General features: G+C 58.7%; 66 protein-coding genes and 2 pseudogenes. 35 read left to right on the forward strand and 33 right to left on the reverse strand.

The genetic code is table 11. From position 1 onward, the window contains the following. Positions 1-106 precede the first annotated feature (106 nt). Entirely contained in the window at positions 107-274 is a 168-nt protein-coding gene (locus LAP85_16165; protein ID MBZ5497939.1) for a hypothetical protein, read from the reverse strand. Between the two features lie 397 nt (positions 275-671). Between LAP85_16165 and LAP85_16170 the strand changes: the two genes are divergently transcribed. The 3 genes from LAP85_16170 (at position 672) to LAP85_16180 (ending at position 5,381) form a co-directional block, all read left to right on the forward strand. Next, positions 672-1,133, forward strand: a complete 462-nt coding sequence (locus tag LAP85_16170) for a hypothetical protein (GenBank protein ID MBZ5497940.1) — start codon at positions 672-674, stop codon at positions 1,131-1,133. Positions 1,134-1,373: 240 nt separating this feature from the next. Next, positions 1,374-2,789, forward strand: coding sequence for a hypothetical protein (locus LAP85_16175; GenBank protein ID MBZ5497941.1), 1,416 nt, complete (start codon positions 1,374-1,376; stop codon positions 2,787-2,789). Between the two features lie 342 nt (positions 2,790-3,131). Continuing rightward, on the forward strand, positions 3,132-5,381 hold the full coding sequence (locus LAP85_16180; GenBank protein ID MBZ5497942.1) for a hypothetical protein: 2,250 nt from the start codon (positions 3,132-3,134) through the stop codon (positions 5,379-5,381). On the opposite strand, the gene LAP85_16185 is transcribed toward LAP85_16180, so the two are convergent. Further along, the gene (locus tag LAP85_16185; GenBank protein MBZ5497943.1) at positions 5,285-5,956 is read right to left on the reverse strand and encodes a site-specific integrase; all 672 of its coding nucleotides are present in this window, start codon (positions 5,954-5,956) and stop codon (positions 5,285-5,287) included. The two genes, LAP85_16180 and LAP85_16185, sit on opposite strands and share 97 nt — an antisense overlap. A 188-nt stretch (positions 5,957-6,144) precedes the next feature. Here LAP85_16185 and LAP85_16190 point away from each other — a divergent pair, with 188 nt between their 5' ends. Continuing rightward, a complete protein-coding gene (locus LAP85_16190; GenBank protein MBZ5497944.1) occupies positions 6,145-6,423 on the forward strand; it encodes a hypothetical protein in 279 nt (92 codons plus the stop codon). Further along, a complete protein-coding gene (locus LAP85_16195) occupies positions 6,407-6,679 on the forward strand; it encodes a ribbon-helix-helix protein, CopG family (GenBank protein ID MBZ5497945.1) in 273 nt (90 codons plus the stop codon). The genes LAP85_16190 and LAP85_16195 overlap by 17 nt, the downstream gene beginning before the upstream one ends. Before the next feature lie 692 nt (positions 6,680-7,371). Here LAP85_16195 and LAP85_16200 read toward each other — a convergent pair. The 3 genes from LAP85_16200 to LAP85_16210 form a co-directional block, all read right to left on the reverse strand. Beyond that, positions 7,372-8,580, reverse strand: coding sequence for an IS91 family transposase (locus tag LAP85_16200; GenBank protein ID MBZ5497946.1), 1,209 nt, complete (start codon positions 8,578-8,580; stop codon positions 7,372-7,374). A 28-nt stretch (positions 8,581-8,608) separates the two neighbouring features. Continuing rightward, positions 8,609-9,484 (reverse strand): site-specific integrase, encoded by an 876-nt coding sequence (locus LAP85_16205; protein ID MBZ5497947.1) that lies wholly within the window; start codon positions 9,482-9,484, stop codon positions 8,609-8,611. 211 nt (positions 9,485-9,695) lie between these two features. After that, positions 9,696-11,366 carry a hypothetical protein gene (locus LAP85_16210; GenBank protein MBZ5497948.1) on the reverse strand — a complete coding sequence of 557 codons (1,671 nt, stop codon included), beginning with the start codon at positions 11,364-11,366 and terminating at the stop codon, positions 9,696-9,698. A gap of 388 nt (positions 11,367-11,754) precedes the next feature. Here LAP85_16210 and LAP85_16215 point away from each other — a divergent pair, with 388 nt between their 5' ends. From LAP85_16215 to LAP85_16230, 4 genes and pseudogenes are all read left to right on the forward strand, one after another. Continuing rightward, entirely contained in the window at positions 11,755-12,273 is a 519-nt protein-coding gene (locus tag LAP85_16215) for a sigma-70 family RNA polymerase sigma factor (protein ID MBZ5497949.1), read from the forward strand. After that, positions 12,270-12,473 (forward strand): hypothetical protein, encoded by a 204-nt coding sequence (locus LAP85_16220; GenBank protein ID MBZ5497950.1) that lies wholly within the window; start codon positions 12,270-12,272, stop codon positions 12,471-12,473. The genes LAP85_16215 and LAP85_16220 overlap by 4 nt, the downstream gene beginning before the upstream one ends. A 12-nt stretch (positions 12,474-12,485) precedes the next feature. After that, positions 12,486-12,893, forward strand: a complete 408-nt coding sequence (locus LAP85_16225) for a hypothetical protein (GenBank protein MBZ5497951.1) — start codon at positions 12,486-12,488, stop codon at positions 12,891-12,893. A gap of 25 nt (positions 12,894-12,918) precedes the next feature. Beyond that, positions 12,919-13,578, forward strand: a pseudogene (locus LAP85_16230) (class I SAM-dependent methyltransferase). 75 nt (positions 13,579-13,653) lie between these two features. Here the strand turns inward: LAP85_16230 and LAP85_16235 are convergent. After that, positions 13,654-14,216 (reverse strand): annotated as a pseudogene (locus tag LAP85_16235) (IS110 family transposase). A gap of 372 nt (positions 14,217-14,588) precedes the next feature. On the opposite strand from LAP85_16235, the gene LAP85_16240 reads away from it, so the two are divergent. The 3 genes from LAP85_16240 (at position 14,589) to LAP85_16250 (ending at position 20,762) form a co-directional block, all read left to right on the forward strand. Continuing rightward, complete coding sequence (locus LAP85_16240; GenBank protein MBZ5497952.1) at positions 14,589-16,589, forward strand: glycoside hydrolase family 127 protein; 2,001 nt, start codon at positions 14,589-14,591, stop codon at positions 16,587-16,589. Positions 16,590-16,815: 226 nt separating this feature from the next. Next, positions 16,816-19,548 carry a hypothetical protein gene (locus LAP85_16245; protein ID MBZ5497953.1) on the forward strand — a complete coding sequence of 911 codons (2,733 nt, stop codon included), beginning with the start codon at positions 16,816-16,818 and terminating at the stop codon, positions 19,546-19,548. 215 nt (positions 19,549-19,763) lie between these two features. After that, positions 19,764-20,762, forward strand: coding sequence for an SDR family oxidoreductase (locus LAP85_16250; GenBank protein MBZ5497954.1), 999 nt, complete (start codon positions 19,764-19,766; stop codon positions 20,760-20,762). Here the strand turns inward: LAP85_16250 and LAP85_16255 are convergent. The 5 genes from LAP85_16255 to LAP85_16275 form a co-directional block, all read right to left on the reverse strand. Then, positions 20,743-21,177, reverse strand: coding sequence for a hypothetical protein (locus LAP85_16255; protein MBZ5497955.1), 435 nt, complete (start codon positions 21,175-21,177; stop codon positions 20,743-20,745). The two genes, LAP85_16250 and LAP85_16255, sit on opposite strands and share 20 nt — an antisense overlap. A 189-nt stretch (positions 21,178-21,366) precedes the next feature. Then, a complete protein-coding gene (locus tag LAP85_16260; protein ID MBZ5497956.1) occupies positions 21,367-22,251 on the reverse strand; it encodes a hypothetical protein in 885 nt (294 codons plus the stop codon). Positions 22,252-22,903: 652 nt separating this feature from the next. Then, positions 22,904-23,065 carry a hypothetical protein gene (locus LAP85_16265; GenBank protein ID MBZ5497957.1) on the reverse strand — a complete coding sequence of 54 codons (162 nt, stop codon included), beginning with the start codon at positions 23,063-23,065 and terminating at the stop codon, positions 22,904-22,906. Positions 23,066-23,392: 327 nt separating this feature from the next. Further along, positions 23,393-26,032: an ABC transporter permease gene (locus LAP85_16270; protein ID MBZ5497958.1), complete on the reverse strand. Its 2,640-nt coding sequence runs from the start codon at positions 26,030-26,032 to the stop codon at positions 23,393-23,395. Further along, a complete protein-coding gene (locus LAP85_16275; protein ID MBZ5497959.1) occupies positions 26,029-26,190 on the reverse strand; it encodes a hypothetical protein in 162 nt (53 codons plus the stop codon). Before LAP85_16275 ends, LAP85_16270 begins: the two co-directional genes overlap by 4 nt. Positions 26,191-26,369: 179 nt before the next feature. On the opposite strand from LAP85_16275, the gene LAP85_16280 reads away from it, so the two are divergent. Continuing rightward, complete coding sequence (locus LAP85_16280; GenBank protein MBZ5497960.1) at positions 26,370-29,051, forward strand: DUF4982 domain-containing protein; 2,682 nt, start codon at positions 26,370-26,372, stop codon at positions 29,049-29,051. A 421-nt stretch (positions 29,052-29,472) separates the two neighbouring features. Here the strand turns inward: LAP85_16280 and LAP85_16285 are convergent, their stop codons facing one another. The 4 genes from LAP85_16285 to LAP85_16300 all read right to left on the reverse strand — a co-directional run bounded on the left by LAP85_16285 (position 29,473) and on the right by LAP85_16300 (position 35,266). Then, positions 29,473-29,631, reverse strand: a complete 159-nt coding sequence (locus tag LAP85_16285; protein ID MBZ5497961.1) for an MFS transporter — start codon at positions 29,629-29,631, stop codon at positions 29,473-29,475. Positions 29,632-29,638: 7 nt separating this feature from the next. Next, positions 29,639-33,037, reverse strand: a complete 3,399-nt coding sequence (locus LAP85_16290; GenBank protein ID MBZ5497962.1) for a hypothetical protein — start codon at positions 33,035-33,037, stop codon at positions 29,639-29,641. A gap of 4 nt (positions 33,038-33,041) precedes the next feature. Further along, the gene (locus tag LAP85_16295) at positions 33,042-34,271 is read right to left on the reverse strand and encodes a methyltransferase (GenBank protein MBZ5497963.1); all 1,230 of its coding nucleotides are present in this window, start codon (positions 34,269-34,271) and stop codon (positions 33,042-33,044) included. Positions 34,272-34,498: 227 nt separating this feature from the next. Then, complete coding sequence (locus LAP85_16300) at positions 34,499-35,266, reverse strand: DNA alkylation repair protein (protein ID MBZ5497964.1); 768 nt, start codon at positions 35,264-35,266, stop codon at positions 34,499-34,501. Between the two features lie 384 nt (positions 35,267-35,650). On the opposite strand from LAP85_16300, the gene LAP85_16305 reads away from it, so the two are divergent. The 10 genes from LAP85_16305 to LAP85_16350 all read left to right on the forward strand — a co-directional run bounded on the left by LAP85_16305 (position 35,651) and on the right by LAP85_16350 (position 46,407). Next, positions 35,651-37,282, forward strand: coding sequence for a C69 family dipeptidase (locus LAP85_16305; GenBank protein ID MBZ5497965.1), 1,632 nt, complete (start codon positions 35,651-35,653; stop codon positions 37,280-37,282). Positions 37,283-37,352: 70 nt separating this feature from the next. Further along, positions 37,353-38,540, forward strand: a complete 1,188-nt coding sequence (gene pgsB, locus LAP85_16310; protein MBZ5497966.1) for a poly-gamma-glutamate synthase PgsB — start codon at positions 37,353-37,355, stop codon at positions 38,538-38,540. Between the two features lie 232 nt (positions 38,541-38,772). Beyond that, positions 38,773-39,213: a poly-gamma-glutamate biosynthesis protein PgsC gene (gene pgsC / locus LAP85_16315; GenBank protein ID MBZ5497967.1), complete on the forward strand. Its 441-nt coding sequence runs from the start codon at positions 38,773-38,775 to the stop codon at positions 39,211-39,213. Positions 39,214-39,258: 45 nt separating this feature from the next. Next, positions 39,259-40,311 (forward strand): poly-gamma-glutamate system protein, encoded by a 1,053-nt coding sequence (pgsW, locus tag LAP85_16320; GenBank protein MBZ5497968.1) that lies wholly within the window; start codon positions 39,259-39,261, stop codon positions 40,309-40,311. Positions 40,312-40,643: 332 nt separating this feature from the next. Next, positions 40,644-41,273, forward strand: coding sequence for a DUF6305 family protein (locus tag LAP85_16325; GenBank protein ID MBZ5497969.1), 630 nt, complete (start codon positions 40,644-40,646; stop codon positions 41,271-41,273). Positions 41,274-41,288: 15 nt separating this feature from the next. Further along, on the forward strand, positions 41,289-42,575 hold the full coding sequence (locus LAP85_16330; GenBank protein MBZ5497970.1) for a C4-dicarboxylate ABC transporter: 1,287 nt from the start codon (positions 41,289-41,291) through the stop codon (positions 42,573-42,575). A gap of 38 nt (positions 42,576-42,613) precedes the next feature. Further along, positions 42,614-42,781: a hypothetical protein gene (locus LAP85_16335; protein ID MBZ5497971.1), complete on the forward strand. Its 168-nt coding sequence runs from the start codon at positions 42,614-42,616 to the stop codon at positions 42,779-42,781. 7 nt (positions 42,782-42,788) lie between these two features. Further along, complete coding sequence (locus tag LAP85_16340; protein ID MBZ5497972.1) at positions 42,789-43,946, forward strand: succinylglutamate desuccinylase/aspartoacylase family protein; 1,158 nt, start codon at positions 42,789-42,791, stop codon at positions 43,944-43,946. Positions 43,947-44,251: 305 nt separating this feature from the next. Then, a complete protein-coding gene (locus LAP85_16345; GenBank protein ID MBZ5497973.1) occupies positions 44,252-44,818 on the forward strand; it encodes a class I SAM-dependent methyltransferase in 567 nt (188 codons plus the stop codon). 305 nt (positions 44,819-45,123) lie between these two features. After that, a complete protein-coding gene (locus LAP85_16350) occupies positions 45,124-46,407 on the forward strand; it encodes a hypothetical protein (protein ID MBZ5497974.1) in 1,284 nt (427 codons plus the stop codon). Between the two features lie 180 nt (positions 46,408-46,587). On the opposite strand, the gene LAP85_16355 is transcribed toward LAP85_16350, so the two are convergent. The 3 genes from LAP85_16355 to LAP85_16365 all read right to left on the reverse strand — a co-directional run bounded on the left by LAP85_16355 (position 46,588) and on the right by LAP85_16365 (position 51,469). Continuing rightward, a complete protein-coding gene (locus LAP85_16355; protein MBZ5497975.1) occupies positions 46,588-49,959 on the reverse strand; it encodes a carboxypeptidase regulatory-like domain-containing protein in 3,372 nt (1,123 codons plus the stop codon). Positions 49,960-50,541: 582 nt separating this feature from the next. Continuing rightward, on the reverse strand, positions 50,542-51,090 hold the full coding sequence (locus LAP85_16360; GenBank protein MBZ5497976.1) for an ABC transporter permease: 549 nt from the start codon (positions 51,088-51,090) through the stop codon (positions 50,542-50,544). Positions 51,091-51,124: 34 nt separating this feature from the next. Then, complete coding sequence (locus LAP85_16365; protein MBZ5497977.1) at positions 51,125-51,469, reverse strand: PadR family transcriptional regulator; 345 nt, start codon at positions 51,467-51,469, stop codon at positions 51,125-51,127. A gap of 301 nt (positions 51,470-51,770) precedes the next feature. Between LAP85_16365 and LAP85_16370 the strand changes: the two genes are divergently transcribed. Further along, positions 51,771-51,911: a hypothetical protein gene (locus LAP85_16370; protein MBZ5497978.1), complete on the forward strand. Its 141-nt coding sequence runs from the start codon at positions 51,771-51,773 to the stop codon at positions 51,909-51,911. A 13-nt stretch (positions 51,912-51,924) separates the two neighbouring features. Here LAP85_16370 and LAP85_16375 read toward each other — a convergent pair whose 3' ends face one another. From LAP85_16375 to LAP85_16395, 5 genes are all read right to left on the reverse strand, one after another. Beyond that, positions 51,925-53,022, reverse strand: a complete 1,098-nt coding sequence (locus tag LAP85_16375; GenBank protein MBZ5497979.1) for a response regulator — start codon at positions 53,020-53,022, stop codon at positions 51,925-51,927. A gap of 2 nt (positions 53,023-53,024) precedes the next feature. Beyond that, complete coding sequence (locus LAP85_16380; protein MBZ5497980.1) at positions 53,025-53,453, reverse strand: response regulator; 429 nt, start codon at positions 53,451-53,453, stop codon at positions 53,025-53,027. A 29-nt stretch (positions 53,454-53,482) separates the two neighbouring features. After that, positions 53,483-56,245 (reverse strand): MEDS domain-containing protein, encoded by a 2,763-nt coding sequence (locus LAP85_16385; GenBank protein MBZ5497981.1) that lies wholly within the window; start codon positions 56,243-56,245, stop codon positions 53,483-53,485. Between the two features lie 177 nt (positions 56,246-56,422). Continuing rightward, the gene (gene alr / locus LAP85_16390) at positions 56,423-57,571 is read right to left on the reverse strand and encodes an alanine racemase (protein ID MBZ5497982.1); all 1,149 of its coding nucleotides are present in this window, start codon (positions 57,569-57,571) and stop codon (positions 56,423-56,425) included. A gap of 51 nt (positions 57,572-57,622) precedes the next feature. Beyond that, positions 57,623-58,732, reverse strand: coding sequence for a glycosyltransferase (locus tag LAP85_16395; GenBank protein ID MBZ5497983.1), 1,110 nt, complete (start codon positions 58,730-58,732; stop codon positions 57,623-57,625). Between the two features lie 71 nt (positions 58,733-58,803). Here LAP85_16395 and LAP85_16400 point away from each other — a divergent pair, with 71 nt between their 5' ends. From LAP85_16400 to LAP85_16415, 4 genes are all read left to right on the forward strand, one after another. Then, positions 58,804-59,910 (forward strand): DUF2914 domain-containing protein, encoded by a 1,107-nt coding sequence (locus LAP85_16400; GenBank protein MBZ5497984.1) that lies wholly within the window; start codon positions 58,804-58,806, stop codon positions 59,908-59,910. A gap of 121 nt (positions 59,911-60,031) precedes the next feature. Then, entirely contained in the window at positions 60,032-62,578 is a 2,547-nt protein-coding gene (locus tag LAP85_16405; protein ID MBZ5497985.1) for a DUF4982 domain-containing protein, read from the forward strand. Positions 62,579-62,675: 97 nt separating this feature from the next. Beyond that, the gene (locus LAP85_16410) at positions 62,676-64,061 is read left to right on the forward strand and encodes an amino acid permease (protein ID MBZ5497986.1); all 1,386 of its coding nucleotides are present in this window, start codon (positions 62,676-62,678) and stop codon (positions 64,059-64,061) included. After that, on the forward strand, positions 64,058-65,143 hold the full coding sequence (locus tag LAP85_16415) for an aminotransferase class I/II-fold pyridoxal phosphate-dependent enzyme (protein ID MBZ5497987.1): 1,086 nt from the start codon (positions 64,058-64,060) through the stop codon (positions 65,141-65,143). The genes LAP85_16410 and LAP85_16415 overlap by 4 nt, the downstream gene beginning before the upstream one ends. A gap of 158 nt (positions 65,144-65,301) precedes the next feature. Here LAP85_16415 and LAP85_16420 read toward each other — a convergent pair whose 3' ends face one another. The 7 genes from LAP85_16420 to LAP85_16450 all read right to left on the reverse strand — a co-directional run bounded on the left by LAP85_16420 (position 65,302) and on the right by LAP85_16450 (position 75,309). Then, entirely contained in the window at positions 65,302-68,451 is a 3,150-nt protein-coding gene (locus tag LAP85_16420) for an efflux RND transporter permease subunit (GenBank protein MBZ5497988.1), read from the reverse strand. After that, on the reverse strand, positions 68,444-69,784 hold the full coding sequence (locus tag LAP85_16425; protein MBZ5497989.1) for an efflux RND transporter periplasmic adaptor subunit: 1,341 nt from the start codon (positions 69,782-69,784) through the stop codon (positions 68,444-68,446). The genes LAP85_16420 and LAP85_16425 overlap by 8 nt, the downstream gene beginning before the upstream one ends. 3 nt (positions 69,785-69,787) lie before the next feature. Beyond that, a complete protein-coding gene (locus LAP85_16430; protein ID MBZ5497990.1) occupies positions 69,788-71,119 on the reverse strand; it encodes a TolC family protein in 1,332 nt (443 codons plus the stop codon). A 144-nt stretch (positions 71,120-71,263) separates the two neighbouring features. Continuing rightward, positions 71,264-72,331: a YncE family protein gene (locus tag LAP85_16435; protein MBZ5497991.1), complete on the reverse strand. Its 1,068-nt coding sequence runs from the start codon at positions 72,329-72,331 to the stop codon at positions 71,264-71,266. A 199-nt stretch (positions 72,332-72,530) separates the two neighbouring features. Next, on the reverse strand, positions 72,531-73,928 hold the full coding sequence (locus LAP85_16440) for a heavy metal sensor histidine kinase (protein MBZ5497992.1): 1,398 nt from the start codon (positions 73,926-73,928) through the stop codon (positions 72,531-72,533). A gap of 137 nt (positions 73,929-74,065) precedes the next feature. Beyond that, positions 74,066-74,758 carry a response regulator transcription factor gene (locus LAP85_16445; GenBank protein MBZ5497993.1) on the reverse strand — a complete coding sequence of 231 codons (693 nt, stop codon included), beginning with the start codon at positions 74,756-74,758 and terminating at the stop codon, positions 74,066-74,068. Positions 74,759-74,778: 20 nt separating this feature from the next. Next, a complete protein-coding gene (locus LAP85_16450; protein MBZ5497994.1) occupies positions 74,779-75,309 on the reverse strand; it encodes a hypothetical protein in 531 nt (176 codons plus the stop codon). Between the two features lie 193 nt (positions 75,310-75,502). Between LAP85_16450 and LAP85_16455 the strand changes: the two genes are divergently transcribed. Next, positions 75,503-76,687: a glycosyltransferase family 9 protein gene (locus tag LAP85_16455; GenBank protein MBZ5497995.1), complete on the forward strand. Its 1,185-nt coding sequence runs from the start codon at positions 75,503-75,505 to the stop codon at positions 76,685-76,687. Positions 76,688-76,815: 128 nt separating this feature from the next. On the opposite strand, the gene LAP85_16460 is transcribed toward LAP85_16455, so the two are convergent. Continuing rightward, positions 76,816-79,467 carry an ABC transporter permease gene (locus LAP85_16460; protein ID MBZ5497996.1) on the reverse strand — a complete coding sequence of 884 codons (2,652 nt, stop codon included), beginning with the start codon at positions 79,465-79,467 and terminating at the stop codon, positions 76,816-76,818. Positions 79,468-79,625: 158 nt separating this feature from the next. Next, a complete protein-coding gene (locus tag LAP85_16465; GenBank protein ID MBZ5497997.1) occupies positions 79,626-79,964 on the reverse strand; it encodes a PadR family transcriptional regulator in 339 nt (112 codons plus the stop codon). Positions 79,965-80,148: 184 nt separating this feature from the next. Here LAP85_16465 and LAP85_16470 point away from each other — a divergent pair, with 184 nt between their 5' ends. Further along, a complete protein-coding gene (locus LAP85_16470; GenBank protein ID MBZ5497998.1) occupies positions 80,149-82,305 on the forward strand; it encodes a molybdopterin-dependent oxidoreductase in 2,157 nt (718 codons plus the stop codon). 62 nt (positions 82,306-82,367) lie between these two features. Beyond that, positions 82,368-82,994 carry a hypothetical protein gene (locus LAP85_16475; protein ID MBZ5497999.1) on the forward strand — a complete coding sequence of 209 codons (627 nt, stop codon included), beginning with the start codon at positions 82,368-82,370 and terminating at the stop codon, positions 82,992-82,994. 379 nt (positions 82,995-83,373) lie between these two features. Here LAP85_16475 and LAP85_16480 read toward each other — a convergent pair whose 3' ends face one another. Beyond that, positions 83,374-83,877 carry a hypothetical protein gene (locus LAP85_16480; protein MBZ5498000.1) on the reverse strand — a complete coding sequence of 168 codons (504 nt, stop codon included), beginning with the start codon at positions 83,875-83,877 and terminating at the stop codon, positions 83,374-83,376. Between the two features lie 453 nt (positions 83,878-84,330). Here LAP85_16480 and LAP85_16485 point away from each other — a divergent pair, with 453 nt between their 5' ends. From LAP85_16485 to LAP85_16500, 4 genes are read left to right on the forward strand one after another with little or no spacing between them, the layout of a single operon-like run. Beyond that, positions 84,331-84,486 (forward strand): hypothetical protein, encoded by a 156-nt coding sequence (locus LAP85_16485; protein ID MBZ5498001.1) that lies wholly within the window; start codon positions 84,331-84,333, stop codon positions 84,484-84,486. Positions 84,487-84,518: 32 nt separating this feature from the next. Next, positions 84,519-85,205, forward strand: a complete 687-nt coding sequence (locus tag LAP85_16490) for a cell wall-active antibiotics response protein (GenBank protein MBZ5498002.1) — start codon at positions 84,519-84,521, stop codon at positions 85,203-85,205. Between the two features lie 3 nt (positions 85,206-85,208). After that, positions 85,209-86,300, forward strand: coding sequence for a histidine kinase (locus LAP85_16495; protein MBZ5498003.1), 1,092 nt, complete (start codon positions 85,209-85,211; stop codon positions 86,298-86,300). Positions 86,301-86,353: 53 nt separating this feature from the next. Next, positions 86,354-87,124, forward strand: a complete 771-nt coding sequence (locus LAP85_16500) for a LytTR family DNA-binding domain-containing protein (protein ID MBZ5498004.1) — start codon at positions 86,354-86,356, stop codon at positions 87,122-87,124. Positions 87,125-87,423 lie beyond the last annotated feature (299 nt).

The following is an 87,423-nucleotide window of genomic DNA, read 5'->3' on the forward strand; positions in this document are numbered from 1 at the left end:
CTTTGATCGCTTCCACCGCTACCTTGGCCTTGAGTGTCCCATCATACCGCTTCCGCTCTCTTTTCATCGCTCGCTCCTCCGAGGCGGCAGCGATTTTACACCTTAATCACCTGTCCAGTTTTTGGGGTACACCATAAACCACGCGTTTGATGACAGCGCGCAACAGCCACTTGCGGTCCCGTGGCGTGGTGGTCGGCGCATTCCAGATCTGTGTCACATCCTGAGCCATCTGGCGCACCCGCACGCACTCGACCTCGCTCAGTTCCCGCATCAATACGAGGCCGAACTGTCCCGCGGCCGCTATGAGGCCGCGGACGCCGCCAACAGGTTAGTGGCCGCGGAACCGGTATCGGACCCAGACATGGCGTTTGCGTGGTAGCGGAGCGATCAATCTGCGCTGCCATTAGGTGCGCGTGCGCCTAAATAGCCAATGAAGGGCGACTAATCCGCCCTGCAATAAAGGATTGGTGTGCAAAAAAAGCAGATCCAAGACCCCCGTTTGGCTATAAAATGCCGCTTGGCCGGGGATTCATGCCCCGAGGTTGACATACCCGCTTTTTATCAGCTGGAGATAGGGGATCCTGAAGAGGCAGCCATGAACATTAGGCAGCCAATTCTTCTTATCCTCTTAGCGGTACTTCTGTTTTAATCCTCAACGAGGTCTGACAAACATGGCTACCTACCAAATCAATGTGCCCGTGGTAACCCAAAGTAAGACGATGTTATGCTGGCATGCATCGGCCCAAATGATATGGTTCTATTGGCAAAACCTTACGCATCGGGCAGGCCCGATGTTTACGCTCGTGAAAGAATGGAACGACAACGGCGGTGTGACAGTTAACGATTTCATAAGACTGGCAAAGGCTGTTGGCCTGAAAGCAGCGCCCCGAAAGAAGACCGCCTACAGCAGTGATGATTTGGCTCAAATGCTAAGACAGCACGGACCTATTTGGTGCGCCGGATTCTGGTATGGCCCCCCTCACATTGTGGTTCTAACGGGGGTCATGAATGATATCGTTTTCATAAATGATCCCGGCGGCGGTCTTAAGAAGACAGGCACCGTAAGCTGGTTCAACCAGAAGATGGCTCAGGTCGAGGGTGGATTAATGTACAAGGATCCACTTGCCTACTGATCAAAGAAATTGTTAGAAGACAGTTCGAATCCGGCAATACTGAAGCTGTTCCCAAATTCGGCATCCTCTTCTGCCGTTATGGGTTATAATGCCCTCCGGGACGGGATTTCAGGGGACTTTGCCCCGGAAGTTGACATAACGGCCCCTTATCGGAAGTAGGCGAAGACGCTGCGAGCGGGATCCTGACGAGCCCGGTTAACGGCGGACTGGTTATCGCACGCCCTATTTATGAATGGCCGCTTGAAGATTTTTTTGGGTGACTATCAAGATGATGGTCACGTCCAGCCCCTGCATGCGAAGCTTTTTATTTTTGAGACGCCCCGCCATTACTTCATCGCTTACGGAAGTGCAGACTTCACCTCAGCTGCTCTCATGGCAACGGCTAAATCGCGCAATGTTGAAACTCTGCTGCTTTATTCACTGGTCCCCAAGAAGTCTGTCAATCCACGTGCGCTTTGTGATCCCGACATGTCTGCTGTCCTTTTAACGAAGGAAGAAGACCTTCAGACCTCCAAAGAAGATAGAACGATCGGCTCCCCCGCTGTTGTCGATATCACGATAACGGAAGCATTTCTTGACGACCGATCCATCGCCATTAGCACGGAAACACGGGCCCCCTATGACCTGACCACAGTTAAGCTGGCATTGGAATTCCCTTCCGTACAAAATGCCGAACTGCCATTAAGAGCATGTGGTGGCCGCCTTGTTGGTGAAGTTCCGGACAAACTGCTGGCAAAGCTTAGTGATACGATGTGCGTAGTGTTTTTGCGAGACCGCGTCAAAGGACATCAAGTAAGCAATAAAATCCTGCTTATAAATTTGTTGGATATCGATACCAACAACAGCATACGTCGCGAACGGCACATTCGCGAGGCCCAGCAAAGTGCTCAGCAGTTTTTCACCGTGCTGAATGACCTTATTCGGGCTGGCGATGAGGCGGCGTTATTGGCATTCTTAAATTTCTGCGACATTCCTCTTATCAACGTTCCGAGACCACCTTTTTTGCGAGGAAGGCCAGTTTGGGAAGGCCGGGAAGGTATGCGGTCACTCGGCGTGCGAAATCTCCAAATCTGTAAAAACCTGCATGAGGCTGCCCTTAATTTTTTTGATCGGCACTTGCGAAAGCTGCAGCGCCATAGCGAAGCTCGTGCACTGGAAGGTGTCGCCAACTTTCTTCATATATTCCTGTCGATGGGCGGCCTCCTCAGAGCTCAAATTGAAAGAACTGTGGTAGCCCTCGAGGAAATGCCCGGTGTCATGACGGTTGATCAGTGGGCCGAATGCCGTACTTTTTGGGACATCTATTTTCGCCGTTTTAAAGACCTGATGACGTGTTTGTGGGATGAATATCTTGAGCCGATGAGCAGTGAATACGATGCCAAGGAAATAAAGGAAGCGTTCACTCCCGATCTAGATGCGCTGCATGAACTTATAGATGAAATGTTAAACTACCGGATGCGCATCGAAAAAGCACGCAAGGAGAAGTGTATCACGGTCGGTCACTATGGCCAGAAGGTCGAGTTACAGTACTTCCAGTGCCTGCTTGGCGAGACTTCCTGGGCGCACTTTAAGAACAATGTGGCAGACAAGATTCGACATGTCGATATTACGGTCGTAGGGCGAATGCAAAAATCAGCGGTTACCACGCAGGGATAGGATCGATGCAATTCACAGGCATCCAAAGGAGAATTCCTATGGCTGAGCAGAAGATCACGACTTTTTTAATGTTCTTCGGCAAGCGCTGGGCAAGGTGCTGAACCTGCGTCCCGAGCAGAAGATCATCCTGACGCAATCGGTCGGGTATCCCAAGAAATAGGAAAGCAGAAAGGAGACGGAAAACGGCAAAAAGTACTCCGGAATAATCCGGCTGCACGGGCTGAAAGCCCGTGCCACGTTGGAATGTGGAATCCGTCATCCTGGAGGGGAGTCACTGGTTTTTGTGGCACGGGCAGAAACCTCCTGTTTTCTATCTGCTGTATTCCAGCTTTTGGGGGTAGCATGCAAAAAAAAGGGCTGTTGTGCGTGTGGGTGTGTGCGCTGGTTCTGATGCCTCATGTCCTGTCCCAACAGAGGGGCGGGCTTCCCGCGAGCTCCAATGGGATCTATTCAGCCGCTTTTTCGCATGACGGCAACCTCGGTGCCTTTGTTCAGCCGGGCACACTGACGCTCGTTCAGATCGATCCTTGGAAGGTCCGGTGGAACTACCGTTTTCAACCCGGCAGTCTGCAGGCGCTGACCTTCTCGCCGGACGGGACGCGGATTGTCATCTGCATACAGGCATTCCGTTCCCGATCCGCCATCGGCGAACCTCTTGATCCCTATGTATCGGTTCAGGTGCTGGAAACGAGCACCGGACGGGTCATCGCACAGCACAACGGCAAAGGTGCGACCAGCACGCTCGCAATCTGTATCGATGCCGGCAACTCAGTCCTGGCGGTCGTCGCCCGATTGTCTATCGAGGTTCTGCTCTGGAACGTGTCGACCGGCAATATCACGGTGCTTTACAACCAGCCGTTCGGGTTTCGTTCGGCGGCCTTAACCCCTGCGGGGAACATCCTGGCCCTGGCCGTTACCTCGAAGCGCGGGCTCAACGAATACGAGGTAAACCTGTATGACCCGCATACCGGCAAGCTGTTGGGCAATCTGTCCCGCGGATCCTCGCAGACACAGGAACATCCGCTCGCCTTTTCATCTGACGGTGGCATGCTGGCTTTCGGCACCGAAGATTGGAACTACCAGAATCTGAAACGTGGTGAAATCAGGATGTTCGAGATGGCGACCCGCAAACTCGTCCGTACCATCCGCAGCTTGAACATTCCGATTCACTCGCTGCTGTTTCAAGATGACGGGCAGAGGATACTGGGCTTGGGATCCGATCCTTATGAACTGGATGTCCGGCCGGCGCTTATCGACAGAACATTGCGAATCTGGGACGTCCGCACCGGAAATCAGTTGAATGAATATGAACTGGAAAACCCTGCCGGCGCGATGAGAAGCATGGGAATCAGGATGATCCAGGTTCCCGGCAAGGAACTATTCTGCACAATTGGCAGCGGCGGCCTGCTTTTGTTTTATCATCCCGGAAACGCCCAGGTGGCCGCCACGATCTCGCCCGCGGAGCTCTCCGAAAACGCCGTTTCCCAGGGTCTGCCGGCTCCTGTCCCCGCCGGGCGTTCCGGACGCGTGGTTTCGGCGCATCGCATCCTGACGGTCCGACCGCAAGGGGACGGGCGATTGTTTGCCGCAAGCGATGACGGAAATTTGTATTTCTGGGACCTGACGGGGCGAATGCGCGCAAACCGGAGCGAAATTCCCGTAATATCGGAGGTCATTGCGCTATCGCCGGATGGAAAATCAATGGCGGTGGCGGGTAGTCCGGCTGGAACGGTCATAATCCGGCCCACTTCGGTAGACGCAGGCACCCGCAGCCTCGCTGCCTTTTCTGCCCCGGCCACTGCTCTCGCCTTCTCGGCCGACGGGGCGTGGTTTGCTGCCGGAGCCACCGACGGTGCCATATCGGTGTTTCGTACCGATAACTGGCAACCACTGAAAGCCCTGGCAGGACATGCGGGCGCGATCCGCGCGCTTGCTTTTTCTCCCGATTCTGCGCAATTGGCAAGCGGCGACGACGATCTCGCCGTGCGGGTGTGGAATTTGAAATCTGCCGAGGTGCTGCACGTGCTGACGGGCCACAAGAAGCGTATCACGGCCGTTGCATTCCGCGCCGACGGCACTTCCATGGCAAGCAGCTCGGCCGACTCGACCGTCATGTTGTGGGATGTGCGCGCAGGCAAAATGATACGAAAGCTCAGCGGTCATCCCGGCCCGGTTCATGATGCCTGTTTTTCACCGGATGGTTCGATGCTGGTCAGCGGCGGCGATGACGGGGTTCGATTGTGGGATCCAAATACGGGAAAACTGACGCGGATTCTGCTCGAACGCCGGTCCGGCGAATCCCCTGGCCCGCCTGTCACTAAGGGCCCCTACTTTGCCGAATCAATCACGACCCTGTCGTTTTCGCCGGACGGCAAGGTGCTCGCATGCGGCGGCGGCAACAACTCGCTCGTGGTTTGGGACACCGCCACCTGGAAGTCTCGCCCTGTCCGCGCCGGCAATGGACCTCCCCAAGCGGAAGACCTTAGTACACGAGTTCATAAACGCGCTGTGCCGAGTGTTTTTCTTGCCAGAGGTCGGGCCGGGTTTCTTCCTGGGAAGAGGTATTCGGTAGGACGAACGATCTTCCAATAAGCTCGCAGCCAAGCCAGAAGCGTAGGAGAGAGGGGAACATCCCGGTCGCTTCTCCATTTTCCTTGATTGGCGCGGATCATCATGCGTTTGGAGTCGATGTCGCCAATGCGCAATTGCAGGGCTTCTGAAGCACGAAGCCCGGTACCATAACCGAGGATCACCAACAGGCGGTGCTTGAGATTGGGAATAGCCTGGATGAATCCGCAAACTTCGTCCAGACTGAGAATGATGGGGCGCTTCCTGGGCTTCTTGGCATACGGGATCTTTTCGAAAACCCAATCGACATGCAGCGTGTTCTGGTAAAGAAAGCGGAGGGCGCAGACAGCGCCATTGAAGGTGCTCCAACCAAGTTTGTTCTCATTTCTGAGGTAGACCTGATAGGTCCGAACTTCTTCAGGACCCAGCAAAGCCGGTGACTTGCCAAAATATTTTGCGAATTTGGCGACCTGATCGATGTATGCTTTTTGCGTGGTGACAGCAAGATTGCGCACCCGCATGTCCTCGGACATACCTTGACGCAAGGGCGTAACCATAACGGCTCCTTTCTGAGTTGAATGTTGCTTAGGCACCAACATTTTCCCTCAGGAAGGAGCCTTTTGTCTTTATGGATGGGCGCTTACCTTACGTTTCCACAGAGAACCTCAAGGTCAGAGCGCTACCGCGCAGCGGTTTAGTTCAGAAAGTCTGTTTAGACCTCAAACTGCGGAAGTCGGGCTAGCCCTTGGACTTGAACGAAGTGGTATAACTGTTATATCATTCTATCGTGCGATTCAGGTTTAGCAGGGCAAAGAGCGACGCACTGAGAAGAAATCCGAAGCGCGCAATCGGTTTCGAAGAGGCGCAAGAGATCTTCACGCATCCTTATTATCAAGACCAGCGCAACGACGATCCAGAACAGTACCGCGCGATCGGATGGGCGAAGGGCCGCCTAATCTCCCTCATCTTCGAAATCCGCGAGGACGGCTTGGGGGAATATTATCACTTGATAACCCTGTGGCGGGCGACGCTGCAGGAGAGGAAGCTTTATGAAGAAAACGAGTAGGAAAAAAGCGGCGCCAGCGGAATCCATCGCCACAAAGGCGGAGAGGGGAGAGGACGTTTCGCGCTACTTCACCAATCGGGGCAAAATGATGCAACCCATTCAGCGGATCAACCTGGATGTGACGGCGGACATGTTGCAGGAATTGGATCGGGCCGCAACCGAACTGAACGTGAGCCGTCAGGCGGTGATCAAGGTCTTGATCCGCCACGCGCTGGATCAACACCACTTGGCTCAGCAGGCACGGCGAAACAAGTGACGACCCCGGGTGAGTAGGCTGTCCTTTGTCAAAATCCCGTCCGCACTGAAAGCATTGACGTTTTGGAGTCGCGATGGCAGCCTCGGCCCATATGATTGAAATGTTCTGTTGCCTGATAGCCTCTATCAGGTCCTGTCCGGCGTCATTTCGCTGAGGTCCTTGGTTTCCCGTTCGTTCGATTGGGGTCCCGGGAGACATCTCCCGGAAGAAATTTCAGGGCGACGAAGCGCCCCCGGCAATACTGAAGCTGTTCCCAAATTCGGCATCCTCTTCTGCCGTTATGGGTTATAATGCCCTCCGGGACGGGATTTCAGGGGACTTTGCCCCGGAAGTTGACATAATGCAGAGGCGTCTTTCTGAAGTCTCGCGACTCGAGAACGTCGATTCCCGAGGCAATCGTCTTCGCGAGACTTCAGAAAGACGGCGATGAACGAAGCCGCTTACCCACCTGTGTGTTTTGTTTCAATCGTACGAATAAATCCGCGGGCACATAAGTTCCGAATTAGGGGTGGAGCAAAGCTTCGGAGGGGTGAGCAGGGATCCGATTTGAATGAATCTCCCCGAAATTGCAGCGCGTGTGAGGCCGAAAGAGTGTGGAAGCAGTACGTAAGCCGTCACAATGCGCAGACTTCGAGCGATCAGGGGTGAGGCCGAAGAAGAATGAGACTGGGGGTAGTCGAGAGCGTTTACTTTCATGATGAATCGATCGTCGGCATCGGCTCGCGTAAGCTGCCGGTCGGATCGATGATCTCGATCACAACCATGCGCCCTTGGCCGCAAGCCGGACAGATCATGAACGACGCGGCCGTGAGCTCTTTGCCGGTATCCCTCAAGTTCTGAGTGGACCCTTTTTGCTCTTCTTCGGGCCGCTCGAACCCAAGCAATTTGCGACATAAGGCCAGCTTCTGGCGGCACTGGGCATTGGCGAGCCAGCCGTAGTGCCGGATGCGGACAAAGCCGCGAGGCAGGGCGTGCAGGAGAAAGCGGCGGATGAACTCCTCGGCGTCCAGGGTCATGCGTTTCTGCCGGTTTCCAGCCCGGTAATCTTTCCAGCGGAAAGTCACCTTGTCGTCCTGAAGACTGATCAGCCGGTTGTTGGAGATCGCAACGCGGTGGGTATAGCGGCCGAGGTAGTCCAGGACCTGCTCCGGGCCGCCGAACGGCGGCTTGGCGTAAACCACCCATTCGCTGCTGCGGCAGGTTTTGATCCAATGCGCAAAGGCGCCGGCATCGCTGAGTTTCTGAAGGGAACCGTCGAAGCGGAGCTTTCCCGCGGCCCGCGCTTCTTGCAGGCCATGGAGGAATACGCCTCGGAAGAGACGGCTGAGGACACGCACCGGAAGGAAGAAGTGAGCGCGGCCGCGAACCCAGCGACGGCCGTCGATGGAAAGGCCGCCGCTGGGCACGACGCAATGCAAGTGGGGATGATGCTGCAGGTTTTGCCCCCAAGTGTGCAACACCGCGAGAAAGCCAATCCGGGCGCCGAGATGTTTGGGATCTCCGGCGATGCGGCGCAAGGTTTGCGCGGCCGCGCGAAACAGGATGCTGTAAACAAGGCGCTGGTTTTGCAGCGCCAGCGAGGAGATGGCGGCGGGAACGGTGAAGACCACATGAAAATAGGGTACCGGCAGAAGCAGCGCGCGGTGTTTTTCGAGCCACCTGGCGCGGGCCAGGGACTGGCATTTGTTGCAATGGCGGTTGCCGCAGGAATTGTAATGGATCCTGCGATGCCCACAACGGTCACACTTCTCCACATGCCCGCCCAGAACCGCCGTGCGGCAGGCCTCGATGGCGCGCATGACGCGCCGCTGCATCGAGTTGATCATGCCGCGATAGGCTTCGCGGTAAGCCGGGCCATGCAGACGAAAGATATCTGCAAGCTCGAGCGCATGCCTGCCCATAGACTGCTGCCTTTGCGTCGGCGGCGCGTCAGGATTTAGGGTCGGTGAGTTTGCGGATCTCCTCTACCGTCTTGGGCAGCAAGTCCAGCGGACTGGAAGTGGAACAAATGGTTTCCCTGGAAACGTGCGTGTAGCGGGCCGTAGTGCGCAAGCTGCGATGGCCGAGCAGGATCTGGATGACGCGGATGTTGGCACCGTTTTCCAGCAGATGGGACGCAAACGCATGGCGCAAGGCGCGCACATGGGACGGCTTCGTCAGAGCGGCGGCATGGCCGGCTCGCACGCAGACCTTATGGATGGCTTCGCGCGTGATGGGGCGCGTGGGAGGACGGCCCGGGAAAAGCCACTCCTTCGGACGGGCCAGTTTCCAGTAGGCGCACAGCAGTTGCAGCAGATGGGGCGAAAGCATGACATAGCGGTCTTTCTGTCCCTTGCCGAGCCGGACGCGGATCATCATGCGGTCCGAGTCGATGTCGGTCACGCGCAAACAGGTGACTTCGCTTACGCGCAGGCCCGTGGCGTAGGCGGTCATCACAATCGCCCGGTGTTTGAGATTGGGAATGTTGTCAAAGAAGCGGCATACTTCTTCCTGACTGAGCACCACGGGCAGAGTCTGTGGCTTCTTCGGGAGAGGGATGAGCCCGAGGGTCCATTCTCTGCCGAGCGTGACGCGGTAGAGGAAGCGCAGGGCGCTGACGGCCTGATTGAGTGTGGACCAGGAAGCGCATTTTTGCTGACTGAGGTAAACTTGGTAGGTGCGGACATCTTCCGGCCCGAGCAGTTCCGGCGACTTGCCGAAAAACTGCGCGAACCTGGCGACTTGACGTACGTAGAGTCTCTGGGTATTGGCCGAACGGTTCCGCAACCTCAGGTCTTCGATCATTCGTTGACGCAGAGGTGTCATAAAAGGCTCCTTTCAAGAGAAAATCTGGTTTGGTCACCAATATTTTGCTCTTGGAGGGAGCCTTGCTAAATGGCCGATGGTGTCGCAGGCTGCAGGCAGAGCGGCAGCACAACAAGGGAAGGCTGAGCATCAAGGACAGAAAGCGAAGCATCGATCCAGGTGTCGGCGATGCCAACTGGTATTTGAGAGTACCAAAGCAGAGTGGCACCAGCTACCGCGGAGCGGTTTCGTTCATCGGCCCCTTATCGGAAGTAGGCGAAGACGCTGCGAGCGGGATCCTGACGAGCCCGTGATTGCTGGATCGGCGGCTTGTTCCGCCTATTCTTTGGATTATCCAGATGTCTCTGCGCGCTAGGTAGTCCTCGGGCAAGGGCACTCCTTCGTCGGCACACGCAATCCGGACATATCTGGCATAGAGCGTTCTTCCGCCTGCCGGAACCTTTTTCAGCAACGGCGCGATTTCCCGCTCCGGAGTCGGTAAGATATATAGAGTCATGGTACCGCTGGCCGGGTAATACGGAGTCACATCGAAAAAACGGCCCCCAAGATATTGAAAGACGATGACGCCCTCTCGGGATGCGCCCGCAAGAGGAATCTGGTCGCCTTGACAGGCGTGCAGGGTCTTTACGCTCGTGCCGGGGTAATACATCCCAACCAGTTCGCCAAGGCCGATCAGGTCGGAGGAGAGAAACTGGGAAACCGCTTCTTCAAAAGCCGGGAGAAAGAACAGCGTGACGTTCGCAGGCAAGGCGGCATGCGTTTTACGAAAATCGGAGACGAACGAGGTCAGCAGGTCGGCTTGCCGTGCAGAGTCCGATGCTACAGCGGAGCTCCGCGTCTGCACCGACAAAGAAAATGCAAGCGCGCCGAACAGTACAACGGGCACCGCTTCGGCGAATCGGATGCGGGATCGCATGCGCAAGCACAGGTTCTGCGCAAAGGCGCCGAAAGCCAGCGCCAAGCCAAAAAGTGGGATATATGGGGACCACATGGCCAGTGGCTGGCCCATCATAAAAGCCGGCAAATTCAAGCCGGCGAACCAGACGAGGCCGGCTCCCTCGATCCAGCTCCATGCGCGGCCGCGCCCCAGGATATCGAGCGCCCAGATTGCCAGCACGCAGGCTGTCAGCCCGAATGCCAGGGCGAGATTTTTGGCGGCATTGCCGATATGCAGCCCCTCCGGCAGGTTCGGATCCCGGAAGAGGTTGGTCTGGTACACCGAACGAGTGTCCTGGGCATGAATCCTCTCCGCAAACAACCGGTAGGAATTCAGGCCTGCGAACAGGATATCTATGCATGCGAAGAGAGCAATCAAGGGGAGGGATTTTTTGACTGCCTGCCGCAGCCGCTCCCAGGTAATAGCACCTCCGGCGCCTCTCAGATCAGCCAGCACGACTGCAATCCAGATGGCCAGCGGAAAAGTGGTGGCCGCTTCCGTGGTCAACAACGAGAGAATAAAAGCCAGAAGCGAACCGGCTTTCAGAACCGGCGACTTGCGAAGCCATCCTTCGACAGCCAATAAGGTCGTGCCGAGGAGCAGAAACGCGAGCAGAAAATTCGAGAAATGGTTTATGTCAGATCCAATCCCGCCGGCGGCAGAGCGGAACCCCCAGAATCCGGCCGCCACCAGCGCCGCCGTTTTACCTGGCAAAATCCGACGGCCGATAACATAAAAAGGCAGGGTGTTCGCAATCTGGAATAGAATTGGCAGCCAGCGCCAATAGTACGGATCCAATCCGAGGAGAGGCCTGAGCAGAGCCAACAGCGCAAAGCTTAAGGAGGACATTTCCGGCGAGGGAGCGAGAAAAGTCTGGAGTTTCGCCAAGAAACGGGCCAGGCGGGTCAGGTAGAAAAGGCTGTCGCAGGTGAAAATCTTGCCCAAAGCTCCCGAAAAGATCCACAGCTCTAGCGCAATCAAGATGACCAGAAACGCCAGCGTTTCGCGATTTCCAAGCGGGTCTGACTGATGATCCTGAGTTCCTTCTTCGATCCTGCCTGTTCGCGCCTCGCAGGTGCCGGGCTTTGGGTGAAATATCCTGTTGCCTACATGGGATACCCCTTTTAATACGTTAGACTTAGAGCAAAATTCAAACAGTTTTTTCAGGTCGGGCAGGATTTGATGATCACGCGTGCCCCAAAACTCCATTTTTGACGAACTGGCCGACCGACCGGTCGGCCTCCAGCCATGCAAAAGAGGCAGGATTGATCTGAGCGCGAATTATTTGAAACCTCCCGGGCGCAAACGCGGTAAGGTCTGACAGGGGATCAAAATGGAACTGTTGGAGCGGTTCGCAGCGGACGACATGGACGCGTTCGAGACGCTTTTCCGCCAGTTCCAGCGCGATGTCTACCGCTGGATTATGCGCATTGTCCGCGACCCGGCGGCTGCGGAAGACCTGACGGTGGAGACCTTCTGGCGCATCTATCGCTCGCGGGCACGGTTCGATCCCAAGCGCGAGTTCGGTGCCTGGGCCCGGCGCATCGCCAGCAATGTCGCGCTCGACCACCTGCGCAGCGCTCCCAGGGAAACCGAACTGGATGAGGGGCGCGCCGCCGATCCAGCGCCCGATCGCGCTGCGCAGCAAGGGGTGCGCGAGGCTCTCTGCCGGGCGTTCCGCCGGCTGCCGGCAAAGCTCAGGGCAGTGGCGGCGCTTGCGCTCATCGAAGAACAACCACAAGCAGTAATCGCGGAAGCGCTCGGCATTTCCGTCGCGACCGTCAAGTCGCGTGAGTTCCGCGCCGTGCGCCTGCTGCGGCACAGTCTTAGACGAATGGGAGTGGATTTATGAACCTGCCGGATGAACTGCGAAAAGCAATGCCGCCGCTCGGCGATTCGGAGCCGCGGCAAGACCTGTGGCCGTGTATGCTCCGGCGCCTCGACCAGGCGCCCCGGGGAGTGCCGTGGCTTGATTGGGTGCTCGCTTCCCTTCTGCTCGCTTCGTTTTTCGTGTTCCCACAGGCGATTCTCGGCTTCTTCTATCAGATGTGAAAGGAGGTTCCCATGAACCGGCCGTATCTGAGAGCTTACATGGCGGGAGTTTCATTCCCGACCTTCTTCCTGATGCTCGGCTTCACTGCATTCATGATCGCGCAGCGCCACTACCACATTCCGGTGATCATCGAGCGTGTCATCGTGTTCCCGCTGGCATTCATCCCGAATCTCTGGGGTTTCTGGAACATGGTTCACCTGCGAGTCACGCAGTCGCACGCGCGATGGCCGATCGGAGCGCATGGAGCCGTCGTCCCACTGGTCCTGGTGCCGCTGGCGTACGTGGTGGCGCGGGAGTCCGGCGTCGGCTATTTCACCCCTGCGGTTTTGGCCGCGAGCTGGCCTGGCTTGGTGGTGATGTACTATCTGGTCTGGAAATACATCGTGGGGTTCCTCAACGAAACCCTGGGGGTCGCGTGAAATGAGGCGACTTGAGTGGCCTGCCATGAAGAATCGGAGAAACCGCGTCTGTCCCGTCAAGCTTGCAGGTTCACTCGATAGCAAGATCAGGAGGTGGTTTCAAGATCCACAGAAGATCTTGTCTCCTTTTGTTCGAGAGGGGATGACCGTTCTAGATGTCGGATGTGGTCCGGGTTTCTTCTCCATTGAGCTGGCCAGAATGGTCGGCAGGACTGGAAGAGTATTCTCGGCTGATTTGCAGGATGGGATGTTGCAGAAACTTGGCCGCAAGGTCCGGGGAACTGAGCTGGAAGACAGGATCAATCTTGTCAGGTGCGAAGGCGACAAGATAAACGTTTCAGAAGAGATCGACTTCGGATTGGCTTTCTGGATGGTTCATGAGGTTCCGGACAAGGAGTCGTTCTTCAGGCAGCTGAAGGCCATCTCGAATGAGAACTAAAAGATTCTCCTGGTGGAACCGAAGTTGTTTCATGTATCACGCAGGGAGTTCGAAACGACGATTACACTCGCTGAGCGTGCCGGATTCGTTGCAGGCGAAGGACCGCGTTTGTGGTTTCCGGCAATACTGAAGCTGTTCCCAAATTCGGCATCCTCTTCTGCCGTTATGGGTTATAATGCCCTCCGGGACGGGATTCCAGGGGACTTTGCCCCGGAAGTTGACATAACGGCCCCTTATCGGAAGTAGGCGAAGACGCTGCGAGCGGGATCCTGACGAGCCCGTGATTGCTGGTTCGGCAGCTTATCCCGCCTATCCTTCATATTAGCAGGCACGCGCCAACTTGTGTGCCACGGCCTTACGAGCTACCACAACTTTGCTCTGCGTTGTCTTGCGTTGGTAAAACCGCCGAATGACCGGATTTTAGCGAATGGCAAAACTCGCCGCTTCCACAAAGGCCCAACGCAGATAGCGATTCCCATTCTTGCAGTTTCCGCTGCCTTTCTTTTTTCCGTTGCTCAGCCGTGCACTGTCGACACACCGGCAATAGGCCGAAAAATCCCCGACGGTCGGAAAGCGGCGCATATCGCCGGCCAGAACGCCTCACTGACGTCATCACCGTGTTTGAGCCCGCTGTACTGTTTGCTGGCCGTTGTGTTACCTGCACGCATCTGGTATCCGGCTGCCACAAGGCCATCCACCAGCCAGTGCCAATTGTAGGTCGATTCCACCACGATCCCCTTCCTCTCGGTGCGGAATGGCTCGAGCACTTTTTTGGTCGCCCTCAGATCATTGGGGAGTGATCTTTTGTAGACCCTCTCTCCGAGCTCGTTGACGATGCCAATCGTGCTTTGATCAGAGTGCAAATTGATCGCACTGCAAAAGATGGATTGGATCCTTTTCCCGGCGCTTTTCCTCCATGCTAAAATGAACCTGCCTTGAGTGGAGGATAAGGCTGCGCAGGAGTGCAATCTGAGCGTCTACTCAAGTCCCATAGCACAGGAGGGCAGTGGCCGATTCCGCTGCCCACTCTCTTTTAGCACCGTTTCTAAAACTGTGCTATGGATGCAAAGCGATCAACTCAACCAAAGATTTTTTCCTTCTCTGGTGCCGAGCACCATCGAAGATTCACTTGCTTGCTCTTAGATGATTATCAAGCTACGCAACTCCGGAATTCTCCCGCGCTGGGGCTTTGACCTGGCCTGCAATCTGTAATTCCGGAGTTGCGCAGCCTGTCCCCCGAATACAGGAGAACGAGGATGGGGAGTGAAAACAGGCTGAGCAGAAGAGAGTTCGGGGTGTTGATGGCAGCCGCGCCGTTGGCCGCCGGCGCCCAGGCAACCCTGCGCCCGTCACGAGAACTCGGCCAGCCGCTCAAGGAGGGTGCAGCGCTCGCGGCGCGCCCGTTTCCTCTGTCGCAGGTCCGTCTGCTGAGCGGAACCTGCTATACACTTCAGGATCGGAACCGCGTTTACCTGCACACGCTCGATCCCGACCGCCTGCTCCATACTTTCCGCCTGACTGCAGGGCTCCCGTCGAAAGCGCAGCAACTCGGCGGGTGGGAGCGGCCTGACATCGAGCTGCGCGGCCACTTCATGGGCCACTATCTGTCGGCCTGCGGCCTGATGTACAGCAGTACCGGTGACGAACTGTTGAAGCGCAAAGCGACTGCCATCGTCTCAGAGCTGGGAAAATGCCAGAAGGCCAACGGCAACGGCTGGCTCTCGGCTTTTCCCACCGAGTTCATGCAACGGCTGAAGGAGCGCCTGCCGGTATGGGCTCCCTGGTACACGCTGCACAAGATCATGGCCGGCATGCTGGACATGTATCATCATTGCGGCAGCGAGCAGGCGATGGAGATTGCACTGGGAATGGCCACGTGGGCAAAGAAGTGGTCCGACCCGCTCAGCGACGAGCAGATGGCAGACATCCTGCAGGTAGAGTTTGGCGGCATGAACGAGCTCCTCTACAACCTCTGCGCCGCAACCGGCGACAGAAATTACGAAGCCCTGGCGCATCGCTTTGATCACGCTCGCCTGTTTGATCCGCTGGCAGAGGGCCGCGACGAGCTGAAGGGGCTGCACGCGAACACGCAGCTGGCGAAGCTCATCGGCGCAGCCCGCCGCTACGAACTGACCGGCGAGGAACGTTATCGCCGGATCGTAGAGTTTTTCTGGCAGCAGGTAGCCCTGCACCGCTCCTACTGCACAGGCGGCACCAGCAACGGGCAGCGTTGGCGCACCGATCCTGACGTGCTGGCCACCGAACTCAGCGCCACCACCCAGGAATGCTGCTGCACGTACAACATGCTCAAGCTCACCCGCCACCTCTTTACCTGGAGTCCTGAGGCGCGTTACGCCGACTTCTATGAGCGCGCCTTCCTTAACGGCATTATGGGCACAATGAATCCTGCTGACGGCATGACCACTTTCTACATGCCGCTCGAATCCGGCTATTGGAAGCTGTTCAGCCTGCCGTTCGATTGCTTCTGGTGCTGCACGGGAACCGGGGTAGAAAGCTTCGCCAAGCTGGCTGACAGTATCTTTTTTCACAATGAGGACGGCGTCTACGTAAACCTCTTCGTTCCGGCCCGGCTGCACTGGCCCGAGAAAGGCCTGTTCCTGCGCCTGGAAACGCGCTTCCCCGATGACGACCGGATCAACTTCGAATTTCAATGCGAGAAGGCGGTGACTCTGACCCTCCGTATTCGCATTCCTTACTGGGCCACAGCGGGAACCACGGTGAGGATCAATGGTGAAGCGCAGCAGGCGGCCACAAAACCGGCGAGCTACTGTGCTATCGAGCGCACCTGGAAAGCGGGCGACCGCGTAGAAGTTGCGATGCCCATGAGTCTGCATGTCCATGCGATGCCGGACAACCCGGCCGTGCAGGCTTTCATGTATGGCCCTCTGGTTCTAGCCGGCGCCCTGGGCAACGAGGGTCTGACCTACGAAATGATGTACAGCGATCCGACCAATCCTCGGCGCGGCGAAGGCATGCGAGGCCAGCCGATCCCGGCGCCCGAACTGCTCGCGCCGTCGGCCAATCCCGCGGACTGGATCCGGCCTGTGGGCGACCCTTCGATCGAGGCGCGCGACGTCGAAGTGGTTGCCGGAAGCCCGGGCGACTGGTTGAGAGCCGTGGGCGACAGCGCGCTCGCGTTCCACATCACCAGGCAGCGGCGAGCGCTGGTGATGGTGCCGCTGAATCGCCTCTTCGGCCAGCGCTTTGCCGTATATTGGAGGGTTAAGCAGGCCTGACATTGAATTCAAGGCACGACAGCTGGATGCCCGCTGACGGGGCACACGGATCAGATCCCGCTTTCATAAAGGGGAGCGCTTCCCCCCATCTTCCGATCAGGGACAGTATAACCAGGAACCAAGTGTGCTATTCTGCGGCCGTCTACTGGAGGCGCTTTCACATTTTCCCATACCTCACGTTCGGCTTGCCGCGCGGGCCCGGACGTGGGCTATTGTGGAGGCAACCATGCCCGTCAAGACGAAACTCGCTGCGCTCCTGTCTGTGTCGGTCGCTGTATTGACGATTGCGCTGGCAGTCATGTCCGCGGCCGCACCGCCATCGGCGCTGGACGACATCCTGAACTCGCTGACGATGCGCAACATCGGTGCCTTCCGCACCGGGGCGTGGGTGACGGCCATTGCTGTGCCGGAATCGCCGGCCCATGATCATCTTTACACTATCTACGCCGCCACGCGGAGCGGCGGCCTTTGGAAGACGGCGAATGGCGGCGTCACATGGGATCCTGTTTCCGACAGCGTGGACGTCGCGGCCGTCGGCGCCGTGGCCATCGCCCCTTCGAATCCGAACATTGTGTGGATGGGAACCGGCGATCAGGCCAATGCGCGCAGTTCCTATTCGGGGAAGGGTGTGTTCAAGTCGATCGACGCGGGAAAAACGTGGCAGTTCATGGGCCTGCCGGACTCGCATCACATCGCGCGCATCGTGATCCATCCGGCCAATCCGGATATCGTTTATGTCGCGGCGATGGGCCACCTGTTTTCGAAAAACGAGGAGCGCGGCGTCTTCAAATCCGTTGACGGCGGCCAGCACTGGAAGAAGACGCTCTATGTGAACGACGGTGTCGGCGCGATCGATCTTGTGATCAACCGCAAGGCGCCGGCAACGCTGTACGCGGCCCTGTACGACAAGGACCGGAAGCCATGGCAGATCGTCGAAAGCGGGCCGGAGAGCGGCATCTATCGCAGTGACGACGCGGGCGAGAGGTGGACACGGCTCGGAGGGGGCCTCCCGACAGGCAAGCTCGGGCGGATCGGACTCGACATCTATCAGAAAAACCCGCTGATTCTCTACGCGCTGATCGAGAATCAGAATCCGGCCGCTGCCACCAGCGGTCAGGCCGGCCGCGGTGCGGCGGGCGGCGTGAGCGCGATGGCCCCGCTTGCCCCCGGCATCATCGGCAACGAGTTGTATCGCACGGACGACGGCGGCAAGACCTGGCAGAAGGCCCCGACCCCCACCGAACGCGGCGGCGTTGCCGGCGGCAAGGCGCCGTATTCATTCAACCAGATCAAGATCGACCCGAACAACGACCAGGTCGTGATCGCCAACAGCGACAGCATGTACGTTACCCGCGATGCCGGCAAGACTTGGCAGACCGGCTTGTTCCGCGGCGCCTTCGGTGATTTCCGCTGCATGTGGTGGGACGCGGACGATTCGAACCGGCTCATCCTCGGCAGCGACGGCGGCGTGCAGATCTCGTTTGACGGCGGCAGGACTTGCGATTACTTCCCCAACATGCGTGTGGGCGAAGCCTACGCGGTCGGCGTGGACATGGACGACCCCTACAACGTTTACGGAGGCCTGCAGGATCACGATTCCTGGAAGGGGCCGAGCAATGGACGCACCGGCGTCATTTCGCTCGAGGACTGGATCACAGTCGGTCCGGGAGACGGCATGTACAACGTCGTCGATCCGACCGACAGCCGCTGGGTCTACAACACGCGCGAGATGAACCAGCTGGGGCGGCTGGATCAGAAGACCGGCATCCGCACCGATATTCGTCCCACGCGCGCCGCCGGACTGCCCCGTTTGCGCTACAACTGGATCGCGCCGATCGCGCTGTCGCCCCACAATCCCCAGATCCTGTACGCCGGCGCGCAAGTGCTGTTCCGATCGCTCGACCGCGGCGATCATTGGGAAGAAATCAGCCCGGATCTGACGACCAACGACTCGGCTAAAATCGGCTTGAACGTGCCCTACTGCACGATCACGAGCATCTCTGAATCGCCTAAAACCGGGGGTGTCATCTGGGTAGGCACCGACGACGGCAAGGTGCAGTTGACGCAGAATCACGGCGGCGCATGGACGGACGTTACCCCGGCACTCGTGGCCGCGGGGGCGCCGGTGGAACGCTGGGTCAGCCGCGTGTTCGCATCGCCGTTCGATGCGGCGACGGCGTTCGTCGCGAAGAACGGCTACCGGAACGACGACTTCAAGCCTTACCTTTATCGCACGACGGACGCGGGCAAGTCGTGGTCATCGATCATTGGCAACCTTCCTGATGCACCCGTCAACGTCGTGGTCCAGGACCGCAAGAACCGCGACCTGCTGGTGGTCGGCAACGACATCGGCGTCTTTGTCTCGATCGATGCCGGGGGAAGCTGGACTCGCCTGAAGGCGAACCTGCCGACCGTGCCCGTGCACGACCTGCTCATCCATCCGCGGGAAGGCGATCTGGTGCTTGGAACCTATGGACGAGGCTTCTGGATCGGCGACATCACGCCGCTACAGGAGCTGACGCCTGAATTGCTCGCCAAAAACGTGCACCTGTTCGACGTCGAACCGCGAGCGCGCTACGGCTTCAGCGGCCAGGGCATGAACTATCACCTGTTTGGCGACAAATATATTGAGGTGCCAAACGAGAGGGAAGCGATCGTCATCAACTATTACCTCAAAGCGGCCGACTCCACGGGGGCGCGCGTGACGATTACCGATGTGACGGGCAAGCCGGTCGCTCAGCTCTCTGGATCGGGCCGCGCCGGGATCAATCGTATCGAGTGGAACATGCGGGCTACGGCCGGCGTTACTCCCCCGGCAGCGCCTGCGGGGCGGGGCGGTGGCGGCGGCCGCGGCGGACAGTTCGGCACACCGGCGCCGGTCGGAGATTATCTCGTGACCATCGAGGCGGCAGGTGAAAAACTGACCAAGGTGGCGAGAATTCGGGAACGCATCAGTTAAATCTGCCACACGTGCCGGCCAGGCGATTATTCCCGGCAGGATTCAGGAGGATTTCCGGGACAGGCGCCATAACCTCGAAATCCGGCTGGAAAGAGACCCGAAGGTGCGGCGCGTGTAAGCGATTTGCGCCATCCGTTGAATCACGGTGAATGCTTCTCAAGGCTGCCGATCACGTAGCGTGATTTCGTGTTAGGGCGCCTGTCCCGGAAATCCCCATGAGAGTACTGTTTATCGGCGGAACGGGCAACATATCGATCGCCAGTACCAGGCTGCTCGCGGAATCAGGCGCGGATCTCTGCCTCTTCAACCGCGGCCAACGCGGTTGCGTGTTCCCCGAGGGTGTGCGGCAGATCCGTGGAGACATTCGAAATCCCTCATCTGCTGAAGCTGCGCTGAAGGGTTTCGAATTTGACGTGGTCGTCGATTGGGTGGCTTACCTGCCGCAGCACATCGAAACAGATGTTGCTCTATTCAGCGGCAGGATCAGCCAATTTGTTTTCATCAGCTCGGCCTCGGCCTATCAGAAGCCTCCATCGGATTTCCGCATTACCGAATCGACCCCGCTCGGCAATCCATTCTGGCAGTACGCCAGGGATAAGATCGCCTGCGAGCAGAGGTTGCGGTGCGAGTACCTCGAGAGAGGATTCCCCGTCACGATCGTGCGTCCTTCTTACACCTACGGGCAAACCTGGATCCCGTGCGTTGTCGCCGGTCATGAATACACCCTGGTGGACCGGATGCGGAAAGGGAGGAAGGTAATTGTTCACGGAGATGGCCAGTCCCTCTGGACGATGACTCATAATACCGATTTTGCTAAAGGCTTCATCGGGATTCTTGGCAGGGCTGCCGCGATCGGTGAGAGCTTTCACATTACTTCAGATGAGGTGCTGACCTGGGATCAGATATACCAGGAGATTGGAATTGCGGCGGGAGCTAAACCTGACATTGTCCACATCCCTTCGGAATTCATTAGTGCATTTGACCCGGACAGCGGCGCCAGTCTTCTGGGAGATAAGGCATACTCGGCCATATTCGACAATTCTAAAATCAGAAAGTTCGTCCCCGGATTCACGGCGAGCGTTTCATTCGGGGAAGGTATACGGAAATCTATCGCCTGGTTTGATGCGGATCCGAGACGCAAAATCATCGAAGAGAATCGGAATCAACTGATGGACCGGATCATCACGGCGTACCTTAACGCCTGGCCCAGCTGATTCGGGTGACTTTCCGGTGACAGCCTGTCCCCCGCTTTGCGGCGTCAATCTGGGATGCGTTCAGATAAAGCTCGGCGTATCGAAGATACAGCTTCTCTTTGACAAACAGGTCGAACAGATCTGGATCGATCTGGCCATCCTCCTTCATGGATCGGAGAGTTTCCAGCGCCATTGATATCTTTCGTGCGTGCTTGTAGGGCCGATCGGCTGCCGTGAGCGCCTTAAAGGCATCGGCGAGATTGATTATCCTGCCCTGGACTGTGATCTGTTCGCGGGTCAGGCCGTGGGGATAGCCTCGGCCATCCATGCGTTCGTGGTGCGCGCCGGCATGCACGGGAAGGTTGCGCAGTTTTTCCCGGCAATACTGAAGCTGTTCCCAAATTCGGCATCCTCTTCTGCCGTTATGGGTTATAATGCCCTCCGGGACGGGATTTCAGGGGACTTTGCCCCGGAAGTCGACATAACGGCCCCTTATCGGAAGTAGGCGAAGACGCTGCGAGCGGGATCCTGACGAGCCCGTGATTGCTGGATCGGCAGCTTGTTCCGCCTATCCTTCGGATCCGGAAGCCTCGCCGCGGATGAGGCAGCTTATCCCGCCTATCTATTATTTTGAGATTTCGTTTACTCTGGCTGCGCGTATCACGAACGTTGTATATGCGTTTGAGATGTCGCTCATTTTGTTTGCCTTGACCACCAACCCTGTAAACACGAGCCTTTGTGGACTGACGGTCGACAGGTAGGACTCCAGGTCCATGATTTGACCCTCTGCCGCCGGGATGGCAGGGCTGTAAGGGCAATTCACAACGAGATAGTTTAATGCGCGGAGGCCGTTTTGGGCCGCCTCGATCTTCTCGGCTTCGGTCCGGGCGGAATCCATCGCCTGGCTTGCGATGACGGCGATGTTCGTTTGCGCAGCTTCGGCGAGATCTGCCGGGCCTCTATCGGCCGGAAAGAAGATCGAATAGCTCATGAATTGGTCCATAGCCAGCAGGAGGTTCTCCTCTCCGCCTTCTCTGTAGAAGCTGAGTCCCCTCGCCCAGTATGCGAGGGCCACGGCCTTGTCCCCGGGATAGTCGCGGATGATGTTCTGGAATGTAAGCCGAGCCTCTGTATAGCGGCCGTCTCGCAAGAAGGCCAGGCCGGTCTCGAACAACTCACGGGCTTTCGGCGCCGACTGGGCCAGAAGACGCTGCCAGGACGGAATCGCCATCGACGCGGATTTGCGTTCGTGGGCTCGTCGCGCTGCGGTCGTCCGGTATAGCGCGTCCCACGGAGGCGTTTGCAGCACACGGCTTGCGGTGTCGTTCTTGGACTGGATGGGCATCCCGGGTCGTGCCGTGGAGACCCGAGCGTGACTTGCAGCCGAATGAGGGGCTACTGTCGCGGTCCAATACGAGGAAAGCCTGGTTGCGGCGCCCGGAATGAAGGTCGCGGCGCACGCTCCCAGAAAGCCAAGCAAAAGGAGAATCAGGCAGGTACGCTTTGCCATCAGCGGCTCCCCCTCAATGCATCCTGGCTATTCTACGACAGAAACCCGTTGTGGTTGCATCGAATGGGCAGCTATTTTTCATGAATTGGCTGAAAGGTAAGTGCCTCAACGCAGAATCAGGCTTTGAGCGCCCTGCTTTTGCTCTACCGGCAAGTTCTCCCGGCAATACTGAAGCTGTTCCCAAATTCGGCCTCCTCTTCTGCCGTTATGGGTTATAATGCCCTCCGGGACGGGATTTCAGGGGACTTTGCCCCGGAAGTTGACATAACGGCCCCTCATCGGAAGTAGGCGAAGATGCTGCGAGCGGGATCCTGACGAGCCCGTGATTGCTGGATCGGCAGCTTGTTCCGCCTATCCTCTCCTGCAAAATAGCCAGCAACTCTGGGAGCGTTCGTGCGGTCAGGCCCGTTAGTTCTACAAGATGGCGCTCCGTGACAAACCGAAACGGTTCCGCATGGTTCATCGCCCGACCTCCTTCGTGGGAACAGAGCACCCATGCTACAATTGTGATTCCAGACGGCGGATCGGCCAAGTGGCAACAGCAGGGCGATTGAGACTGTCTCTGGGTTACTCCCCGCGGACGCCTGCGCGGGGGGCTTGCGCGCAACCAAATCGAGTTAGTGGATCGCAGGTCGCCGGTTAGAAGTGCCTGTCACCAGATGTGCTGTGCTTCGATGACATCCCGCAACCCGGAGAATGCTCGTTCGACTTCATTGAGGTCTTTTGCAGCTACGACCTCCTCGATGGCAGATGGCAGATCTTCGAAGCAGCCTCGGATGCCCGGGGCACACTCAGTGACGAATGAAAATGGCATGCTCGGCATGATTATGATGATCGATGTCGGGACAGGACCTGGGATTGCCGCGCACCAGCGCGGCTAGCATCGGAGACTGCAGGCAGGCTTCTGCAGAGGGGCGACGGAGATGATTCCATTGAGGGGTTTTGCCGCGAGGCATGGCAGCAACGGGGGAACATCGAGGCGGCCGCGCTAGGGCGCGGCGATTCCAGGCCGGCTTCCTCGATCTGAAGAGACTGGTTGCGATCCCGATACCGAAGGTTTTGCCTTTTTGCTTTGCGGTTTTTTCGAAGCAGATGCACCGCCAGCCATACCGGAAGGGCCACGGTGGGTGCTGAGCCCAGGTCATTCATATCGCAATGCGACGACGGGATCGATCTTTGTTGTGCGACGGGCGGGAACATAGCTTGCCATGAACGACACCGCGGCGATCAACAAGGCGACACCCGCAAATGTCGCCGGGTCTGTGGCCGTCACGCCAAACAACATGCTCGCAATCACGCGCGTCAGCCCGAAGGCGCCGGCCAAACCCAGCGCCAGCCCGACCAATGCCAGCCGGGCACCCTGCCCGACAACCATCCCTACGATTTCGCTTCGTTCCGCTCCCAGCGCCATTCGAATGCCAATTTCATGCGTGCGCTGGCTCACGGACTCGGAAATGACGCCGTACGCTCCCACTGTCGCCAGCAACAAGGATAGAATTGAAAAGGCGGCCAACAAGAACATATTGAATCGCCTCTGCGCCACCGATTGGGCAACGACGTCCGTCATTGCGGCAACGTCGGTTACAGGCACTTTCGAGTCCAACTCCCAGAGCTGGTTCTTCAACGCTGGTACAATCTTCATGGGATCCGTGGTCGTGCGAACGACGAGCTTCAAATATCCGATCGGCCACTGCGCATAAGAGAAATAGAGCTGCGGCTGGTCCCCCATATCCAATCCAAACTGCTTTGAGTTGGCCAGCACTCCCACCACTGTCCTCCAGGGGCCTGCATCTCCGGCCAACACTCCGGCCAGTTTGAGACTCCTGCCGATGGGGTCGTGCTTGCCCCAAAGCCGCTGCGCGAGCGCGTCATTGATAATCACTACCTGGGGCGCCCCCTGCCGGTCCTTTTCCGTAAATGAGCGGCCGCGCAGAAGCTGAAGCCCCATGGCACGGAAATAGTCCGGGGTGACGGCGTCCAATGGAATCATCATCGGTTGTGATTCATCGCGGTCTTTTGCCTGCAGCTGAATTGCCATTTGAACCCCAGTCGTGGGGACTGCGGTCGTCGCTCCCGCGGCTACGATTCCAGGCACGGATCGCATCCTCTGCAGGAGTTCCTGATAGAAGGCGATTTTCTGGTGGCGATCGGAATATCTGGATGCGGGCAGGCTCAGATCCATGGTCAGCACGTTATCCATGTCGAAGCCACGGTCCACTCCGAGGAGCCGCGAGAGGCTGCGCCCCATCAGTCCGGCGCCTATCAGCAGTATCACGGCGAGAGCGATTTCGACGACCACCAGGAAATTCCGAAGTCGTCGGTGGCTGGGCGCGCCCGCAACTGTTCGCACGTCCTCTTTTAGCGTTTCTACCAGCCTTAGCCGCGATGCCCGCACCGCAGGCAGCAACCCGAAAAGCAGTCCGGTAAGCAAGCTGGCAGCCAGCGTGAAGACAAGCACCGGCCGGTTCAACGCTACCGCATCGAGCCGGTTTAGCTCCGGTGGCCGAAGGCCAACCAACAGGCTCATAATCCAAACGGCGACCAGAACTCCAAGAGCGCCGCCTGCGAAGCTCAGGATGAAGCTTTCCATCAACTGTTGGCGGATGAGCCGGAGGCGGGTTGCGCCCAGAGCGGCACGGATGGCCAGATCCTTGCCACACAGGTTCGCGCGGGCGAGCTGCAGGTTGGCGACATTGGCGCACGCAATCAGCAGAACGCAGCCCACGGCCCCGAGGAGAACAAGCAGGGCTGTGCGGAGATCTTTGATATCCCTTTCCTGCAGGGGAGTGAGATCGGTGCTCCAGGCCCCGGTTTCCTTGGAAGACGCCGGTACTGTTCGCCGCCCGATGGCTTGAATCTCCGCGCGCGCCTGCTGCAGCGTTGTTCTCTCGCTCAAACGGGCGATGCAGCTGAGATTGCTCGCTCCTCTATCCCTCTTCGATCCCAGCGCCAGGGGCAGCCACACCTGAGTGCCTTTGGACGGAAAATTGAAATCCGGGGGCATCACACCCACGATCGTGTAACTCTTATCCTCGAGCGGCAGGCTCTTGCCAATGATATCCTGTTCACCTCCATATAGCTTCTGCCAGAGGCCGTGACTGACCACGGCGACTGGGGGACCTCCGGGCTGGTCCTCTTCAGAAAGGAACGTCCGGCCGAGCGCCGGCGCTACACCCAGCGTCGAAAAAATATTCCATGTGGTGGAGGCCCCTACGATCGCCTGGGATTCTTTTTCCCGGGTCAATACGAGATTCAGCCCTTGATAGGCCGCAACATCGGCCAGAGTCCGGCTCAATTCCTTCAGATCGAAATACGCTCCGGCAGATATAGGCGTACGGGACCAGCCGCGCTGTATCGAGCTCGTCGAAATATCCACCAGGCGCTCGGGCGCCGCGTAGGGCAACGGCATCAGGATATGGGCGTACACGACGCTGAAGATCGCGGAGTTGGCGCCAATGGCCAACGCGAGAGTAAGCACGGCGGCGATAGTAAAGCCCGGATTCTTGCGCAGGGTGCGGGTGCCATGTCGCAGGTCCTGCCATGATTCGTGAAGCCACCGGACCCCGCGAGTCTCCCGGCACTCTTCTTTGACCTGTTCGACCCCTCCAAACATGCGCAGCGCGGCATAGCGCGCCTGCTCGGCGTTCATTCCGCGCTCCAGGTTTGCCGCGATCTGCATCTCGAGGTGAAAATGCAGCTCGTCTCTCATCTCCCGCTCCGCTCGATTTTTACCGAACAATGCGCGCAATCGAATCCAGAATCCCTTTATCTGCATTGTCATTTCCTTCCGGAGAAAGCTTGTTGGACACGAGGCAGCTCTTTGGACATCTGCTGGATACGCTGCAAAATGCCCCAACCGTGCATCGGCCCGCTCAGGAGCGTCTTCAAAATCAGGAGGTCAAGCGTGCCTTGCAACAGGTCAACCCTGGCTTCGCTCATGCTCCCTCCTAGATATTCGACAAGTGCGCTCAGAGTAGCCTGTGACTTGTAGAATGTCAAGGGGAAATCGGGAAGGTGACAGTCCGGCCCGGCTCGTCGTACAATCCTCCCCGACATCGGCCGTGTGCGGCTCGTGGGCTGCAGCGATCTCGTTCCGGACCAAATCAAAAGGAGCGTCCATGAAGCGATCATTCGGGTTCGCAATATTCTCGAGCAGGGTCCCCTTCTGCCGTTACTTGCTGGCAGGCGTGGCACTGATCCTGTGGCAGGTATCGGTCCCCGGTGCAGTACAGACGCAATCTGCGCCCAGAGAACGGATCTCCTTCAATGCGGACTGGCGGTTCACCAAGGACGATCCGAAGGAGGCCGCCGGCAAGCTCGCCTACAGCAACATCAAAGATTGGGCTACGACTACCGGCGCGGATTTCACCAAGGATACTAATGTGGCCGGCAAAAAGCGGCCCGCCGGCAATCTCGGCGCCGACGTCGTGTACACAAAGCCGGAATTCGATGACAAGGGGTGGCGGCCTCTGAGCCTTCCGCATGATTGGGGTATCGAAGGCCCGTTCAAGCAGGAGTACTCGGGAAGTACCGGCCGGCTCCCGTGGTTTGGAGTAGGTTGGTATCGCAAGCACTTCAATGTGCCGGAGGGCGACCAGGGCCGGCAGCTTTATCTTGATGTGGATGGGGCGATGGCATACGCCAATGTTTGGCTCAATGGCCAGTACGTGGGCGGATGGCCGTACGGATATGCATCGTGGCGGGTCGATTTGTCGCCCTACGTGAAGTTCGGGGCAGAAAATGTGATTGCCATCCGCCTGGACAACCCGCCGGATTCTTCCCGTTGGTATCCGGGAGGCGGGATATTCCGCAATGTCTGGCTGATCAAAGCCTCGCCTGTGCACGTGGCCCAATGGGGCGTATACGTGACCACGCCCGATGCGGCCAAAACAGTCGCCACCGCGAACGTGCGGGTCACCGTGGACAACCGGGGCGAGTTCGGCGCGGACGTGAAGCTGCGATCGACAATCTACGCGATCACCTCTGACGGGCGCAAAGCCGACAAGCCCGAGGCAACGTCCTCGCCCGTTACCCTGCAGGTGGCCGCCGGGGCCAGTGCCACGGCATCTCTTACCTCTACGATCCCGAATCGTGTGCTGTGGACCATGCAGAAGCCCAGCCTCTATGCCGCAGTCGTAGCCGTGGAACAGGCGGGCAAGAACGTCGATACCTATGAAACCACCTTCGGAATCCGGTCCATCCAGTTTGATCCGGAAAAGGGTTTCCTGCTCAACGGTGAGAAGATCAAGTTTCAGGGTGTCTGCGATCACCACGACCTCGGGGCACTCGGCACCGTCATCAACTTTCGAGCCCTCCAGCGGCAGCTCGATCTGCTCAAGGAGATGGGAACCAACGCCATCCGCACCAGCCACAATCCGCCGGCGCCGGAGCTGCTCGATCTGTGCGATCGCATGGGATTCGTCGTGATGGACGAGGCCTTCGATACCTGGCGCCGGCCGAAGACGCGCAACGACTACAACCTGCTCTTCGACGATTGGCACGAGAAGGACATGCGCGCGCTTGTCCGGCGAGACCGCAATCACCCATCCGTTATACTCTGGAGCCTCGGCAACGAGGTCGCCGAACAGGGCATGGGTGATCCCGGCGCCGCGATCGCGGCGGAACTCGCGCGCATCGTGCACGAGGAGGATCCTACGCGGCCGACGACCTCGGCCTGCAACAGCGCCCGGCCCGGCAGTCCTTTCGCCGCGGCGATCGACGCCATCGGGATCAACTACCAGGGCTCCCGTCCTTCGCAGTCGCAGCCTTACGGGAACTACCTTCAATTCCACCAGAGCTTCCCGAACGTATTCGTGTACGGGGCCGAGACGGCATCCACCATCAGCTCGCGCGGCGATTACACGTTTCCGGTCGCCGCGTTTCCCGGTGCGATCTCCGGCGGCAGGGCGCAAGGCGCTGATGCCGCTACTCCCCCTGGACAGGATGTCACCCGCCACCAGATGAGCTCGTACGACCTCTACTATCCGAGCTGGGCCACCTCGCCGGATACTGAATTCGCCGCTCAGGATCGTTTCCCGTTCGTAGGCGGCGAGTTCGTCTGGACCGGCTGGGATTATCTGGGCGAGCCCACACCGTGGGGCGGACGCAATGATCCATCCCGCAGCTCCTATTTCGGGATCCTCGACCTGGCCGGATTCAAGAAGGACAGGTTCTACATCTATCAGGCCCGCTGGCGGCCTGACCTGCCGATGGCCCACATCCTGCCACATTGGAACTGGCCGGAGCGGGCAGGCCAGGTCACGCCCGTGCACGTATATACTTCGGGCGACGCGGCGGAGTTGTTCCTTAATGGCAAGTCCTTGGGCAAAAAGACCAAGGGCCAGTACGAATACCGCCTCCGCTGGGATGACGTGACGTATGAGCCGGGCGAGCTCAGGGCCGTGGCCTACAAAAACGGCAAGGCCTGGGCCCGTGACGTGGTGAGGACCACTGGCCCAGCGGTCAAGCTTCTGATGCAGGCGGATCGGACCGCGATCGCGGCAGACGGACAGGACCTCTCGTTCGTCACCATCTCTATTACGGACAAGGACAATCTGCTCGTGCCGCGCTCCAAGAACCGGATCCGTCTTTCCGTCGAGGGGCCGGGAGAGATCGTTGCCACGGATAACGGCGATGCGACCAGCTTTGATTCCTTCCAATCCAAGGAGCGCGACGCGTTCAACGGTCTCTGCCTTGCGATTGTGGCGTTCAAGCCGGGTCAGTCGGGAACAATCACCATAAAGACCGAATCCGAGGGCCTCAAGGCCACGACGATCACGCTCCGCAGCCGACGGAGGTAGTGAGCTACCACCCCAGAGCGGGTGGCTTCAAGAAGCCCCCCGGATGGGGGGCAGGAGAGTAGCCCCGGGTGAGCGCAGCGAACCCGGGGATGGATCCGCCATCACATAGAGCCCTGGAAGGCATGCGCGTCAAGCTAAGGGCATGAATTCCGGCAATACTGAAGCTGTACCCAAATTCGGCATCCTCTTCTGCCGTTATGGGTTATAATGCCCTCCGGGACGGGATTTCAGGGGACTTTGCCCCGGAAGTTGACAACGGCCCCTTATCGGAAGTAGGCGAAGACGCTGCGAGCGGGATCCTGACGAGCCCGTGATTGCTGGTTCGGCAGCTTGTTCCGCCTATCCTTCACAAGCGGGGCCGCGCCAAGGATTTCGTGGTTCGGGATTTCTGTCATTTGTGAGCGGTAGCGGCGCGACTGGCTCACCAGCTGGATTCGATCTCTTCGAGGGTGCGGCCTTTGGTTTCAGGGACGAAGGCCATGACAAACAGCGCGCTCACCAGGCTGAAGCCCGCGTATACCCAGAAAGCGGCAACCAGGCAGATCAGGAGTAGATAGCCGAGATTCAGCTGAGGTTTCACGAGCGAATCATCTCAGTTCTGCCCGGAGCGTCACGATTCCCCAGGAGGGAACGGTTACCGGGCCGGCTAATTTCGTGATTGGTTTTTCGCTGGTATCGCTGACCCACACATTGCGGGGCGCTGGTTCGCTCCAGGTGAGTGTGGCCTTGGCCTCACGTCCGGAGCCGCCCCAGAGCCGCACAACGATCGCCTTGCCGTCGTCGCTCGGCTTCAGCCCGGTCACAAGAACGTCGGGCGAGTCGATCTTCATTCGCGGCGCCGCAGTCGCGGGTCCGCGGGCAGCAGAAGGCAGGAGCGGCTGGCTCGCGGCGATTGCAAGGCGTGAATCCTCCACCGGGTTGTAATCGTGGTGCGGCCGCAGCAGGAATCGAAATACATGAGGCCCTTCCTGGTAAGCCCGGTAGTTCGTACCCCAGTGATTGTTCATGGCCCACGAGTAGAGCTTCTGGGTCGCCCCGACTTTTTTGCGCCACACATCCGGATTGGACTGAGAGTTGAGCAGGTTGGCCGTCAGCCCTCCGACCTGCACCAGCGGAGCATCCAGAGTCACCCAGGTTACGCCGTAACTTTCATTCGCCACATCCGCCCACCGGCCGACCGTAAACCAGTTCTTGCAGGCGCTTGGAATCTGGTCCGCGTCCGGCCTGATGACGCCGAAAGGCACCTCGAGGTGCACCTGCCCGCCGGGCACGGCAAAAGGAAAGCCGAAATTGAGGCTCTCTTTTCCCTCTTTCGAGCGGTAATCAGCAGCGGCGATCCGCTGCTTGTCGAGCGTATTGATGATCTCCACGAAGTCCTGGCCCGCAGTCAACCGCACCTCGCGCACCAGCGTGGAGCAGCCCGGAGCATCCGATTGCACCAGGAGCGATGCCACGAGCGGACCGGTTTCCCGCACCCGGATGCGCACGGACCCGTTCCGTTTCACATCGGCGGCGTTGTCCCCCACAAAATAGAGATATTCATTCAGGGTCTGGCCGTCGGCGTTGTCGGCGAGATTCGCATCGATGCTGGTCAAGCGCAGTTCGACGATGCCGCCGGTTCGATCATCGAGCCGCACCTTCAGCAGGCCGTTGTCGAGAGTTGTCCCTTGTGCGCTGACCTTTCCCTCGGCGTACGGCGCCCCGGAAGCCAAATGGTAACGCTTCGCGGCCAGCGGCGGGACGTCGCGCGCCCACATTGCCAGCTCGCCGCTGCGCAGACGCTGGGTCGGCACAGGCTTTCCCGAGTCGTCGGTTGCACGATCCCGACCTTCCGTGAGGAACTTCGGCAATACCACCAGTTCTGCGCGTGTCCAGGAGCATGTGTTGAAAATGTCGATCGCGTCTGGGACCGCCGCTCCCGAAGGCAGCGAAAGCGCGCGCGAAAGGAGATCCCGAGTCTGATTGTCCGCCGTAAAGGCATACCCCTGCTTGATCGCCCACTGTTCGCGTGTCTCGCGGCGGAACGGTTCGCTGACGCTGCACCACGCCCCCCACGTATGCTCGGAGTAAAGTAGAACCTGGCGCCATGCCTCCTCAAACGCCGCCGCGGGATAGCTGGCGGGATTGAGCAGCGCCCAGAGCGCTTCGGCCTGCGTGATCCGGTCCGAACTCGCCCGGTTCATGGCCGTCTCCTGTGCGCTCGAGGCCGCGCCGTCTTCCCAGTAAGGGGTCCAGTCTCCGGCAACGCGCGGGAGTTGCGGGCCATATTTCTTTTCAAATGCGCGGAACGCCTCACTGGTGGAGCTGATCACGAAATGCGGCCAGGCGTATTCTGCATTCCAATCCTTCACAAAGTCGCAGATGGCCGGATCAGGTTCGGCGTTGTCGCCGTGGCCGCTCCAGCGCATGTAGGCGATGTCGTAGGGATAAGCCGTTCTGTCGAGCTGGTCCTGATACATCTGCACAAAGTCCGGCGTGAGGGTAGGGATGGCATGCGACATCGCATACCCTTTGTAGGGAATCCACGCCAGCACCTGGGAACGGCCGTCGGGGCCAACCCACCAGAACGGCTTGTTTTCCCACTGGACAAGGATGTCCCCGATGCGGTCGAAATAATTGGGTGCAGTCGAGAAATAACGGATCCCCGCCTGCTCCATGGCCGGCACCAAGCCCCACGTATATCCTGGAACGTCGGAGATCATAGCGGAATCCACCAGCACACCCGCCTGTTCGGCGAGCCGCGTGCCATACCGGAACAAGCGGATCAGTTCCTCCGGCCGGCACAATCCGGTAAGTTCATTGAGGTACATCCCGTTGAGGGCAATCTGCCCCTGTTTGAGCGCTTCCATGAACTCCTTGCGTTGGGCATCGCTCAGGCGCCGCAAATAGAGGTCGGCGGCCCAGAGCACCTCAACATTCCAGACAAACCGCGCGCCCGGAGGATTCGTCGCGGTCCGGCGAGCATATGCGATTCCTTTCAGAAGATTGCTGACTTGCTTGTCTTCGATCTCGGTTTGAATTTCCGTGTAGCCGATGTCGGTGTGGGAATGCGGCAGGATATAGATTGTCGTATGGCGCACCGGTTTGAGCTCGACTTCGCGTGTCGCGAACGACTGCCCGCCGACCTCGAGGTTCAACACAAGCCTGGTATCATGCGCCACGGCCGGTATGCTGGTTCCGAGATTGTTTACACCCTCCTTGAGCGTGGCTTGCGCGAGCGCCGTCTGATTGGCGAGGATGCGTGCGGGCACTGGATCGCCGAAATGGCGCACGGTGCAGCGCAGCTCCTGCTCGAGGCGGCCGTCCCGTTGCTGGAGCGCGGAGTACGCTGTTACATCGGCGAAGATCGTGGAATCGGGGGGCGCCAGCTCGGTCCCGTCGGGCACTTCGAATCCAATCCAATCGTAGAGCATCCAGCTGCCCGAAATCGTGCTTATACGAATTTCGTTTTGGCCCGCCTTGAGCAGCGTCGCGGGAAAATCGAGGCTGAAGCGGTGAGGCGAACCGCGTTCCGGACGCCCGGAGATGGATGCATCCCCTGCGCCGGGCGGAAGCTTCTGCTGAAAGCTGCTCCCGTTGAGGCTGACCTCAACCGCAGGGGGCGAACCACGATGGGTGTCGACCAGAGCCACACGAAGACTGCAGTCGCTGCCGGCAGGCGCCGTGCGCAGTGCGAACACAATGGTAAACGCGTGCCGGCGAGCGCCGGCCCAGGAATCGTCAGGCCCGGGGTGCACATAGGGCCAATCCTGCTTCGCATCGGACCGGCCGACGATATAAAAACCGTCGTCGCGGAACTTTGCATAGCCGCCGGACGCGAGGGCGAACTCGCTGTATGTGAGGTCCTGCTTGCCGATCTCCCATAGGAGTTTCCTCGCGGACTGGCGCGGGGCGGGCTTCAGCGCAACGGCAAGAATGAGGATCAGGATCAGGGATAGTCCGGAATGGACCACCAGATTGCGGCGAATGCGAGAGTTCTCATTCACGGCTTCATGCCTCCTTGACCGTATCGAACATCGCAACGATGTTCTCGGGCGGTACATGGGCGAGGATGTTGTGTACCTGTTGGAAAACGTAACCACCGCCGGGACGCCAGATGTCCATCAAGCGGCGCACGTGGTCGCGGACTTGCGCGGGAGTTCCGCGCAAGAGGACATTCTGGGTATCGCAGCCTCCCCCCCAGAATGTAAGCCGGTTGCCGAATTCTCTTTTCAGTTCTGCCGGATCCATGCCCCGGCAGCTGATCTGGACAGGATTGATGGCGTCCAGCCCGGCTTCGATCAAACCCGGGAGCAGCTGGCGCACACCGCCGCAACAGTGCAGCTTGACCTTGATGTGCGGTGCAATTTCCTTTGCGCGCCGCCACAGGATGCACTCGCGTGGTTGAAAGAACTCCCAGTACATTTTCGGCGATATCTGCGGACCACTCTGCATGCCAAGATCGTCGCCGAAAACGATGATATCGACAGACGTGCCGACAGCGCCGAGGAAGCGCTCCAGATTTTGCAGGTGGATCTCGACCAGTCTGTCCAGAAACTCGTGCGCACGGCCGGGATTGCCGGCCAGCATCAGGAAGAAGTTGTCGTTACCATAGAAGAACTGGCCGATCTCCAGGAGATTGCCGCCGAACAGGCCGAGAATCGCGCGCTCGGTCTGCGAGCGCAGCCGTTTTGCGCCTTGGGCAAGGCGCCGGATTCCCTCCGGCCCCGCTGCAATCGGACCGGGAGGCGCAGCGATCGCGGTCCACATCGATTCATGGAACGCGTCATCGAGCCTGCTTAGATCGCCGCCTTCGGCCAGGGGATAGTGCGCCTGCTCGAAATAGAGCACGCCCTCGGGCATGCGCGCAATCGTGCGCCGGCTGCGGGATTTAATGGCCCAGCCGCCATTCTCTTTCTCCGGCTTGGCCCAGACCGGCATTTGACAAGGCGTGCCGTCGGGGAGCTCCCAGTCTGTCCACCATTCGTCCTCGAGGGCAAACGCCCGGCCCAGCTCGATGGTGTCGACCTGGAAACAGCGAAGGACGTCCTCATCGACGATCGCCAGTTGCTGAACCGGGTCGTAAACGCGGATCGGCAGTTTCGCGAGCCCCAGATATTCGCGCAGCCGCGCATACGCGATGGCGGAAATACCCGAGGACCTGTGGCCGGAAAAATCGATGGGCACACGATCCGGTTCCTGGTGTCGCAGAGCCGTCAATACACGCTCACGTGAATCCATGCGCTGCTGCCCGCGATAGAATGGACCGTCTCCAAGGAGCTGATTGCAGCCCGAGAGTACCACCGACAGGCGATCGAATGGAACCACGACAGTGGACGCGAATAAACGCCGTGAACGTGGTTATCGAACCTCGGACGATTTGTCGGGCCCGCAGCTCTGGACGGGTTGATCTCAAAGCCGGCGCCCGTGCAGCCATCCCTGTCGCATGTGTTCGAGGATGTTGGATCCTATCGCCGGCTGCCCGCTGCCGGCCTCTTCGCCGGGGAGCTTCTTCGGAAGCGCGCCTTCTGGGCTGCAGACATCTTCTCGGTGGCGTACTGGAAAATCAGCCGCGGAGCCGTGTCTTTCCACTCCGTGAGGAAAGCCTCGACCGGCGCGGGGTTGCGCTTCCATGCTTCACGCAGGAACCATCCCACGCCCTGGTGAACGACCCGCTCCTTGTCCTCCATGAGCGGCCGAACGAACTTCAGCAACGCCTCGGTTTTCGCTCCGTTCTCAAGCAACACCAGCATGGCGACCGGGACGGCCCGGCGCTTCCATTTGGTCTCGGAGTTGCGCCAGGCCGACATGTCGGCGAGATTTGCCACGCGGCTCTTCAGGCAGGGGCCGAGAAGATCGCCGCAGATCACGTCGCTGTGAGCCCAGTTGCGCACCCCACACTCGAGCCAACCGCCGATCCGCTGAAACGTCTCTGGGGTGAACTGATCCCGCATCGGCAGGACTGTTGTTATGGCGAAAGACGCTTCTTCGTATTTTCCGCTTTTAAAGAGGATGTCCCCCAGGTCGAGGAAATCCGACAATCCCAGCCGGTCACGGTACTGCTCGTAAAAGCGAAGACGGTTGGCTTCCCAGACCTCTTTGGTAATCCCGTACGGGTCGTAGCCCTCCGTGAAGAATTTGGCGTAACGCGCTGCCTGCGCGGCATTGGCGTTTGCCGCGCAGAACGCCCGGATGTCAGCGGCGGCAGTTGCCAGAATTTTGGTTTTTGGTGTCACGCGTGTCTCCTCTGTCTTGCGGTGCAGGATGATTATACTGCGAATCGTCTCAGCCGGCTCCAGTTGCGATCGATCGAGAAAGGGCTGCCGCCTTTTCTCACAGGTCGCCTGGGACCGCGGCGCTCCAGCGTGGCGAAGCCGATCCACAATCCAGAACCCGCAACCCAAAATCCAGAATCAAGAGGTTGTGCGGCGCTGCGATTTCTTCTGCACACCTTTTTCCTTGAATCCTGAACCCAATTAATCTAGCTTGCTAATCGCGAGCGGCCGAGTGGTCAGCACGCGCGCTCGATTGGCGATCGTGCATCATCAAACCTACATATCAGCATCCCTCAAGCCTGGACCGTGGATGGAACGATCCGGCATTCGAAATGGAGTTGCTCCATGAAAAGCCTGAAAGCCAAGGATTTGCGAACCCTGGCGTTTTTGACGATTATCATCGTCACTACCGGCCTGTTCTCGATAGGGTGGGCGCAGGACAGTGAAGGTCCGGATTCCTGTACCAGCATCATGGTAGGCCGTCTGGCGACTACCGACGGCTCGGTCATCACCTGCCACACCTGTGACGGGAATTACCGGAACTGGTTGAACATCGTGCCTCACCGGACGCATCCGAAGGGTGCGACCAACAAAATCTACTGGGGCACCTTGCACACTGAAACCGTCGATGACATGAGAGGCAAGCTTCTGAAAGGTGAGATCCCCGAAGTCGATGAGACCTTTGCTTTCATGAATGTCGCATATCCGTGCTTGAATGAAAAGCAGCTGGCAATCGGGGAGACAACCATCGGAGGCAGGCGGGAGCTCGAGAATGATGACGGCCTGTTCCTCATCGAGGAGTTGGAGCGTATCGCCCTCGAGAGGTGCTCGACGGCCAGAGACGCGCTCCGCCTGATCGGCGAGTTGGTGAAAAAGTACGGTTACGGCGACAGCGGCGAGTGCATTACCATCGCCGACAAAAAGGAAGTCTGGCAGCTCGAAATCATGGGCGGCGGGCCCGGCGAACCCGGTTCCGTTTGGGCGGCGGCCCGCATCCCCGATGATCACGTCGGCGTTTCCGCAAACATACCCAGGATCAGCGAGATCAACCTCAAGGATCCCGACAACTACATGGCATCCGACAACGTTTTCTCGCTGGCCGAGAAGATGGGGTGGTGGAAAAAAGATGAGCCTTTCAAGTTCTGGAAGGCTTACAGCGGCAGAAGGCCCTTCTCGGATCGCGAGTTCTACATCCTGAGTACGCTGGCGCCGTCTCTCAACCTCAAGAGGGATGCCGAGGAGCTTCCCTTCAGCGTGAAGCCGGCCAAGCAGATGTCGGTAAGAGACGTCATGAAATATTATCGGGAAACCTACGAAGGGACCGATATGGACGCGACCAGGAATCTTATGGTCCCCAGGCGCGCGGGCCGGGGCGCCGCCGCCGGAACCGACGGTTCGGAGATGGTGAAGAGCCCGGTGGCCAGCGCCTGGATGGGCGGCGACCTGATCAATCTGCTGAACACACTCAAGCCCGGCACGGTCCAGGCCCCGCGAACCATCGCCATAGCCGGATGCGCCTACTCGCAGATCATCCAGGTGCGCGGCTGGCTGCCTGATGAGATCGGTGCGATCGCGTGGTTCTCCTTCGACAATCCGGCGCAGAGCCCCAGGATCCCGATTTTCTCGGGCGTGCTGTCGCTGCCGAAGAGTTTCGAGGTCGATTCCCAGAAGAAGTATCGCGAGGATTCGGCGAGCTGGGCTTTCCGGAAAGCGAACCGGCTCGCCACCATAAAGTGGGGCACGACCCGGAGGATCATGGAAGGCGCGGTAGCCGACTTCGAAACCAGGGCATTCGATGAGCTCCCGGCAATCGAAAAGATCGCGCAGGACATGCTCAAGAGCGATCCGTCCGAACAGGGACGCAAGAAGTGCCAGGATTTCGTCACTCGTTACAGCAACGATTTCGCGCGCGCCGCGATCGACAAGTGGAACGAGCTTGCAGACACTTTCTGGGGCATGTTTGCCAGGGGCTTTTGATAATTTGGACGATTGACGATTATTCAATCGTCAATCGTCAATTGTAAATTCCTCCCTGCCGCCGGCTGCGATGCGCACTCTGCTGCCATGCCTGGTTCTTTTCTTGTGTTACCTCCTCTGGGAGCGCATCGCTCTCAGCCGCTCCCAGCGGCGCATTCCCCTGCGCATCGCCGTGACGGGAACGCGCGGAAAGTCGAGCGTGGCTCGCCTTCTGGCCTCCATCCTCAGGGAGGACGGGCGCAGTGTCGTAGCCAAGACAACCGGGTCGCAGGCCGTGATCCTGCTGCCCGACGGCGGCCAGATCGAACTGGACCGGAGCGCGACCCCATCGATTCTCGAGCAGAAGCAACTGGTTCACAAGGCTGCGCGGCTGAAGGCTGACATCCTGGTGGCCGAGGTGATGAGCATCCATCCCGAGAATCACTTCGTCGAAGCCCATAAGATCCTCAGGCCGAATCTGGTGGCAATCACCAACGTGCGCCGCGACCACACCGAGACCATGGGCGAGACGGAAGAGCAGATCGCCTCCGTTCTCAGCCTCGACATCTGCGCCCGGGCGACGGTGTTCCTGCCGGCAAGAGAGGAGTACGCATCGTTCCGCGCAGAGGCGCGGCGCTGCAACGCGATCCTGATTCCGGTTCCAATCGGTTCGTCTGCACCGCTTTTGCGGAGCGCGCCTGACTTGGGCCGGCTCCAGTTCGCGGAGAATCTCGATCTGGTTTGCGCCGTCGCCGCCCACCTTGGCGTCAAGCAGCAGGACATCATCGAAGGCATACGAAAGGCGCAGCATGACATAGGCAGACTGGGAGTATGGCTCTACCGTCCGACCGATCCCGAGCGTACCATTTATCTGGTCAACGCCTTTGCCGCCAACGATCCGGAATCAACGCTCCAGGTCCTCGACAAGGTCACGGACATGCTCCCGGCTGCGTCCGGAAACATCATCGGCATCCTCAACCTGCGTGCCGACCGGCTGCCGAGGACCCTGCAATGGATTTCCGTCCTGAAAGGCGGCGGTTCGCGCAGGTTCCTTCGGTTGTTCATGGTCGGGGAGCACTCCGGCGCAATTCGGCGGCGTTTGCCGGAAGCGCGGGTGCTGAAGGCAGGGCCTCCGGAAAAGATGATGAGAGCTGTGTGCGCGGAAGCCACTGAACCCGCGATCATTTTCGGCTTCGGCAACATGAAGGGTTCCGGCAGACTCCTCGTTGAACATTGGTCCAGCATAGGCCGGCCTTACGAATCCGGGAGCTGGAGTTAGGAAGGATATCAACGCAGAGGACGCGGAGCATGCGGAGAAAGCAACTCATCTCCTCAACCCGGATTATTCATGAATGCGCGGCCAAAATGCAGTTTTGGACGCGGAAAAACACCGACCGACGCCGACCGTTCGGTCTTGGTCGGCGTGCGCTTCTGCTTCATGAAGAATTCAGGTTAATGGTCCCTCTGCGTGCGCTGCAACGTCTGAGTTGAGATTTTTCCCGGTCAGTCACATGGAATATGAAACATCCTTTCTGGGCTTGCTGGTCACCTTGTTGTTCGTCGGAATAACGGGGATCTATCCCGGCGGGGTGATTGTGCCCAGCTATCTCGCACTTTTTGTACATTCTCCGGGACGCATCGCAGGCACGCTGATGGTGGCACTTCTGACTCTGCTCTGCTTCAAGCTCGCATCGAATTACCTGATCCTGTTCGGAACCAGGAGATTCGTCTTCATGGTACTGACCGCGGGTGCGTGGACGCTTCTGTGGTTGCGGTTTTTCCCCTCGCTCCTTCCCGGCTCCCTCGAGTTCCGGGTGATCGGCTGGGTGGTTCCGGGATTGATTGCCAACAACCTTGAGAAGCAAGGAATCTTGATAACAACAGCATCGCTGGTAACGGTCACGGTTGTGGTTTACTTCCTGGGGCAAATACTGCGCCTGCTTTGGGGGTGATGCGCACCTGAGTGCGCACCGGAACCTCCACATTCAAGAACAGGCATGATGAACCGCACAGTACGCATTGTCATAGCCGGGATTATCAGCATGGCAGCCTTCTGGATTGCGCAGATCCTGCCTTCGGGCGCCGTGCCACGCAATGCCGATGCCGTGGTCGGGGCCGGCCAGATCATGAAGCAGGCGATCCTGGCCGTCAGGGGCGTTCGCGAGCGCAAGGGTGCCGGTTTCGATCTTCACATCGATCCCAATCGAACCGGCCTGATCGGCCCGGAGTATTCGCCGCTGACAACCACGGTCGGAGAACTCGAAGCCAAGAGGACCACCACCAACCCGAACGTGGCCGGCTTTATCGTCTACCTGCTGGAACGGGCCGGCGTCAGACCCGGCGACCGCATAGCCATCGCCAGCTCCGGATCGTTCCCTGCCCTCATGGCAGCGTCGCTGGCGGCCGCGAAAGCAATGGATGTCCATCCTGTCATCATCCTTTCGCTGGGAGCCTCTTCGTATGGAGCCACCGACCCCGAATTCAATCTTCTCGACATCTACGATATCCTGCGGCGCGCAGGCATCTGCAGCGTGCCGCCGTCGGCTGCATCGCTCGGCGGGGAGAAGGACGTCGGGTCCGATCTGGACGCGGATGTCAGGGATCGATTGGTGAAACGGATCCAAGCGGCGGGAGTTCCCCTGCTCGATGAACCGGATCTTGGGAGCAGTGTATCCAGGCGCCTGCGGATCTATCAGAGCGCTGCAGGGGGGAAGATCGCAGCTTTCATCAACAGCGGCGGGGGTTACGCCAACCTTGGGACGAGCCGCCTGGCGCTGGATGTGCGGCCGGGGCTGAACACGAGCCTGTCGCTGCCGCCGGCATCGGAGCGCGGGGTGCTTTTTGAAATGTCGGCGCGCGGGGTGCCGGTGATCCACCTGCTCTTCATAAAAGGCCTGGTAGCGGAAGCCGGGCTTCCGTGGGACCCGATCCCGTTGCCGCAACCGGGCATGATCCATCCTCCCGGCTCCGGCCGTACAGGAAGCTTCTGGCTGGTCGCGGGCGCCTACTTTGCCCTCCTGCTCGTGCTGGCTTTCCATCCAAGGCCTTAGCGCGGATAGTTCAGGAATGTGCGACCAGAATGCAGTTTTGGACGCGGAAAAACGCTGACCGGCGCCGACCGTTCGCTCTGGGTCGGCGTGCAGGGGCTTTTGCCGCGCCGCAGGCGCCAGCGCATCGCGCTGGTCCTGCTTGCCCGGAACGGGCTGTCGAGCGCTCCAGAGTGTTCGTCTGGGACGAGAGATCTCGTGGAATTCGTGGAATCCGGGCAGGCTCCTGCCGCTATAAAACGCTTGATTCAGGCGTCGCAGATCATTACTGTGAAGCCATCATCCAGGTGCTATTGAGCCGGTATCAGGCATTTAGAAACGGACGGAGCATATCCATGAAAACGCATTCCAGGCTGATCGCCACAACCGTCGCTTTATCGCTGCTTCTGCTCGTTGTGTCGCTGGCACCCGGGGTCGCGCAGCAAAAGGCGGCTCCCGGCGCGGCACCCGCGCAGAAGGCGGGCCTTCCCGTGCTGCTTACTTCGTGCGGACAGAGCCCGGGGCCCACCAGATTCGACATATTTCTCAAGAAGCTGAAGATGGACTACGTGTACAAGCTGGACGCGACGGCGGCCGATCTGACCAAGGCCGGGGCCCCTTTCAAGTCTGTGATCATCGTGACGGGCGCAAGCCTGAAAGGCATGGGAGCGGCCGGAGTTTCCATCGACGATGAGATCGCCAGAATCAGGGCATTGATCGCCGCGGCCAAAAAGGCGAACATCAAAGTCATCGGTGCACATATTGAAGGCATGACGCGGCGCGCCCAGGGCGCCGCACCCGGCGACAATTCCGACGAACTCACCATCGACGCGGTCTGCCCGCAATCCTCGCTCCTCATCGTCAAAAAGGAGGGGGATGAGGACGGCCGGTTCACGACGATTTCCAAAGGCAAGAACATCCCCATGATCTCGTACGAAAAGAACATGGACCTGGAAAACGTCCTTAAAGACCTGTTTGGAAAATAGGCGACTGCGATGAACATGTTCTCCTATGCCGAGATAGTTCTCGGCGTCATGGTGGTGGTGTACGTCCTGGCACGGCTGTTTACGCCTTCGACCGAGCTGTCGATGCTCGCGGCTGCGATTGCGGGAGCGCTGGCCGGCGGTTTTGGAATTCCTACGCGGCACATCGCCGAGGGGGCCATCACCTATCTCGATATCAACCTGATCTTCATTACGGCCACGCTCTTCATGAGCATACTCAAGGAGTCCGGAGGTGTCGCCTTCGTGGTACGTGTCATTCTCCGGCGTTTTCACACCAACAGGCCGCTGTTACTCATACTCCTCTCGATCATCCTCCTCGTCCCGGGCGCATTGACGGGCGCCGGCAGTGTGACGGTCTTGATCGTCGGCGGCATGGTCGCGACGGTCTTGCACTATATGGGCGTTCCCAAGATCAGGACCTCGGCGATCATTTTCGTGATCGCGGGCTTGAGTGCGGCGGCTCCCCCCGTGAGCCTGTGGGCGATGCTTGCGGCAGCCGGCACCAATATGCCCTACGTCGGTTTCTTTTGGCCGTTGCTCATTCCTTGCGTGATATGCGCAATTTTGACTGTTTTCATCCTCGGCTGGAAGGGAACCAAAACGGACATCCTCAAGGCCCTCGAAGAGCTGCCTGAACCGCCCGAAAAGATGAATTGGCTGCGGGTGCTGCTGCCGTTCGCGATCTTCCTGGGGCTGATTTTCCTGTATCGCAGCCTGCCGTTCTCGACACCGGTTGTCGGACTCCCCATGATGTTCCTGCTTGCCGCGTCCGCATCGTATCTGCTTTCGCCGATAAGGCTGAATCTGTTCAAAATCTCGCGGCAGACCATCGAACAGCTGCTCCCCTTAATCGCAACCCTTACCTGCGCAGGTATCCTGGTGCAGATCATGACCTTGACAGGCGTGCGCGGGCTGCTGGCGGTGACGGCGGTGACGTTGCCGCTCGCGGTGGTGTTTGGCACGCTGTTCCTTGTGCTCCCGGTCTCGGAATCGGTCCTGATGTACGCGGCAGCGCCCGTTCTCGGGGTGCCGCTGGTACTGCTGTTCAACACTACCGGCTTGAATCCGATCGTAGCTCTGGCCGGAATGAGTATTATCTGGCCGCTCGGCGATGCTCTGCCGCCGACGGCAATCATCGGCCGGTTGACCGTGGAGGTCGTCGGCTACAAGGACTCGTACCCGCGGTTTCTCAGGTATTGCACGGTTCCGGCCGTGATCATCATGATCATGGGGACCCTGATGGTGGTGTACAGCAGCAAGCTGGCCTTTTTGACCGGTCTGTGACGCTCGCACCGCCTTTCTCGGATTGAGGAGACAAAGCAATGTCGGGAGTTCTGACGCATCTCATCACGATCGTTTATTACGCGCTCGTGGCTTATGTGTCCGTCGTACTTCTGTATTGTCTGGTAAAGTCGAAGAGTTGGGAAAAGGAAGTGCTCTACATCGTCGTTCTGATCCCGTTCCTGCTTCGACTTTTCATGCTGAAGTGAGAGCCTTATGAGCTACCTCCGCAAGATTGTGTTTGGCGTCATCGGACTGGTGTTTTTCATGGCATCGGGGATCGACTTTTACCGAAGCCGGCATCTGAAAGAACCGGTCGTGCTCGGCCCGGGCGTGACTAAAGTTATGGCGCTGAGCGACTATTTCGCGGGAGTGCGCGGCACCACGAACGACTGCAATGTTTACTTCCTCGAAGGCAAGGAGCCCGGGGCTACGATCATGGTCCTGGGCGGCACCCATCCGGAGGAACCGGCGGGGAGGCTGGTCGCCTGGATTCTTGCCGAGAACGCGGCAATGGAAAAAGGAAGGCTGATCGTCGTGCTCAGCGCCAATCGCAGTGCCACGACCGTCACCCGTATCAGCGGCGCCTATCCGCCCGATTTTACGATTCCGACCCCATGGGGAGGACAGAAGTTCCGGATGGGCGACCGCTGGTCGAACCCACTGGATCAATGGCCCGATCCCGAGGTCTTTATCCATTATCCGAGCCGGCAGAACCTGGCCTATATGGACATCCGCAACCTCAATCGGACCTGGCCCGGACGGCCTGACGGCACGCTCACTGAAAAAACCTGCTACGCCTTCATGGAGCTGATCCGGAACGAGAAGGTGGATGTCGTAATCGACCTCCACGAGGCGGAACTGCAGTACCCCGTCATAAGCACGATCGTGGCCCACGAAAAAGGGCTGGAGTTGGCGACCATGGCCTCCATGGTGCTCAGCGATGAAGAAGGCTTCAAGATCGGCACCGAATTTTCGCCCAAGAATCTTCACGGACTGTCTCACCGTGAGGTGGGCGATTTCTCCCAGGCGGCTTCACTGCTCGTCGAGGCCCCGGAACCCTTCCTGGATGCCACAAGGGGGAAAACGACTCGTGAACTTTTGCTGACCGGCCAGGACGAATTCATCGTCAAGGCGGGAAAGCATGGCTTGCTTTTCGAGCACATTGATGCCAAGGGTTGGCCGATCGATGTCCGCGTCGGCAGGCACACCTCAACCCTGCTCGGCGTCATGCAAAGCTGGACTGACGCCCACCCGGATCGGCCGTTGGTCTGCCTCAACCTGCCGCGTTACGCCGAGGTCATAGCCAAAGGAACCGGCTTCTACCTGCACGATCCCGCCAAGGCCGACCCCAAACGCATGGCCTTTGAGTAAGATTTAGACCACGAAACGCACGAAGTACGCGCAAGAGTTCTCGCATCACCATTCGCAAGATCCTCCGGAAAGCTCCGTTATCTCAGAACACAGTGACCTGCGGAGACCTTCACTGTGGTAAGGGTAACCCTGCAGAAGATGTCACGTCTCTGTGATGGTGAAGAACATTCTTATTGACAGGATTCTTTACCGGGTGACACCATATGTGCCCTTGGATAATATCAATATAAAAGCCGTATGAGAATTGGTGAATTTATGTGTGCCGCTTTCCGTCTTATATGTTTGGCCAGTTATAGGAGGTATCAATGGCGTATAGTGATTGGTCAAATCGAAAACCGGTTCTCAATTATATTCGTCAATCGATCGCTTCCATAAGTAAGGGGACGATTGAAATATTAGACTTGGGCATGGGAGCAGGTTGCTTTGGAAAGCTTATTAAAGAAAAAATAGATTCACATATAAAGATAACCGGAGTTGAGGTTTGGGAGCGATATCGGAACTCACGTTGGGATTTTTATAACGAGATCACCCTGAAGGATATCCGAGAGTTTATAAAAGAGGAGCAGAGAAAATTCGATATTATTCTTTTCCTGGACGTGCTCGAACATTTTGATAAGTTCCAAGGAAGAGAAATATTGGATTTTGCAATGCGTCAGGCAAAGCAGGCCATTCTTCTCTCAACCCCAATTACTAAGTATCCGCAAGGTGCTTGTGGTGGAAATCCCTTTGAAGAACACCGTAGTACATGGACTGATGATGAGTTATTCGCCGTAGGGTTTAAGGCACTCCGCTATCGATGGGTCCCGACCTTTAAACTTCGACCTTTCTTTGCCTTGTATGGGGTATATGTTTTCGAAAGAATTCCTCAATAAGGGCCGGATATCCTCCGTGACCATGTTTCCCGATTCCTTAACCTGAATTATTCATGACGCAGAACCGCACGCCCGTGAAAGGCAACGAAATTGGACGCGGATAAACGCGGGCGGGAGCTTTTGCCGCGCCGCAGGACGGCTGAAGCTCCCCCACGCCGACCAAGATCGAACGGTCTCCGCGTCGGTCAGTGTTTTTCCGCGTCCAAAAATGCATTTTGGTGGCACATTAAGGAACTCTGGGGCGCATCGTACCAGCGTCCACCACGATGAGCCCGGTCTGTTGGCGACTGCTGGGGACAATACTTTTGGGAATCGGGGAAAATGGATCCACAGCGCAGTTATACTGCCCTTCTCGGGTTGCGTTCGACGGCGCCGCCAGCCTCTATATCATCGATGGCAATCATCGCATCCGCAAGGCCACGCCCGCGGGAGTGATCAGCACCGTGGCGGGAAACGGAACCATGGGCTTCAGCGGCGACGGTGGCCCCGCGACCTCCGCACAACTGTGCCTCCCTCGCGGTGTCGCGCTGGATGCCGCCGGCAATATCTACATAGCCGACACCATAAATGATCGGATCCGCAAAGTCACGCCTGCGGGAGTAATCAGCACTGCAGCGGGTGGCGGAACAGATACGAGCGGCAGCGGCCCCGCCACCTCCGCAATGCTTAGCAGCCCTCATGCTTTGACGCTCGATGCCGCCGGCAATATCTACATAGGTGAGGTCGAAGGTGAGCGCATCCGCAAAGTCACACCTGCCGGAGTGGTCAGCACCATTGCGGGGATCTCGAGATGGGGCTTCAGCGGCGACGGCGGTCCAGCCACCTCCGCACAGTTAAACTACCCTCGGGCGGTTGCGCTGGATGCCTTCGGCAACCTCTATATCTCCGACTCACTGAATGATCGCATCCTCAGAGTTGAGGGCGTGGCCGGCGCCCGGGCTTTTGTCCCGCAGGTCGCTGTCGGGGGCGGATACACAACCGTATTCACGTTCGGCAACACTGGTTCGGCCACGGTGTCGGGCACACTCACGCTTACGGATCAGCAAGGCAATCCGCTCACGGTCAACGGCACGGTAGAAAACCCCGGCACTGCAAGCCGGCACTTGGCAGACTCCGCGTTCCCGATAGCGATACCACCGGGGGGCGTAGGATTCATAACCACAACATCGCTTGGCATCAATGATGCAGTACGCGCAGGATGGGCGCAAATCGACAGCACCGGCGGATCACTCTACAGTGTCGCCACCTTCCAGTATGCTTCCTCGGGAGCGCTGCAAAGCACGGCCGGGGTTCTCCCTTCGCAACCGGCACAATATGCCACAATACCCGTGGCTTACGACGTCAGCCAGGAACAGCGCGTCGGTTACGCAGCTTCAAACACCGGGGATACAACCATCACTATCAAGCTGGCGGCGGTAGATCAGAGCGGGAACGTAATTGACGATAGCACAACCATCACGCTCGCCCCCCGGCAGCAAATTGCGAAGTTTCTGGATCAGGATCTGACTCTATCGCAGTTCAAAGGATCGATAGTGCTGCGCGGCCAGAACGGAGGAACCTTCGCAGCAATAGCCCTTGTGCAAAATTAAAACCGGCTCACGGTAATCCCCGTGAATGCCGCCAAAGCCCCGCAAATTCAGGACTGAAAATCCTGATACAACTCCGGGACCAGGCTGCGAAAGATGACGGGTTGTGGATTGGCATGACAAAAAAGAAGGAGGATTCCCGGTGGGAGCCCTCCCTCTCTTGTCTGATCTGAAGGTTTCTTGCTAGAAAATGAACTTCAGGCTCATTTGCATGGTCCGGCTGCCGCCGCTGAACTGGCTGGCATCCAGGAACTGCAGCGATGACACGTTTGAATAAGTTGAGCTCAAGGCGTTGTCAAGTGACTGCTGGTATGTAGGCAGTCCAAGACTGTGTGAACGGTGGTTGAATGCATTGTAAAACTCGGCTCGGAACTGGAAGTACTTGCTTTCAGTCAGGTTGAAATTCTTGAACGCGGACAGGTTCCAGTTGTTGATACCGAGGGAGCGGATCGTGTTGCGGCCGACCCGGTTGGCGCTATCCGGGGTTCCCGGCATGGCCACGACGAAACGGGCGCTCGGATCTATGGCCACATATCCGACCACGAGTGTTGCGTCATCCGGTTCGGCGGTGGCGACAGACGTCCTCCCCGTGACCGGATCCCGCAGTACAAAATTCACGCCGGAGCCGGTCAGACCGGTTCCGTTCGGGTTTATGAGAGCGCGGTCGCCGGCCGTGTCGAAGTCACCATTGGCATCCTGACCGGAAAGCGCCGTTATGGGCTGGCCTGATTCGGCGATGAAGCTGCCGTTGATCTGCCATCCGTCCAAGATCTTCTTGGCGAAGGCATTGGCGGCACGCGTTTTCGGCAGCTCATAGAGCCAGGAAACAGTGAACTTGTGCGGCATATCAAGTGACGACAGCCCGCGCTCATCCTTCAGGTTATTGGAGTCCATCGGACGGCGAGGGTTGACACGGCTGGTAAAGAGTTCATTCGTGGAGTCGTCGATCGTCCGGCTCCAGGTGTAGTTCGCCAATACCATCAGTCCCTTGGCAAACCGGTGATTGAGTTCGACAGAGCCCGCATGATAGACCGAGTTCCCGATCGGTGGGAATGCGGTGACCAAGCCGCCATCGAACCCTTGGGCCGTGTAACGAAGATCCTCGGCATTATAAAAATCGTTAAGGCTCGTAGCCGTCGGCGACACCGTAACCGGGATGGCTGAATTGGAGAAGTACGTAGGCAACACCAGGTTCGGGTGTTTCTCGAAGACTGAAATGGCATTCAGCCGCACTTGGATAGGCAAGCTCATCGCGCGCGTGCCCATATAACGCGTCTCCAACACCCAGTTCGGAGCAAGCTCGCGCTGGATGCTCAGAGTCCACGTCAACGTCTTCGGCGCCACTTGATCCACAATCAGGGACTGGGTTGCGGAACGGGCGGCTGCCTGCGTCGTCGGCGGAACATTGATCTGAAGCAGCCCGCCTCCTGCCAGGAATCCCCTCCCGGTTGCGCACCACGCAGGAGGATTCGCTGATCCGCAGGTGATATTAGGATTCTGCTCGGTCTGGAGCTGAGGCGGCAGCTGCAGCAGGACCAGATTCTGGAAGTTTACATCGTAAGCCACGCCGAAGCCGCCGCGGATGGAGGACTTCCCGGATTCGCCGAACAATTTTTTCAGGAAACCGCTGCCGAAAGCCGGAGCATAGGCAAATCCGACGCGCGGACTGAGGTTGTTTTTGTCGGTCTTGGGTTTGTTGAATTCGAAAACGCCGGCCAGGGAGGCGCTGGAATTCAGAGTCTGCAGGCTGGCGTCTCTTGGATTGGTCGTGTACTCGTAGCGCACGCCCAGGTTGAGGGTGAGGTTCTTGCTTGCCCTCAGGTCATCCTGTACGAACCAGTAGAACGCCTGCTGATTGCCGGCGAAGAACCCGGAGCCCGCTCCCCGAAGAGCGCCATTCAGGCCGTTCGGCACCAGGTCGTTGATGAACCGATCCAGACTCGAGTAGTCCCACTCGCCACGCGCGCGCGGCAGGAAATCGCCGGGTGAGACCCAGTTTCGATATTCAGCCCCGGCCTTGAGTTGATGGCGACCGACCGTGTAGCTGAAGTTGTTCAAAACCTGATAGGTGTTCTGAACGCCTCCTTGAGGTGAATTCCCTTCGGGGCCGATGTTCAGGCCCAAAGCGTCGATCTCAACGTTCGGGAAGTTGGCGAACTGATCGGGAACCGTCCATTTTTTGACCGAGCGCGAGTAGGACAGGCGGAAGTCATTCACCGCACGGGACGTGATTGCCCAGATGTCGGTGAGGGCCAATTTGCGGTTGTCGCCGACATAGTTGCCCGCGAATTGTGGCATCGGCAGATCGGGATTCAGGTTCGGTGAGCGGTAGCGGTCGTATAAGAACCGCCCGCGGATCTGGTGCTTACCGTAATTGGCGTCCAGGTTGGTCTGGAAATCGTTTTGATTATAAAAATCAGGAGCAAAAAACTGAACGTTCCCGATTCCAATCGTCTGCCCGTTCACGGCGACTGTCTCCGTTTGGCTCGACGCTATCGGGAACTGCTGCAGGATGCTTTTTACCTCCGGGCTCGCCGCCAGCGAGTTTAATGTGTTCATTCCCGCCGCAGTAGGGCTCAGGACCGTCACGCCGGTGGCTGCCTGCCCGCGGGTACTGTATTCATAGGCACCGAAGAAAAAAAGCTTGTCTTTCTGGATCGGGCCGCCAAAAGTCCCGCCCAGGCGGTTGTAGTCGAAGCGCGGCTTTCCAGGAATATCTCCCGATTGAATCGCCGCCTTGGTCAGATTGTCCACCGCGTTCAAATGGCGGTTCTGTCCATAATAAAAAGCGCTGCCGTGGAACTGGTTCGTGCCTGACTTTGAGATGATGTTGAACTGCCCTGCGGTCGAGTGTCCGTATTCCGCGCTGAATTGATTGGTGATGAGATTGAACTCACCAACCGCATCCTGGATCACGGGCTGCAGCGATCCCGTGATCGAGACATCATTGTTGTCCACACCATCAATGGTGAAATTATTGTTGCGGGGGCGATTGCCGCCGATGGCTCCGCCCTCCCCGGCGACTCCTCCGGCCTGCGTCGTAGTGTTAGGCAGGGCCACCGCCAGGTTCAGCGGGCTTCCGCCCAAAACTGAATTGGGCAGATCGATTACGGCTTTCGCCTCGACGGTTGTGCCCACCTGGTAGCTCGTCGTCGATACCATCTCGGCCCCACCGATCACCTCGATGACGGTCGATACTGCGCCAACTTCTAAAGTCGCATTCGATTCGATCACTTGGTTCGCAGATACCGGGATATTTTTGCGGACAAACTTTTTGAATCCCGGATGCTCCACGGTAACCGTGTAACTACCCGCCAGAACATTGGGAAAAGAGTAAAGCCCTGCGCTGCTGCTGGCGGTTTCAAACTTCACGCCCGTAGCTTCGTTCTGCGCGACTACGGTTGCGCCCGGTATTACCCCGCCAGTCGCGTCCTTTACCACCCCCCGCAGCGTACCGCCCACGGTCTGGGCGTAAGCCGCCGCACTGATCCCGCCAACGACCAGTGCCAAAGCGAAAAGGCAAAAAAGAATTCTCAATTGGGTGCTTTGTTGCATATGCCTCCTAGTTAGCACAATACCTCTATTCACAGCTTATGGATTTTCAACGATTGAAAAGCAAAATTTGTTCCAACAAAATCGTTTGCAGGGTCTCATTTTCTGCTTCCTCTCACATAGCTTAAGTTGGCTATATTCAATGATTGTACGCACGCCACCCGAAGCTGGCAGGTCGCGGTGAACCAAAGAATTGGATGGGCTTCAGATTATTGAATTGTTATTAAAGTCATTCAATCAGATGATTGAATCAGCTTTGAGAAAGAGCGTGACTGTAGGCCATCGGCTGTGACGGCGCCATCCTTGTGATGTGGACGTCGTTGTCTGCCGCCGGCGCGCAGGCAAGCCTGTACACCCCAGGGGAGCAAGAGGCGTGATTTTAGAAAGCAAACGGATCCTATCTCTCTTTGACCGGAATCAGCAGCGGCCTCCGGTATTGTGGCGCCCAGGATGCCGCTGGCCGAAAGCATGCTCTCCGTCCCGGGGGAAATGGGGAACGGGGGAAATGGGGAACGAAGGCTTTGAAGGCCACAGCGTGCTAGTCGGGCTTGTGGAGAAAGGACTACAGTAGGTAGCAGCCGGGGATCACTCCCAGTATGCCGCGACTGTGCCGCTCTCAATCAGGTTAGCATGCCGCAGATATTCGGGAATTTCGTCCAGGACGTGGAGCAACGCGGCTGACGAGAACCCATCGCTTGACGCCCAGAAGACGATTCCGGCCCGGCAATTCGTTTTCCGCTCCGTGTTTTCCTCGCGCCAGTCATAGACAGCGGGCTGCATCATGGTCGGCACCCACAGGTCTGGCGTTACCCCGATCACAGTCCCCGCGAACTCCTTCGCGGCAATCCCGACGATGGTAAAGTGGCGATTGTTGATAATAATGTCGGAGCCCACAACATGCTGATCTGACCCAAACCTGCGTGTCCACAACCTGTAGCTGATCACCACTACCGGTCGCGATTCCGGCACGCGATCCTCTTCGGGTAGAAACATCCGCCCCTGAACAGCGCGGACGCCCAGCAGGTCGAAATAGTTTCCCGATACGATCGCCCCCTGGTAGCGGCCGGATTCTAGATCCCTGTGCTGGGACAGTTCCTCGATGATTTCCGCCTCTCGCGCCGGCTCGATTCTCAAAACCGCCAGCCTGTCCGCAATCTCCTTCTTCCAATCAGGCAGGTTCGATCCCCGTGATGCGGTTGATCGCCTCCACGAATGTCCTCCAGCCGCGCCTCTGCGCCACCAGAACCATTCGTCCCTGCGCAGTCAATCGGTAGTAGCGGCGCCGCCGCTGGCCTGCCTTTTCTACCCATCGTCCTTTGAGCCAGCCCCGCTTTTCCAACCGGTAGAGTAACGGATAAAGAGAGGCCACACGGAAACGAACGGCGCCTTCGGAACGCTGCTCGATGAGCTTACTGATCTCATAGCCGTGCCGGGGCCTGCCCTCGAGGAGCGAGAGAATCATCAGCTCCGCGCTCCCCTTTTTGAGTTCTCGGTCGAAAATTCGTGAGTCCATAGATTTCATAGCAACATATTATTCAGAAGCATATTGCAAGTCAAAAGAAATTCGACGGGAAGCGCAAACCCTGGCGCTGCCGCGTAGAAGCATCCCCTAATCTCGCCGATATGAATGTACGGGAACACGGCAGACTGGAAGCCACGTTGCGAGTCCACGCGTTTCGTCTTCGTTCCGACCTGTTCAGCCCGAACGACCCGCAGATCCGAGTCGAGTGTCTCCGCCAAACCTGGCTCAAATCCCGTCGTGGCAGTTAGATCTATGGCGGCCCCTGAGGCCGCGGGGAGGTCTGCTGCCCGCCATGACCTTCGGCCTCCAGCCGATCATCACCTGGCCCTGTGCGGCCAAGTACTGCTTCATTCCGGCCGAGGATCCCGGCGGCTGGATCCTTGCCGAAGCGCCGGCTGCCTACAAGCCAAGGCGTCCTGAACGCACCGTGTGAAGGAGTTTTCGTACTAGACTTCGGCGGTCAGCTGCGCGGCTGTATCCCATGAGGCGCGGACGACGGTTCCTTTTCCCACCACCGACTCGATCGAAAAGCACCCTCCGGAGAGCTCCGTTCGTTCCCGCATGCTGGCGAGGCCCAGCCCTCTGCGGGGCTTTCGCCAGGCAAGCACGCTGTCAAGGTCGAACCCCTGGCCATTATCGCGGATGCTCAACTCGAGGCGGTTGCCGTTCTTCTTGAGAGTCAGTGAGACCAGATCCCCCTTGCTGTGCTTGGCGGCGTTATTCGTGGCTTCCTGCAGGATCCGATAAAGGGTAATCTTCAGCGGATCCGGCACTTCTTCTTCCGCCACCTCGATCACTTTTTCAATTCGGATTCCGAGAAAGATGTTCTGGAATTCCCTGCAATAGGAGCCGATGGTGGCCAGAACCCCGAACTCGTTCATCATGGCCGGCCACAGGTCCCGGGAGATGCGTCGGATTTCGTCGATACCGTTTTGGATCATGGAGATGACGGAAGTGAGGGACTGCTGACACGGCATGGTCTTGCAGCCGGCCAACTGCAGGCTGTTCTCCACCCCGAACTTGATTGCGGTCAGGATCTGGCCGATGCCATCGTGCAGTTCCTTGGCGATAAACCTTCTTTCGTCCTCCTGAGCATTGAGAAGTTTGGAGGAGAGAGCCCTGAGCTGCTGGTGTGACTGGCGCAATTCCTCTTCTGTCCGTTTGCGTTCAATGGCATAGCGGATGGAACGGTCCAAAAGAGGCGCGTTGATCTGACTCTTGACCAGATAGTCCGCCGCTCCGCTCCTCATCGCTTCAAGATCCAGTTCATAGGCACCCTGGCCGGTCAGCAATATGATAGGGGCTTTGCAGCCTTTTTGGACCGCCTCGTGCAAAAGGTCGAGACCTGTGCGCGCGCCAAGGCAGTAGTCGAGAAGGCAGACATCGTGGGCGCCGTTGGCAAGCATCTTCAGCGCGGCATCGTAGGACTGTTCCCATGCCAGCACATATCTGGAGGGAGCAATTTCGGCAAGCAGGTTCTGCACGAGGACGTAATCATCCCGATCATCTTCGACCAGAAGCACCCTGACCTGGAGATCGTCCATATTCAGTTTCCCTTTCGACCATCCGGCAGCGCGACGATCTCAAACCAATACTTGCCGAGTGACTTGACAAGCCCGGCCAGTGCCTCGAAGGTCACCGGTTTGGTGATGAACGAGTTGGCTCCAGTGTCGTAACTGCGCAGGATATCCTCTTCCTCTTTGGAGGTGGTCAGCACCACCACCGGGATGGATCGGAGGCGCGGGTCCGATTTGATTTCCCGCAACGCCTCCCGGCCGTCTTTCCTGGGCATGTTCAAATCCAGAAGAATCAATCCCGGGCGGGGATAGCGGCCGGGATCGGCGTATTCGCCTCGTTGGTAGAGGTAGTCCATGAGGTCTTCGCCGTCATCCACAAAGTGCAGATGATTGGCCAGCCGGCTTTGCGCAAATGCATCCCGGACCAGCAGGCAGTCGTCTTGATCATCGTCCGCCATGAGGATTGTGATCGCCTTCCCATGTTTCTTCATGAAGCATTATCTCCCTTGGGTTGCCTCCTGGGCAACGTGATGATGAAAGTGGAGCCTTTGCCTGGAGCACTTCTGGCCGTGATGCTGCCTCCGTGGCGCTCGACGATCTTGCGGCAGATGGCAAGCCCCATGCCGGTCCCTTCGTACTCGCCCCGACCATGGAGCCGCTGAAACGGAACGAATATGCGGGTCAGGTATTTCTCGTCGAATCCGATGCCGTTGTCCTCCACTATGATCTGATGCCGTGAATCGACCTGGGATCGTCCCACCGGGGCGGTGCTCAGGGGACGCTCGCAGATCCGGATGCGGGGTTTTTCGTTGCCATGAAACTTCAGCGCATTGCTGATCAGGTTCTGGAAAAGCTGGCGCATCTGGTTTGGATCGGCTTCGATCGTGGGCAGGCATTCGGCTTCCACACGACCACCGTTTTGTTCAATGCTTACCTCCAGGTCGGCCAGGACCTCGTTAACCAGGATTGACAGGTCTACCGGGACGAAAGGCTCCGCGTTAGTGGTTATCCGGGAGTAGCCGAGCAGGTCCCGGATCAGGCTTCCCATCCGGTGGGCAGCCTTCTGCATTCTCTCCAGGTAATCGCGTCCCTCGTGCCCGAGTTGCGCCTCATACTTGATTTTCAGCCGTTCACCGAAGGACTGGATCTTGCGCAGGGGCTCCTGCAGGTCATGGGAGGCCACGAAGGCGAAATCCTGCAGCTCGCGGTTGCTCCACTCGAGCTTTTCCGTATAGACCTTGAGCTTCTCTTCCGCCCGCCTGAGAGCCGTGACATCGCGGGCGGCGGCGAATACTCCCTGCACCTCGCCGGACTCGTTCCGATAGAGAGTCGCGTTGTAAAGCACTTCCGTCACTTGTCCGTTCGCATGGCAAATGGCGAGCGGATAATCCCTGACATACCCGTCCTGATACACCTGTTGGTACCCGGCGCGCGCCTTTTCAGGTTCGGTGAAGTATTCCGAGAAGTCGCTTCCGATCATGTGATCACGGGCGACCCCGGTAGCCATCTCCGTCGCCCTGTTGACATCCATGATCTTCCCGTCGGCGCTGATGGTGACCAGCGGATCGAGGCTCGCTTCGATCAGGCTGCGTGCATATAGCGATGCAGCCTGCAGCGCCTTCTGGCCGGCCTTGCGCCGGGTGATGTCGTTGTTGATCTCGAGGATGGCGGAGGGCCTGCCCGCAGCATCTCGTTGCAGGGTCCATCTGCTTTCGACGCTGATGCGATGGCCGTCGCGCCTGAGGTGCTCCAGTTCGCCCTCCCAGCGCCCGGCTCGAATAATCTCGCTTTCGATTTCCGCGACCGGCTTTGGGAACCGGGTTGCGAGGAGATCGTGAGTCGCCTTGCCGAGTGCCTGTTCCCTCGACCAGCCGTAGATCTCCTCGGCACCGTGATTCCAGAAGACGACTCTGCTGTCCAGGTCGCGCACCAGGATAGCGTCGTGCGCCAGTTCGAGCAAGGCTGCTTGCTCCCGGATCTTCTCCTCCGCACGATCGATCTTTTCGATTTCCTCCCGCAATCTTGCATTGGCACTGGCGAGCTCAACTGTGCGTTCCCGGACCCTATTCTCGAGCTGTTCATGTGACTGCAGCAACTCCGTTTGGGCAGCCCTGAGGCGTTCAAATTGATTCACGCGCTCCATGGCGATGGCTACTTGATCGGCGACAGTCTTCATCAGCGCCAGTTCGTCATCCTCAAAGCGAGTGCGGGTCCGAGTGCCGAATGAGAGCGTTCCTATTACGTGTCCCCCGGAAAACAGCGGATGGCAGGCGTAGGCTTTGATGCCAAGGGAGCGCACCAGGTCGGTGCGCGGGTCCGGAGTTTCAGGGATGTTCTCGGCCACGATGCGGCAGGCGTCGCGCGCGGCGCAGCCGCACACCGCGACACCCAGGTCCAGCCACTCGATGATGCGGGCCGTCTCATCCGGAATGCCTGCCCAGGCGTTCAGATGCAGGCGTTGCTCATGCTCGTCGAAGAGATAGTTGAAGAAAGCATGACAATCCAGATAGGGCAGCATCTCTTGGCACAGTGAGTTGACGATTTGCTGGGGAACCTCAGTCATGAGCAGCCCGCTCGCGGTGTTCGACAGCAGTTCGAGGCGCTGATTGCTCTTGCGCAGCTCCTCTTCGATCCGGCGGCGCTCGGTTTCCATGCGCTTCCGTTCGGCGCTTTCGATCAGCTCCCATCGCTGGGCCCGCTTGATCAGTGCGAATCTGTGGTTGCTGATGACATCCACGACTTCGCTGGCACCGCAACGGTCCAGCGAGTATGTGCAAAGAGCGATCATCGCGTACCGCCCGATGACGCTGTCCACCGTCTCCTCGTAGTCTGTAAACTTTTTCCAGTCGTCTTTCTCGAGCCAGAAGGTATTGCCCGTCAGCCGCAGGCCCTGATAACCCCGTGCGAGCGCCGAATCGTGCCTTTTCACCCAGCCGTTGAGCACGCGCCGGGAGCTGAACCTGTTATCCTTCAGGTACCATCCGGTATGAGGAATGATCTCCATCTGCCCGCCGTCCAGATAGCGATCAAATCGTGGCACGGCCTTCTTCATAGCCCGCAGGGCCTCGTCCTCCGTGAGGGGCTCGGAGGTCACCCACATGCAGAACTCGTGATTCTCGAGACCGGCCTTGAAATACGGGATCAGGATGTCGAGGAGGTCCTTTTTGGTCTTGTAAAACTGGCAGAAGTGGGTGCCCCAGGGGACTTCGCCGATCAATTGGATCCCCGATTTTCGCAGGCGTTCATTCATAGTAGCAGACTCCACCAGGTTGGCTTCAAGAGCAGTCAAATCCACTATAACGCCTTGAAAATCTAGATCAATTAAGAAATTAGGGGCGGCCGGCAACGGCAAAACATATCATAGCACGAAGGCGCCAGGATTCCATGACGCCCAACATACCAAGGTTTCCTGGCGTCGTGGCGGTGATCAAACCACAATGCGGGGAAGCTGAGGGTTGATCCTGGAGACTACCTCGTAATTGATGCTGCCGATCTTGCCGGCGAGGGTTTCGGCAGAGACCGAATCCCCTTGCTGCCTGCCCAGAAGCACTGCCTCGTCCTCGAGCGCAGTCCCCGGGATGTTGGTGACGTCCACCATGATCATGTTCATGCATACACGGCCGCGTACCGGGGCGCGATGGCCGCGAATGAGAACATAGCCGATGCTGGAAAGCCTGCGGTCGTATCCCTCGTAGTAGCCCACGGGAAGCACCGCAATTCGGGTGTCCTGGGTTGCCAGATCAGTGCAGCCGTATCCGATGGTGGCTCCCGACGGAACCATCTTGATCTGGGCGATGCGCGTTTTCCAGGTCAGAGCCGGCTCCAGTTCGTTCAGCGCGATCCCGGCCTGCAGCGCGCTGATCTTGGTCTCCTTCGAAGGCCACAGGCCATAGAGACCGATGCCCACCCGTGCCAGGTTGAAAAGAGTATTGGGGAACAGGATTGCAGCGGCAGTGCAGGCCGTGTGCTTGACGGGAACAGAAATGCCATTGTGCGCGAGCAGGCTGCAGGCTTCGCGAAAGTTGCTCAATTGATGTTCCGCAAAACGGTGTTCCGTCACATCCTCAATGTTGGCGTAATGTGTGGAGAGGCCCTCCAGAGTGAGGTTCGGGTGTCTGTGAACAGCCTGCGCCAGTCGCAGCAGGTCCTCGCCGCACACCCCCTGTCGATTGGTCCCGGTTTCGACCTTGAGGTGCAACCGTGCCGTTCGTCTCAGCCGCTCGGTGATGACACCCAGCCGGTCAACGGTCACCCGGTTGAAGACCGTCAGACGCACATCGAGTGCTACCGCATCTTCCAGCGATGACAGAGGAACGTAGGCCAGGCAGATCATCGGCGCTTGAAGCCCGGCGCCCCTCAGGAGCGCGGCCTCATCCACTGAATTGACGGCGAGCCAATCGGCTCCGGCTTCCAGAACAGCACGCGAAGCCTCCAGCAGTCCGTGGCCGTAAGCGTTGGCTTTGACCACGGCGGCCAATTTGACCTCGCGGCCGACATGTGCCTTGAATCGCCTGACATTGTTGGTCACCGCCTCCCGGCTTACCTCAACCCAGCTCAGAAAACGATCGCAATTCATGGCGATAAATATAGAGTATGCGGCGCCACATATCCATCGGAAGAAGTCAGGCTAAGGTTGGAAGTCCTTCCTGATGCCATTGCGGCAGGCGGCTCTTCCTTCGGCGCGCGTGCGCTCCAGGATGCCGAGATTCTGCTGATTTCCCGCGCGCAAGGGGTGGTGCAGATGGTATTGGATGGCCAGATGTCTTACCCAGCGGAAGCGGGCACCGGCCAGGCGCAGTCGGTATTCAAGTTCCGTGTCTTCTCCGCCGTAGCCGACAAAGTCCTCGTTGAAACCGTTGATTTCCTCGAGCAGAGACCTCTCCAAAGAGAAATTGCAGCCCAGAAGGGTGGGTTCTTTATAGTTGATCAGACGGTGCAATGCTCGGTTTTTAAGCAGCATCCCCTCATCCCAGTGGCCGCCGCGGCCGAGCAACACATCGAAGACTCTGGCCGGGCTGAAGTGCTCGAGCCTGCCCGCAAGAATGTCCCCAGGCGTCAACCGCCGCGAGATCCCCTCACTCAGATTAACCCGCCGGCCGCAGAGCACAGTGCGCAGACCTCGGCGGCGGCAGTGGGCTTCCACGAAATGCGCATGGGGAACGCAGTCGGCATCCGCAAAAATCAAGTACTTTGCAGCAGACTCACGCACTGCTTGGTTCAGAATCCTGCTTCTGCGAAATCCTTCATCCGGCTGGGACACGTACCTGATCGTAAAGGAGGCGTTCCGGGCAAAGGCCTCGACGAGAGTTCGGACCTCCGGCCCCGAACCATCATCAGCAATGAACACCTCATAGCCGCCCGAGGATTGCCGGCAATAGCCCGTCAGCACGAGTTCCAGCGCGCGCACTGCGTTGTAGACAGGAATGATTACCGCGATTCCCGAATTCATGTCACTGCCAGTGGCGCCGGCAGGGATGGCAGCTGAAAAGGACAACGAAGCATGCTCCTCCTGCAGGAAGGTAAAATCGTCAGAAGCACGTGTGCATTGTACACGCTGCCCGGGAAGGCAAGGATCAAAAACGCAGCAGGAAAACGAGACGGCGGAGAAGCCCGGCGTGGCCTTTCGACCCGGATCGAATGGGATCACGAAATCCACGAAACCGGTTTCGTGGGCTTCCTGGTTTCTGCCGCTCGCAGCTGATTTCCCCTCACGCGCCACTGTGCTATGATCACTCACTCCGGGCCCACTCATGAGAGTCCAGGGGCTGTTCAGGCAATCATCAGACTGTTTTTCGGTGCGTTTGATCCATGGAGATCCATCCTCCATCCTCTTTGTCATCAGATGATGCCGCCATCCCGGCGGCATCCCCGGCTTCGGATTCCTCCCTGCTGCAGACGCGGAATCGACGCGGGTTTCCTGCCTGGATGCAGCGGCTCGGCCCGTTCCTGCGCAGGAATGAAATCCTTTTGTGGTGGCTTCACAGCGCCTGGGCGTTGCTGTTCGGGATCGGGGTCATGTGGCTGGGGTCCAGGAATTTTGCCTACCTCCGGCTCATCGTCTTTCACATCACTTTCATCTGGCTGACCAGCCTGTTCCTGCCGGTGCTGTTGAATCGATCGTGGCTTTCCGCCAAATGGCGGGAGCGGGTGCGACTGGCGATCAACTATTTCACGAAGAATTTCTATCAGCAGCTGCTTTTCTTCCTCCTGCCCATCTACTATGCCAGCACGACCTTTGGATCGCAGAACATGCTGTTCCTCGGGCTGTTGGCGCTTTCGGCTCTGCTCTCGACCATGGACGTCGTATACGACCGGTATCTTTCGGTTCGATGGCAACTGACGGCGCTCTTTTTCATGTTCAATCTATTCGCCTCGATCAATGTCATGCTCCCCGTCCTGTGGTCGATCAGCAATCACTGGGCTCTCTGGTTCAGCGGAGTTGTGGCGGTGGGCGGCTTTGCCAGCATGCTTCATCGATTGTCGGGGCTGCGCGGACGACCGGCCAAATTGCTACTGGGCGCAGCGGCGCTCGCGATGCTGGCGATCATCCTGGTCTTTCCACCCCTCATCCCGCCTGCCCCGCTGACCCTCGCGAACGCCCAATTCGGGAGGTCGATCCGGTCGCGCCAGATCTCCGCTCCACTTGACACAATCCCTTCCAGCCCGGGCAAGATCGTGGCGCTGACGGCAATCAAGGCTCCCATGGGGCTGGAGGAGAGAGTCCGGCACCGCTGGTATCTCGATGGGAAGGTCATTTTTGCTTCCAATTACTACCCAGTCACGGGTGGACGGAAAGAAGGCTATCGTATCTACACCCAAATCACCTGGCAGGAAGGTTTCGAGGGACGAGTCTTAATGGTGGATGTCGAAACCCAGGGAGGCCAGTTGATCGGCCGCGCCCGGCTTAGAAAATGAAACAGCCTGGAGTGCGGAATACGACACCGCCCTTTGCTGCTCAATCGAAGCGGCGCCATGCCGCCGCACTCTCAAGCGCCTTCGGCGCGCGAGGGAGTTGGCAAAAAGGAGGAGTGAGATGATGGCTCGGTCAGGACTTCGTTTGGGTGCAGCAGTACTGCCGATTCTGGCAATCGGTTCTTATCTCGCCGGTAATCCTCAAAGCAGACAGGCTCAAGCACCGGCGGCTGGCGCAGCAGCGGCCCCTGCGCGCGAGCGGCTTCTCCTCGACGTCGGCTGGAAGTTCGCCCTCGGCGATGCTGCGGACATAAAGGGAGACTTCGGCTACGGATCGGGCGAGCTCTTCGCCAAAGCCGGCGAAGCCGCCGGAGCCATTACCCCGAACTTCGACGACGGCGCGTGGCGAACCGTCGATCTGCCTCATGACTGGGCGGTAGAGTTGAATTTTGTCAATGTGCGTGACAACAGCGTCAAGGATCATGGGTTCAAACCGATCGGCAGGCAGTTCCCCAAGACAACGATCGGATGGTATCGCCGGGCCTTGTTCATACCCAAGACCGATGAAGGACGACGGATTGCCGTCAGATTCGACGGTGTCTTCCGCGACTCCATCGTCTGGCTGAACGGCCACTACATCGGCCGCAACCTGAGCGGCTACGGTGAATTCGGATTCGATGTCACCGACTATATCCGGTACGGTGAGAGGAATGTACTGGTGGTTCGTGTCGACGCCAGCCAGATGGAAGGGTGGTTTTACGAGGGAGCAGGAATATACCGTCACGTGTGGCTGCTCAAATATGGCCCGGTGCATATCCCTGAATACGGTGTCTTCGTGCATTCCAAGGTCGACGGAAATTCCGCTCTGGTTACGGCAGAAACAGAAGTCTGGAACCAACTGGACACCGATATCACCTTTGATTTGCAGTCCGATCTGCTGGATGCTCAGGGGAAAAGAGTCCATATCTCGACTGCCAAAGCTGTTCATCTTGCCGGCTGGGAGCGCCGGCGCCTGAAGCAGGAAATCGCGGTGACCAATCCCCAACTCTGGTCGCTCGAAACTCCCCGCCTTTACAGGCTCGCGACCCGGGTGATCTCCCAGGGCAGGACCCTCGACAACGTGACGACCTCGTTTGGCATCCGCACCATTCTCTTTGACAAGGACAAGGGCTTCTTCCTCAATGGAAAGCCGGTCAAGATCCAGGGAGTGTGCGATCATCAGGATCACGCCGGGGTGGGTTCCGCTCTACCGGACCGGTTGCAGTTTTACCGCATCGAGCGCCTCAAAGAAATGGGCGACAACGCGTATCGCACCAGTCATAATCCGCCCACCAACGAATTGCTCGATGCCTGCGACCGGCTGGGCATGCTCGTAATGGACGAAAACCGGCTGATCGGAAGCAGCCCGGAAATGATGAGCCAGTTCGAAACGCTGATTCTTCGAGATCGGAACCATCCATCCGTAATTCTCTGGTCCATCGGGAACGAGGAATCCGGGATCCAAAACACCGATACCGGAAGGAGACTGGCCGAGTCGCTGCTGCGGCGACAAAAGCAGCTGGATCCCACGCGGCTCTCCACTTACGCGGCCAACAACGGGGGGCGGTATGAAGGAATCAATAGCGTCATACCGGTACGCGGATTCAATTACTATACGGACTCCATCGATAAATACCGGCAGGACCACCCCGAGCAGGTCTTGCTGGGCAGTGAGGAGGCAAGCACCGTCTGCACCCGCGGCATTTATGCCAATGACAAGGAACGCGGGTACGTATCCGACTACGACGCGAATGCGCCTGCGTGGGGATCAAGAACGGAGACGTGGTGGAAGTTTTTTGCGGCGAGAGCCTGGTTAGCCGGCGGCTTCGTGTGGACCGGTTTCGACTATCGCGGCGAGCCGACGCCCTACAGCTGGCCCTGCATCAACTCGCATTTCGGCATCATGGACATGTGCGGCTTCCCGAAGAACAACTTTTACTATTATCAGGCCTGGTGGTCGGACAAGGACGTTCTTCATGTCTACCCCCACTGGAACTGGCCGGGAAAGGAAGGGCAGCCGATCGATGTCTGGTGCCAGAGCAATGCGGAAGCGGTGGAGCTCTTTCTCAACGGCAAAAGCCTGGGGAGGAAGACAATGGAGCCCAACTCCCATCTCGAATGGAAAGTGCCCTATGAGCCGGGGACGCTCGAGGCGCGAGGAATCCGGCGGGGCCGCAGCCTGACCACAAAGGTCGAAACAACAGGCACGCCGGCAAGCATCCTGCTTACGCCGGACCGGTCCTCCATTCTCGCGGACGGCGAAGATGTCAGCGTCGCGAATGTCACGGTTCTCGACGCGGGAGGACGGGAGGTTCCGGTCGCAAATAACCTGATCCGATTCGAGCTCGGCGGCAGCGGGAGGATCCTGGGCGTCGGCAATGGCGACCCCAGCAGTCACGAAGCAGACAAGTTCCTCACCGGCACATGGCAGCGCAGCCTCTTCAACGGCAAATGCCAGGTCATCGTCCAGTCCACGCGCCAGCCCGGGATCATCCAATTGAAGGCCGTATCCGAGGGCTTGAAAGATGCGACGATTGAAGTCCGGGCAACGGCCTGCGAGCCCCGCCCCTGGTTGAAGCCGTTCAATCCGGAAATGGGGAACAACCTGGACCGGCGAGCCCCTGTCGAGTGAAAACGATCTTTGATCCGCGCCATCCCGCGGTCGGCGCCCAGGCTTTCATCGACGGCATGTGGAGAAGCACGGAATATCAGTTGCGGAGCGGGATCTAATGAAGGCGGATGTAGCGGTTACCGTGAAACCGTCGCCAGGACTGGCGCGCCGGCTCGGTCTTTTCGACGCCACCATGATCGTAATGGGCGGCATCGTGGGTTCAGGCATCTTCATGAATCCCTACGTGGTCGCACGGCAGGTGCACAGCCCCGCACTGATCCTGGGCGTCTGGGTCATCGGGGGCCTGATTGCGCTCGCCGGTGCCTTCGTCTATGCCGAGCTTTCGGCGCGGCGGCCGCAGGTGGGCGGGCAGTACGCTTACATCCGCGAGGCCTATCATCCGCTGGCCGCATTCATTTACGGCTGGGCGCTGCTGCTGGTCACGCAGACGGGAGGCATGGCTGCGGTTGCGGTCACCTTCGCGCGCTATTATGTCGAACTCACTCATGCCCCACTGCCGGAGTGGCTCATCGCCGCGCTCACGCTGGGTGTGCTCACCGCAATCAACTGTCTCGGCGTGAAGGCAGGCAGCACCACCCAGAGCATTCTGATGGTCATGAAAATCCTGGCGATCGCTGCACTGGTCGCGTGCGGCCTGCTGCTGGCGGGGGAATCCGCGGGGGTGCCCCCCTTCGCGGGGCCCGTGCTTGACCGCCCGGCCTCGTTCGATCTGCTGACCGCCATAGGCGCCGCCATGGTGCCGGTCCTGTTCGCCTACGGCGGATGGCAGACTGCCTGTTTTATCGCCGGAGAGGTGCGTGAACCGCGTAAGAATCTTCCGCGAGGGCTGATCATCGGCGTGACCGGAGTGATCGCGCTTTATCTGGGGGTGAATTTCGTTTGCGTGCGCGTCCTGGGAGCGTCAGGCCTGGCATCAACTGCTACCCCTGCCACCGACGTCATGCGGTCGGCGCTTGGCGACACCGGCGCCCGGCTGATAGCGGCGGGAATTGCCGTATCGACCCTTGGATTCCTCAGCCAGAGTATGCTCACGGCCCCGCGCGTCTATTACGCCATGGCCGAGGACGGTCTTTTCTTCAAGAGCGTCGGCCGGGTCCATCCACGCTCGCGGGTGCCGTCGATCGCCATTATTCTGCAGGGCGTGTGCGCCGCGGTCATCGCGTTCTCCGGGCGATACGAGCAGATTCTGAACTATGTGGTTTCGGTCGATTTCATTTTCTTCGGCTTGAGCGCGACGTGCATCTTTGCCCTGCGTCGCCATGACGCCCGGGGCCACGGCGCCCGTCCATCCGGATACAACATCCCCGGTCACCCGATAACCACTCTCTTGTTTGTCGCGGCCAGCTGGCTGGTCGTTATCAACACGGTCTACAAGTATCCGACGAATACGGTCATCGGGCTGGCGATTATGCTCGCAGGCGTGCCCGTTTATTTTTTCTGGAAATGGAGGAGAACAGGTTGGACATCACCAAAAGAACAATGAATTCGGAATATATAGATTGGGCGAAAACGCGCTCGCACGCGAAGTTCAATCTGGCAACCAGTGGTGTGGTGTCCTATCCGTTGCGCGAGCTTGGAGTGAGCCTGGAGGACATTGAGCTGAGCGGCCCGAGCTTTTACGGCTATGAGCCGCTTCAGCAGGCCCTGGCTGCAAAAACAGGAGCCCCAGCCGACTGCATTGTGTCTTCTATAGGCACTTCGCTCGCAAATCATCTCGCAATGGCGGCGATCGTCGAACCCGGAGATGAGGTGCTGATCGAACAACCCGCGTATGATCCCCTCCTTTCCCTCGCACGCTATCTGGGTGTCCGTGTCAGGCGTTTTCAACGGCGCTTTGAAAACGGTTTCCCTATTGATCCCGAGGAAGTGGAACGAAATGTCACGCCGCGCACGAAGCTCATCGTGATTACAAACCTGCACAACCCCAGCAGCTTCCTGACGGATGACGTTACGCTCCAGAGCGTGGGAGAGATCGCGCGCCGCACCGGCGCGCGCATCCTGGTCGATGAGGTTTACCTCGAAGCAGTGTGCTTTCAAACACCGCGTCATACCACGCGCTCTTCGTTTCATCTCGGGAAGGAGTTCATCGCAACCGGCAGCCTGACGAAGGCCTATGGGCTGAGCGGGCTGCGCTGCGGTTGGATCCTGGCCGAGCCGGAGCTGGCAAAGCGAATCTGGCGCCTGAATGATTTGTTCCACGTAATACCGGCGCACCCCGCGGAAAGGTTGAGCGTCGTGGCGCTGAAGCGTCTGATTCAAATTGCGGTCCGCGCCCGCGCGTTGTTGGAGGCGAATCGCCCCCTGCTCAATCGGTTCCTTGATTCGCGGGCCGACCTGGAGTGTGCCCGGCCTGCGTTCGGCACGGTGGTCTTCCCTCGGCTGAAAAGCGGCAGGGTGGACCAGCTTTGCTCTCTGCTGAGGGGAAAGTACGATACCACCATCGTGCCCGGCAGATTTTTTGAGATGCCCGATCACTTTCGTCTGGGGATCGGCGGCGAAACCGACATGCTCGCCGCCGGTCTGGAACGCCTCGCCTCCGCCCTCGACAGCCTGGCCGGGCAATGACGAACGACGAATGAGGAGTGGGATACTCGCCCACCCGTCATTTGGCGCGCGTCATTCCATCATCTCCGGGAAAAGGGGACATTCCGAATGTTCCCATGGGCCCGGGCCATAGCCGGGGTCAATGCGGTAATTCCAACTATCCCCTTTTTCCTCGTTCATTACCTGCGGGTGAGGTAGTAGTGCACCGCTGGAGTGACCATCAGCGACAGCACCATGGAGGCTGCGATGCCGCCGATGACCGCGATGGCCAGCGGCTGCAGCATCTGAGACCCCGCACCCAGTGCCAGAGCCAGCGGGATCATGCCGGCGATGGTGGCAAGAGCCGTCATCAGGATTGGCCGCAGCCGTCGTTCTCCCGCAGCGATCATGGCTTCTTCGGGATTGAGCCCTTCCCGACGATACTTCTGATCCGCATCGAGCAGCAGAATACCGTTTTTGGCCACGATCCCGATAACCATGATAAGGCCCATGAATGACGAGATGTTGAAGGTCTTTCCCGTGATCAGCAGAGCCAGAAACACCCCCGAAGTGGAAAGCAGCGCTGACGCAAGGATGGCCAAAGGCGCGGCGAAATCTCCAAACTCAAACAGCAGCACGATGAACACGAGCAGGATGGCGAGGATCAGGACCACGGCCAGATCCTTGAATGAGCGCTGCTGCTCTGCATAGCCGCCGCCGTACTCCACGCGGATGCCGGCAGGCAGGTTCAGTTTTGCGATCGTGTCCTGGACCGCCTTGATGCCGTCGCCCAGGCTCAATCCTTCCAGCCTGGCAGTGACCGCCATATCGAGCTGCAGGTTGTCCCGCCGGATCTCCGTCTGCCCGGGAAGCTCCGTCAGGCGAGCCAGCGAACCAAGGGTTGCCTTTTGACCGGTAGAACTGCCCAGGATCGTGTTCTGCATCGCTTCCAACGAAGACCGGGTTTCTGCAGGGAACCGAACCCGGATCGGGTAGACGCGATCGCCGATCACCACCGGCGTTGCCGCTTCCTCACCTTGCATGATCGCAGCGGTATTCATCTCCACCTCTTCGGGCGTGAATCCGGCACGTGCGGCAACCGTCGGGTCGACCTGAAAAACGATCGCCGGCCCGCTGATCGTGTTGTCGATTCCGTTCAGAATGTCGACCACACCGTTGATCTCTTTGATCGCATCGGCCACTTTCGGAGCCCATTCGCGGAGCAGGGCCGCGTTCTGGCTGAAGAGCTTGATCTCGATTGGTTCCGGCACGCTTGTCAGGTCGCCGATCATGTCCATCAGCAACTGGACGAATTCCATGTCAAGCATCGGGTATTTTTCGGCAATCTTATCCCTCAGCTCCGCCTCGACCTCGTCCACACTGCGATCGCGCTCCCGCTTGAGCTTCACTGCAAAATCCCCGGTATTGGCCTCGGTAACAGCGGCAAGGCCCAGCTGCATACCGGTGCGGCGCGATGTGCTTTCCACTTCGGGAGTGGCGCGCAGCATCTCCTCAATCCCGTTGAGCACTCGATTCGTCTCCTGGAGGGATGAGCCTGCCGGCATGTAGTAGTCGAGAATGAAGCCGCCCTCGTCCATACCGGGAAGCAAATCACTTCCGAGCGTGTGATAGCAATAAAACGAGGCGACGACGAGAGCCAGGCACAGGAAGCCGACAACCCACGGATGCTCGAGAGCGGCCCGCAGCGCCACCTTATAAATGCGCAGCGGACCCGCCAGGAACCGTGCCCCTTCCAGCTGTTGTTCGACCTCCGCCTGGTCCGTACCGGCACGAGAGTCCTCTTTCGGTGCGGCCGCCCCGGGCCCGCCGCTGCGTTTTCGGATCAAGTAGTGACTGAGAGTCGGCGTCCAGGTCAGGGCCAGAACCAACGAAGTCAAGAGCGCCATTCCCACCGTCACGGCCAGGGCGCGGAAAAATACGCCTGTGACGCCGGTGATGGCGATCAGGGGAAGGAAGACGACAATGGGCGTAAAAGTCGACCCCAGCAGAGGTATCCTGATTTCGCGCAGGGCGCTGCGCACCGCCTCCCCGCGGCTCTGCCCCGAGTCACGGTGCATGATGATGTTTTCCACGACAACGATGGCATCGTCGATGACCAGGCCGACGGCAGCGGCCAATCCGCCGAGTGTCATCAGATTGAAGCTTTCGCCCATGACGCGCAGGGTGATAAAAGTGATCGCCACCGTCGCGGGGATCACGAGCCCGGCCACAAGCGAAGTGCCCCAGTCGCGCAGGAACAAAACGAGAATCAGCGAGGCCAGCACGAGGCCGATCAGAATGGCGTCGCGCACGCTCCTGATCGAGTCGTTCACGATTTCCGATTGATCATAAAACGAGTTCAATTCGATTCCGCGCGGCAGCGTCTGACGGATCTTTTCGACTTCCTTGTGCACCTCATTGGCAACCATGACCGTGTTGCCGATCGGCTGGCGGTAAATGCTCAGCAGCACGGCGGGTTTCGTGTTCGCCGTAACAACGGTATACACGGGCTTATACGATGGCTTCACCTGCGCGAGATCGCCTATGCGGATGGGTACCCCGGCCGGTGTCGTTTTGACCACGATGTTGGCGATATCCTCCGGACCATGCGCCTGGCCGCTCACCAGCCCGAGCACCAGCTGGTGATGGCGCTCCATCATTCCCGGCGAGTCGATCATGTTGGTGGCACGGAGCACATCGAGCATGCCGGGGACGGTCACGCCTGTGCTTACCAGCTTGGCCGGATCCGGACTGATCTCGAACTCCGGCTCCTGACCGCCCTGCACCACGACCGTGGATACTCCGCTGAGGCGATTCAGGCGCGGTCTGAGTTCGTAGGTGGCGAGCTCCCAGATCCTGGTTTGCGGCACGGTGTCCGACGTGAGGCTGTATCCCATGATCGGAAAGGCGGCGAACGTCAGCCGGTTGGCGGTGATCTTGGCTGCCGGCGGCAGAGAGGAGCGGACTTCGGCCAGGGCCGCATTGACGAAGTTGAGCGTCTGGAACATGTCCTCCTGCCAGGAGAAGAACAAGTTCACTTCCACGGTCCCGCGGCTGGTGACCGAACGAACGGCCTCGAGACCCTGGACGCTGTTGACAGCCTCCTCGATCGGGCGCGTCACCGTGACCAGCATCTGGTCGATCGGCGCCACGCCGTTGTCGACGCCGACGATGACGCGTGGAAAGTCCGTCGACGGGAATACCGCTATGGGAATGGTGAACGCCAGATAGATTCCGACCCCGACACAGGTCAGGATCACGAAAATGATCGGCTTTGAATGGCGTGCGGTCCAGTGTTCCGCTGCAGGAGTGTCTCCAACTTGCGATTGGGCTTTATGATTTTCAATCATGCTGGTCGGTCTTCTCGTCGGTTTTCTGGTCGGCCTTCTTGCCGGGCTGCTCGTCGACCTTTTTTTCAATCTGCTCGCCGGTCTTTTCGCCGGGCTTCTCAACTCGGACTTTCGTTTTATCCTCCAGCCCAAGCCCGCCTACAACGATCACCTGCTCGCCCGGATCGAGTCCCATCAGGACTTGCACCTTGTCGGTCTGGCGAATCCCTGTCTCGATCTTCTTTTCGTGAGCCAGCGAATCGGAGCCGACGACCAGGACAATGTTTTCGCCCTCCTGGGACGGCAGGATGGCAGCCAGAGGAATTACAACCGCATCCGAGACCGTCTCGGCCAGGATCGAAACCTGCACGGAAGCCCCGGGCTTGAAACGCTCACCCGGGTTCGGCGCCTCAACCCAGACTTCGGCAGTCGTGCTGTTGGGATCCAGGGCCGGGCTGACCACGGTGACCTTCCCGCGCAGCTCTGCGGTCGAATCCAGCGCGGTGATTGCAGCCGGATTGCCTGCCTTCAGAAACGTGAGCTGTTCTGCCGGCACGTTGGCGCGAGCGATTACGCGGGAGATATCCATCACGGTAAGCAGCGGCGTACCCGCGCCGGCCATCTCACCGGCATAGAGCGGCCGTTCGGTGATGACGCCGTCGATCGGACTGAGAATCCTGGAGTATTCCAGCTGCACTTCCGCCCCCTGGCTGCGCGCTCTGGCTGCTTCCAACTGAGCCTGCACCTGTTTGGTCTCGGCTTCCCTGCTCACCTTCTGCAGAGCATCGAGATGCTTCTCGGCGACCTCGAACTGGCTGCGTGCCTGGACAAAGCCCACATTCGCCTCATCGACCTGCCGGCGCGGCAGCGCACCTTGCTCCAGAAGCGCTTTGCGGCTTTCGTAGAGCTTCTGTGCCGCATCAAGCGCTTCTTTGGCGGACTGCACATCCGTCTGCGCCTTCGTGAGCTCCTCCGGCAACGATGCCGCGGTCATGCTCTGGTAGCTGGCAGCCGCCTGGTCGACCAATCCTCTCGCCTCAGCAGCGGCTGCAGCCAGGTCCCGGTTCTCGAGCACGGCAAGCAGCTGGCCTTTGCGGACGTGCGCCCCGCGGTTCACATAAAGCTCGCGAATCGGAGCCGTGATCTTCGGGATCACCGTAGCCTGGTCGAAGGCATGTAAGATCCCCCGCGCCTGTATGATCCGTTCGATCGAAGCGCGCTGGACCGTAGCCGTCTGGACGGGAGCTACAGGTTCCGCTTCCTGCGGTGCGTTCTGAGAGCAACCGGCGGCCAGGCATACCATCCACAATGCCGCTGCGGTCATGATTCGTTTCTGCATGGGATAGTTCGGCATAGGCTAAATGGTTCCTGTTAGCGTCTGGATACCGGCGAGAGCCAGACGATAGCGTGAAAGGCCGTCGTCGAAGGCATTGCGCGCCTGCGCCAGAGTCGATTGGGCGTCCACCACCTCGAGTACAGTCACATCGCCCGCCTCATAACGCAGATTCGTGAGGCGGAGGCTTTCTGTGGCGACCTCCATCGAGCGCCGCAGAGAATCCACCTGCGCCTGCGCTGACTGTGCTTCGAGATATAACGAATGAAGTGTCGAAATCAATTGCTTGCGCGAAAACTCGAGATCCAGCTGCGCCTGCTGGCGTCGCATGCCGGCTTGGCGGACTTTGCTTCGCGTCGTCCACCAGTTCCAGACAGGTATGTTCAGTGTCGCCTGGGCCACGGAACCGAGGCGGTTATTGCCTTCCGGGTCATGGGTGGCAAACTGATTCGCATTGATGCCGAAGAAATAGTCAAAGCTGAGCGATGGGAGGTAGGCGGCACGGGCAATAGTGATGGCGAACTCCTCCTGGCGGATACTCTCCTCGGCGGCCCGCAGCTCCGGGCTCTTCTGCCTCGCCAGTGACTCAACCTCATCATAGGGAGGCAGCTGATTCACCGAGTTGAGATCATCGACGAGGTTGAAATCCAGCCGGTAGTCTGGGAACAGCAGTACCGCGAGCGCGATGCGAGTCTTGTCCACCGCCAGGCGGGAGTCCTGAAGATCGCGCTGGCGCTGCTGCAGGACCAATTGCGCCTTCAGGACGTCCGCATGAGCCACTTCGCCACCCTTCTCGAGTTTTTCGGTGACGTCCACGAATCGCTGAGCCTCGTCCAAGGCGCGTTGGGCATTCACAGACTTACGTTGCGCCGCCACGGCTGCATAGTAGTTCTGAACCACGGTCGCTACCAGGCCCCGCGCCACAATGTCCCTTTTCGCTTCCTCCAGCGACTGCGCCGCAATCGTACGGCGGTATTCCGCCATCCGTTCCGGCGAAAACAGCTCCTGATGTACCTGAGCCTGGCTGTTATAGATGTGGACGCCGTCGTTTGCGACAAAAACTCCGGAACTTGTGCCGTTCCCTTGCGTGTAAAGATACTGGTTGAAATAGCTCAGCGACGGGAGGAGCGCTGCCCTGGCCTGAGAACGGTCCTCCCGGGCCAGGTTCACGTTGATTGCTGCCGATTGAAGCAGCTGGCTGTTGTCCCGCGCTCGTTCCAGAGCATTTTTCAGATCAATCGTAATGATGCCTTGCTGCGCCGTGCCGGCTGGGATCTGCGCACGAACCGGCGGCGTCAAGACACTGCAGACAGCGATGGTCGAAATAAGAAACACCTTTGCACGTGCGAGGTACATACAGCTCCTTGCGGTGAAGTGGCAAAGCCGCTCTTTGGAGTGCGCGAGCTTGTTGGTGCCTTGGCTCGGAAACCGGCTTGTACCGCGGCGCGCGCGTCCTGCGCGCGCCGCCTGAGGCGGCAGCAGGCTGCCGCACTCCAAGGATTATTTCCCTACCATCTCGTAAACGAGTACTTTGAACGAATTCGGCACCGCCTGGGCACGTCCTCGCCCGGGAGGCGTGCCGGCAGGAGGAGTCGCCGGCGCCGGCTGATAGTCGACGGCGGCGAGATAAATCTTGTGCGTCTTGGGATCGAGCGTCATCGTTCGTGCGCCTCTCGCGGTTTCCAGTGTCTGGACGACCGTCAATTTGTCGGGAGTCTCTTCCCTGGCGATCGTGACGCTCCCGGCCTGGCCACATGAGGCAAAGGCAAGTCTGGTACCCGGATCAAACCGATTGGCGTCCACACCGGCTCCGATAGGGACTGTGCCGACGACCTTTCCGGAGGTGCTGTCCATCATGACCATCAGGTTGTCACATCCGATGAACAGCCGATGGTTCACCAGATCGATGGCCATGCCCGAACCGCCTTCGCCCGGCGCGGTCGGCCACTCGGCAACGATTTGATGTGTCTTCATATCGATAGCAACAACTTCATTCTTATTATCGATATTGTTGTAGATGCGTCCCGCCTTTGTGTCCACTACGGCGAACTCGGGCGTCCCCGGCAGCGTGATTGTGGTTATTACTTTGCCGGTCTTGGCTTCAAAAACGGTGGCCGAGGGGGCGGTCCTGCTCCGGTTAAAGGTGTAGACTTCCTGTACGCCCGGGACATAGAGAATCCCATCGGGATTCTGACCCGTATCCACTTTGGAGGTCGTCTTGAGCGTCTTGAGATCGACGATGCTGGCTTTGGATTCCTGGCCGTTGCTCGAGAACCCCAGCCCAAGCTCCGGCGCGATGGCAAAGCCATGAACTCCCGGCGTATCCGTGATCTCGCTGATGACTTCATCCTTGTCGATATCGATGACCACGACCTTGGTGCCGTGGGTAACATAGACTCTGCGCCCGGCCTCGTCGGTAGCCGCGTAATCCCAACCGCCCTCGGCGCCGACGGCAATTGTCTTCAGATATTTATACGGCCCCGCAGCCGGAGCCTGAGGCTGGGTAACCGCAACACCCACCAGGGCCAAAAACAAAAGAACCACAAACAGAGAATATCGTTTACTCATTCGAAGCCTCCCGTATGATGGCGGGAACGCTCGTTCCCGCGAAATCCTTCCCGATCACCCGGGCAGAGAGCTCGGATCCTAACCGGAGAGTTCTTCGTCGCTCTGAGTTGCGCAATTCTATGCTCTAAGCTCAATGTACGCAACATGGTTGATGCAATGTTTTCACCAATAGGGCAGCAGGCCGCCGCACTCCTAACCACTAGCCATGATCTGCCGGAACAAAAAGGGTAAAGGTGGTTCCCATCCCTGGATTGCCGGCCACTGCGACTCGACCACCATGTAATTCCGCAATCATCTTCACGATGGCCAGTCCCAGGCCTGCGCCTTCCGACTCTGAGCCGGCGTAACCGGAACCGCGGTAGAAGCGGTCAAAGATATGGGGCAGATCTTCCGCGGCCACACCTTTTCCGGTGTCGGCCACCTCCACCGCGGCAAAGGCAGTATCAAGTTTGACGCGGACCGATATCGCACCCCCCTCCGGAGTGTATTTGACGGCGTTGATTAACAGGTTCACCAGGGCACGGCGCAGCAACCGCGCATCACCAAGCACATTCACCTCTTCTCCCACACTCCATTCAAGGAGGAGATTCCTGCTCTGGGCAAGTGGACGCAGCGAGCGGCAACTTTCGTCCGCAATCTCCATCAAATCGGCCGGTTCCTTGATCACAGGCAACTGGGAAGCCTCTGCCCGGGCGATGAGCAGGAGGTCATCCACGATTGCCGACAGGTGCTCGGTCTCGGCACGCATGGCAGCGAGCGTAGCAGCATACTCCTCTGCGGATCGTGATCTCTCGAGCGCCACATCCGCCTGGCTACGCAGAATCGCCGCCGGCGTGCGCAGTTCATGGGCCGCATCCGAAAGAAACTGTCGTTGCTGTTGAAACGCCCGTTCGAGCCGGGCAAACAAGTCGTTCAAAACCCGCGCCAGCTGCCCAAATTCGTCATGGGAGCTTGCGGCTTCGAGCCGCTGTTCGAGCGCATGAGCTTCGATATGTCGGGCCTGGGCGGTCATCTGAGTGACGGGCTTCAGGGCACGCCCGGCAAGAAAATAGCCGCTCCCTGCTGCAAACAAGAGGATCAGGGGGAGTGCAATGAAGAGTGTTCGCCGCAGAGTTCCCAATTGCGCATCCACAAGCGTGAGGTCGCGCGCCAACAGGACCTGGTAGCCGGAGCCGTTTCCGCCAGAGCCCCGGCACAGGCGCCACGAGCGCAAGCCGTCAAAAACAGTGGCAGGCTCACCAAATCTGACGCGCCCGTCGCGAACGGCAGCCAACAGCGAGTCGGGCAGAGAGCGCACGTTGACAAAGTACTGCTGCGCTTCGGCCAACGAGAGCTGCAAAGCCATTTGCGAGGGCAGGCCCAGCTCGCCGATTTCATCGAGAAGGCGCGCCGCAGTCGGGCTGCCTTCCTCCCGGTAGGCACGGTCGAGAGCGCCGGTTACCATGGCGCGGGCATCCGACAACTCGCGATCGACCTGGGAGTAGAGGCTCTGCTTGGCCAGGTGGTTGACCACCCCGCCGAAAAAGATGAACGAAAGGGACAAAACGAGCATGTACCAAAAGGTCAAACGCCAGCGCACCGTCTTGCCAAACCACATCAAAGCAGACCCTCAGTGCACGGTTTCGGCTATGCCCGCACAGATTCACCAGCCTTGCAGTGCGGCGGCTTGCAGCCGCCTTGCCGTTGCGCCACCGGCAGCATGCCTGTGGCGGAGCGCCGGAACAGGCGCCGAGGTCAGCCACCGGCTTGTTCGCTGTCTTGGGCACGAAGAAGGTAGCCGGCGCCGCGGCGCGTGTGGATCAACTTAACCTGCGCACCCTCATCGATCTTCTTCCTCAGGCGCTGAATGTAGACCTCGATCAGATTCGAAAACGGATCGAAGCTCTCGTCCCAGACGTGATCGGAAATGCGTTCCCGAGAAACCACCTCGCCCGCATGCAGCACCAGGTATTCCAGAAGGGCATACTCCTTGGCGGTCAGGCGGACCATGCGCCCACCGCGCTTTACCTCCTGACTGGCGGTGTCCAGCGTCAGGTCGGCAAGTTTGAACCGGAGCGGGCGCAGTTCGCTATGCCGCCGCAGGAGGGCGCGCAGCCGGGCCAGCAGCTCCTTGAAGGCAAAAGGCTTGATCAAATAGTCGTCGGCGCCCGCATCAAGACCGGCTACGCGATCCTCCACCGCATCGCGCGCGGTCAGCATCAGGATCGGCACGCTCAATCCCTGCCCCCGGAGAGCCCGGCAAACAGCAAGCCCATCCCTCCGCGGCAGCATGATGTCGAGCACAATCGCATCATAGCGGTTGATTTCCGCCTGCTGCAGCGCAGTTTCGCCGTCACAAGCGACATCCACCGCGTAACCCCGCTCCCGCAGCCCTTTGGCCAGAGTTTCCGCCATCGGCCGGGCGTCTTCGACTACCAACACGCGCATGGAGCAAATGTTTAGTTCAATTACTTGCCTTTGGCAAGGGGTTTGCCATCAAGCCCCATCTCGACTTCAGACTGCTTTCCGGCATTATCCACCAGGGCAGAAAAGCCCGTCTGCACCTTTGCGCCGTTGGCGACAGTCTCGAGCTTCACGAGCTTGGCTTTTCCGATGCTTTTTTTGATCTCAGCCTGCACTGCGGCAGGGAGTGAGGCGAGATCAACTTCTTCTTCAACTTCGGTCAGGGCTCCTTTGGCATCGATCAGCATATCTCTGCTGTGACCCTTCACCTTCGTCTCAACCTCATAGATAGTTTTGCCCGCATCGCTTTCCTTGGAGATGCCGACAATTTCTGCTCCCTGGGTCTCCTTCTGGATCGTTGCCTGCACGACCTTGGGAAGATCCTTCATCGCGAGCTTCCCTTCTCCCGCCTCCCCGGTTTCTCCCTTTTCCGCCTTTTTGGGAACCGCTTTCTGTTGTGCAGAGACGGCGCCGACAAACAGAAAGCAAATGGCGAACAGGAACACACCGGCACACCTGATTCTGGCCAGACTCATGGTTTCTCCTTCACGTAACAGAATTCATAAGTCAATCTGAATTTCAGCGGCATGAGATTACCAGCATCCACCTAAATAGAAGATGAACGCCCCCCTTCTTTTTGCGCCGGAGGCGTGGCAGAGCTCGGCCCCGGGCGTGCCTGGGATTTTCATTTGGAGAAATGGGCGTTCTGGAAGGGCGAACGAGAGACGCATGGATTGCGGTCATGGCATTTCACCCGAGGTGGCCCTGGTTCTCCCGGCCTTCGGGTACAAAGACATGCCGTCAAGGAGCGCCGTTCGCATGGTAGACTCTGTTGTCATGACAGCGGAAATTCTTTCGCAGGCTTCCGGACATGCCAGAATCCTGGTCGTCAGGGTAGGCGCCCTTGGCGATACTCTGATGGTCACGCCACTGCTGCGTTTGCTTCACGAACGTCAACCACAGGCAGAAATCGATTTTCTATGTTCCGACCTGGCAGCTCCCTTGCTGGAGTTGAACCCGTATGTGTCCCATCTTCATCGGCTCCGCGGCCGCAACCTGCCGCTGGCCCTTTCCTTCGAAAAGCGACGCCTGGTGCGGCAACTCCGCGCCCGCGACTATGATCTCGCCGTTCTGCTGGAAAGCGCGCCCCGATACCGCATCCTGACCGAGCAAGCGCGCCCGCGCCAGATCAGGAGTTTCGCTGAAGTTCCTTTTAATCCCAACCTCCACGCCATCGTCAACAATCTGAACGCGGCTGACATTCACGATGCCAAAATTGAAGATCTCAACATGGACTTGCCGCTGGCCTCCGACGACGAGGCCAGGGCGGACCGGGTGCTGGCAGATCTCCCGCAGCCTCGCATCGGCGTGCATATCGGTTGGGGTCCGCAGGGAAGGAAAAAACTCCAGGCCCAACGTTTGCGCGGTTGGAGCCATGCCGGCTTTATCCAACTGATCCGCATGCTCCTGGATCATGACGGCATCAGCGTGGTGCTGACGGGCTCGTCAGAAGATGCGCGGGATACTGAGGCTATTTGCAGACAGATGCCCGGTGGGCGCGTGCAATCGATCGCGGGCCGGACGCGAGTCAGGGAACTCGCAGCCGTCATCAAGAAACTGGACCTGCTCATCTCGGTGGATTCGGGCCCCTGTCACATGGCGGCGGCCTTGGGAACACCGCTGGTGGTAGTATGGGGGCCCGGCAGGCTGGAGCAGACCCGGCCGGTCTCGAGCATCACGCCCGTCCGCTTGGTGCGCCATCCCGTTCCCTGTGCCCCCTGCCAGAGCACTCCGTTGCAAAAAACCTGCCGGCGCAACATCTGCATGGAATTGATCACGCCCGAGGAGGTCTTTGCCGCTGCCCAAAGCCTGCTCACTTCGTTGCCCGGGATTGACCGCCGGGATAAGGAGTGACATGACGAATGAAAAGCGCAAGCTACGTCCTGGGCAATATCATCCCCGAAAGGCCGCCCAAGACGTCGATCCCTCTCCCGGCACTGCCACTGGAGCAGGTGCTGCCGCACTACGACGCCGTTGGACGGCTACTCCTCCTTCAAGGCTGTCAGCGGATCCAGCCGGGCCGCCCGACGGGCCGGTAGATAGCAAGCGAGCACTACAGTTACGGCCAGGAAAACAGGCAAAGCGACAAACGTGGCCGGATCGTGGGGCTGGATGCCGAACAGCATGCTCGACAGGAAGCGGGTGAGCGCCAGAGAGCCGGCGATGCCGGCGCCGATGCCAAGCAACGTGGGCATGACGCTCTGGCTGATGATCAACCGGTAGATCGTGCCTGACTGCGCGCCCAGGGCGATACGGAGGCCGATCTCCCGAGTGCGGCAGCTGACCGCGTACGCCACGACTCCATAAGTGCCGAGCAGAACCAGAGCGAGCGCGCTCAGGGCCAAGCACCCCATCAGCACCGTGTAGAAACGAGGCTGTGCCACCGATTCCCACAGCCGGTCGTTCATGGTTTTGATTCCTTCCGGGATGATGGACTTGTCGATCTGGGCAATCTGAGCGCGCAGGGCAGGAATCAATCTCTCGGGCTTCACCCGTGTTCGGATGGCGATATGTGCGTCGCTGATTCCAAAAGGAGATCCGGGCTGGAGCGTCGAATAGTAGAGACATGGGAGCGACTGCTTATCCAGACCGTAGTGCTTCACATCGGCGACGACTCCCACAATCGAGTTTGGGGGGTCCTTCGGATTCCAACTCTCTATGGTTTTGCCGATAGGGTTCATGCCGGCGAAATAGCGTTTCGCCAGCGATTCATTGATGACCACGACCCTGGGCGTCCTGGCGGTGTCGAGCTCGCTCAAAAAGCGGCCTTCAAGAAGGTGCAGTCTCATGACCATGAAATAGCTGGGGCTCACCTTTGCGAAATCTGCAAGCGCAACCCCACCGTTTTCGGCCCAACCTTCCGGCTGGAAGGTCGCATAGGCCTTGCCGGTCAAGGGCAAGCCGGTTCCGGCGACCGCCACACCTTCAACCTCTGGCAACTTCATCAAGCGCTCGGTCAGCTGTTGATAGAAAGCGGCCTGCTGCGGCCGCTTCGGATATCCTGCATCCGGAAGACGGATTTCCGCGGTGAGAACATTGTTTGGTTCATACCCTGGATCGACCGAAATCAGCGCAATGAAGCTGTGCACGATGAGGCCGCCGGCAACCATCAGCGTCAGCCCGACGGCGACCTGGAAGACAACAAGCGCACCCCTTCCCAAACGAAGCCCGAATCCCGACATCAGGGACCTCTTCGCATCCTTTAAAATGGCCTGCACGTCGGTTTTCGAGGCCTCCCATACCGCAAAGATGCCCATGAACGCGCCGGTCAGGACTGAAACAACCACGGTGAAGGTCAGCACTCTGAAATCGAGTCCGATCACGGACTCGCTGCGCAGCTTCATGGGGCTGAAAACGACAAACAAACGGACTGCCCAATAAGACCAGACGCTCCCCAGTGCGCCACCCAGGAGCGAGAGGAGCAGGCTTTCGGCAAGCGATTGGCGTATGAGCATCCCTCGCGTGGCACCGAGTGCAGTCCGGATGGCGAATTCCTTCTCCCGGGTTCGGGAGCGTGCCGCCATAAGATTGGCCAGATTGGCGCAAGCGATGAGCAGGACCACTGCAACCGCCGTGAAAAGAACGGTCAGGGCCACCCGGGTCTCTCGGGCCAATACGTCATGAAGCGGGGACAGATATACAACACTGGGGCCGGCCTCGCCGTACGACCCCGGGCTTAATGCATGTTTGATCGCGTTGACTTCAGCCAGAGCCTGCTGGGGCGTGATCCCGTCGCGGAGACGCGCGATGGCACGCCACATGTATCCACGGCCCTGCGGCACCATGGGAACCCATATTTGGGCCTGGCCCTCGGGAAAGCTGAATTTCGGAGGCATGACGCCAACGATCCCATAGCTTTTGCCACTGAGGGTGACCACCTTTCCCATCAGCGATTTGTCGCCGGCAAACCGTTTCATCCAGAGATCATGGCCAATCAAGGCGACGAAACTCTTCCCTTTTTGTTCCTCCTCGTCACGGAAAACCCGGCCAAACTGCGCGCGCACCCCGAGAACTCTGAAAATCGACGGTGAAACATAAGCGGCAACGATCGTCTCCGGATTCCCGGCCCCGGTCAATTCGAGGTTTTGAACATAAAACTGGGCCACGGCGGCGATGGTGTCGGACCGTTCCCGCAGGGCCCTGTAAATCTCCTCGTCGAGAAACTCCCGCTGCGCCATGATGCGATTGTCGTTACCGAGCGCCACAATCCGGTCGGGATCGCGATAGGGCAAAGGCCGGATCAAGACCGCATCGGCTATGCTGAAGACGGTGGTGTTGGCGCCTATGCCCACCACGAGCGTCAGCACGGCGGTTGCGGTAAACCCGGGACTCCGGCGCATCAGCCGGAAGGCATAGCGAAGGTCTCTGAGCGCGGTCTCGATGAAAGGAATTCCCCGCTGGTCGCGATACGCCTCTTTTGTCTGTTCCAGCCCGCCGAGCGCAAAACGCGCCTGCCGCCGCGCTTCCTCAGGCGACAGGCCGGCGCGCAAACTAGCCTCTATCAGCATCTCCAGGTGGCACTGGAGCTCCTCGTCCAGTCGCCCGTCTTGCTTTCGTTTCCGAAAGACCGACAGCAACCGGCACAAAATCTCACGGAGCAAGGCCATGGCATTCCCCGAGCCTGAATCATTCATAAAGCAGAAGCTCACGTCCGTGAAAAGCAACAAAATTGTACGCGGATGAACGCGGGCAGGAGCTCCTGCACGCCGACCAAAGCCGAACCGTCGGCGCTTGTCAGCGTCTTTCCGCGTCCAAAACTGCATTTTGGTCGCATATTCATGAATAGCCCGAGTTAGGTTTCCGCCTGAAACAGGCGTGCCATGATGCCGGTCATTCTCTCCCAGTTCTGAGTCTCGACTTCCAGCTGCTTGCGTCCGGCCCGCGTGAGGCTGTAATAGCGTGCGCGACGGTTGTTCTCCGACCGGCCCCACTCGGACTTGATCCAGTCGCGCTGCTCCAGCCGCAGGAGGGCCGGATAGAGCGTGCCCTGATTGAGTTGCAGGACGTTCTGCGAGATCTGCAGGATCCGCTGGGCAATCCCGTAACCGTGCGTGGGCCCCAGCGTCTCGAGGGTCTTCAGGACCATGAGGTCGAGGGTTCCCTGCAAGACATCCGCCTTTTCAGTGGTCATGGAGATATCTCCTTTGGATCTGTTGATTGTCTACAAATCACCTTAGCTGAGAGTTCTGTTGATAGTCAACAGGAAAATGAAAAAGCGGTCGCGGATAACACGAATTTTGATGCCGGGGAGCGATTTGCGGTAAAATCGCCGGAGTCATCCCTGGGCCGCGCTGCCGGAATATAGGAGTATCGATATGATATCTGACGAGATGCAGGATCCCCGCGACGCTGAAACCACCGTCGACCCCCTGAACCGCAGAGAGTTTCTGAAGGTTCTGGGACCCGGCGTCTATATTTTCTTTTGTCTCGAAGACCTCCTTGCCTTCCCGCAGGGGCGGGGCGGCGGCAGCAGCTACCCCGAGGATTTCAATGCCTATCTCAAGATCGATGCGGATGGGCGGGTGACCTGCTTCTCCGGCAAGATCGAGATGGGGCAAGGGATCATCGCGGCTCTGGCTCAAATGCTTGCCGAGGAACTCGAGGTCTCGTACGACTCGATCACGATGATCATGGGAGACACCAGGCTCTGCCCGCCGGACGGCGGCACCAACGGGTCCCGCAGCGTGAGGTACTTCGGTCCGGCGCTGCGAGCCGCCGGCGCGGAAGCGAGGGAGGTCTTGCTGCAGCTCGCCGCAGAGAATCTCCAACTTCCGGTGGAACGCCTGGCAGCGAAGAACGGCGTGGTCAGCGATAAGACCAATGCGGCGAAAAAAGTCTCCTACGGAGCTCTTGCACAGGGGAAAAGGATCGAAAGACATCTGGCGAAGAAACCAGACCTGAAGCCACCCTCGGCGTTTCAGGTCTGCGGGAAATCGCTGCCGCGTCCGGATCGGACGGAGAAGGTCACGGGCAAGGCGAAGTTTGCCGGCGACATCCGCTTGCCGGGGATGCTTTACGGAAGGGTTTTGCGGCCTCCCGCCCATGGTGCCAGGTTGAAGAGCGTCGACGCGAGCGCCGTCAAGGAGATCAAGGACGCGCGCGTGCTGCAGGAAGGGGACTTTGTGGCCGTGGTCCATGAGCTTCCGGATTTGGCGGCTGCTGCCATCGAGCGCATCAAGGCACAGTACGATATGCCTGACGCAAAGATCGACGAGAAAACCATTTTCCAGCACCTGCAGGAGGTAGCCGCGCCTCAAGGCAACGTGATCCGTGAAAGGGGGGATCAGGCAAAAGGGCGCGAACTTGCTACCACCAGATTCGAAGAGACCTATCTCACCCCCTACGTTGCCCATGTTCCCACAGAAACGCACACCGCCTTGGCCGACGTGAAAGAGGACGGCGCCACCGTCTGGATCGGCACCCAGCGACCGTTTGGCGCTCCGGCAGAGATCGCACAGGCCTTGAAGATGCCTGCGGACAAGGTCTGGGTTATCACTCCTTACGTGGGCGGCGGTTTCGGCGGCAAGAGCCAGGTCATGCAGGCGGTGCAGGCCGCGCGCCTCTCCAAAATGACCGGCAAACCGGTCCAGGTTGCCTGGACGCGGGAAGAAGAATTCTTCTATGACACCTTCATGCCTGCCGCGGTCGTCAAGATAAGCTCCGGCCTCAATGCCGCGAATCAGATAGTTTTCTGGGACTACCAGGTTTTATTCGCGGGCGAAAGGAGCTCGGAGCCTCTTTACGAAATTCCGCACCAGCGCACGGTTTCACGTGGTGCGGTGCGCGGCGGCCCTGCCGCTCATCCGTTCGGAACCGGTGCCTGGCGCGGTCCGGGCAGTAACACCAATATTTTCGCGCGTGAGTCTCACATCGACATCATGGCGGCCAAGGCCGGTCTAGATCCCGTGCAGTTCCGCCTGAAAAATCTCAATCCCGCGGACGACATCCAGAAAAGAGTGATCCGGGTGCTGAATGCAGCCGCCGAAAAGTTCGGCTGGAAACCAGCCAAGACGCCCAGCGGCCGCGGCCATGGGGTTGTCTGTCTCGATTACCTGGAGACCTGTGTTGCCGCGATGGCGGAAATCAGTGTGACCAAGGATACCGGCCGGATCCAGGTCAACCGCATCGTCCTTGCACAGGACATGGGACCGGTGATCAATCCCGAGGGGGCCACCATGCAGATCGAGGGTGGGGTCACCATGGGGCTGGGATATTGCCTATCCGAGGAGATCCACTTCAAAGGAGGGGAGATCAAAGACCTGAATTACAACACTTATGAGATCCCGCGCTTCTCCTGGACACCGAAGATCGAGGTTGTCCTGGTTACTAACCATGAAATTCAGCCGCGGGGGTGCGGAGAGCCGCCCATCACCTGCATGGGCGGACTGATGGCCAACGCGCTCTTCGATGCCACCGGGGTCCGGCTGAACCGGCTCCCCTTAACCCCTGAACGCATTAAGGAAAAACTCTAGGAGCCTCGGCAGCCGCCAGGACGGCAAGAGTGATCTCGGCGCCCTGCCGGTAAGGCATTGACATGACAAATCAGCGGCAATACGATGCGCCCGTGGACCCGGTACCGCTGCTACAGCACATCTTGAAGAAACCCTCGACCGGAGACCTTCTTTCCCTGCAGAGTATTCTGCTCTCCTGGGAGGAAAAGGCGGATTCTCCACCCGCGCGCGAGCGGGCTGCAACTGCACTCGCGCTCCTGGGGGATTTCTACGGCTACCTGGTGGGTCTGGAAACCAAGCTGGAGGCGCACGCCTACGCCGAGCTCGCATCGAAAATGGACGTGGGGGCTGTCGGTGGAGTGGTTGCCGAGAATGTGCTCGGAGCCGGCGAGAAGCTGCTCGAGCGGGTGCTGATCGGCGGCTTCAGCGAGGCTCTCACCGTCCTGGCCAGCCGGCAGTATGTAAAGGCCTTCAACCGGGAGCTCGAGGCGTTCTACCAGCAGGTCGCGTGGCAGCTGCGAGTTCACCTCTGGCACTTTTCCGCAGCCCGTCGCCCCGAACTCTCCCCACAGGAACGCGCCGCCATGATCGATTCCCTCTTCGCTCCCATCCTGGACAAAAAGTTGCCGGGCGAAGCCAAATCGGTCGTGCTCGGATGCCTGTTCCAGGTGTTGCTCCTCGGCTCCTTGACCTCGATGCTGCCCGCGTGATGCCGCGCAGCCAAAGCAAAACCACGAAATACACGAAGCGTTTTTCGCGCCTTTCGTACTACTTTCCGGCAAATCCTTTGCAGGAGGGCAAGGTCTTTTCCACGCGACACAGAGCAGGGAGGCGCGAAGCGCCGGCAGTAAATAGACCCGCCCGTGAGGGTGGGGGCAGTAGTGAGAGAGAGGATATCGATGTCCGAAGGACCGGTACAGATGCCTGGTGCCGCGGCGCTCATTCCGGTTCGCCTGATAAACCCCGGCCTTACGGCCGGGGCTATGATTTGCCGCCTCTTCGAGGCTCCTTTTCGCCGCGGCTCTGCAGTGAGCTTTTTGATTGCGGCTCTGCAGCACCATGCATTTCGTGGCCGCAGAGGCGGTGGCTCTACCTTGAAGATCCGAACAGCAGGGTATCGCCTTTCCAGATCGACCGGAGCTTGCGCGGAGAAAGACGCAGCCGGCCGCGAGCCGGATCGCGAAGCAACGGTTCTCCTGAAGCCGTGAAAGAGTCCAGGACGACATAGTGATTTCTGTTCAGGAGCAGGATCGCCGGCAGCGGCGCACGCCGCAGGTCTTCGAACTTGAGGCGCCAGCCCTCGCAGCGCAAGCCTTTCGCTTCTGACAACTGCTTCATGCTCAGCATGGACGCACCGGCAGGAGAGTTGCCAAGCCTGGCAAGAAGCTCGTCGTAAGCAATGGCTATTTGATGGTGGTCGAAGATCATCTTCAAAGCAGCATCGCCGCAGTCGTACGAACTCCTTTGCAAAAAGACCCCTTCCCGGCCCAGATAGACTACTTCGCGCAAGGAGCGATAACCATACCACCAGAGCATAACCGTACTGAGAACAAGCGTCATCAGACCCATGACTGCAAACTTGCGCATCTTCACTTCACCTCAATGATACGGCTGAACAAAGACCCTGAGCGGCGCGCCAGAATCCATCCGCATGGATAATGTTTCAGCAAAGCGGGGTCTATTTCAGTGTTCGGAACACTGATGAAAGGCCAAGGATTAGCCCAGAGGGGGTAGAGGCGAGCAGAGCGCGCAGAATTGAAGCCGTCATGGCCTCGCGTCCGCTGTTGCCCTCAGCGTCCTCTGCGTCGAGCTTTTGAGGATCGAGGTGGTTTTATGCAATGAAGGTGCCCTTCGCCCAGAGAGACCGCTTCCAACTTATTGCTGGAATTGGCAGATGCGGGCTCACCTCCTATTCGGCAGCCCTCTGGGCAAAACCCGGCTGCGGTGCCGTTTACCGGTGTTTACCTGCCGCTGGCCGAAAAGAAGCTGCCCCCAGGCAGTCTTGCTCTTATCTTTGGGGTTAAAGATGAGCGCAAGGAGGGTCCCGTGAACAAGAGAAACGCTGCTTCCATCAGTCCCCTCATTCTCGTCGGAGCCACCCTGGTCCGGCTCGTCTGGTTCACACTGTTCCAGTACCTCGCCGGTATCAATCTCGCAGATTTGTGGCACTATTGCCTACTCCAGCTTGTTATCGGCGGATGACAGGAGTCTAATGGCCTTCGAAGGAGGTCAGCGTGGAAAACAGAACGAAGGTTCGCCTCTCTCCGCAATTGGCACTCGGCGTGATTGTGATTCTCCTGGGCATCGTCTTTACCCTGGATAATCTGAACCTGGTAGAAGCCGGGGAGTACCTGAAATACTGGCCGGCGCTGCTGGTGGCCTTTGGCCTCTACCGGCTTATAGATCCTGGAGATCCGCCCAACTATTTCCCGGGCGTCCTTTTTGCTGGCATCGGCATGGTGTTGCTATGGAATGCCCTGCGCCTCCACCTTTCAATCGACCGTTACTGGCCTCTTCTTATCGTGTTCCTCGGATTGATGATTATTTCGCACGCTTATGACCGTACCCGCGGAATCAGCGCCGACAGCAAGTCGGTCATTTCGGCGTTCGCCCTTCTGGGCGGGGTTCAGAGAACCTGCAGATCCCAGAGTTTCCGAGGGGGGGAATTGACTGCGATCATGGGTGCCTGTGAGATCGACCTGCGAACAGCCGCCATGCAGGCCGAGGAGGCCGTCATCAACACTTTCTCATTTTGGGGAGGAATCGAAATCAGAGTGCCGGAAAGCTGGACCGTAACCACACAGATCTTCCCGCTGATGGGCGGATGCGACGACCATACCGAAGTCCATGGTGACGGGCCTCGCAAGCATCTCGTGGTCAAAGGCCTCGCGGTCATGGGGTCCGTCGAGGTCCGGAACTGAGCAATGCATCCCATTCTTGCGCAGAGAAGAAGACTGGCACTCTATCTGGCTGCCTGGTTGCCGGTTGTAGGACTGATCGTCGTGCTTCTTGATCTCTCGGGCCGACTGTCGTGGGCGGAGTCGCTGGCTCTTGCCATCCCGATGGGTCTTCTGAACGCTTTTCTGTGCCTGGCAGCATGGTATCTTTGTCGTACCTTTCCGCTCGGTGAAACCGGCATTCTCCGCCTCTTTGCCATCTATGCGATTGCTTCCCTGCTCACGAGTTCTCTTTGGGTCTTCATCGGGAAAGGAGTGGCTGCTACGCTGGCGGGCCTGCCCCGGCTGACAGAGTTGAATAGTCACTATACTCAACAAGTCCCACTGCTGTTCGGTGTCGGAATCCTGCTTTTCCTGCTCGTGGTAGCCGTGCACTATCTGCTGAGTTCTTTTGAAAGCTCCAGGCAAACCGAGCGGCGCGCGCTGGAGCTTCAGATTCTGGCTCGAGAAGCAGAACTGAAATCGCTGCGGGCACAGATCGATCCGCATTTTCTGTTCAACTGTCTGAACTCGATCAGCGCCCTGACCACCCTGGATCCCGCAAAGGCGCGCCAAATGTGCCTGCTGCTGGCCGACTTCCTGAGAATGAGCCTCGAGCTCGGGAGCAGGGACTTCATCTCGCTTGATGAAGAAATCTCTCTGGCATGTCAATTCCTGGCAGTGGAACAGGTGCGGCTGGGCCCACGTCTCGTGGTAGACAAAAGGATCCAGGAATCAAGCAGGAGCTGTGTGACACCGCCGTTGCTGCTGCAGCCGCTTGTGGAAAATGCCGTGCGCCACGGCATTGCACAGCTTCTGGAAGGAGGTCCGGTGCGCATTGAGGCAGAAACAAGAGGCAACCGGCTCAGGCTGACGGTTGCAAATCCCTACGATCCCGAAGCGGCGCCGGGTGGCGGCAAGGGCATCGGACTCAAGAACGTGCGCCGGCGGCTGATGACGCTGTTCGGCACCGAGGCACGCATGGACTTGCAGAAGGACGACAATATGTTTCGGGTGGAAATTTCCTTTCCGGCGAGGGTGAAAGAGACGGAGAGTCAATCTGCGGAAGCACGCAGCTAAGCGCCGATTCTCATCTGCGTTTACCTGCGGTTTCGTATGTGAGGAAAGTGCAAATGAAAAGCCCGGTGAATAAAGAAGGTGCAAGGGACAAACTATCATGCATCATCGTCGACGATGAGGAATTGGCTCGCAGCGTGATCCGCGAATATCTGTCCCGATATCCCGACATCGAGATTCTGGCAGAGTGCTCCAACGGGTTCGAGGCCGTGAAGGTCGCGAGCGAGGCCCGACCCGACCTGATCTTTCTCGATATCCAAATGCCCAAACTCACCGGTTTCGAAGTGCTGGAGTTGATCGGCACCGATACCGGCGTCATATTCGTTACCGCTCACGACGAGTACGCCCTGCACGCATTCGATGTGCACGCCGTAGATTATCTGCTCAAGCCGTTCAGCGCCGAGCGCTTCGGGGAAGCCCTCGAGCATGCCAGGCTGCACTTGAAGCTTGACCGGCAGACACCCTTCGCGGACCTGATCGCAGAATCACGAAAGCGCCACAAACCTCTGCAGCGGGTCTTGATCCGTGATGGTTCCCGAGTGCACGTGCTCCCGGTGGAGAAGATCGACTATGTCCAGGCGCAGGACGACTATGTTTGCTTCAAAGCAGGCGGCAAGGACTATTTGAAGCAGGAAGCCATGGCAGATCTTGAAAATCTCCTCGATCCCGCCCGGTTCATTCGCATCCACCGGTCCTACATTCTGAACATCGAGAGGCTGGCAAAGCTGGAGCTCTTTGCGAAGGACAGCCATGTAGCCGTCCTTACAGATGGCACCCAACTTCCGGTCAGCCGGTCCGGCTACGCCCGCCTGAAGCCTCTGCTCTGACAGCACTGAAGGTCGGTGACAGGAGGTACACTTCCTGAAGGTGTCGGATCGGGGGAATCATATTACGGAGAATCGGGAACAGCCCCGCATGCGCCGGGGCGCACACCGTCACGCCTGAAAAGCTAATATTATCCAGTCGGTAACGTCGGGATCGCTATCGCCTTCGGCGCTCGGCAAGAGTAGTCCACTACCGCTTTGCAGAAGTGATCCAGATTGAGAATGGTGTTTAGAGAAGACAGTCGGGAGATGGACTCAATATCATCCACGCCGAAGGCGTGAAGGGGGTTGTGGGGGGAAGT

This window comes from Terriglobia bacterium, assembly GCA_020072565.1.
Classification (GTDB): Bacteria; Acidobacteriota; UBA6911; order UBA6911; family UBA6911; genus JAFNAG01.

Excerpts from the sequence above, each read along its gene's own strand:
- alr (MBZ5497982.1), bottom strand. The coding sequence starts at position 57,571 with ATGAATTGCGATCGTTTTCTGAGCTGGGTTGAGGTAAGCCGGGAGGCG.
- LAP85_16370 (MBZ5497978.1), top strand. The coding sequence starts at position 51,771 with ATGACCTTCGGCCTCCAGCCGATCATCACCTGGCCCTGTGCGGCCAAG.
- LAP85_16430 (MBZ5497990.1), bottom strand. The coding sequence starts at position 71,119 with ATGTACCTCGCACGTGCAAAGGTGTTTCTTATTTCGACCATCGCTGTC.
- LAP85_16445 (MBZ5497993.1), bottom strand. The coding sequence starts at position 74,758 with ATGCGCGTGTTGGTAGTCGAAGACGCCCGGCCGATGGCGGAAACTCTG.
- LAP85_16215 (MBZ5497949.1), top strand. The coding sequence starts at position 11,755 with ATGGAACTGTTGGAGCGGTTCGCAGCGGACGACATGGACGCGTTCGAG.
- LAP85_16325 (MBZ5497969.1), top strand. The coding sequence starts at position 40,644 with ATGAAAACGCATTCCAGGCTGATCGCCACAACCGTCGCTTTATCGCTG.
- LAP85_16495 (MBZ5498003.1), top strand. The coding sequence starts at position 85,209 with ATGCATCCCATTCTTGCGCAGAGAAGAAGACTGGCACTCTATCTGGCT.
- pgsC (MBZ5497967.1), top strand. The coding sequence starts at position 38,773 with ATGGAATATGAAACATCCTTTCTGGGCTTGCTGGTCACCTTGTTGTTC.
- LAP85_16250 (MBZ5497954.1), top strand. The coding sequence starts at position 19,764 with ATGAGAGTACTGTTTATCGGCGGAACGGGCAACATATCGATCGCCAGT.
- LAP85_16205 (MBZ5497947.1), bottom strand. The coding sequence starts at position 9,484 with ATGACACCTCTGCGTCAACGAATGATCGAAGACCTGAGGTTGCGGAAC.
- LAP85_16345 (MBZ5497973.1), top strand. The coding sequence starts at position 44,252 with ATGGCGTATAGTGATTGGTCAAATCGAAAACCGGTTCTCAATTATATT.
- LAP85_16405 (MBZ5497985.1), top strand. The coding sequence starts at position 60,032 with ATGGCTCGGTCAGGACTTCGTTTGGGTGCAGCAGTACTGCCGATTCTG.
- LAP85_16335 (MBZ5497971.1), top strand. The coding sequence starts at position 42,614 with ATGTCGGGAGTTCTGACGCATCTCATCACGATCGTTTATTACGCGCTC.
- LAP85_16225 (MBZ5497951.1), top strand. The coding sequence starts at position 12,486 with ATGAACCGGCCGTATCTGAGAGCTTACATGGCGGGAGTTTCATTCCCG.
- LAP85_16340 (MBZ5497972.1), top strand. The coding sequence starts at position 42,789 with ATGAGCTACCTCCGCAAGATTGTGTTTGGCGTCATCGGACTGGTGTTT.
- LAP85_16305 (MBZ5497965.1), top strand. The coding sequence starts at position 35,651 with ATGAAAAGCCTGAAAGCCAAGGATTTGCGAACCCTGGCGTTTTTGACG.
- LAP85_16410 (MBZ5497986.1), top strand. The coding sequence starts at position 62,676 with ATGAAGGCGGATGTAGCGGTTACCGTGAAACCGTCGCCAGGACTGGCG.
- LAP85_16385 (MBZ5497981.1), bottom strand. The coding sequence starts at position 56,245 with ATGAATGAACGCCTGCGAAAATCGGGGATCCAATTGATCGGCGAAGTC.
- LAP85_16200 (MBZ5497946.1), bottom strand. The coding sequence starts at position 8,580 with ATGGGCAGGCATGCGCTCGAGCTTGCAGATATCTTTCGTCTGCATGGC.
- pgsB (MBZ5497966.1), top strand. The coding sequence starts at position 37,353 with ATGCGCACTCTGCTGCCATGCCTGGTTCTTTTCTTGTGTTACCTCCTC.
- LAP85_16380 (MBZ5497980.1), bottom strand. The coding sequence starts at position 53,453 with ATGGCGGACGATGATCAAGACGACTGCCTGCTGGTCCGGGATGCATTT.
- LAP85_16365 (MBZ5497977.1), bottom strand. The coding sequence starts at position 51,469 with ATGGACTCACGAATTTTCGACCGAGAACTCAAAAAGGGGAGCGCGGAG.
- LAP85_16275 (MBZ5497959.1), bottom strand. The coding sequence starts at position 26,190 with ATGAGCGAAGCCAGGGTTGACCTGTTGCAAGGCACGCTTGACCTCCTG.
- LAP85_16470 (MBZ5497998.1), top strand. The coding sequence starts at position 80,149 with ATGATATCTGACGAGATGCAGGATCCCCGCGACGCTGAAACCACCGTC.
- LAP85_16280 (MBZ5497960.1), top strand. The coding sequence starts at position 26,370 with ATGAAGCGATCATTCGGGTTCGCAATATTCTCGAGCAGGGTCCCCTTC.
- LAP85_16270 (MBZ5497958.1), bottom strand. The coding sequence starts at position 26,032 with ATGACAATGCAGATAAAGGGATTCTGGATTCGATTGCGCGCATTGTTC.
- LAP85_16355 (MBZ5497975.1), bottom strand. The coding sequence starts at position 49,959 with ATGCAACAAAGCACCCAATTGAGAATTCTTTTTTGCCTTTTCGCTTTG.
- LAP85_16450 (MBZ5497994.1), bottom strand. The coding sequence starts at position 75,309 with ATGAGTCTGGCCAGAATCAGGTGTGCCGGTGTGTTCCTGTTCGCCATT.
- LAP85_16465 (MBZ5497997.1), bottom strand. The coding sequence starts at position 79,964 with ATGACCACTGAAAAGGCGGATGTCTTGCAGGGAACCCTCGACCTCATG.
- LAP85_16375 (MBZ5497979.1), bottom strand. The coding sequence starts at position 53,022 with ATGGACGATCTCCAGGTCAGGGTGCTTCTGGTCGAAGATGATCGGGAT.
- LAP85_16400 (MBZ5497984.1), top strand. The coding sequence starts at position 58,804 with ATGGAGATCCATCCTCCATCCTCTTTGTCATCAGATGATGCCGCCATC.
- LAP85_16460 (MBZ5497996.1), bottom strand. The coding sequence starts at position 79,467 with ATGAATGATTCAGGCTCGGGGAATGCCATGGCCTTGCTCCGTGAGATT.
- LAP85_16415 (MBZ5497987.1), top strand. The coding sequence starts at position 64,058 with ATGAATTCGGAATATATAGATTGGGCGAAAACGCGCTCGCACGCGAAG.
- LAP85_16420 (MBZ5497988.1), bottom strand. The coding sequence starts at position 68,451 with ATGATTGAAAATCATAAAGCCCAATCGCAAGTTGGAGACACTCCTGCA.
- LAP85_16185 (MBZ5497943.1), bottom strand. The coding sequence starts at position 5,956 with ATGTTGGTGCCTAAGCAACATTCAACTCAGAAAGGAGCCGTTATGGTT.
- LAP85_16330 (MBZ5497970.1), top strand. The coding sequence starts at position 41,289 with ATGTTCTCCTATGCCGAGATAGTTCTCGGCGTCATGGTGGTGGTGTAC.
- LAP85_16180 (MBZ5497942.1), top strand. The coding sequence starts at position 3,132 with ATGCAAAAAAAAGGGCTGTTGTGCGTGTGGGTGTGTGCGCTGGTTCTG.
- LAP85_16265 (MBZ5497957.1), bottom strand. The coding sequence starts at position 23,065 with ATGCCATTTTCATTCGTCACTGAGTGTGCCCCGGGCATCCGAGGCTGC.
- LAP85_16455 (MBZ5497995.1), top strand. The coding sequence starts at position 75,503 with ATGGATTGCGGTCATGGCATTTCACCCGAGGTGGCCCTGGTTCTCCCG.
- pgsW (MBZ5497968.1), top strand. The coding sequence starts at position 39,259 with ATGATGAACCGCACAGTACGCATTGTCATAGCCGGGATTATCAGCATG.
- LAP85_16440 (MBZ5497992.1), bottom strand. The coding sequence starts at position 73,928 with ATGTGGTTTGGCAAGACGGTGCGCTGGCGTTTGACCTTTTGGTACATG.
- LAP85_16500 (MBZ5498004.1), top strand. The coding sequence starts at position 86,354 with ATGAAAAGCCCGGTGAATAAAGAAGGTGCAAGGGACAAACTATCATGC.
- LAP85_16240 (MBZ5497952.1), top strand. The coding sequence starts at position 14,589 with ATGGGGAGTGAAAACAGGCTGAGCAGAAGAGAGTTCGGGGTGTTGATG.
- LAP85_16425 (MBZ5497989.1), bottom strand. The coding sequence starts at position 69,784 with ATGCCGAACTATCCCATGCAGAAACGAATCATGACCGCAGCGGCATTG.
- LAP85_16195 (MBZ5497945.1), top strand. The coding sequence starts at position 6,407 with ATGAAGAAAACGAGTAGGAAAAAAGCGGCGCCAGCGGAATCCATCGCC.
- LAP85_16475 (MBZ5497999.1), top strand. The coding sequence starts at position 82,368 with ATGACAAATCAGCGGCAATACGATGCGCCCGTGGACCCGGTACCGCTG.
- LAP85_16260 (MBZ5497956.1), bottom strand. The coding sequence starts at position 22,251 with ATGGCAAAGCGTACCTGCCTGATTCTCCTTTTGCTTGGCTTTCTGGGA.
- LAP85_16295 (MBZ5497963.1), bottom strand. The coding sequence starts at position 34,271 with ATGGATTCACGTGAGCGTGTATTGACGGCTCTGCGACACCAGGAACCG.
- LAP85_16220 (MBZ5497950.1), top strand. The coding sequence starts at position 12,270 with ATGAACCTGCCGGATGAACTGCGAAAAGCAATGCCGCCGCTCGGCGAT.
- LAP85_16435 (MBZ5497991.1), bottom strand. The coding sequence starts at position 72,331 with ATGAGTAAACGATATTCTCTGTTTGTGGTTCTTTTGTTTTTGGCCCTG.
- LAP85_16170 (MBZ5497940.1), top strand. The coding sequence starts at position 672 with ATGGCTACCTACCAAATCAATGTGCCCGTGGTAACCCAAAGTAAGACG.
- LAP85_16245 (MBZ5497953.1), top strand. The coding sequence starts at position 16,816 with ATGCCCGTCAAGACGAAACTCGCTGCGCTCCTGTCTGTGTCGGTCGCT.